Genomic DNA, 81000 nt, shown 5'->3' on the forward strand with positions numbered 1-81000 from the left:
GTGCTTATTATCCATACAAACTGTTTAAGAGTGATTCGCAACGCGTGGCATTTTTATTATGCGTTGCGTTCAGTGTTTAAGGCGGTATACGGTAGCATCGGTATTGCGTTGCTCACACCTTAACAGGGCTATAACACAAAATCAGGCTATTGCTCAAAATTGCTATTTGAACTATTGTTTGTACATTAAATTGTACCATAGGGAGTTCAACATGAGCCGCATCCATTTTGATCAAGATATTCAGCCTTTGTCTGAATTTCGTGCTGGCGTGACGTCATTTATTAAACAGATTAACGAAACTCGCAGACCACTAGTTATCACACAACGTGGTAAGGGTGTTGCGGTTGTCCTTGATGTTGCAGAATATGAAGCAATGCAAGAGAAGATCGAGTTACTGGAAGAAATGCGTACTGCTGAAGCACAATTAGCTTCAGGTTTAGGTGTTTCCAATGAAGACGCTCGTGCTCAAGTATTGGGGCGCATTAAGAAATGAAAGTAGTCTGGTCACCACTAGCATTACAAAAGTTAGGTGATGCAGCCGAGTTTATTTCACTGGATAATCCAGTGGCGGCAGAAAACTGGGTTAATGAGGTTTTTGATAAAACTGATTTACTCTCAAGTATGCCTGACATGGGGCGAATGGTTCCTGAGCTGCCTCATACCAATTACCGTGAAATTTTGTTTGGTCACTATCGCATCATATATAGCCTTAGCCATGAAATTCGCGTCCTCACAGTACGAAATTGTCGTCAGATACTAACGGAAAGTGACGTGTAGCAATTGTGTTATAACAATCAATTTAAGAGGGATTCACAACGCTTGGCATTTTTCTTCTACTTCAAATTTAGTGTTTATGGCACAATGCTTTAGGTTGGGTGGAGGCGTTGTTCACCCCTTAATTGGGCTAGTTGCCCAGAGGAAGTAATCAATCCATTGGGAACTTTTGTTTCTGGTGGAGTACGCGCATAATTCGGATAATGTCGCCTTCGATCCAATAGGAGACGATCATTGAAATCTCAGGAATTATAAGTAATTGCCCACGAATGCCGTCTCTCTGTACACCCATTAGAGGCTGCTCAAGCAAGTTTTCTACTTTTGTTTCAATGAGGTTGTCAGCGTTTTCTGCCGCATCAGGGTTGAAGTCATAGATAAACTCAAAGATCCTTTCACGATCATTGAGTGATTCTTCTTCCCATAAAATCATTGCTTACCTCGATTACGTATTCTGGCTTTGCGTTCTTCCATTCGAGATTTAGCAGTTTGGTGTTCAACGAAAACGGATTCTCCTGAGTCAAACTTCTCAAATGCTAGGTTTACTTGTTCAGTTAGCCATGCATCGTGAGATAATGTCTGTCTTTGTTGCTCAGCGAGTTGCTCAGTAAGCTCACGGCAAGCACCACTCAGTGTACGACCTTGGCTCTCAGCCATCTGTTGAGCTAGGCGTTTTGTTTCTTCATCAACACGAAATTGAATTCTAGTGTCCATGATGTATTCCTTTATTGGTGTGTGTACAAATGTTAGCACTCACCTTTGAGATGGGCAACTGACAAGCTACTATGGCGCCAATAACTAACTTTTGGTGCTATGTTTCATCGCACATAGTCCCATATCTCATCAACCATTGCAGAACGTTAAATGGTAGGTCACCACTATCTGTAGAGGAAAGTGCATTGAAGTTAACCAATAAACTCGTACGTTACCCGCACATTGATGTTGATCGTGCGTTTGAAAAAGAAGCTGAATTATTGCAGCAAATTCAGGCGGGTGAGATTGGGCAAGCCTTAATGTTGTGGCAAGCAAAAGCGCCGACACTTGTTTTGCCCGCAGGTAAGAAGTGGCCAGTGACGGTCGAGTCTAGAAAGCAACTCGCGGCACAAGGCTGGCAACTCACCTCACGTAAAACGGGTGGTGCTCCCGTTCCTCAACTGCCGGGGATCATTAACTTATCGCATATTTATCATTGGCCTCGTGATGAAGCCTACAACATCCAAAAAGCGTATCTACATCTGTGCAATGTCTTAACCCTGTTTTTTAAAGAACTGGGCATCGATGTGGATGTACACGCGACTCCCGGTTCTTATTGTGATGGTGACTACAACCTCAATATCAATAAACAAAAAATAGTGGGCACGGCGCAGCGTGTTTTGCTTAAACAAGGGGGCGGCCAAATTGTACTTTCGCAAGCTTGTATCTTGTTGGATGTCGACCTAGAGAACATCGTTGCACCCGTAAATTTTTATAATCAAGTTTGTGGAAATCCAACCGTGGTGGACGCGCAAGTTCATACTCCGTTGTCCGCACATCTGACAACTCTACCCAACGTAGACTCACTCTTTCAGCAGTTAAGCCAAGCTTTCATCAAGCATGCGTGATACCAACCTTTCGTTAACGCCAAACTAATTTGCCGATGGTAGAACGATTTCAATACTATGTGTCGATGACAACGAATGGGTTGAACTTGAGGCGGTGAGAACTTTATAATGTTACTTGTAACATAATAAAGAGTTCAAATAGTTATGACAGAACAGCAGAAGAAAACTCGAACCACACTTCAAGATGTTGCAGACAAAGTGGGGGTCACAAAGATGACCGTCTCTCGTTACATGCGCAATCCCGATTCAGTCGCAGCCAAAACTCGCGTTAAAATTGCAGCGGTTATTGAAGAGATGGGATACATCGAAAACAAAGCGCCAGCTATGCTCTCTAAATCGTCGAGTAAAGCGATCGGTATCTTGCTCCCTTCGTTATCAAACCAAATCTTTGCCGCGTTTGTTCAAGGTATCGAAACGGTTACTAAAGAGAATGGCTACGAGACGTTGCTTGCTCACTTTAGCTATGATGCTGTGGAAGAAGAGGAAAAGATTGCTTCGCTGCTTTCGTATCAAGTTGATGGGTTGATATTGACGGAAAGCCACCACACCCCCCGCACGTTACAGATGATCAAGAATTCAGGTGTTTCTGTTGTTGAAACGATGGAACTCCCAACCAATCCGATCGATATGGTTGTTGGCTTGGACCATATTGATGCTTCTTACCATGTCGTGAAGCGAATGATTGAAGCTGGTAAACGCTCTATTGCTTACTTTGGCGCTCGATTGGATGCGCGAACTAAGTTGCGTTTGCAAGGCTATGACAAAGCGATGTATGAGGCTGGATTAGAGCCTAAACACGTGTTGACTGAACAGCACTCTAACTTCTCTTTGGCTGAAGATCTGCTTGATCGCGCTCTTGCGGATTACCCAGATCTAGATGGCGTGTTCTGCACCAATGATGACATCGCGATAGGTACCTTGCTCATTGCCCAGCAACGTGGAATCCAAGTGCCGCAACAGCTATCTGTGGTGGGCTATAACGCGTTAGATATTGGTCAAACCATACGCCCAAAACTGACTAGCGTGGATACGCCACGTTATGAAATAGGTAAGAAAAGTGCCGAGCTACTGCTTGCCCGATTGAAAGGTGAGCCAGTTACGGAAACGGTAGTGGATATGGGCTATCGCATCACTGATGGCGAAAGCGTTTAACCAAGTATGGTGGGAACGGAAAGGGGCATCGAAATGATGCCCCTTTTGCTTTTACATTTAAGTAATGACACAGCTAGACGATAAAACTCGCCCCTTGTTCTGCACTCGAAACGCTTTGGCGCATCACGCTAAATAGGTTGCGCCCCATGGTTTGCTGGTTGGCGTCTGCCTCAAATACCTTCGCTTGGCGAGATTGCATGTCGTTGAGGTTATTGAGTTCGCCACTCGCGCAATCTAAGCGCAGGATATCGCCTTCGCAAACAAGCCCAATAGTTCCTCCTCGAATGGCCTCTGGTGAGACATGAATCGCGGATGGGATCTTTCCTGAGGCTCCAGAAAGGCGCCCATCAGTAACCAGAGCCACTTTAAACCCTTGTTTCTGAACATTACCTAGAATCGGCATGAGCTTATGCAGTTCAGGCATACCGTTCGCAGCTGGTCCATTATTTATCACCACAACAATGCAATCTTTGTTGAGCTCACCTCGTTGATACGCAGCTTCTACCTTATGTTGGCAATCAAAAACTACCGCAGGTGCTTCTATTACACGTTGCTCTTCTGCAACCGCTGACACTTTAATCACTGCGTTGCCAAGGTTCCCTGAAAGGACTCGCGTTCCGCCTGTGCTTTGGAATACCTGTTCTTGGCCTGCAATTACCTCTGCATCTGCCGACTGTTTGCATTTTTTCCACGTTAGCTTTCCATTTTCAAGCTCTGGAATACTCATTTGATCTTCAAACGAGCCAAAGGTAGGTGTGACATCTCGGTGCAGTAAGTTGGCTTGATCTAAACGGCGTAACAGCGCGGGAACTCCTCCTGCCGCTTGGAACGCATTCATATCTGCTGGGCCGTTGGGATAAACTCGAGCAAGTAAAGGCACCACATCGGATAGATCGCTGATGTCTTGCCAAGTCAGAATAAATCCTGCTGCGCGTGCTACCGCGACCATGTGAATGCTGTGGTTGGTACTGCCACCTGATGCGAGTAGGGCAACAATGCCATTGATTAAGCTTTTAGCGGTAAAGACTTCAGAAAGTGGGCGGAAGTTTGCGGCTTGTGGTGTCATTGAAGCAATTTCAATGGCGGCATGCTGAGTGAGTGATGCGCGCAATTCAGAGTCAGGGTGAACAAACGCTGAGCCCGGAAGCGTCAGCCCCATCGCTTCAAATACCAGCTGATTGGTATTGGCTGTGCCGTAAAAAGTGCAGGTGCCCGCTGAGTGATAAGCGTTGCACTCCATGTCCAGCAAGGCACTTTTTCCTACCTTGCCAGCCGCGTACTCTTGGCGAATGTGTACTTTCTCATCATTGCTGATGCCCGTTGCCATCAAGCCTGCCGGAACAAAGGCAGTTGGTAGATGCGCAAAAGAGAGCGCGCCCATCAGTTGTCCTGGAGCTATCTTGTCGCAAATGCCAAGCAATAGGGTTGAATCAAACACGTTGTGACTCAGTGAAAGAGCGGTCGATTGAGCAATCAAGTCCCTTGAAAACAAAGACATATCCATGCCTGGTTGGCCTTGAGTTACCCCATCGCACATCGCGGGAACACAGCCCGCTACTTGAGAGGTGTGGCCGAACTTAGCTAACGCCTTTTTGATCTGATCTGGATAGTGTTGATACGGCTGGTGAGCGCTTAACATATCGTTGTAAGAGCTGATTAACGCCACATTGGATTTAGTGAGATCAAGAATCGAGCGTTTCTCATCGGAGCAAGAAGCTGCGACAGCATGAGCCAAGTTGCCGCAAGAAAGCCCTTTACCACCTTTGCCAGCAGAGGCTTGGTGTTGGGTTCGGTTTAGAAACGCTTCATGAGTCTCTTTGCTTCGTTCAATTAATCGTTGAGTCACCGCTTGGATGGTTGGAAGGGTCATGCTGTTTCTGCCTCATCAGTCATTGAAAGCACAATCGCAGCACAGTCCACAACGTCATCAATATCGCCATCAATGCTGATGACAACCGTATCTGGCTCGTGATCGGGTCTTTCTAATGTTTCGAACTGGCTTTTAATCATGTTCTCTTTCATGAAGTGGCCTTGGCGCTGACGCATTCGATGCAAGATCAGGTCAATGTTGCCATCTAAAAAGAGAAAGGTGAGGTTTTTGTTCCCTTCGCGAATTTGGTCGCGGTACTTCTTCTTCAACGCAGAACACACAATAATGCCGTGCTCATTTTTACTTTCTAGGCTGTACGCTGCATCACGAACGCGTTCCAGCCATGGAATGCGATCATCATCATTAAGAGGTTGGCCTGACGCCATTTTTTGAATGTTTGCTCGAGGATGAAGGTCGTCACCATCAATGAACTTACGCCCAAGTTTTTTTGCCAACTGCTCGCCTATCGTGCTTTTCCCACAAGCACTGACACCCATGACGATGACACTACTACCAGCCATAACTCAATCCTCTTAACAAATTTGCGCGTGATCTCAATTTTGAACATCGCTTGTAAATATGGCTTTATCTTATAAGCGTTACCGGTAACATGTTACCGGTAACTCAAGGAAGTGTGATGAAGGACACAAAACAACAATTCACAACAATTGTGATTGTTTTTGCATCCTACTGACGGAAAATTAGTCACATCTCACTATATTCGCGTTTAAAAATCACTGGAAAGAGATCTTTGGGGGATAAAATGGCCAACGATTACCGCGCAATTGCGAAATCTGTTGTTGAGCATCTTGGGGGCAAGACAAATGTGGCTGCCCTAACACACTGTATGACTCGACTACGATTCGTTTTACACAGCCAAGATGGCGTCGATATTAACAAGCTAAAAGCACTGAAAGGTGTGATGGGTGTTGTTGATAATGGAGACAAAGTACAAGTTATCATTGGTAACGAGGTATCGTATGCATACAAAGAAGTGATGGCGCTTTGTGAGCTATCCACTGTATCTGAGTCAGAGGTTCCTGCTAAAAAAGAGAAGCTAACGGCTAAGTCAATTGGTGCGAAAATGTTGGACGCACTGGTTGGTACCATGTCGCCTCTTATCCCAGCAATCATTGGCGCTTCAATGGTCAAACTGCTCGCCATGGTACTTGAGATGCTGGGCTGGGTTGAGCCAAATGCACCTACCTTGATTATCTTGAAAGCGATTGGCGATGGCGCCTTCTTCTTCCTACCGGTTATGGTTGCCGCTTCCGCATCGATCAAATTCAAGACCAATATGTCTCTTTCCATTGCGATTGCCGGTGTCTTAATCCACCCGAACTTTATGGAATTGATGGCGCAAGCAGCAGAAGGCAAGCACGTTGATTTCTTCGGTATCCCAATCATGTCAGTGAAATACACCTACACGGTTATTCCTGTACTTGTGATGACTTGGGCTCTTTCTTACATAGAACGTTGGGTAGATAGCATTACCCCTGCTGTGACTAAAAACTTCCTGAAACCTATGCTTATCGTATTGATTGCAGCTCCGGTTGCTATCGTACTTATCGGTCCATTTGGTATTTGGGTTGGTACTGCACTTTCAGCGCTTGTTTACACAATTCATGACACATTAGGTTGGTTGTCGGTTGCTATCATGGGCGCACTGTGGCCTCTACTTGTTCTTACTGGTATGCACCGTGTATTTACTCCAACGATTATTCAAACCATTGCTGAGACGGGTCGTGAAGGTATGGTTATGCCTTCAGAAATCGGTGCCAACCTCGGTATGGGTGGTGCGTGTCTGGCTGTTGCTTACAAAACCAAAAACAGCGCACTAAAGCAGACATCATTAGCCGCAGGTGCTTCAGCTATCTTCGCCGGTATCTCTGAGCCTGCATTGTACGGCGTGCTTGTTCGTCTGAAACGTCCACTTATCGCAACAATGATTACTGGTTTTATCGTAGGTGCATTAGCGGGCATGGGTGGCCTTGCGAGTCACTCGATGGCAGCACCAAGCTTGTTTACGAGTGTTCAGTTCTTCGATGTGAATGACCCAATGAGTATCGTTTGGGTGTTCGGTCTGATCGCATTGTCTATTGTTCTGTCATTTGTTCTAACCCTAGTTTTAGGCTTTGAAGATGTTCCAGAAGATGATGCCGATGAGAAAGCAACTTCAGAGTCAGCAAACAAAGAAGCTGGTAAGGCAGAAGACAAGCCGACAGTAGTGTCCGCGTCTTAATTAGAATTGATTAATTTATTCAGTCACCTTACTTCAGCGTAAGGTGACTTTTATTGTTTCCGAGGTATTCGATGTCAAACATTCAATTTCCCGAAGATTTCTTATGGGGCGGCGCTATTGCTGCAAACCAGTCTGAAGGCGCTCACTTAGCGGGTGGTAAAGGCCTAACAACCGTAGATATGATCCCTTATGGTGAGAACCGCATGCCAATTAAGCTTGGTCAGGTTGATAAGGTGACGCTCAGCGAAGACGAGTTCTACCCAAGCCATAACGCGATAGACTTTTATCACCGTTACAAAGAAGACATCGCCTTACTGGCAGAGATGGGATTTAAAGTCTTCCGTGTATCCATCGCTTGGAGCCGAATCTTTCCAAAAGGTGACGAGCTAGAGCCGAACCAAGCTGGCTTAGATTTTTACCGTGATGTTTTTGAAGAGTGTAAGAAATACGGCATTGAGCCGCTCGTTACCTTGTGCCATTTCGATGTGCCAATGCACTTGGTCAACGAGTATGGTTCGTGGCGTAATCGTAAGATGATTGAGTTCTTTAGCCGTTACGCGAGAACCTGTTTCGAGAACTACAAAGGCTTGGTGAAATACTGGCTAACCTTCAACGAAATCAATATTTTACTAGCGAGCCCGTTTTCTGGCGCTGGATTGTTGTTTCAAGAAGGCGAAAATCACGACCAAGTGAAGTACCAAGCAGCTCACCATGAGCTAGTAGCAAGCGCTTTGGTAACCAAGATTGCCCATGAAGTTGATGAGCAAAACCAAGTGGGTTGTATGCTGGCGGGCGGTAACTTCTATCCATATTCATGTAAGCCAGAAGATGTGCTGATGGCTATGGAAAAAGACCGCGAGAACCTGTTCTTTATCGATGTTCAATCGCGTGGTTACTACCCATCTTATGCTCAAAAAGTGTTTGATAACAAAGGTGTGGTGCTTGAAACACAAGAAGAAGATTTCGAGATTCTGAAAAATACTGTCGATTTCATTTCTTTCAGTTATTACGCTTCACGCTGTGCTTCCGCTGATATGAATGCAGGAAATACGAGTGCAGCGAACGTCGTTAAGTCCATCAAAAACCCTCATCTTCCAGCAAGTGATTGGGGCTGGGTCATTGACCCTACAGGTCTTCGAATTACGATGAACACACTCTATGACCGTTACCAGAAACCACTTTTCTTGGTAGAAAATGGCTTAGGTGCTCGTGATACCTTGGATGACAATGGAGAAGTGAACGATGATTACCGCATTGATTACCTTCGTCAGCACATTGTTGCGATGCATGAAGCAATGGAAGACGGTGTACCATTGATGGGTTACACACCTTGGGGTTGTATCGATCTTGTTGCGGCGTCGACCGGAGAGATGAGCAAGCGCTATGGGTTTATCTACGTGGACAGAGACAACCTAGGCAATGGTACGTTAAATCGTATTCCTAAAAAGTCATTCCACTGGTACAAAAAAGTGATCGCAAGCAACGGCAGCGACTTGGCTTAATTTGTCTGTTTGATAATGAGAGAAATGAACAATGAAAACAATTGAACAGCGACTCAGAGATATTCGCATCGTTCCGGTGATCGCCATTAATGACGTTGCTCAGGCTGTGCCGCTTGCGAAAGTACTGGTTGAAAATGGCTTGCCTTGTGCTGAAGTGACATTTCGTACAGAAGCGGCAGCAGAGTCGATTCGTTTGATGCGTGAAGCTTACCCTGAGTTACTGATTGGCGCAGGTACTGTGCTGACTACAGAGCAGGTGGATACTGCCATTAATGCGGGTGTTGATTTCATTGTCAGCCCAGGTTTGAATCCAACCACAGTCAAATACTGTCAGCAAAGAGGGGTTACGATTGTTCCTGGAGTGAGTAACCCAAGCTTGGTTGAACAAGCAATGGAAATGGGGCTTAAGACACTAAAGTTCTTCCCTGCCGAGCCATCTGGCGGTGTCGCAATGTTGAAAGCGTTGACGGCTGTTTACCCGGTTAACTTTATGCCTACAGGCGGTGTAAGCCCAGCGAACGTTGAGTCTTACTTAGCACTGAAATCAGTCGTTGCCTGCGGTGGAACTTGGATGGTACCGACAGACAAAATGGACAAGGGTGATTGGGATGGAATCGCAGAATTAGTCCGAGCGGTCGGCTCCAGATAGTTCGATAGAGAGATACATAGCTAGAAAATGAAAGGGCCAGCTGACACTGGCCCTTTTTGTGGCTGCTTCAAACGATGTAGAGGTTACTCGTTACCAAGCAAAGGTTTTAATGACGTTTTGCTTAGTGATTGGGTTATGCGCGATGTCTTGATTTATCTTATCAAGAAACGGCTTACGAGCCTGAGGCAACATGCCACGCATTGGTGAGATGTTATTGCCGTGGTCGCCCCAGTAGTAGCAATCGAAATCTTCTAGGTTTTCGAGCAAGTATTTTTCTTCTTCCAGAATCTGCAATGGCGTTGGTAAAACAAACTCGCCACGGTTTACTTCTTTTTCCAACACCGACCCCGGTTGAACGGCTAAAGCCATCGGTGCAATTGCATCTGGCTGCATGATGTTCAGCAAGCTGGTGGTATTAATCGCATGCTCTACAGAACGTTCTTTGCCGCCAAGGCCAAAGATGAAAGAAGCCAGCACCTTGATGTCTGCTTCACGGGCTAAGTTCATACCTTCAATTGCATGCTCACGCGTCATGCGCTTTTGAATGCGTTCAAGCACAATTGGGTCACCGGACTCCAAGCCGGAATAGGCCATGCTTAAACCTGCCGACTTAATCTCTTTTAATTCAGACAAGCTCTTACGGCGAAAGTCATTGAACCCTGAATACAGAGAAATGTTCTTGATCTCTGGAAAGGTGATTTTGATGTAATCCAGAATCGAAATCAGCATCTCGGTTCGGATTGCCATTACGTTACCATCGACTAAAAAGATAGACTCTACATGCGGGTAGATTTTTCTCGCCGCATCAATATCTTCAAAGATGTCTTTGATATCTCTTACTTTGAAACGCTTATCATCAAACATCGTGCAGAAGGTACATTGGTTGTTACTGCACCCCAATGTTGTCTGGATGAGTACGCTCTCTGCTTCCATCCAAGGACGATAAACTTTACCTTCAAAACGCATAAATGCTCCTCGGCCGTAGCCTGTGTTGTTTCGACGAGGGCAAGTTTAGCAATCTGCATCTTGGGTGATAATTGGGCAAAGCGGGGAATCAGTATTAAAGAAATTTTAATAATCGAAAGAGCGCGCAGTTCTTTGTCTGTATGGATAGAACTGCGGCTTGGATCGTGTGTGTGGGGAGTGTTAGTGGTCGTTTTTTACTAATTAATGATCAGTGCGTAACGCACAGCTTTTCTTCGAGTAATTGATTAAGCACTGTCACCAGCTTGTGGTTCTTAGTGTTGTCTAATGCGTCGGCGTGCGGGTCTTTGAACAACCCAGAATCATTATCAAAATATTTACCAGAAGCGTTGGCAAACTCATCACTGAGCGCAGCACGACAAAGAATATCGGCTCCAATCGCTAGGTCGTTTCCATCAACGCCATAAGCATCTTTTACTAATTTACTGCCAAGGAAAGAGGCTGGGTTTACAGGGATAATTGCGGTGCCTTTGTCTAAAAGAGTATTGGCTAATTCGATGGACCACATCGTTAGCGCCAGCTTACTTTGCGCGTAAACCGGACCATCAAGTTCACCCGCACTCGGGCTGATTAATGCCTCTAAATCGACGGGTGCTTGGGCTGCTGAAGATAGATTGACGATACGACCTGTCGCATCAAAAAGAGGAAGCAGCTTTTGTGTCAGGAGATACGGCGCAATGGTGTTTACGACAAAACGTACATCAAGATTGTCTGGAGTGGTGATGTCCGACACCTTATACACACCTGCGTTGTTAATGAGTATATCGAGTCGTTTGTGATCGCTTTTGATTTGGGTTACGAGCGCCTCAACTTCAGAGAGCGTCGATAGGTCTGCGATGTAGCTTTCGATGATTGCATTCTTAGACAGGCGAGACAAAGCGGTCACGACTTTATTGACCTTAACTGGGTTGCGGCCATGAATCAGAACATGGTGCCCTTGCTGCGTTAGTGCTTTTGCGGTCTCTAAACCAATGCCATCCGTGGCACCTGTGATCAGAATTATTTTTTGCATATTCCGTCCTTCAAAAAATAGTTTGAACAACGTTATAACAAAGATTAATGACACATAGTTGCATTTGGCTCACAAGCTGAAGACTCAAATGTGAGTCTATGGGGCAAATAATGACCATTTTAACACTTGGTGGTTAACCGTTGGCGTTTAACGACTAAGTAAGACAATGGGTCAGTTTGTGGCTGACCCAAATTAAGAGAAGTGACCGAGTTATTTGATGTCTTGAACGTTCATAACCAGAGTTTCCCAGTTACGTTGGTTTTCCATATCGTGCTCTAGGCCTTGCTCATCGGCAATTTGGAAGCGCTTAACCGCAGGGGTTTTGCTCGTAGCTTGATACAACCAATAAGCTTCCGCTTTGAGTGCTTCGTCGATCGGTTTGTCGATAGACTCGTACACCGCTTGCTTACATGCATTGATCGATTCGGCAGGGAATTTTGAGATTCGTTTGGCTAGAGTATCAACATATTCGCCAATTTCATCTGGCTCTAGTGCCTTGTTGATGGTGCCGTATGCTTCGGCTTCGTCAGCATCAAAGTCACGTGCACTTAGGACGATTTCGAGTGCGCGACCTAAGCCGACTTGGCGTGCCATACGTGATGCGCCGCCACCACAAGGAAGGATGCCCATACCCACTTCCATTTGCATGAATTTGTATTTACCGCGAGCCGCGAATCGCATGTCACACGCCAGTGCAAATTCGTGGCCTCCACCTCGAGCGAACCCTTCAAGCTTGGCAATGGTGGCTTGTGGCAGTTTGCTGATTCTTTCTAGCACCACTTGCAGGTCGAGTAACTTCGCTTCTTCACGAGAAACGGCTTCTGTCGACATGTCTTTTAATAGATTAGTGTCGTAGTGGCAGACCCAAACTTCAGGGTTTGCTGACTGAAATACCACGACCTTGATGTCACGATCGCGCTCTAGTCTCATTGCTAAACCATTGAGGTCGGCAAGCATCTCTTGCCCTTGAACATTCACAGTACCGAAGTCAAAAGTGACGGTAAGAATTCCATCCTCGGCTTGAGCTTTAAACGTTGTATAACCTTGATATGCCATTTCCATATTCCTTCTGAGAGATTTCATTTCAGCCTATTCAGTGTGAATGCGACCTAAATTCAGGCTAGCGAGGAATGTTCGAACCAACAATTAACCATTAAACGAAACACTATTAACGAATTATTAAGAGTTTTGGCGGGTTTTGTAATTTCAATTTATTCAGTGTCTTAGATGGATATTTTAACGTTGAAGGTATCTTGCTAATTCGATTGTCAACGAAATCTAAAAACTCATTCCTTGTCTGGCGCTCTTATCCTTTTCATTTAGCTTCGTATACTGCTCAACTAGGTAATTGGCCCTAAGGTACAGACAAGAGTGAACCGACTTATGCAGATGAGATCCGCGACTTTGAAAACCATTATTGAGAAAACACTGCCACTGACACTGGGTGTGTTTGCGATCATGATGGTGCAATTGGTCGATTCGATCTTTATCGGTCAGCTAGGGGTGAATGAGTTGGCGGTTCACGGTATCACCTTGCCATTCCAAGCGGCGTTTACCGGGGTTCAAGTGGGCATCGGTGTGGCGGCAACGTCCATTATTTCTCAAGCTGTAGGGGCAAAAGAGCAACGTAAGGCCACCTCAATTGCCACGTTGTCGGTCGGGTTTGGTGTGGTGGTAATAGCCTTAATCTGCTTAGGCCTGATTGTTTTTAGCGATTCTGTTTTTGCGTCGTTTGTGAATGATGTCTCTGACGCTCAATACCAATCCATGCTGTCGATTTTTAATGTGTACTGGCCACTGTGGCTGTTCAGTGCATTGATGGTGGCAGTGCTTTATCTGGCCACCTGCGTTTATCGCGCCAATGGCGATACTAAAACAACCGGCAGCATGTTCTTGGCTGCCAGCGTGATTAACCTAATTCTCGACCCTATTCTGATCTTTGGATTGGATATGGGCATTGCAGGAGCGGCGATCGCATCGAGCATTGGTTACGCATTTGGTGCAATCTACATGCTAATCAAGTCTCGCGGCAACGGTTGGTTTGGCTTCAATGGCGCGTGCCGTAACCGAATCAAAGGCTACAGTTTTGAGCTATTCAAGACGGTAATGCCAACCACTGCGAATCAGATATTACCTGCGGTCAGCGCATTCTTCTCAATGCTTTTGATTGCGAGAATCGGAACCGATGAGATGGCTTTTTGGAGCTTACTCGCCCGTGTTGAAAGTTTTATGCTGGTGTTTTCTCTTGCTCTGACCATGTCTATCCCGCCTATGATTGGTCGTTACCTAGGGGCGCAGCAGCGATGCAAAATCCCCGAGCTATTGAATACAACAGCGAAGTTCTTACTGGTTTTCCACACTGTGATGGCCGCATTATTGGCGCTGTTTAGTGGCTGGATTATTCCTGTTATCTCGGAAGAACAAAGCATACGCAGCTGGTTTGAAGTGACCTTGTTATTTATACCGTTCAGCTATGGCCCACTAGGGCTGTGCATGTTGGTTGCTTCGGTGTTTAATGCTTTGGGTGTGCCTCGTAAAGCTTTGAATGTCTCTTTCTTACGCTTGTTTGTTTTCTACATTCCGGCGTTATGGCTCGGCTCGATAACTGGAGACATGATCAATGCGGTTATTGCTGCGACCGTCGCCAATGTTTTAGCGGGCGCTTTTGCATGGTTTAAGCTTAATGCCTATATTAAAACTCACATTATTCCCCGTGCCGCTGCGGCCAATAAGCAGCGTGTACTCAGCGCAGGCTAGCCATTATTGATGAACATTGAACATCTAAAATTGTTTGTGCGACTCGCGTCTACGCACAATATAGGTCAAGCAGGACAAGAGCTTGGGTTGTCACCTCCGGTAGCCAGTATTCATATCGGAAAACTCGAAGAGAGCCTAGGTGCTATCCGCGTCGATCACGGTGAAGCGGTAAGGGATGTATGTGTCGATGGCTTGGGCATTGCCATGTGCGCGAGTTGGATAGCATACAAGCAGCTCGCGGAAGGTTCGCTGGTTGAGGTGTTGCCGGATTACCCTTTAAAGGATGAGGCGGCTATCTGGGCGGTATACCCGAGTGCTCAGTTACTTGCACCAAAGGTGCGCGTATTTATCGATTACTTTGTTCAATATTATGGTTCACCTTCTTATTGGGATTGCGACGTAAACGGGCAAGCTCAGTAATCTATAAGCTTCAACAAATTATCAGTTTTATTAAGCTCTCAGTCTCAGTAATAGAGCAAACGCAGTAGCGTTCAAGAAGCACTTATTGAGAACAAATAAGAAAGCCCCGACCAAAAGGGAGGGGCTTGTTTTTATGTTCTTTATAGAACGTTTTTCTAGCTAACTGCTGTTGTTTTTATTTAGTGTATCCGGAGTTTAATGAGCGTGTACCGCTGAATCTTGGTATAGCTCTGCATCAACTTCTTCGCCTTTGTTTGGACGCGGTACAATCTCAAAAGAGGTGTCAGCTTCTGTCAGTGAAGACAGCAGTTTGTTAAGCGATGTTTTATCACCTTTCACGCCTGCTTGTCCGTCTTCTAACAGTTTTCCAAGGCTTGTTTTCTTAAGCACGATGTCAGACACGTCAGACTTATTGATGATCAGTGTTGTATCGGCGTCTTGTAGCTCGCTCACTTGAATGTTGTTCAGGTTACCGTTAGACATTTCAACGTAGTAGAACTCTTGCACGTCTGGTAGCTGAATATTCAACGTAAATGGTGTTTCTTGTGCTTTTAGCGAATCCACTTTTACTGCTAAGTAATCAAGTAGGTTTTCAATGGTCATGTTCGCTAACACATCCGGTGATGCTGTTTTCGGTGCGCCCGGTTGTGTGCCAATACGAAGCTCTTGAGCGCCGGTTAGGTAGATGTTTCTCCAACCTGCACCTTCTGATTGATAACCCAATTGCTCGTAAGTATCTGCTAATAAGCCACGTGCAACTTTGTTCTCTGGTTCTGCTTGAATCACCTTATTGAGTGCTGTTGCAACGAAGCGGTATTCACCTTCTTGGAAGTCTTGCTGCGCTTTTTCAATCACAGCATCGCTGCCGCCCATGTACTCAACAAACTTCACTGACTCCGGCTTGATTGGTAATGGGTTTAGGTTAGCTGGGTTCATGTCGAAGTAACCAAGGTACATGTTGTACACAGCGCGAGCATTGTGAGAGTAAGTACCGTGGTAACCGTTAGTGTGCCAAGACTGTTGAATACTGTCTGGCATTACCTTGTAAATCTCGTCACCGATGTCTTGCAGAACCACGCCGTTGTTGGCTAAGCGAAGCGTTTGGTTATGAGTAAAACCGTAAGCGTCACGCTGCATTTTTAGGTAATCAGAGATCTCTTGTTCACCCCAAATTGGCGATGAGTGAGACGCAAACAGCACCTCTGTTTCTTCGCCCCAAGTGACTAACATTTCGTTGATCTTCTTAGACCATTTCAAACCATCACGTACTTTTGCGCCACGCAGCGTGTACAGGTTGTGCATACCTTGGTAGGTCAGTTCGCCAGTCCAGAGTGCTTTCATGCTCGGAATATACGTCACCATTTCAGAGGCCGCTTCGGTACCTGAAGCATCCATGAATTGCATTTCTAGTCCGTCGATAACCTGAGTTTCAATCTCTTCGTTATGGTTCAGCTCGTAGTCCGGCAGGACGTAAGTAATGCTACCGGTTGATAGACCTTTCGACAGTGCCGCATCCACAATACCGTGTTCGTGTCGGTTCAGGGTTGCGCCATATTGATAGGCGGTACGACGAGACATTGCGTTACCCGCCAGTACGTTTTCGTCGACGATTTCTTTGGTGATGTTTTTCGAACCGTACACTTTTACATCTGGATACGCGTCTTTGATTGCTCTTGCGCCACCAAAGTGATCAGCGTGCGAGTGAGAGTAAATCATTGCAACGACGGGCAGTTCACCGCCATCAGGCACATTGTTCTTGAAGAATTCGAGTGATTTGGCGGCTGATTCTTTGGTAAGAAGAACGTCGTAGGCGATCCAACCGTTGTCACTACGAATGAAAGAGATAGACGCTAAATCCGCGCCTCGAACTTGGTAAACTTTACCCGGAACAACTTCATATAAACCTTCTGCCGCTTGGTTCAATACCGCTTGGCGCCACAGTGAAGGGTTTACTGAATCTGGTGCTTGGTCTGCATTCGTCACACTTGGATCGATGAAGTTAAAGCTATTACGAATGATGTCGCCCGTCTCTTGATCAAAGCTAGCAATTAGACCTTTGTTGTTATTGTCGAAAGCGCGAGTGTCGGCAAAGTTAAGTGTTTTTGCGAACTCTTGGTTTGCTTTGGTCGTCATCTCGGTTGCGCTTTTGCCACCTTGGTCGCCAATTTCGCTGAAGTGTGCGTGGTCATGGTTAGCTGCAATTGCCGGGAATGCGAGCGAGATAGCCAGGAACAGTGATGCATTTTTGAACGTGCGAGAAGTTGTCATAAGAGCCTCTTCATTTCAGAATTTTGTTTCGTTGAGGCGATTATAGGAATAAGACATATAGCAAAAAATAAAGTAAGCTTTATTTAACACATCACGAACTGTTATGTGTTGTATGCTTAAAAGTATCAGATTGAAGCGCAAAGCTTGTTGCATACCCAATGCGAGTGCACCTAAACATGGAGAGTGACCGTGAGTGATGTTGAAAAGTTAGATCTAAATTTACTGAGCGTATTTTTGGAAGTGTATCGACTGCAGTCGATCACCTTAGCATCTGAATCGCTTGGTATGACTCAGCCTGGGGTTAGCGGGGCATTGAAGCGATTGCAATCTCAGCTTGATACCGACCTGTTTATTCGTGAAGGGCGCGGGATTATTCCGACCAACGCTGCGGTGCAACTGGCAAACCGAGTGGAACCTGCCCTTGAAGGCATAACCAGTGCAGTTAGTACCTTAAAGCAGTTCGATAATCAGCAGCATCATGTGTTTCGAATTCTGGTGAATGAGATCGGTTTAACCAAGCTTCAACCCCTTGTCGAGCAAGATGAAACGTTGGGGAGTATCTCTATCGAGTTCAATATGGTGCCGAACAACGAAGAAGAGCTTCTTCAGAGTTTAAGCATGCAGCAAGCTGATCTGGCGATCGATATTCACTACCCACAAGTGAATGGTTATATGAACCAGCAAGTGATCGAAGATGAGCTCGTATTGATCGCCAAGAAAGGGCACCCAAGGATTGATGGTTCGGTAACGGAAGAGCAGTACTATCATGAGAAACACATCACCTTCAGAATGCGTCGCTCTCGCCTCTATACCGCAGATTACTTTACAAAAAGCCCGATACAGCAACGAAAAGTCAGTTCCGAATGTGATTCATTGATGACGATGTGTGTGTTGGTCTCTGGTTCAGACTGTGTTGGTAGCACGTCTCGTGATTTTGCTAATCAGTTTGCGGAGCGATTCCAACTGCAAGTGCTCGCCCAGCCTTTCGAGGTCTTGCCCATGAAGCAGTATATGATTTGGCATAAGAGAACCGATTTGAATCCTGCTCATCAGTGGTTGAGAAACAAGATTCAACAATACATGGCGGACTAACGAGTCGCTCTTGCAGCTCGTTTCTGTCTGGCGCTCTCTATCATCTTAGAAGGCGTCATACCTGTTACTAACATGGTGCCGGTAATAACCAGAACCGATCCGAAAATAGTGTTAAGGCCAATTGCTTCGTCTAAGAAAAGGTTGCCCCACAAGATGCCAAACACTGGAATCAAAAAGGTAACAGACAGAGCCGAAGGCGCACCCAGTTCAGAAACGAGATTGAAGTAAAGCAAGTAAGCAAGCCCAGTACACACCGCGCCTAATAAGATCACCGATGTGGTGATAGTGAGATCGGGGGCTTCTCGCATTGGCATGAAAAATACAAATGGCAATACGATTAACACCGCTGCCCACATGCTGCCGTGGGCATTGTTGAAGGCTTCAACTTTAGGTGCTGTTTTGGTGTAGTTAGACGCGATACCGTAGCTAAATGCGGCCATCACTGCTGCAAAGATAGGAAGCATAGCCTCACGGCCAATGTTCATCGCATCCCAACCGACTAACACGCCAACTCCTGTTACCCCAATCCCAAGTCCCAATAGAACTTTCGCCTCGAGTGCTGTTTTGGTCCATATTGCACCGATGATTGCCGCCCATATTGGCGCGGTAGAGTTCAAGATGGCGAGTGTCGAGGCGTTAAGTGTCTGCGCGGCATAAGCGAAAAGCAAAAAAGGAAGTGTGGTGTTAAACAGGCCGAGAATGAAGAAGTGTTTTGCGTGATCATGAAAAGAGAGCTTCTTTTTTAAATAGAAAGAAACTAAAAGCAGAGTAAGTGCTGCAAACAGAACTCGCGCTTCAATTAAGACTGCGGGCCCTAATGGATTGGCGGCCATTCTCATGAAAAGAAACGAGCCTCCCCATATCGCAGCGAGAGTTATTAATTTTAGAAAGTTCACGGCGTATATCTCAGAATGTGTAAAACACCGACTATTGATCAAAGCTATATATTACACAAGCTTAGATATTAATACTGTGCAGCTAATTGTTGTGATTTTGATAACCAAACGGCTCGCTAAATAGGAACACTTTTGATGAATTCTGTTCTGTTTATCCTTCCTGATTTGGCGGGTAATCTAGCGTTAGACATCAAACTTAGGCAAACAAAATGAAGATTGAACACATCGCAATTTGGACCAAACAACTCGAAGTACTGAAGCGATTTTATGAAGATTATTTCGGCGCGACATTGAACTCAAAATATCACAACCCAACTAAAGGGTTTTCTTCATACTTCCTCTCGTTTGATACGGGAAGTCGTTTAGAGATTATGGAAATGGACTCTGTCCCTGAATCGAAAGACGACATCTATGACCAGTTCACAGGCTTCATTCACATGGCGATATCATTAGGTTCGGAACAGGCGGTCGATCAACTGACTCAACACTTGGTCGAAGACGGCTATGAGCGCTTAGATGGCCCAAGAAGAACAGGCGATGGCTATTATGAGAGCTGTGTACTCGATCCGGATGGTAATCGTTTGGAACTTACCGTTTAATGTAGAGACTTAATTGAGTTACTCATCTACTAACGGAACTGAGGTATTACAATGATGAAGCGTGCTGTGACTTTCCTTTTTAGTCTTGGGCTTATGGGATGTGCTACCTCAGAACCGGTGTATGAGCAGGAGGCGGACTCAAAGCCTGAACCATCACAACCCATAGGTTACCTCGGTTTTAAAGCTCACCAAGAGTGGGCGATTCAATTCAATGATTGCACGGTCTACGATTTAATCGGTGCACAACCTTACCAGTGGTTTGATCGCACTTCAGCCTCTGTGAGCTGTTATACGTTTAAGCCAAACGATGCCATCGAGCCATTATCAGTCTATGCCGACGCAAACTTCGACAGCAATAAGCTAGCCCCGATTAACCTATTTCAAGAGCTGCAGGTATCAGAGTCTGGCTGGGGCAAGTTTCCTGCCGTCTATGAGACAAGCGGCACTAATTGGCTGAAAGTCAAAGAGGGTTGGATTCACCTCACACTAGCCGATCAGACACTTGTCCAGTTCTACCCGGGAACTCAAGACCAATCTGGCAAATCGAAGCATGATCAGTATTTTGATCAGCATTGATCGTAAAGCTGAATTTTGACTAGTCTGTAGTTCGATCAAAAAAGATCTTTTAACTGTTGCTGAAACCGGTTTCAATCTGTATCTTTGCTTTTATTGAAATCGGTTTCAGAGTTGCAATGAGCTCTCTAATCCTGATCTTTTTCACGAATAACTTGTAGCGAGTAATGGTATGAACAACGAATTTCCGAACGATTTTTTATGGGGCGGTGCAGTAGCAGCGCATCAACTAGAAGGCGGCTGGGATGCGAATGGTAAAGGTGTCAGTGTTGTTGATGTATTAACAGCGGGCGCTCATGGTGTACAACGTCGAATCACCGATGGCGTGATTGATGGCGAAAACTATCCTAACCAAGTCGCAGTGGATTTCTACCATCGCTACAAAGAAGACATTAAGTTATTCGCTGAGATGGGCTTTAAGTGTTTCCGTACCAGTATCGCGTGGACGCGTATCTTCCCAAATGGCGATGAAGCTGAACCGTGTGAAGCGGGTTTAGCGTTTTATGATGATCTGTTTGACGAGCTGTTGAAATACGACATTCAGCCTGTGGTAACACTGAGCCACTTTGAAATGCCTTACCATCTAGCTAACGAATATGGTGGCTGGATGAACCGTAAAGTGATCGACTTCTTCGTTAAGTACTCAACTACGGTGATGGAGCGTTACCAGCACAAAGTGAAATACTGGATGACGTTTAACGAGATCAACAACCAGATGAACACCTCGGCAGACATCTTCGGTTGGTTGTGCTCTGGCGTGAAGTTCCCGCAATGTGAAAAGCCGCAAGAAGCCATGTATCAAGCGGTTCACCACCAGTTTGTTGCGAGTGCGTTGGTGGTTAAGAAAGGTCACGAGATCAATCCAAATCTTCAAATTGGCGCAATGTGTGCGATGGTGCCTTTCTATCCTCGTTCTTCAAAGCCAGAAGACATCATGGTGGCACAGCAAGCGATGCGTGACCGTTATTTCTTCTCGGATGTAATGGTGCGTGGTCATTACCCAAATTACGCTAAGCATGACTGGGCAATCAAAGGCTTCAATATTGAGATGCAGCCCGAAGATGAGCAGATCCTAAAAGAAGGCAAGGCTGATTACTTAGGCTTTAGCTACTACATGTCTAATACCTTGGATTCTTCTTCTCACCAATCGACTGAAGAAGCGATGGACGGCGGTCATGAAAACTCGGTCGATAACCCGTTTATCCAGTCTAGCGATTGGGGCTGGCCAATTGACCCAACCGGTTTGCGTTTCTGTTTAGCGTCTCTGTATGAACGTTATGAAGTGCCATTGTTCATCGTTGAGAACGGTTTTGGCGCGGTTGATACCATTGAAGAAGATGGCAGCATTAATGACGATTACCGCATTGCTTACCTTGGCGACCACATCAAAGAGATGAAAAAAGCCGTTTCGATTGATGGTGTTGATTTGATGGGCTATACCCCTTGGGGCTGTATCGATTTAGTTTCGTTCACCACGGGCGAGATGAAAAAACGCTACGGATTCATTTACGTAGATAAGCACAACGATCAATCTGGCTCACTAGAACGCAAGCGCAAGAAGTCTTTCGAGTGGTATAAAGGTGTGATTGCATCTAACGGTGCCACTATTTAGAATGCATTCCCCAGCGCAGTTATGTGAACTGTGAGCTGTCATTTTGCAATGAATTAGTCGGCCTATGTCGGCTAATTTTTTATAAAGGAAAAGAAGCGAATGGTAACCATGCTTGATGTCGCAAACCGCGCAGGCGTATCTAAATCGACCGTTTCTCGTGTCTTAAATGGCAAGAACATCGTGCGCCCAGATGTGGTGAAAAAGGTATTTGATGCGATTCAAGAAACAGGTTATCGACCGAACTTGTTGGCTCAGCAATTGGCGACCAAGAAGACCAATTTCATCGGCTTTGTAATTACCAATGAGTTGTTCAATGGCCCTTACTTCTCTTCCTTGATGTATCACGCGGCTTCTTATAGCGAAAAGTCGAATCACCAATTGGTGATCACCGATGGCAAACACAGCGCTGAAGACGAAAGAAAGGCGATCAATTTCCTGTTGGATATGAAGTGCGCGGGCATCATCATCTATCCGCAATGTTTAACCGAAAGCGAGATAGCTCAGATCATCGAAAGCACTGACACTCCGATTCTGGTACTCAACCGAGAAATGCCGTCGAAGCCCAATCATGCTATTACCACCGACCATTATCAGAGCGCTTGTTTGATGGTTGAACACATCATCGAGCAGGGTCATACCGATATTGCAGTGATTCGTGGTAAAGCCGGTTCTTCGACCGATGAGCTGCGTTACCAAGCCTATCAAGATGTGTTAACTAAACATGGTGTTGCATTGGATGAGTCCAACGTTGTTCAAGGTGATTGGACGATGGAGAGCGGTTATCACGCGGCTCAGGCTTTGGCAAAAAGCAGAACCACATTCACTGCTATCTTGTCTGAAAACGATGATATGGCGATTGGTGCGATTAAGGCGTTAACCGAACTTGGGTACTCATTGCCTCAAGATGTTTCGATCGTCGGCTTTGATAACAGCAAAGTGGGGGCGTTTTTAACGCCAAGCTTAACGTCTGTCAGTGTGCCATTAGAGCAAATGACGCAAAAGGCGATCCTGCAAATTGTCGGTGAAACAGAGCAAGCGACCACCATCAATACCACTGGTAGTTTGGTGTTACGTGATTCGATAGCGAAGCTAAATTAGCACTGTTCGAATTTCATATTTTACCTACAAAAAGTGACGAACTGCGCATCTCTTAAACCAAGCTCAAACACTCCTTATTCACTGTTATTTAGATGTGCGATATTGCGTTTTTGGTCGATGAATTGACCACCATTAGTTAAGTAATGTGAAGCTAGATAAGTAATATGAAAATAGCTAATTGATGTGAGAACAGGTAAGTAACGTGAAAACAGAAAAACAAAAAATGCTAGCAGGTGAACCTTATCAGGCTTGGGATAAAGAGCTTTATGCAGCTCGTATCGAATGTCGCAAGGTGCTTCAAAAACTCAATAACAGTATTCCTGGCACATCTGAATGGGAAGCAGCAACGCAAGAGCTCATTCCGGACTGTGAAAATGCACATTTAGAACCTCCATTTCGTTGTGACTACGGCTCGAACATCAAGCTAGGCAAGAACTTCTACGCTAACTTTAACTGCGTGATTTTGGATGTGGCTGAAGTGACTATTGGCGATAATGTGCTGCTTGGTCCGAACGTTCAAATCCTGACTGCAGGTCACCCACTCGATGTGAAAGGCCGTGTAGAAGAAGGCGTTGAGTTTGGCACATCGATTAATGTTGGCAACAATGTTTGGCTTGGCGGTGGTGTAATTATCTGCCCCGGTGTCACCATTGGCGAAAACAGCGTGATTGGCGCGGGCAGTGTCGTAACCAAAGACATCCCAGCCAATGTGGTTGCAGTCGGTAATCCATGTAAAGTGCTGAAAGCGATCGATAACGAGTAATAATCAGATTGAATTGATAAAGCCCGAACCTAGGTTCGGGCTTTGTTTTTTCTATTCTTGCTAGATGCTAGATGCTAGATGCTAGATGCTAGATGGAACAGCTTGTTGTGCTTGCTTCTTATCTAACGCACCACTGAATCGAGTCAGAACAAGAGCGATCAAAACGATCACAGCACCTACCCAAGGGGTGTTCATTAATCCAGATTTCGCGACAATCAAACCACCGCCCCATGAGCCTAATGCAATACCGACGTTGAAGGCTGCAATGTTCAACCCAGAAGCGACATCGACTGCATCTGGTGTGTATTTCTCAGCCAGTTTCACAACATACACTTGTAGCCCCGGAACGTTACCGAATGCGAATGCACCCCAAACCAAAATGGTAGCAACAGCTGCGTAAGGGTTTACTGCGGTAAAGTTGAATACCACCAGTACTGCGGCCAAACCAGAGAAGATAACGGTCAGTGCTTTAATTGGGCCCATCTTGTCGGCCATTTTTCCGCCCCAGATGTTACCGACCGCAACTGACACACCGTAAACCAACATGATTAAGCTGATTGAGCTCGAATCAAACCCTGATACATTTTCCAGTATTGGAGCAAGGAACGTAAACGCTGTGAATGTACCGCCATAACCTAGTGCTGTGATAGCGTAAACCAACAGTAAGCGTGGTTGAGTTAGAACCTTTAGTTGTGCCGAAATCTTCGCCGCTGGTGGTTGCTTAAGGTTGCTTGGAACCAAGATAGCGCTGCCGATAAGAGCAATAAGACCAAGCAGAGCAACGATCAAGAAGGTCGCTTGCCAGCCAAAGGTTTGGCCGATATAAGTGCCCAGTGGTACGCCGGTTACCAATGCAACCGTTAAACCCGTAAACATGATCGCAATGGCACTGGCTGCTTTATCTTTTGAAACCAAACCTGTCGCGATGGTCGATCCAATCGAGAAGAACACACCATGGGCAAGGCCTGTCAAAATTCGTGCGGCGATCAGCGTGTTATAGCCTGGAGCTTGCCACGCCAATAAGTTACCAATGACAAACAATGCCATCACAGTCAGCAACACCGCTTTACGATTCCATTTGCCGGTTAATGCCGTTAAGACTGGTGCGCCAATAGCAACGCCAAGCGCGTATAAACTGACTAATAGGCCTGCCGATGGCAGAGATACATTCAAGTCGCTCGCCATGGTAGGAATCAAGCCTACGATGACAAATTCTGTGGTTCCGATGGCAAAGGCGCTGAGCGTCAATGCAAGTAATGCTAATGGCATAATCATCTCTCTTACTGTTCTTTGTTAAATACCGAGCGCGATAAAATGGGGCAGCTTGTGACTGCAATAGGAGCGCTTCGTTTGATGGCGAGGATTATCTAGCAAAATATATTTGTAAAAAATACCACCATTAACAAATAACCTTTGTGTTATTTGCAATAATCGGAGGGTTAGCCGATCATAGGATTAAGCTGCTGAGAGCGAAAAGACACAGATGATTTGATCTGTGATGATCACAAACGAGATGACATTAACCAAAATGAAGATAGCGAAGGAGCCTCATGCTAACCCGTTCAGATGATTTAGAAATAGTACTCACCGTTGTCGATGCTGGTGGTTTTTCTGCGGCGGCAGAGGCGCTGGATGTGCAGGTCGCCAAGGTGTCTCGTTCGGTGAGTAAGGTTGAGTCGCAACTCGGTGTCTCAATATTCAACCGAACAACGAGACGTGTGGAATTGACGGAGGAAGGGCGGCAGTTTGTCGATTCAGTCAGGCTAGGGTTACAGATGATTCAGAGCGCGGAAGAAGAAATCGTGTCGCGTGGTGAGTTACCAAAAGGTCGTTTAAGAGTCGATGCCGCCAGTCCATTCGTATTCCATCAGCTAGTGCCGTTGGTGCAGTCATTCAAAGAGGCTTACCCAGACATTGAGTTGGAACTCACTTCCAACGAAGGCTTCGTTGATCTTCTAGAAAAGAGAACCGATGTTGCGATTCGAATCGGTAAGTTGTCTGATTCAACACTGCACGCTCGCCCGTTAGGAAAAAGTTTGCTCCATATTGTGGCGTCACCTGATTATCTCGCTAAGCGTGGGCTACCCACCAAACCTGAAGATTTGAGCTCGCATCAAATTGTGGGGTTTGCGGGTAACAAAGTGCTTAACCATTGGCCTTTACCAAACCAAAGTTATGTCGCGCCTACTGTGACAGCCAGTAATGGTGAAACCGTGCGTCAACTGGCACTAGCTGGAAATGGGATTGCTTGTTTATCGGGGTTTATGGTGCAGGAAGATATGGCAGCAGGGCGTCTAATCCCTATTCTGGAACAAGACAAACTTGCCAACACAGACCGAGAGCGAGTGAATGCGGTTTACTACAAGTCGTCCTCTGTCTCTAAACGTATCTCGGCGTTTATTGATTTTATTCAACCCCGTTTGAAGCTCTAACTAAGGCGGCTGACGATATCCGCATAAATGAAAAAGCCCCGCTGACGTGTAGCGGGGCTTTCAAATTGAACTCGATAGCTTGTCAGTGTGCTTTCTAGTAACAGACTACTGAAACTGTACTTAAGCGATCTTAGTCATCTCGTTAAGTGTAAATGACGTAACACTACCTTCGGTTGCTGCCATGTATTCAGCGAGGTGAGTATTACCCATGTGTGTTTGCCAAAGTTCACGAGACGTCCAGTTTTCGTAGAAAGTGAAATGTGCTGGGTTTTCATTGTCTTGGTGAAGGTCGTAGTTGATGCAGCCTTCTTCAGCGCGAGTAATATCAATCAGCTTTAGCAGCTCTGCTTTAACCAATTCAATTTTGTCTTCGTTAGCGACGATGTTTGCGACGATAGTTAGTTGAGTCATGTTGGTACCTATATTATTTTTCACCGAAATGGTGATTTGTCTGTGTTTACAGTGCCACTCTTTGTTCATTGAGCTGCAGTCTGTGTCGATGGATAAATAATAGTGGGAATATTTGAAACGATAAACAGTGCTACATTTGAATTATTGTCAAAAAATAATTGATAATAGCTTGGGTATTATGTGCTACTAGGCGTAGGTGAGGAGTATTTAGAAGCCGCCCGCCCACGCATCAAAATCGTCAATATTGTCGAGCTCTTCCTTGGTTCTTGGCGCAGGGTAATAAGGCAGTGCTAACCTTTGAACGGAAGGTTGCAGTTCCCAATCGGGTGTAATCTTGAGTCGTGTTAACTCATCGTTGAGGCGTACAAACATATAGTAGCCGTCGGCATGGGTATTGGCGTAACTCGCGATAGTTGCGATATCACCAGAAGGTAACTTTACGTCTCGACCTAGTGGATAGAGTTGGTGCAATGCGAAACTCACTTTGGGATCTTCAAGTTTGCCTTGCTTAAAGCGTTCTAATCCGATGGCGGTTGAAGTAGTGCGCGGCTTCCACCCTGTGAGGAGCAATCCACTCAAGTTATCTTGGAACGGCTTACCCTTTCGATTGCCTTCATTGGTAATGAATTGAACCGTCAGCGTGTCTCCCGATTCTTGCAGAATTTCTAAAAACTGTTCACCAGTGCGATCGACCAAAAGCTTCATAATATCCAGCTACCATCAAGAATGAGAGACGATAAAGGGTACTACTATAGGGAAGGCTTGTGTAGGGACGATAAAGGTTATGTAGCGTGAACAATGTTTTCGGTGTTGATCCTTTCATGCCCTTAGTTCAACAACAGCTTTAGCGCTTACGTAAGTAATGAGTTTGCACGATCTCATCAAGGTACGTCGTGACGCCTTTCAACGTAAAATCGACGGGAGATACTAAGTCACCAAATAACGGGGACCCACCACCAAGCACGATAGGAATGGTCGAGATGATCAGCTCATCAATCATGTCTTCTTTCATGAAGTTTTGAATGGTCACACCGCCATCAATATACAGATTGTTAAGGCCTTTGTTGTTTAGGTCTTCGACGATCTGAGTGAGCTCACCCTTTATCAAGAACACTTTACCTTCGAGTTCCTTAGGCACTTCCGTCAACGTGTTACTCAATACATAAACAGGCTTTGTGTAAGGCCAATCAATACCGAAGCTCAACACCATATCCATTGTGTTTCGGCCCATGACCAAAGCATCAATGCGATCGATATGGGCGTTGTACCCCATGTCATCACCGTCTGGATTTGGAATCGCTTGCAGCCAATCTAAGCCGCCTTGCTTGTCTGCAATGTAACCGTCAAGGCTGGTTGCGATGAATACAATATTTGACATTTTTAACTCCGATATCAATGAGAAACTTGGCATCTACACGGTAATAAATTAAAATATTCTACAGTGTAGAAATAAAGTTTAAGAGGTGACGGTATGACTGTCAAGGATCAGAAACGAGGTCGACCAAAGAGTGGATCAAGCCAACTCAGCGCCGAGAGAATTCTCACTATTGCTAAAAGCATGATGCGAGAGAGTGGCAAAGTGCCAAGTGTTCGAGGGTTGGCGACAGAACTCGGGGTTGATGCGATGGCTATATACCATTACTTCAAAAACAAAAATGATCTGCTTGAGGCAATCACGGTTTCCTTGATTGAAGAAGTCGCGCAGCCAGAATTGAATCAAGATTGGCGAGATAACCTATATCGGCTCAGTGTGAGTTACTTGTCGATGCTAAACGAATATAGAGGCTTGTTAGAGACCTTATTGACCATGAAATCCCTCGGGCCGATGGAGGTGTTTAGTGAACGTTTTACAGCGGTGTTGAGCCCGTTAGCGTTAACCAAAGAGCAAACCAAAAATGCGCTGGACTTGCTGGTGGATTATTTACACGGCTACGCTTTGGCGTTGAACTGTAACCCAGACCGAACTGAGCTCACCATTGAAATGGTCGAAAAGCCGCTGAGTTTATACTGTTTGGCGCTCAATCAACTTAAGTGATCTGTAGGCCAATTTAACGACCTTTAAATTTATACTGGATAATTACCTATAAATTTCAGGATTTAGCAGTAATAATCAATGAATAGATCGGAATAGCTTGTTCATTGAAAAGCTGTACGGAAAGTTTCTAAAGACGTCATCGTGAAAAGGAAGTCAGATACATGCCTGTGCTCCAACGCATCAGTTTAACGTTAATCTTAATCGCCGTTTTAGGTGGGTGTTCTTCACTTCCTGAAGGCATCGATCATCCAACAGAACCGCCAACCTCTCCTGCACCTAGTTCTTTATCGGTTCTAACCAATGAATTTCAGCCTGAAGCTTTAGAGCAAGGCACCACTGCGGTTCGTCTGCAAGAGTCTGGTTGGGATGCCTTGGCACAGCGATTAGCGCTGGTCGAAAGTGCCGAGCACACCATCGACATTCAATACTACATCTGGAACTCTGACGAATCGGGCAGCTACCTAGCCAGCCGTTTGTTAGCCGCGGCCGAGCGTGGTGTGAAGGTTCGTGTAATGCTGGATGATATCAACCTCAACGAACGTGAAGGCCTATTATCGGCACTGGATGCACACCAGAACGTCGAGATCCGAATCTTCAACCCAACACCAACACGCCGTGGTTTTAGTAAATGGCTAAGTTTTCTTGGGGATTTCTCACGCCTAAACCGCCGTATGCACAATAAGTCGTTTACCGTAGATGGCACCTTGTCTGTGGTTGGTGGGCGTAATATTGGGGATGAATACTTCGATCTTTCTGACGAGATTAACTTCCGAGATCGCGATGTATTGGTGATGGGCTCCGTCGTTACCACCATCCAAACTAGCTTTGTCGAGTACTGGAATAGCCGTTGGTCTTACCCTGTTGATATGTTGGGTGACGACGAGCAACCGGACCTTTCAAAGATTGACGATATCACCGTTCCCCAATATCAAAACTACCCAGAGTTACCATTAAATCGGGAAGCGGCAGATAGCCTGCTGAAAGAGGCGCTTAATGAGATGACATGGGTGAATGCTCGTTTTGCTTACGATCGCCCTGTGCCTGTCGATTCAGACAATACTGATGAACCTAAAGCAACGGCGGTTCTGTTAGGGCAGCTCGCAAGCGAATCGAAACAAGAGATCTTGCTTGAGTCGGCTTACTTGGTATTCGATGACGGTCAGCTACAAGAGTGGCAAACGTTGAATAACGAAGGCGTTGAGATAAAGGCACTGACCAACTCAATGGCCTCGAATGACTTGGTGACCAATCACTCTGCTTACGCGGGTCGACGCTACGACATGCTGGAGCATGGAATCGACTTGTTTGAGTTAAAACCAGATTCCAAGCTGTGTGAAGCGTCTACCCAAGACGTGTCGAAATGTGCGCCTGAAACAGCTTATGGCCTGCATGCTAAATCTGTCGTATTTGACCGTAGTATTGCGAGTATTGGCTCCTTTAACTTCAACCTGCGTTCGACCTACCTAAACACGGAATCGGTGCTAATCATCGAGAACAAAGCGATAGCTGAAACGCTAGCTGAAACCATCGAACAGGCGATGAGTGAAGACAACAGTTGGCGCTTGGAACTTGAAGACGGTGACGTGTATTGGTACTCAGGTGACCAAAGCTGGGACAGCGAACCAGAAACCGGCAAGTGGGAACGAATGCAGTCAGGCTTCTTACAGCTTCTCCCAATAGAGAAGTATCTCTAAGAGAATCAGCACCCTAGAAAAGAAAAATGTCAGCGCATAATACGCTGACATTTTTGTTTGTGATGGCGAAAACAGAGTTCGCTCATCGAATACCTTTCTGTCGTTAGACCTGCTCTCGATCTATCGCTTGGTCAGCTGTTTGCTGTTTAGGTAAGGAAGAATATGAGGACGAGATTCACCAGACAGCTTTTGCGTGATCTGCTGTGACCAGCTGCTTTGCTTTTGATTGCTTGAGCGGTTTGCGTAGTAGCTTTGCACCGAATCATCGTAGCTGGCAATGTCATCTAGGCTCAGCGGTTGGTATTGGTTTTCGTGCATCACCACATGAGCAGGAAGGCGAGGCTTAACCTCTGGTTGCTGTGCCGGGTGACCTAAGCACATCCCGAACAACACGGCGGTATGTTGTGGTAGTTCTAACAGTTCATCGACTTGTTGTGCGCTGTTACGCAGCCCGCCAATGTACACGCCACCCAAACCTAGAGATTCAGCCGCCAGCATGCAGTTTTGCGCCATGATGCCAGAATCTACCGCGCCAATCAGGGTCAGTTCAGTAAAGTCGGTTTTCACTTCAGGGTTGATTTGAGCGTGGCGTTGATAGTCGATACAGAACACTAAAAACTCAGCCGCATTCTCAACGTAAGCTTGGTTACCTGCGTATTCAGCTAACAGTTTGCGCTTCTCTTTGTCTGTCACTCTCACGATAGAAACAGCCTGCAGTAAGCTCGATGATGAAGCCGCGAGACCAGCCTGAATAATCACATCAAGTTGTGCTTTTTCAATCGGTTGATTTGTATATTGACGAATGGAGCGGTGCCCCAGAATAGTTTCAATCGTGCTGTTCATAACTCTCAGACAGTCCTTGTGATGATGGCGTAGAGAATCACAATAACGACAATTACCATGAGCGTAAAGGGTGTTCGAGCCTTTCTGGTTGACATATTTCAGCAGCGTCAGCCCAGTTTTTGAGATTCTATTTATAATCGATTAATGCCAGCTGCTATGCCGCTGGCATTTTATTATTGAGCGAAACTTGCTTCGAAATAGGCACTAAATGATAAAAACTGTCGGATAAAATAGGGCATACTGGACTCAATATATAAACCAAAGAAAGTAACCACGCGCATGAATCCGATCTGCCTCAACGACCCTTTTTCTCTTCCTAATGGCCAAGTGATCAAAAATCGCCTGTTCAAATCGGCAATGAGTGAACAGCTAGGTGATAAACATCATAACCCTAAGCAAGGTTTAGTCACGCTTTACCAGCGTTGGGCTCAAGGAGGAATTGGCCTATCCATGACGGGCAACGTGATGGTCGATAGAGGTGCGCTTGGTGAACCTAAAAACGTTGTGTTGGATGAGCAAAGTGACTTAAGCGTATTTCGTGAGTGGGCGAAGGCTGGAACACAAAATGGTTCGCAGATATGGATGCAATTGAACCACCCAGGAAAGCAAATCCCTAAATTCTTATGTGATAGCCCGGTTGCGCCTTCGGCTATCTCTTTAGAGCGTGGATTAGAAAAAGGCTTTAATACGCCACGAGCTCTGACTGAGACGGAAATCATCGCAATCATTGATAAATTCGCGCTGAGTGCAAAGCTTTCAAAACAAGCGGGTTTTACCGGTGTGCAGATCCACGGTGCTCATGGCTATCTCGTGAGTCAGTTTTTGTCTTCAAGACACAATCAACGCCAAGACAAATGGGGTGGATCACTCGAAAACAGACTTCGTTTTGTGCTTGAGGTTTATCGCGCGATTCGAAAAGAGGTCGGTGAAGATTTCCCGGTCGGAATTAAGCTCAACAGTGCTGACTTCATGAAAGGTGGCTTCACTGAAGAAGAGTCGATGCAGGTTGTGCAAACACTGAGTGATAACGGTATCGACCTGATTGAGATCTCCGGCGGCACCTATGAAAGCCCATCGATGATGGGTTCAAAGAACAAAGCCGAGCCATTGAAGACCAGCACGGTAAAACGTGAAGCGTATTTTATGGATTACATGGTTAAGGCGAGAAAGCTTGTGAGCACGCCGCTGGTGGTCACGGGTGGTTTTCGAACCGCGCAAGCAATGAATGACGCATTAAACACCTCGGCGACCGATTTTATTGGCATTGCGCGCACAATGGCGGTTGATCCTGATTTCCCTAACAAGTTAATTGAAAACCCTAGTTACGGCATGCCGCTAACGGTGCCAACCACAGGAAAACCTGCATTAGACAAGGTGGCGATGGTCGGGCTGGTTTGGTATGAACATCAGATGTGGCGCATTGCCTCTGGCAAGAAAGCCGACCCAAAACTAAGCGCACTCGGTGTGGTGTTAAAAACAATTTTCAGCGCCGGCTGGCACGCTTTCAAAAAGCGCAGAGCGTAAGCAGTCATGGATTGTTAAAGCAGAACTTTGAGGAATTGAAGTTCTGCTTTTTTGTTTGTCTCCTTTTAAGTTCTCGATAAATACATCGCAGAGCACCCTCAGCCAGCTTAGCTGTGGTACTAATCTAATACCAACATGAGCATTGGTTATAGTGTTCATAAGTGGCAAATAAGAGTAGACAAACTAGGATGAATTGAATTAAACCCTACAAATAATTCAACAACATGGTAGTGCTATGAAGAAAATAACCCTTTTGTCAGTTGCGATTTTATCTAGCATCTCTTTCTCATCTTTTGCAAAGGATTGTGATCCCAACTTGCTGCCTTCTTGGAAGGACAGCGAGAGCAAATCCGCTATCGTCGACTTTGTTGGGCAAGCCACTAAAGCTGAGTCTGATACGTTCGTGGCAATTGAAGATCGCATTGCCGTGTTCGATAACGACGGTACGCTTTGGTCGGAAAAGCCTTATTACTTCCAATTAGCCTTTGCACTAGATCGTGTAAAAGAGATGGCGCCTGATCACCCTGAATGGAAAACCGAAGCACCGTTTAAGTTTGTACTCGAAGATGATATTGAGAGCGTTCTGGGCAGCGGTGAAGAAGGGCTATTGAAAATCATCATGGCGACACATTCTGGTATGACTGTTGAGCAATACCAGCAAGACGTTGAGCAATGGCTGACGGTAACAAAAGATAAACGCTTCAACAAAGCCTACACAGACCTTACTTATCAGCCAATGAAAGAGATGCTGACTTACCTGCAAGAGCATGACTTTAAGACTTTATTGTGTCGGGCGGAGGCGTTGATTTCATGAGGGCGTGGGCTCCTGATGCTTACAATATCCCGTTAGAACAGATCATCGGTAGCGCACTTAAATACAACTACAGCTACAACGACGGTAATCCGACCGTTACCAAAGGTTCGTCCATTTTGACCATTGATGACAAAGCCGGAAAGGTCAGCAATATTCAGCATATTATCGGTAAGAAGCCGATTCTAGCAGTAGGTAACTCAGACGGCGATCAAGCGATGATGCAGTGGGCAACCAGTCAACCAAACTCAATGGCGATGATTGTTCATCACACCGATGCCGAGCGCGAGTGGAAGTATGATCGTGAGTCCCATGTGGGTAAGCTTGATAAAGCACTCGACGAAGCGAACTCCAGAGATGATTGGACGTTAATCGACATGAAATCCGATTGGTGTGAGGTGTATTAACCCACACAAACATTCGGACAAAACAGCAAAGGCTCGGATGGTTCATTCGAGCCTTTTGCTAAATAGCGAAGACTTCGTCTCATTTTCAGCAAGATCGTACTATAAATTTTTAACGCATGACGCTTTAATCGGGATAGTCAGAAATTAAAGGAATAAAAAATGAAAACGATCGGTTTGCTCGGCGGTATGAGTTGGGAGTCGACAGTGAGCTACTACAAATCCATCAACGAGGGCGTTAAAGCCACACTCGGCGGGCTCAATTCTGCAAAGGTTTGTATGTACAGCGTGAACTTCGATGAGATAGAAAAGCTTCAACATCAAGGTCGCTGGGCTGAGACGGCGGATATCTTATCGGACGCGGCTTTATCGGTAGAGAAAGCCGGAGCGGACTTCATCCTGATCTGTACCAATACCATGCATAAGGTCGTTCCTGAGATCGAAGAGAAGATCACGATTCCTATCTTGCACATCGCTGATACCACAGCGCAGAAACTGCTGGAACAAGGAGTGAAGAAAGTCGGGTTACTCGGCACCGCTTTCACGATGGAACAAGATTTTTACAAAGGGCGTTTAATCGATAAATTCGGTATCGATGTTGTGATTCCTGCCAAGGATGACAGAGAGAAAGTCCACAACATCATTTACCAAGAGCTGTGCCGAGGCGAAGTAAAAGAAGAGTCTCGCGCTATCTATAATCAGATCATTGAGAGGCTAAGCCAGCAAGGATCAGAGGCCGTCATTCTAGGCTGTACTGAGATCGCCTTACTGATTCAGCAACAACATACCGATGTGCCCCTGTTTGATACTACAGCCATTCATGCAGAAGCCGCGGTGCGTTTGGCGACGAGTGACTAACTTCTAGTTCTTATTCTTAGTTCCATAGCTGTCCTATTTTCGCTCTTGTACGATTTTCATTCGTTGAAGTGAAAGTTTTTTGTACAAAAGCAGGTCGTTAGTTAAAGAAGCGATGCTTTGTTCATTAACCAAGGCCTTATCGGTAGGTAAGGTTTTAGTTAATGATTGAGGTATCCGCGCTTTTAAGCACTATGCTTTAGTCATGACCGAAAGAGGATTTATTATGAAATGGCTTATCTTATCTGTAACGCTATTGTTCGTGGCAGGATGCCAATCGACAGGCTCTGACACGTCTTCACATGATCAAATGAATCGAGTTCATTCTGGTGGTTGTAGCAGCTAATCCTTTTTTGAAAATACTTTTTAGCTGCTGTTATTATCATTTCTGTCACTGTTCTTATAAAGAACTCACTTCTACAAAGCTTTGCGATTACGTGAGGCTTTCTTCTATGTAAAACAACGCATCCCTGCCGATTTATGTTGTAAATTTGTGAATCTGAATTGTCTATATTCTATGCTGTGTACTGGATCTCATTTGTTATTTGACTCCCTTGCTAAGGTTAATAATGAATGCGTAATACCAATCACTTTACTCAACTTAAGAGGTTTCTATGCTAGGTGAAAATCATTCTCTTGTTCACGAATTTCCTGAAATGAAAGATAAAATTGCTGAGCTTGTTAAAACTGACGATGGCTTTGCAGCAGACATGAAGACGTACGACAACCTTGATAAAGAGATTCGTAAGCTTGAGCTGAAAGATTCACCCATTGATGACGGCTCGATGCACCAACTGAAACATGATCGTTCTGTACTGAAAGATGCACTGCATGCACGTTTAACTGGCTAGTGAGTTGGTAATTTTGCTGACTAGCTAAATGGCGAATTGCAGACTTAGACAAAAAAACTCCTTCGGGAGTTTTTTTTCGTTTTGGCTCAATCACTTCTTCACAATTCAACTGAGTTAATACGTTGTATTATTATGTGAATGACGCATAATGAGGGTTACTGGCACGCGATTTTTAAGATTTTATTGGTAATCTCATGAATATTGAACACCTCAAATTGTTTGTTCGTTTAGCTTCCACACATAACATCAGCATGGCTGGGCAAGAGCTTGGTTTGTCTCCTGCTGTTGCAAGCTCGCACATCAGTAAACTGGAAGACAATTTAGGCGTTCGCTTGGTCCACCGAACCACTCGTAAGGTCTCTTTAACCGAAGAGGGGGAAGCATTCTTACCTCATGCTGAAGAAGTGTTATCGAGCGTGGATGCTGCCAAATCGGCGGTCGGTGTGGGTTGTGATTCTCCAACCGGAACGTTGCGAGTTACCGCATCTGCGTCTTTTGGACGTTTGCATCTTGTTCCTGCCTTACCTGGATTCTTAGAGCGCTACTCTGGGTTAAAAGTCGATCTCAGGCTATCAGATTCGATGGTGGATGTTGTTGAGGGTGGCTTTGATATCGCGATTCGTATCTCGGAGCTGAAAGACTCGACACTGATTGCCCGAAAACTTGCGACAGACAAGCGTATTGTGTGTGCATCGCCTGATTACTTAATCAAATATGGTAAGCCAGCCAAACCTCGAGATCTTAACGATCATCAGTGTATTAGCTTAATTGGTTTAGAAAACTGGACCTTCAATACTGAAAGCGGGCCTAAGACGATTAAGGCATCTGGGTCGTTCAGGGCAGATAACGGGGAAGCACTGCGTGACGCAGCCTCAGGTGGTATGGGGATCACGGTGACATCGAATTGGTGTGCCTATGAACAACTGAAAAGCGGTCAGCTGGTTCAAATATTAGAAGATTACCCATTAACATCAGAGCCTGCAATTTGGGCTGTGTACCCAAGCACAAGGTTACTTGCACCAAAGGTGAGAGCCTTCATTGACTACTTCTCTGAATATTATGGTAATCCACCGTATTGGGAACAAAAGTAGAATCAGATAGATTTAACGAAAAAGCCCTACGTGACTAAGTTATGCGTTAGTCACGTAGGGCTTTTTCTTGGAATCAGAAAATCACTTGAGCATAGCTGTCATTAAGAAAGCGTTGCTTTGATGATCTCTTCAATTTTAGCGACAACTTGTTGTGACTTATCGCCGTAAATCGCATCTGGGTGCGGGTTAGCAAACGTGTTGTTGTCGTTATCAAAGTATTGACCGCCTGCTTGTGCGAACTCATCAGACAATGATGCGCGAACCAGAATATCAGAACCGATGCTTAGGTCGCCGCCTGCAATGCCATAAGCGTCTTTCACCATCTTGCTGCCTAGTAACGAAGCTGGGTTGACAGCAACCACCATTGGCCCCGTAGAGCCTAACTCTTTTGCCATCTCACGAGTCCACATAGTGATCGCAAGCTTGCTTTGTGCGTAAGCGTCACCATCAGACATTGGTTTCTTACCTTCTAGCGCTTCGATGTTCACTGCTGCTTGCGCGGCTGAAGACAGGTTCACCACTCGGCTCGACGAATCGAATACTGGCAACAGGCGTTTGGTCAGATGATACGGCGATACTGTGTTTACAGCAAAACGAACATCTAAACCGTCTTTGGTGATTGAGTTGGGAGCATTGAACACACCCGCGTTGTTAATCAGCACATCAACCTTTTCGTGCTCGGCAATCACTTCGTCAGCCAGCGCATCAACATCTGCCAGAATAGACAAGTCTGCCACGTAGCTTTGGATCTTCGCTTGCGTAGAGAGAGCGATAAGTTGCTGCTCAACGTCTTTAAGTTTGCTTGGGTTACGTCCATGCAATAAAACGTGGTGACCTTGCTGAACGAGTGCTTTTGCTGTTTCGAAGCCGATACCATCGGTAGAGCCTGTGATCAGAATGACTTTTTGCATGGAATAGATTCCTTATTAAAGCGCTGACATCGTGAGCGTTTTGAATGAATTGTTTTGTTGAGATAAAGAATAGCAACCTTTCGTAAAATTGATAAAACACTATTTAGCTTTTGTTGAAAATAGAAGAGGGTAAAAGGGCGATTTGGTCGAGTGACAACTACTGAAGTGCAAGGAGTTGAACGCAAATAGTGGAGGCAAATAATAAAAAAAGCTTAGCGCGGGGGACGCTAAGCTTGTTTATTAATCAGGTTGTTGAACTGTGCTTGTTGGCTGGTGGATTAGCTTACTTGAGAAAAGCTTACCACTTTACGTTGTAGCTTCTCTTTTAAGTAATCAGACAATGCTTGTTGCTCAGATTCGCTCATGTACAAGCCAAGCTTGGTTCTGCGCCATAAGATGTCTTCGTCTGTCATTGCCATCTCTTGGTTGATCAAGTAATCAATCTCAGCTTGGTAAACACCGTGTGCTTCGCTTGAGAACTGGATACCAAGGTCGGCTTCACACGTAGCGCCTTCAAGTAGGTCCCATGTGTAGGTACCAAATTGGGTCACGTAACGAAGTAGCAGAGCTTCAGATGCCCAAGGGTATTTAGTGTGCATCATTGCTGCAAGCTGTTCGCGGCTGCAGCTGAAGTTACCACCCGGTAGTGTGTCGTTAGCTGTCCAAGGTGCGCCCATGTGTTTCAGGTAAGGTTCTAGCTTGTTCAGTGCCGCTTCACCGAGTTTACGATAAGTCGTTAACTTGCCACCAAAGATAGATAGCAGTGGTGCTTGATCCATTTCTGCATCCAGCTCCAGTGTGTAGTCACGAGTGATCGCTTGTGGTGAGTCAGATTCATCGTCACAAAGCGGTCTTACGCCACTGTATGTCCAGACCACATCGTCACGCTCTAGTTGCTTAACAAAATGCTGGTTAACGATATCAATTAAGTAATCAACTTCCACATCATCGATAGCCACTTCGCGAGGATCGCCTTTGTATTCAAGGTCGGTAGTGCCGATGATCGAGAACTTATCTAGGTAAGGGATCATGAACACAATACGATTGTCTTTGTTTTGCAGAATGTACGCTTGTGGTTCGTCGTGAATGCGTGGCACAACAATGTGCGAGCCTTTGATCAGACGAATATTACGAGGCGAAGCCTGCTCTAACCCATCATCAAAGAACTGCTTAACCCAAGGGCCTGCAGCGTTAACAAGCGCTCTTGCTTTGCGTTCAAAGCGTTGGTTTGTCATCACATCAAGGATCGTCACATGCCAAATACCACCTTCGCGGTGCGCTTTTTCAACACGGCAGTAGTTACGTACTTCTGCGTTGTTTTCTTTCGCCGCCAACACGTTGAGCAATACCATACGAGCATCATCAACCCAGCAATCTGAGTATTCGAAGCCTGTCTTCATTTCTGGTTTCAGTAGCCCTGATTTTGCTAGGTTGACTGTCTTACTTCCAGGAAGAGTGGTGCGCTTACCCAAGTTATCGTAAAGGAATAGGCCACAGCGAATCATCCAAGCTGGGCGTAAAAATGGTCGATGAGGTAAACGGAAACGCATTGGCTGAGCAACGTGAGGCGCTTTTCTTAACAATACTTCACGTTCAGCGAGTGCTTCCGAAACCAAACGAAATTCGTAATGTTCAAGGTAGCGTAGGCCACCGTGGATAAGCTTTGAGCTAGCAGAAGACGTCGCAGACGCGAAATCATTTGCTTCGTATAAGCCAACGTTTAGACCACGACCTGCTGCATCTGCCGCGATGCCTGCACCATTGATGCCGCCGCCAATCACGATCAAGTCTAAAGTGGAAGATGTACTGTTGTTTGAATTATTTTGTTGAGCACTCATGGTTTTGACCTCTTTCTGAGCGAACGAGCATTTTAGAACATAATTGAATCCTATATGAACTTTCGTTTGCGGTCATTTATTATTTTCGTTTATGCGCGTTTTATGTGATTTGGGCATAAAAAAACCTCTGCTTATGAAAGCAGAGGTTCAAATAAGACTAATTCGAGCATAGAAGCGACAGTGACAGCGAGCAAGTTTTACTTTATTAACTTTTCTATAAAGAATGGTGATTCATTTAAGAAAGTGGCGTCACTGAGCTCTTATGTTTAGTTATTCGCTCATAGGACGAGCGGTATCGATCACTTCTAATGGTATTGCCGAATCTTTAAGGATGTTGAGAATCTCTTCCGGTGGCTGCTTATTAGTAAACACCATGTGGGCCTGAGAGATATTGCCGAGCTTAACCATCGCGTTACGACCAAACTTACTGTGGTCGACTGCCAGGAAGATGCTGCGGCTGTTTTCGATGATAGCTTGCTTCACTCGAACTTCATGGTAGTCAAAATCAAGCAGTGAGCCGTCAAAGTCGATGCCGCTGATCCCTAGAATGCCGAAATCGAGGCGGAACTGCTTCACGAAATCGAGTGTTGCTTCACCCACGATACCGCCATCACGGTTTCTCACTTCGCCACCTGCCAAGATAACCTTTATCTCTGGGTTTGGTAGCAGGATACTGGCAACGTTGATGTTGTTAGTCACGACTCTGAGTTGTTTGTGGTTTTTGTTCAGCGCGCGTGCCACGGATTCTGGTGTGGTGCCGATATCAACGAACAAGGTTGCACCATCTGGAATGTGTTTAACCAGCTCGTCGGCAATCACATCTTTTTCATTGAAGTTAAGCGCTTTACGCGTGTTGTAAGAGGTGTTTTCTGAGCTAAGAGGAATGGTTGCACCACCGTGATAACGACGGATTTTGTTGCTATCAGCCAGCTCATTGAGGTCTCGTCTGATGGTTTGTGGGCTAACATCGAACTTCTCTACGAGCTCTTCGGTGCTCACATATCCTTGTGTTTTTACCAGGTCTACAATCTGCTGGTGTCTTGGTATCTGCTTCACTTAACTTACCACTCCCTGCACGCTATGGGCTCTAGCGCGTCACAATCGAAAATATTAACTCGCGCTATTGTGCTCGAATTGATGAGGAGAGAGAAGTAATGATAGTAAGGAATTATGTCCAAACCGCAAAAACGTTGATCAAAACATGAAAAATTGGCTCAAAACGCAAAAAAGAGCACAAAATAGTGCTCTTTTTAGTTTCGTTTACTGAGGAACGAACAATTCAATCGATAAGAGAGTGATTATTCGAACGTTCGATTTTACTCTTCGTCGTCATCGTGCAGTTCAGACCAAACTTGTGCACACTTGATAGCACGCTTCCAACCTTTGTAACGGCGGTTACGCTTTTCTTCATCGTGGTGTGGCAAGAACGTACGGTCTAGTACTGCTTTGTCTTGAAGCTCATCGATGCTGTCCCAGAAACCAACTGCTAGACCAGCAAGGTATGCTGCACCCAGAGCCGTTACTTCAGTTACTTCAGGACGGTGAACCTCAGTATCAAGCACGTCTGATTGGAATTGCATTAGGAAGTTGTTCGCTACTGCGCCTCCATCAACACGTAGGTTTGCTAGCTTGATGCCAGAGTCCGCTTGCATCGCGTCTAGTACGTCACGCGTTTGGTAAGCAATACCTTCCAAGGTTGCACGGATGATGTGGTTAGAGTTAACACCACGAGTCAGGCCAACAATCGTACCGCGAGCGTAAGCATCCCAGTATGGTGCGCCTAAACCAGTAAACGCAGGGACTACGTAAACGCCGTTTGAAGAATCTACTTTGGTTGCGAAGTACTCAGAGTCTTCTGCGCCAGCCAGTAGTTTCATTTCATCACGTAGCCATTGGATTGATGCGCCGCCCATGAATACTGCACCTTCCAGTGCGTATGCAGGTTCGCCTTTAGGGCCACATGCCAGTGTGGTTAGAAGGCCGTTTTTCGATGTGACTTTCTCTTGGCCTGTGTTCATTAGAAGGAAACAACCAGTACCATAAGTGTTCTTAGCTTGGCCTGCTTCTACACACATTTGACCGTAAAGTGCAGCTTGTTGGTCACCCGCAATACCCGCGATTGGAATACGAGTACCGCCTTTACCACCAAGGTTCGTTTGACCGTAAACCTCAGAAGAGCGCTTCACTTCAGGCATCATGATTGCTGGAATGCCCATTTCATCAAGTAGCTTCTGATCCCAGCATAGGTCGTTGATGTTGAACAACATAGTACGTGACGCGTTAGTGTAATCCGTAACGTGAACACGTCCTTGAGTCATTTTCCAAACCAACCAAGTATCAACCGTACCGAACAGTAGTTTGCCAGCTTCAGCGTCTTCGCGAGCGCCTTCAACGTTGTCTAGAATCCATTTTACTTTGGTACCTGAGAAATACGGGTCAAGGACTAAGCCAGTATTGTCACGTACGTAGTCTTCTAGGCCACGCGCTTTAAGGTCTTCACAGATGTCGGCAGTTCGGCGACACTGCCATACGATTGCGTTGTAAACCGGTTTGCCAGTTTCTTTGTTCCATACAATAGTAGTTTCACGTTGGTTGGTGATACCAATGCCGGCTAGCTCATCGCTGCGAATGCCTGCTTTAGCCAAAGCTTCAACCAATGTAGAGCTTTGAGTCGCCCAAATTTCCATTGGATCATGCTCAACCCAGCCAGCTTTAGGATAAATCTGGGTAAACTCTCGCTGAGAAGAACTGACGATATTTGCATCATGGTCGAGAATTACGGCGCGTGAACTTGTTGTTCCTTGGTCTAGGGCAACAATGTATTTTTGCTCGGTCATGGTAAGAGTCCTTTTTCTTTTGTTATTTATATTTTAGTAAATGTAGGGTCGCTTAGGAATTAAGCTTGAGCTTGTTCAGCTTCTTCTTCTGTTTCACATTGGTTTGGAATTGTGCAGCCTTGGCCTTCTACTGGTAGGTAAGCACCGATAACACGTGGGTACAACCAACCACCAAAACACGCACCAGCAATTGGAGCAAGAATTGGAACGATGAAGTAAGGAATATCACGAGCACCGCTTAGTGCGAAATCCCAACCTGCAAAGTAAGCAAAAAGTTTTGGTCCGAAGTCACGAGCAGGGTTCATTGCAAAGCCAGTCAGTGGACCTAAAGAACCACCGATAACCGCGATAAGAATACCGATCAGTAGAGGGTTCATTGCACCGCGAGATGCGCCGTTGTTCTCATCACCTAACGCTAAAATGGCAAACATCAACACTGCAGTAATCACGAATTCCACAGCAAAAGCGCCGAAGAAAGAAAGTGAAGCATGTGGGTAAGTCGAGAAGATACCAGCAGTTGATAGTGCGTCTTGGCTGCTACGAACGAAGTTATGTGCGATTTCGTAGTCAGTAAATAGGTTGCTATACAGGCTGTAAACCAATGCTGCAGAGCAGAAAGCGCCAAGCAGTTGCGAAATGATGTAAGGCACCACTTTCGCTTTATCGAAGCCATGGAACATGGCCAGTGCAATCGTTACGGCTGGGTTGATGTGTGCGCCTGAAACGCCGGCAGTACAGTAAATTGCAATCGCAACACCGAAGCCCCAGATGATGCTGATTTCCCATTGTCCGAATGTCGCACCAGTTAATACCAGAGCGGCCACACAGCCAACGCCAAAGAATATGAGTAATCCTGTGCCGATAAATTCAGCCAAGCATTGCCCAAATAAAGAAGGGTGTTTGTTTGTTGTCATGTTCGAGTCCTTTTTAGTTTTGCTTATCTAGCACGTGTATTGTGCATATATTTGCGAACTCGAAAATAAACGAACATCAAAAGTGAGCGTTTGAGCATAAAATTGTTAATTAAAGTCACTTGAAATGTTAATCCGAACACTTTTGCTCGAAAAAGATGCTCGCATGAACGTCATTGCTCGAATTGATAAGTTGCGAAGCCGCTCAAACTACCTATATGTAAATGAATGCGCAACTGGTACGAGGAGTTTATGTTTGGATTTGTGATGCTACTTCGTGAGTGGCGGATTATTAGACTTAATTAGGGAGGGCTGTGTGATGTTTTTGCTATGTAACAAGGGAGTTAACAAATGAGCTTATATGCATAAATGAATAAACTGCCAACTATGTTGTAGTTTGGCAGTTTTCATTTGGGTGTATGTTCTTGTTATACGAGACGAACTTACCGCTCTAAACCAGAGCTGCCACTTTTCCTTTCGCAACCAATTGATATCGAACCGAGTCATACGCCCAGTTGAACGCAATCGCGTAAAGTACGAAGAAAATAACTAGGCCGATGTCCATGATCAGTACGGTTAGGAAGTCGAGTTGTAGAACCCACATCAAGACAGGTAGAGTCACTGTCATTAAGCCAAGCTCAAAACCTAATCCGTGCAGGATACGTGTTTTCGTGGTTCTTTTGCTTCGGTCTGCTCCGTAAATTTTGTCGTAGCCATAGTTGTAAACGTAGTTCCAAGCCATCGCTATCAATGATATTGCAAGTGCTAACCCCGCCATTTCCCCAGCTCCATTGCCAGTAATGTAGGTTGCTAGCCCCGCCATCATGATCAGTGCGAACACTTCAAATAGCACCATGTGCAACATGCGTTCTTTATGTGACATTTTTCTAACTCTCTTTACGATTAAATAGCCGCCGATGGGCAAATGACTTGGCTAGATAATATCTACTTAAGTGATAATATAAAGATAGTTAGCATCACATCTTGTGATAGTAAGATTTGGGAGAAACCGAATGTACAACATTGAACAACTGAAAATGTTTGTGTATGCCGTTGAATTAGGGTCATTTTCTGCCAGTGCTCGTCATTTGGGGAAGGTGCAGTCGGCGGTGAGCCAAGGCATCAGTAATCTTGAAATAGATTTTAATGTTGAGCTTTTTGATCGTTCGACTCGAAAGCCTTCACTAACCAAAGCGGGCGAGCAGTTATTTAAACAGGTGAAAGCGATCGTGCTTCAGGTTGAAGATCTGAATGTGACGGTTAGTGCGATGGGCAGTGGTGAAGAGGGGCTCATCAAAATTGCATTAGATGATTCATTGCTGGTTCCGAACCTATCTAAGATCCTTAGTCAGTTCAGTCAACAATTCCCTGCGACCGAAGTTGAACTGGTTGCGTGTACCACGACAGAGGTCAATCCGTTGATTATCGAAGAGAGGGCCGACATTGGATTGATGTTTACCAACTTGGCTTTTGATGTCGGCTCTGAGCCTTGCTTTATCGGTCACTTACCGTTTATTGCTGTGTGTCATCCAAGTCATGCGCTCGCAAAAACAGGTGTGGCGAAACTCACTGACTTACTCCCGCATCGTCAGTTAATGTTGAGGGGAGACAAAGGCAAGGTGATGGATCAGTTTCCGCTGATTGCCGGAAAGGTATGGTGGTCAAACAGCTTTATCGTCATTAAAGAGATGATTCTTGGTAGCGATATCGGTTGGGCATACTTACCGAAACACCTTGTTGAAGAAGAGCTTATTAAACAGCGCTTGGTAGAGGTGAATGTGTCATTTGACCATAAAACTTGGTCGCCTCCGGTTGATCTTGTTCTGTCTAAAACACGCTCAAAAGGTCCTGCATTACTTTGGCTTGAACAAGCATTGAAAGGCCTATTAGACGAAACTGAATAAAGAAAAGGCTCACCGTTTAACGTGTGAGCCTTTCTGTTCAAAGTGATGCTGCTTTTTGTTAGTTCTAGTTCTAGTTCTAGGTGTAGACGTAGATGCTATACGCTAGGTTTAACCGTCTGACCGTTGTAGTACTTGTCTTTCATCTTAAGCGCCACGTTCACAAGGTAAATCAGCACAGGGACTTCAATCAGTGGACCGATAACGCCTGCAAACGCTTGGTCTGAGTTGATACCGAATACTGAGATAGCCACGGCAATCGCTAGCTCGAAGTTGTTACCTGTTGCTGTAAATGCAATTGATGCGTTCTTGTCGTACTCGATGCCCATCTTTTTACCGATGAAGAAACTGATGAAGAACATCGCAGTGAAGTAGATAGTCAGTGGAACCGCAATTAATAGAACGTCCATTGGCAGTTCAACAATCATTTCACCTTTCAGGCTGAACATCAGAACGATGGTTGCCAGTAGTGCAATCAGTGTGATTGGAGAGATGCGTGGAATAAATACGTCGTTGTACCACTGCTCGCCTTTCATCGACACAAGGATCTTACGGCTTAGGAAGCCCGCTAGGAATGGTATACCTAGGTAGATAAGTACACTGTGTGCAATGTCGATCATCGAGATATCAACCAACATGCCTTCGTAACCAAATACTGGTGGAAGAACGCTGATGAACAACCACGCCATAAAGCTGTAGCTCACCACTTGGAATGCACTGTTTAGAGCAACCAATGCCGCGCCGTACTCTTTGTTACCGCCGCCGATGTCGTTCCAAACCAGAACCATCGCCACACAACGAGCAAGACCAATCAGAATCACCCCAACCATGTAACCTGGGTGGTCTCCCAAGAAAGTTAGTGCCAATACAAACATCAGAATTGGACCAACGATCCAGTTCATGATCAAAGAGAGCTTAATGGCTTTCTTATCTTTTACCACAGTGCCTAGCAGGTTGTAGTTAACCTTAGCCAGAGGTGGGTACATCATTAAGATAAGGCCAACCGCAAGCGGAATGTTAGTGGTGCCAACAGACATTGAATCGTTCCACTGTTCGATCTGTGGGAATAGGGTGCCGAGTAGTACACCAAGGCCCATGGCAATAAAAATCCACAGTGTTAAGTAGCGATCTAGAAAACCTAACTTTGGTTTCATGATAATCTCTCTTAGTTGATATCGTAAATCGTCGAAAGACGATTGGTTGTGGCAAAAAAACACGCTTAAAAGTAAAGGCTATCAAAGCCGATCATTCAAGCGTGAACTTCTATTTTAAAATGCTGTTAAATATCGATTCGAAGCGTTGAATATTGTCGCGGTCGATGCGGTAACACATCTTCGGCGGAATCGACTCAGCCGTAATAAAACCTGAGGCTTTCAATATTCTTAAGTGCTCTGATACCGTTGATTGAGCTAAACCCAATTCACTCACCAGATCACTGTTCAAGCAGCCGCCCGATTTTTCTAACGTGGAAAGGATACTCAATATACGTATTCTTGCTGGGTGAGCGAGTGCTTTCGCCAGTGCGGCCATTTGCTTTTCTGCTTTAGCATCACCGTGTTCGATGGGCAGAGAACAGCCACCAGATGTCGAGCAAGTTGAGTTCATATTGACGTCTCACTATCATTAATCGTTAAAAGACGATTAATGATAAGCCTATTTTAAATAGGGGTCAATGCTCACTGTCTATTTGAACGAACTTTAAGGTGGCGATTCAGGGACTATGGTTGAACTCTGCTTTGACTCAGCTACGCAAAATGGCGTGAACATCGATTAAACGCCATTTTGCTCGGTTATCCGCTAGTTAAGAACGGTATAGCCTCGGTTGATCATACAGTTACGATTCACTTGAAACTTCTGCTGCTCAGATAGCTCGGCGGATTGTCTTTTTTGAGCACCGTGCTTTAAAGCGCCGCTGATAATACCGATGCCAGCACCAATTTTTGCACCATCATGACCACTCCCGCCAGAGACGGCTCCACCAACCGCACCCAGCGCTGCACCCTTAGCGGTTGAACCGACAATATCGCTGCCAAGAGAATCGACCTCTTCAGGCTTCACTTGTTGAGCGTATTGCTCACATTCATACAGATCGGCGTGATACTGTGTTTCATCAACACCTTTAGTATCGACAATAATTTGATTAGCAAATACTGAACTTGATGCTACAAGCAATATCGCTGCGATTGGAGAGAATGGAAATTTCACAATATAGACCTCTAGAGTATTCATTGCATTGTTAAAGTGACGTGTAGTTCTCGATGAAATCAAGGCGACGATCGGTGTACTCACCAGAATCCAACATCTTAGATAACCCGCGAAGCGTGTTGTAAGGCTGAGAAACGGCCACCATGTTAATGAGCCAATACGGAATATCGCCACCTGGATCACTCAATACTCGATAAGAGATATGGGTGGTGTTTTCGTCGATTGGTGTCAGGATCCAACTCGCCTCTAATTCAGCCACTCTGATGATTTTTTTATTATTGTTTGGCAGGTAATCAGGCCTACCATGCTGACCAATGGTGACAACCATCGTCTCTGGATCTTGAGTGATGACGTTCTCTACGATAGCTTCACGATCGGCAACTGGCCAAGGTGCCTTGGTATAGGTTTTGGTGATCGTGTGCGCCGCACTAAAATGCTCTATTTCTTCCATGTCATCGATGTTTTCTACCCATTGCGTGCCAACAGAGGTATCGATAAAGAGTGCGATAATAGAAGTGAGGGACGCGTTGATGTCGCCTTCTGCTCGAAATTCTTTAAAGTGACTGCCTTCAATTTTACGGTTATAAACCTCGATGCCTTTTTTATCGCGTGCCAGTGACCAGCCATCGGTGTCTGATGCAAACACCGAAACTGAACAAGCAAGAAGAAGCAAAGTAATAATCTTATTCATCATGTTAATGAGCGCCCTTTCCAGCTGATTTTATTGGTTTTAGATAAGCGGTAACTGTTCAGCACGAGTAGGCTTTGAACACAAATACCGAAGGGTACGGTTAACGCAAATTTTGCGGGAACAAACAGTTCCTTAACCAAAATGAAGTAGGTGACGATCGACACCAAGAGCATCACAGAGCTGACAATGAGCGAATAAGCATGAATGGCAGACATGTCACTGATGAAGGCGTTCGCCGATACCAGCATCAAAAGCGGTCCCGCCCATGCGATGATGTTGGCTTTGATGAAGACTTTTAAAGCTTGTGCTTGCGATTGACAATTCACAATAAGATTCATGTTTTTGGAAAAGCCAGCCCAGATTGAGTTGAAGTCTGAATACATGTGCGTACTCATTAGTTTGTCTGCAAATGCCCAGAAAATCTTAAATCCATTGACCTTCATGACTTTTGCAAAGGCGATGTCTTCCGATATCGCGTTTGCTACTGCGGCGTGTCCACCGACTGCGTCGTAGGATTTTCGGGTAAACAACATCGCCTGACCGTTAGCAATCGCTTCTTCCTTAGTCATGTCGTTCGAGTTTTTAAAGTTCATATAAGATGCGATCGATAGAAAGATGCCCGGCAAGGTCGCTTTTTCTGCCACAGACGCAAAAGTTTGTTTTGGATTAAACGATAAGAGATCAGTTTTTTGTTGGATAGCAAAGTCGATAACGCTCTGTAGCATCGCGGGTGCTGAATCGGTATCTGCATCAATGAAATACACATATTCACCGCTCGCGTTGAGTGCGCCAGCCATACATGCATTGCTCTTACCAAGCCATCCGGTCGGTAACGTTCTACCTGAAATACAGCGCGCGTTAACGTCGAACTTACTGATCAATGCTTCTACTTTTGCACGGGTTGAGTCAGTAGAAAAGTCATCAACAACAATGACTTCAAACTTGTCTTTTGGGTAGCTCTGCTTCAATAGAGAGCCAAGGCTGATTTCAATATTGTCTTCTTCATTTCGCGCAGGAATAATGACGGAAACAGTCGGCCACTCAGTTCTTTTGAACGATATTTTAGGTTCAATGTGAATACGATGGCGCTCTAAGTTCGCAAGTGTGATTAGAAACTTGACGGTAACGATGCAAAGCAAGGTCGTAATAATAGCTAAAATCATAATGACTGTGGTCGGAATAAAGTGATGGAGAGACAGGAAAGAATATAGTGGAGTGTGACCTAACGCACATCTTGTATGTAGGACTTAACCCTTCAAACTGGAATGCGCTTCTGTTAGCGTTTGCCTTGGAAAGATGTGAAACAGTGACTGACAGGCGGTATAATAAGCATTGTATTCACCAGCGACTCTAGCGATATAATCGAACCCAGAACCGTTACTCAAGATAACGAATGATCATAATCCAATAATAGGTACGCCCGACATGCCCCAACAAAACATCAAATTTATCGCGACTGATATGGATGGCACCTTACTCGATGAGCATGGAAAGCTCGACCCTGAGTTTTTCAATCTTTATGAGCGCTTAGAAGCGCAAGATATTATTTTTGCTGCCGCGTCTGGCCGCCAGTATTACAGCTTGCTAGAAACATTTTCCCCGCTTAAAGATCGCATGATGTTTATTGCTGAAAACGGCACATTAGTGATGCACAAAGGCCAAGAACTTTACAGCTGCTTGCTTGATACCGATGCCATTAAAGAGATCATTAAAGAAGCTCGAGCTATTGAAGGCGCGCATGTGGTGCTATGCGGTAAGAAATCGGCATACATCGAAACCAAAGATGAGCGTGCTCTGGCGGAGATCTCTAAGTACTACCATCGCCGTGAGCAAGTAGAAGACTTACTGGCGGTAGAAGACGATTTCATCAAGGTGGCTATCTGTCACTTCGACGGTTCACAAGAGAAAGTGAACCCAACTATTGATGCCAAATTCGGTGAGAACTACCAAGTGGTTGTAAGCGCAAAAATTTGGTTAGATGTGATGAACGCTGAAGCGTCAAAAGGTGCGGCGATTAAACATCTACAGAACACATTAGGTTTCACTTACGAGCAGACCATGAGCTTTGGTGATTACCTAAATGACTTGGAAATGCTTAAAGAGAGCTACCACTCTTACGCGATGGAAAACGCGCATCCAAAGTTAAAAGAGATCGCGCGTTTTGGAGCGCCAAGTAACGTTGACGCGGGTGTGTTCCAAGTACTTGAGAAGTTGCTAGCGTAACGCTCTTAAGCTAGATTCGATTTTTATCAAAGCCAACTCGTGAAAATGAGTTGGCTTTTTTGTTGGCTGCTGTTGTATTGAGTTAAATTTGAACGAGTGTTCAGCTTGTTGTAGTCTAACCAGAAAGATGGGTATTCACTTTGAATTGGATACGCCTTAGTAACGATATTTGGAATGATTATGAGCAAGAAACTTCAACTTGATATTATTTCTGACGTAATGTGCCCGTGGTGCGTAGTCGGTTACAAAAACTTAGAGCTAGCCGTTGCGGAACTTGGTTTAGAAGACCAGATTGAACTTGAATGGCAGCCGTTTGAGCTTAACCCTGACATGCCGCAAGAGGGCGAAAACCTGCGTGCCCATATCATGAGAAAATACGGTTCTAGCGCAGAAGAGAGCCAACGTTCACGAGAACAGCTTTCGGCTCGCGGCCAAGCGGTTGGTTTCGATTTCAATTTCTATGACAGTATGAGAATGGTCAATTCACGTCATCTACATGTACTTCTCGATTTTGCACTAGCGCACGGCAAACAGACTGAGTTAAAGCTACGCTTCTTTGCTGCTCACTTCACAGAGCAAAAAGACCTGTCCGATCTTGAAGTCATTGCACAAGAGCTTGAAGCGGTTGGCTTAGACTCAACGAAGGCACTGAAGCGCCTAAAGAACACCGACAACTTGAAGCAAATTGAAGCGCAAGAGTTTGAATGGCAACGCATGGGGATCTCTGCGGTTCCTACTGTGGTGTTCAACCGTAAGAGTGCAGTAACGGGCGCGCAGACGGTAGAAACCTACAAGCAGATTCTTCAAGAGCTTATTGCTGAATCATAAACGGATCATTGCTATCAATTAGAGTCTGAATTTCATGGAATCACTGTCACTCGCTCAAGCGCAAAAACTGGTATTGCTTTCGCAAAAGCTGCCGCCTAAGAAGTTGCCACCTAAAAAGCAACGCAATGGGGGCGCTTTGGCGAACACGTTGTCTGCGATTGAAAACCTTGGCTATGTGCAAATTGATACCATCTCTGTGATTCAGCGAGCTCACCACCACACGCTTTGGAATCGCAATCAAGATTACCAACTGAACCATCTTGATAAGCTGTTAGAGCGTCGAGAAGTATTTGAGTATTGGTCGCATGCCGCCGCGTATTTACCCATGCGTGACTTCCGATTCAGCCTACACCGCAAGAATGGCTTTGCGAGCGGTAAGCTCAAGCATTGGTATAAAAAGAATGACGCACTGATGGCTCATGTTCTCAAACGTATTGAGAATGAAGGGCCGTTGATGGCGAAAGATTTTGAAGGGGATAGGCCAAACCCCGGCGGTTGGGGCGGTAAACCGGCCAAGCAAGCATTAGAAACATTGTTCATGCAAGGCGACTTAATGGTGCCAAGCCGAGTTAACTTTCATAAGGTGTATGACCTAACCGAGCGAGTTTTACCGAGCGGAATTGATACCTCTGAGCCGACAGAACAAGAGTACATCGAGCATCTGATAACACGTTATTTAGAGGCTAACGGAGTTGGAATAGCGTCGGAAATGAGCTACCTACTCAAGAACACAAAGCCTTTGATTCAGAGAGCACTCCAACAGATGCTTGAAGATAAGCAGGTTCTGAAAGTAGATATTCAAGGCTCTGATTACTATGTCCTGCCAGGTGCTTTTGAACTGCTGAATCAACCTCTTTCCAGAACCAAGCTGAAGATACTGTCTCCGTTTGATAACCTGCTGATTCAACGAAAGCGAATGCAATCATTGTTCAACTTTGATTACCTCCTAGAATGCTATGTTCCAGAGGCCAAGCGTCAGTTTGGTTATTTTAGCTTACCGATTCTGTGGCAAGGTGAGCTGGTGGCACGAATGGATTGCAAGGTCGACAGGAAGAGTGGTTTGCTCAATATCCGTAACTTGGTTGTGGAAGAGCGAATTAAAAACCATGAGTCGTTGGTTCATGCTTTATGCGATGAACTAAAACACTTCATGGTGTTCAACCAATGTGATGAGATGATCGTCCATAACACCACGCCCTCTGATCTTGGCAAGCGCTTGATGAGCCAATGGCAAACAGTCTAGCGGTCTTTGTTGTTTAGAAAGCGCTTAGTTACTCAGCAAACGCAGCTAACAAGAACTCGACAAAGGTTCTGTTCTTCAACGACAGTTGCTTGGTTTTGTAGAGCAAGTGAATCGGCTTTGGTAACGGCGCCATGCCGGGTAGGATTTCCAACAGCGCTCCACGATCAATCTCTTCTGCGACTAAGATAGTCGGTTGCAACAACACGCCCACACCCTGCAGGGCGGCATACCGCAACACATCACCATTATTCGACATCAAGCGCACACGTTCTTTATTCGGTGTGGCGTGAGGAGCTTGGCTGCTGTAACTGAATCCAAGCGATGGGTGCTGCGCCAAGTCTTCCAATACTCTGATTTCAGCATGTTGGTTTAGGTAAGCGGGCGCCGCGCAGTAACACATCTCATAATCCCCTAAATACCTTGCGACCAAGCTTGAATCGGATAGGTCACCAATTCGCACAATCAAATCAATGTCGGATGAGTAAGGATCAACAAGGTCATTATTCAACATCAGCTCAACGTTAATGGTTGGGTGATGCGCGAGAAACTTAGCCACGATAGGGGCGAGCACCTTGTTTCCATAGGTAACTGGGCAGTTAATTTTTACCGTGCCTTGCGGTTGATTTTCCAAGGTCTGAATCAGGTTCTCTGCATTGCTGATGTCTTCGAGAATTCGCTTACACTCACGATAGTAAAGCTGCCCTGAGTCGGTTAACGATTGCTTACGCGTGGTGCGGTGGATCAGCTGAGAGTTCAGACTGGTTTCTAAGGAATGGACATGTTTGCTTATCATGGTCGCCGACAGGTTGAAGTGGTTTGCGGCGCTGCGAAAGCTACCTTGTTCCACCACATAGACGAAGACTTTCATGCTGGTTAACTTATCCATTGAACACTCTTGGTTGATAAACAATAAACAAAAGGTGAGTTTATCAATTATTAGGGGTTAATTATATTAATGGCAAACCGATAATTAACTAAAATAAGAGTGTGCAATGCCTCAAACGAATGAAACTATCTTTGTTACTGCCGAACTTAAGATCAAAACCAACATAGAACGAGCAGCTGCGCTCGAAGCTATCGAACAGTTTTGTTTAGACATGCAAAGCGAACCGGGCTGCCTACAAGCGATTGCAACCTATGACCAAAACCAAAGCGATCGTGTGATCTTGCTTGAGCAATACGTAAACCGCGAGGCGATCAATCAGCACTTTGTGATGCCTCATACCCAAGCGTTTATTGAGCGTGATATTACCGAGTTGGTTCAAGCATTCGAAACGCAACGTGGGCCTATCAAAGCACAAGAGCAGGAGATCTAAGACATGAAATGGGGAATCCTAGGAACCAGCTTTATCTCAGGCGTAATGGCGGATGCGATTAAAGGCGATGCTCAAAGTGAGCTGTATGCTGTTGCTGGACGCACAGAGAAAACACTCAATGAGTTTGCTGCCCAATACCAGCCAACACGAACCTTCAACAACTATGAAGCCTTGATTGAAGATGAGTCGGTCGACATTATCTACATTGCTCTACCAAACCACGTTCATCATGAGTATGTGATTAAAGCGGCTCAAAAAGGCAAAGCGATCTTGTGTGAGAAGTCTTTGTCGGTAGATATGGAAAAAACCGAGCAAGCTTTACTAGCCGTGAAAGAAGCGGGCGTATTCTTTGCTGAAGGTTTGATGTACTTAAACCACCCAATGATCGCCAAGCTTCATCAAGAATTAGCTACTGGTGAGATTGGCGAAGTGCGTTCAATTCAAGGTTCCTACGTTGCGGCGATTGATCAGTTCGTGAACCCTGCAAGTAAAGGCGCGTTGTACAACCTGGGTTGTTACCCAATGTCTTTGATTCACTCTGTCGCACAACACCAGTTTGGTGAGAGTGTGTTTGATGATGTGCAGATCTCAGCAATCGGCCGACGAGGCGAAGATGGCAATATCTGTGAGTCGTCGGCGATGATGCGTTTCAACGGCAGTTTTACCGCGCAAATCCACACTGCTGAAGATCACGGCTTAAAGCATGGTTTTACGATCCTAGGTAGCAAAGGCTGTATCACGCTAGATACTAATCCATGGCTACCGACGGCAGAAAACACGTTTACGGTAGAGATCTATGAGACGTCGACACGTGAAGTGAAAGTCGAAGCGCAAGGCGATGGTTTCCATTATCAAGTGCGCAATATCCGCCAAGCGGTTGAGCAAGGTGACACACAACTTGCTGCGCCGATGGCAACCCACCAAGACTCTCGCGTAATCATGAAGTTATTAACTGATTGGGAACAAGCGGCGAGCTAATGTTTTAGTAAATTCTATACTCGTCTCATGTTTGATCGCCTCGTAAGCTATCAAACATGAGGCGTTTCCTCTATATCTTCCAGTCGACTCTCCCCAATAAATACTTTGCATTTGAAACCGCCACAGTGTCCAATATCAGGTAGTACGAAACTGACCGAAAAACCTTATTTTTTAAGGTGTTAAATAGGACCTTTGCCGCATGCGTAAATCAGATAAGAAAATCGAGAATCAAATCAGAGACGTGTTAACTGACGTTTGTGAAGACACGCTGAAAGGCTTCGATGGTTTTTTGTGGGTGACTCACTCGGTCAACTTTTCCTCTTTTCCGCAAAGTTTGAAAATTGTCTGTGTATTCGATACCAATCAGGATAGAACGAACTTCTTAAGTGGCGAAGGTCAACAGAGTGTCTCAGGGGCTATTCAACAAGCGTTCAATCAAGTTGGAATTCAACTGAAGAATATCGATAAGCATGTTAGCTACGATACGCAAGAAAATTGCGATCGCGACCATCAAGGGAAGTGGAACAAGAGGCTTTAAGGAGCGTTGTCATCGTTCTTGTTTAGACAGCCTATCCAAATTGAGTTTCAATAGTGTGGCGCTCAAACTGAGATTCGATACAGCAAATCCAAGTCCTATTCTGAGTTCTAGGCTCTGATAACTTCTCATCTTCCAAACCGTATTATTCTCATTTTGAGAAAATCTGAGCTGATTTCTCGTTAGCCGGAGATACTTGGTTTCCAAATAAAATTAAAATCACAAAAACTTATATTTTCCTTAATGCATTGATTTTGAATCGGCATTTGCTCGTTTTACTTGCCACCGATGAAACAAGACAGACGAGCACTTGAACAATAGAGCCATGTAGTCGATACTTTTTTCGTATTTTGATTCCTAAATTGACACGTAAGTTGGCTGACTTTTCGTCTTGTGATTTAAGGCATGACAGTATCGATTAGGAAATTTGAATCATGAAAACCTACATTTCTGGGCTGCTCGCACTCATACCGTCATGTTTAATCGCTGGCTACGCTTTTGCTGTTGGTACAGCAGTTGTGCTGCCAGGGCAACATGAAGCGGGTGTTGATCTTTCGGGCTCCCCACTATCTGCGAATGCTGTCATTGATTGGGAAATTACCAACAGTGACATTGTGTTCGGAGCGTATGCCGACAAAGCCGACAATGAGCGGGCCACGACAATTGGTTATATGTACAACCAAGTCATGGCGATGAACTCGGGTTGGTTGGAGAACGATCTCCGTAACCAAGCTGAGTTAGAAGGCCTCAATTTCGAAGACTATTTCCTGCACTTTTCTGAAGATACTGTCATTGCCGAAGTTGATAAAACTCATGGCGAAAAGACCCTTTTAAACCGAAAACCTATGATCTTGGGTTATACAGCCAGTGAAGACCATGCTGGTTTTTGGTTGTATCAAGAGCCTCCGTGGGATGCCGATGTGTTTGAGAATTTCGAACAGGGTGGGGCTTTGTATGTCTATCATGCTGAACAGTTCGAACGGCTGACCTTTAAGTTCTCACAGTTTGCTGGCAGCGGTGAATTTTGGATTGAATACCCAACTGCTATTGATTCTCAGGGTAGGGTTTCACAATGGGAAAGGCTTGATGTAAAGAAAGACAAAACGCTCAATATGACCAAAAACCAATCGGTGATCTGGAACCTTCCGGATAACTGGTTAAGAGCTACAACTCATGATGGGAGCGGTGCGAGTTATGGCGGCGGCCAGTATTTTGGTTCAACCTTTTTGAGAGATGGTGGGCGCTTATACGTTGTGAGAGTTCGTTGGCAAAGTGAGAATGCCGACGACAGGCCGCGTTTAAAAGAAGTAAAACTCAAAAACAGTTTTCCAACCGTCAAGTTAACCGATGCTCCGACTTCAACCCCGGACGGCAATGCTATCAGCCAATGGCGAAAAATCCGTGGTTTTGATGTGTCTGCAGATCTAGATGGTGATAACTACTTGTCGCCAAGCGAGTATCGAAATCGAACCAATAAGAACGCAACAGCGCGTTTTCGTTGGGAATCAAGAGTGGTGCCATTTGGTCGAATGTGGAGCGCTAACTCGTCTTGGTCGCTAACAAACGTCGCAAACGCGGATTATCTATCTGCCATTCATCGCTACTACAAGCAAAGCTGGGCAAGCCAAGGTTTGAATGGTGCGTACAACGACGACACAAATAAACTCATTGGCTCGAACCAGTTCTATGTTCACTCTGGCGGGCATGTTCAAGAGTTAGGAGCTGTTGCGGGTTCGAATCAAGCGGATGATCTCTACAAGCAACAATTTTCAGCGTTTCTCAAAAATCTTTCTGCTTTAGAAAGTGATGCGTCGATTGGGTTGAATATCGGAACCGCGAACTTACTGGGTCGAAATGGACAGTCTCATCTTAGCGAGGCGGGCTCTCTGTATTTACGCGAGCACTACATTTTTCCGTCTACTGGGTTTAGTGGTTACTCGGGGATCTCAAAATTCTGGGATAATTCTGCGCTCGCCTACAATGGGCAAAGTGTTATTTTTCAGGCGACAACGCGTTATGGGCGAGTTCAGTATCTTGGAAATAGTGAAGATAATTGGAAGCAAGACCAATACTCGACCCTAGCGATCTACCACCTCAATCGACACGCTCAACATAGCTACTTTAATCAGTGGAACAATGGTTACGTCTATGGAAGTGGCAATACGACGGCTGAGATTTTCTGGCAAAGTGGTGTCCCTAAAAACATCGCCTACCAACCAAGTTCGTTATTGGCTGTTGATTTGGGAGAGCCGAGTCATCAAATCCCACAAGGCTTTACGCCGATTCCTTTGATGCTATCGACAACGACACCTCAGCCCGCTGACTACACCATCGTTGGCGATGCCTCGATGAACGAAATGGTGCATGCTGATCTGCCCAATGGCATGACTCACGTTCTACCGACGTTCACGTACTTTATGTATCAATCTGAAAATCAGGTGGTTGCTGGTGGTCCTGAGGACATGGTGTTAGCGAGAGAGTTCAGCAATGGTCGTGTGTTGTATCGCACGGATTTCCACGGTAAGAATCCGAGCTTTTATGACGCGGCAAAACTCACCATTGCGCTGGATGTCCCAATGAAACCTGTTGATGCTAACGGTAACGTTGGTGACTATGTGAGTGAAATCGAAATTGGCGGTTATGAAGGGCTGTTCTTACTTTATTAGAACCAATGCGAGTGAGTGCTCTCGAACCAGAGCAGACTAGAGCTTAGGTTCGGGATATGAGCTTATTCTTTTTACACTGCTTAAACTCTTTGGCGATCCACGATTGCTCGTTTAAACCATTGTCGATTAGAGCAAAAAGGTAGCCATCGACTTTGCTTGAAGCTGCTGGATATTCTTGAAAAGCGTGCTTAGGGTAGCCGGGGTAATCTGTCTCGTATTGAGCGTCTAACTGCTTACCGAGTTGACGCCATTTTACGAATAACTCCGAAGAAGACGTCTCAACCTTATATTGCCCCAAAATGCGTTGGTGATGGGTTAACGCCACTTTAGCGCAGTGGTTGGTCTGTACGACTTTTTGTATCAATTCAACTTGTTCTTCACTCATGGTTTTCGCCAGTACATTCTCTTGTTCGATGCGCGCCATTCGCTCACCAAACGTTTCAGCATGGATGGGAAACACAAAAGTAAGCGGTAAAGCCAATACCAAAAGACGCTTGTAGAACATAACCAAACTCGTTAGAAGGATTCGCGGCTATTATGCCGCCCGCCGCCAATATTATTAATCAATATAAACGCTTAATTGTAAGAATTATTTTTATCGAGTAGATAAATAGATGATTTTGGAGTTGTGGCATTCAGGCTCTGAATGTTTGGTTGGTGAGCCTGAAATTTGATGAGGGATCCGTTACGAATTAATGACCTTGATGCCTTTATCTTGAAGCTCATCAATCACACTACTCGAAAGATCAATGTCGGTGATTACGCCATCAAGCGCACTTAAATCTAAGGCGTGGAAGGTAGCGATACGTCCGTATTTGGTTGAGTCTGAAATCAGATAGTTTGAATGAGCTGCTTGAACAATGGCTTGTTTGACTAACACCTTATTTTCACAAGGTGTCGAGAGCCCTTTTAGATTCCAAGATGAAGATGAGATAAACGCAATATCAATATTCATCCCTGCCAAGAACTCAGCTACTTTGCCCCCAATACTTGATTGATTTTCACGGTCAATCTTGCCACCAGTATGGTAAATCTCAGATTGTGTGCTGTTCATTAGGTACGCGGCAATCGCGAAGTCATTGGTGATGATAAGCAGATCATCTCGCCCTGCAAGTTGGTGAGCGATCTCCAAAGAGGTTGTTCCAGCGTCTAAGTAGATAGTCGAATACTCAGGAACCAATTGAGCAGCTAGTTGACCTATTTGAGCTTTTTCGCTTGCTTGCTGTTCTACCTTGATGTCGTGTGACAATTCGCTGTGAAGTGCTTTAGTCAGCTGAACGCCACCCGAAACTGAAATCACTTTCCCTGATGTCTCTAGCTTTACGATATCTCGACGAATAGTCATATGAGACACCTCTAAGTGCTCAACAAGCTCAGAAATACTGATCACTTCTTGGTGTGATAATAGTGACAAAATGGTTCTCTGACGTTCCGCTGGAATCATGATTCTTCTTCTATGTTCTTATTTTTCATCATCCTATCAATCTTTGGTTGTTTTGTGAATATCTGTGAATATCTGTTGTGAAATAGCAATTAGAACTGTGATTGCTGCCGAAATTACCCTTATCTAATGCCTCTAAAGGGTTAAATTACTCATTAATGTTAATTTTTGTTAAATGTGTGACTTGTCACTAAGTCGCATTCGATTTCTTCACATATAATCACAAACATAAACAAGAATTAACAAATCTAGAATTCAATAATTACGTGAAAGGCATCTTGCTATGAAAGAAGTTCAATCTGTTGGTGTTATCGGTTTAGGTTCTATGGGCATGGGCGCAGCGAAGTCATGCGTGCGTGCAGGCCTTGATGTATATGGTTTCGATTTGAATCCGCAAGCGATTGAAAACTTGGGTGAATATGGCGCAAAAGCGGTCTCTACAAGCGCGGTTGAGTTTGCCGACAAACTTGATTCAGTTTTGGTATTGGTTGTGAATGCAGCTCAAGTTAACACGGTACTGTTTAAGACTGGTCTTGCGGCGGCACTGAGACCTAACACGCCAGTTATGGTCTCGGCAACGATCTCAGCAGAAGACGCGAAACAAATCGAAGCTCAGCTTGCTGAACATGATCTTGTGATGCTGGATGCGCCAGTGTCCGGCGGTGCAGTAAAAGCAGAAGCGGGTGAAATGACGATTATGGCTTCAGGTGCGGTGACCACATTTGAAGCACTGGCTCCGGTACTTGATGCAACTGCAGCTAAAGTCTACAACATCGGCGAGACCATTGGCCTTGGTGCGACCGTTAAGATTATCCACCAGTTACTAGCAGGTGTTCATATTGCTGCGGGCGCTGAAGCGATGGCACTAGCCGCACGCGCAAACATTCCGCTTGATTTGATGTACGACGTTGTTACGAATGCAGCGGGCAACTCTTGGATGTTCGAGAACCGCATGAAGCACGTAGTCGATGGTGATTACTCTCCAAAATCTATGGTTGATATCTTTGTGAAGGATTTGAACTTGGTATCAGATACCGCTCAAAACCTGAAATTCCCACTCCCATTATCAAGTGCTGCACTGAACATGTTCGTTAGCGCGAGTAATGCTGGATTTGGTCAAGAAGACGACAGTGCAGTGATAAAAGTCTTCCAAGGTATTGACCTGCCGGGTGTAAACACGTCAAAGGCGGAGAAATAATCATGTTATTAGGTGTTATTGCAGACGACTTTACAGGTGCAACAGACATTGCTGGTTTCTTGGTTGAAAACGGTATGCGCACTGTTCAACTGAATGGGATTCCAACGGGAGAGTTTGACACATCAGCAGATGCTGTGGTGATCAGCCTTAAATCTCGCTCTTGCCCAGTTGACCAAGCGGTGACGGATTCGGTTACTGCGCTTAAATGGCTTCAATCTCAAGGTTGCCAACAGTTTTACTTCAAATACTGCTCAACGTTCGACAGTACCGCTGAGGGCAATATTGGTCCCGTAACAGATGCACTTTTGGCGGAACTTGGAGAATCTTTCACTATGGTTTGCCCTGCATTGCCAGTAAATGGTCGCACGGTTTACAACGGTCACTTGTTTGTTTTTGGTGAGTTGCTCAGTGATTCAGGTATGCGTAATCACCCTGTTACACCAATGACGGATTCAAGTGTGGTTCGAATGATGGACGCACAATCAGAAGGTGTTTCCGGTTTAGTTAACTTTCAAACGATTGAACAGGGCGCTGATGCGGTTACCGCTCGTTTTAACGAACTCAAAGCTCAAGGTAGTCGCTACGCCGTGGTAGACGCATTTAATGCAGAGCACTTGGTGACGTTAGGTCAAGCGGCTAAATCTCTGAAACTAATCACAGGTGGCTCAGGCCTAGCTGCTGGTATCGCTAAAAATTGGACAGGACATCTTGCTGACCAAAGTGATGCAAAACATGCCGGCAGCCCAGTCAAAGCACCAACCGTTGTGTTCTCTGGTTCTTGTTCAGTGATGACTAACCAACAAGTTGCGGTATACAAGCAGCTTGCTCCTCACTTTGCTATCGATGTGAAGGCTTGCTTAACCAATGATCAATACGCCAATGATGTGTTCGATTGGGTGATGACCAATAACCAAGGCGAGTTTGCTCCTTTGGTTTATGCAACCGCAGATGCCGCCGCACTGAAAGCCATTCAAGAAGAATACGGCGCACAAGCTTCAAGCCACGTCGTTGAACAGTTTTTTAGTCAACTCGCTATCAAACTGCACCAACATGGTGTGAAAAACTTCATTGTTGCTGGTGGTGAAACATCAGGCGTAGTGACGCAAAGTCTAGCCGTGAAAGGTTTTCATATTGGCCCTCAAATCGCACCAGGTGTGCCTTGGGTTAAATCGGTCGAAGGTGAGCTATCACTAGCGCTAAAATCGGGCAATTTTGGTGATAAAAACTTCTTCGCTAAAGCTCAATCATTCTTTTCATAAGCGAGATTCAAATGAGTAAAGTTTTGATGAACGAGCAGCAGTTAAGAGAGCAAATGGTCACGCTCGCTCGTTCAATGTTCGAACGAGGTTACGCCACTGGTGGTGCAGGTAATCTGTCTATCAAATTACCTAATGGGCATTTTCTAGCAACACCAACAGGCTCTTCATTTGGTCGCCTTGTCGCTGAGGAATTGTCGGTTGTTGATATCGATGGCAACCACATCTCAGGTAAGAAGCCTTCTAAAGAAGCGGCATTCCACTTAGCGATTTATAGAAATAATGCAGAATGCAATGCGATTGTTCATTTGCATTCTACTTACCTTACCGCGTTGTCTTGCCTTGAAGGGTTGGATCGTAATAACGCGATTAAGGCTTTCACACCGTATTTCGTGATGCGAATTGGTGAGTTACCAGTGATTCCTTACCTACGTCCGGGTGACCCACAAATCGCTGAAGAGTTGGCAAAACGAGCAGGTGATTATCGAGCATTTTTGTTAGCAAACCACGGCCCAGTAGTAACAGGCACTGACTTTGTTGATGCCGTTGATAACGCTGAAGAGCTAGAAGAGACCGCCAAATTAGCATTCTTATTGAAAGGGAATGATATCCGTTACCTAACGGACGAAGAAGTGATGGATTTAAAAGGGAGAGGCAAATAATGGCTAAGTTCGCAGCAAACTTAACGATGTTATTCACAGAAGTACCATTTCTAGAGCGTTTTGAAAAAGCACACCAAGCCGGTTTCAAAGCTGTTGAATACCTATTCCCTTATGCATTTGAGGCCGAAGAGCTTGCAGCAAAAATGCAGAGATTTGGTTTTGAACAGGTGCTGTTCAACCTGCCTCCAGGTGATTGGGACGCAGGCGAACGTGGCTTTGCAGCGATTTCTGGCCGTGAAGATGAGTTTAAAGCCAGTGTTGATACCGCACTTATGTACGCCAAAGCGCTGAACTGCAAGAAAGTTCACGCGATGTCGGGTCTGCATGATGCGAAGTTCACGAGACAGCAACACGTTGAAACCTTTATCTCAAATATTCGTTTTGCCGCAGATAAGTTTGCTGAGCATAACATCGAATTGATGATTGAACCGCTAAATAGCCGTGATGTTCCGAACTATTTTGTGGCGCATCAACGTGAAGCTGTCGAACTGATTAAGTTGGTCGATAGACCAAATGTGAAACTTCAACTCGACCTTTATCACGCGCAAATCATGGATGGTGATTTAAGTACTTTGATTCGTGAAGTTGCTGCTTATACCGGTCATATCCAAATTGCTTCTGTACCAGAGAGGCATGAACCATCGGAAGGCGAACTGAACTACCCACATTTATTTAGTGTTTTGGATGATTCAGGTTACCAAGGTTGGATTGGCTGTGAATATAACCCAAGAAGCACGACAGAAGAGGGGCTTAGCTGGGTAAAAAGTTATTTATAGCGCGGTGTGAATGGCGTTTATATGTAACGAATCATAAAAGTAAAAACTGATTTAGATAACACGGCTTACAGGTAAGCCAACACATAACGATAAAGTGCAATGGGTGACCCGGTATCACCCATATGCACCACCCTACAAATTTTCTAAAAATGAAGAAAGAGACAAAAGGAATATAAAAATGGATGGAGCACTGATAGGCATCGTAATTGGCATTTTAGCCATGATGGGTATGATCATTAAAACGAGAATCCCGGTGGCACTTGCTATGATTATTGCCAGTATCATCATGGGTCTGTTTGCTGGAATGGCACCAACAGAGCTGATCAACGCAATTAAAGCTGGCTTTGGTGGCGTACTTGGCGGGATTGGTTTGATTATCGCGTTTGGCGTGATCATGGGCGCGTGTTTTGAGCGTTCTGGAGCCGCTGTTCGAATGGCAAAAACGTTTGTAAAGCTGTGTGGTAAAGGTCGCGAAGACTTAGCACTAGGTTTTACAGGTGTACTTGTCGCTATTCCGGTTTTCTGTGATTCTGCGTATATCATTTTGCATTCTCTTGTTCGCGCAATTTCACGTGACACTGGTAAGTCAGCGGTTGGCCTAGGTGTGACTCTAGCGCTTGGCCTACTGATCACTCACGCACTTGTACCACCAACACCGGGTCCAGTTGCAGTAGCCGGTATTCTTGGCGTTGACCTCGGTGAGTACATGCTTTGGGGTTTGATGGTTTCTATCCCTATGATGCTGCTTTCTATGATTTACATTCGCCGAGTAGGTAACGAGTACTACCGCGTACCAAACGGTGAAACATGGATTACTAACCAAGCTGATTGGGCAAACCTAGAGAAAGTAAAAGAGACAGATGACAAAGAGCTACCAAGTAACTTCTTATCATTTGGTCCAATCCTTCTACCAATCGCATTCATCTTAATCAACACGCTTGTTGGCCAAGGTGACACTGCAATGCATACCGTTATTTCACTAATTGGTAACCCAGTGGTTGCTGTTGGTATCGGTGTTCTTATGGCGCTATACGGTCTTACTCGTCACATTGAACGTAAAGACATGGTTAGCTCAATGGATGACGCGTTATCTACAACAGGTCTAATTCTTGTGGTAACTGGCTGTGGTGGCGCAATGGGTGCAGTACTTAAAGCATCTGGTGCTGGTCCTCAAGTTGCAGAAGCTATCGCGAGCAGCGGTATTCCACCTCTACTTGTACCACTAGCCATTGCTTCAATGCTTCGTCTAATCCAAGGTTCAGCAACGGCATCTATGATGGTTGCAGCAACGATGACGCTGCCATTGGTTGAAACGTTAGGTCTAGACCCAGTATTCGTAGCACTTGCATGTGCGGTAGGCCCGGTTGGCTTCTCTCATTTGAACGATTCGTACTTCCACATCATCAACCGTACGCTAGGGATTACTGAACTAGCAGACCAAATCAAGATCTGGTCTGTGTCTTCAACTATCGCATGGGCGATTGGTGCAAGCATCATCATGGTTCTAAACTTGGTGTTTGGTAAAGGCGGTACACTGATTGATCCATTGATTCCAATTGCAGTTTTAGCAGCAGTATTTATCTGGCTAAAAAGCAAAGAGAAATCACAAGTAAAGGCAGCTGTTACTAACTAATACCGCTTACCTTTATATACTGCCCCTATTGCTTGATTGGCTTGCTAATCTGACATAGGGGCATTTTTGGATCGACAGCCTATCAAAATTATTATTTCCTTGGATTTATCAGTATGAAAATTGTTATTGCACCAGACTCGTTTAAAGAATCTTTATCGGCGGTATCGGTGGCGGCGTGTATTGAAAAGGGTTTTCGTGAAATCTTTCCTGACGCTGACTATGTGACTTTACCTCTGGCTGATGGTGGTGAGGGTACGGTAGATGTGTTGTTGCAAGGTTTAGCAGGACAGAAGCGAACCTACCAAGTAGAAGGGCCGTTGGGTGAACTTGTAAACGCGGAGTGGGCGATACTTGAGCCATCCGCAAGCAATCAGAAAAAAACTGCACTGATTGAGATTGCTGCCGCATCAGGCTTGGATTTGTTAACACCAGAGCAGCGTGATCCATTGGTAGCCTCTTCATTTGGTACAGGTCAGCTCATTTTAGAAGCGATGCAGCAGGGCGCTCAAACGATCATTCTTGGCTTGGGTGGCAGTGCGACCAATGATGGTGGTGCAGGAATTGTACAAGCGTTAGGTGGTAGATTGCTTGATCGTGCAGGGCAAGAACTCAGCCGAGGTGGCGCTGCGCTAGCGGATTTAGCATCTATCGATCTTACCGACCTAGATTCACGCTGTGCTGATATCGAATTGATTGTGGCGTGCGATGTCGATAATCCACTGTGTGGTGATAATGGTGCCAGCCATATCTTCGGCCCACAAAAAGGAGCGACACCTGACCAAGTTGTGATGCTTGATACTGCGCTTGCGAACTTTGCTCAAGTTGCTGAGATGCAGGGTTGTGCTAGTGGCGATGAACCTGTTCACAAGCGCATTGGTTATGGCGCGGCTGGTGGTACGCCGATGGGACTTGGTTTGCTATTCAATATGCAGATTAAACAGGGCATTGAGATGGTACTCGATGTTTTACAAGCCGATGAAGTATTGAAAGGCGCAGACCTTGTGATTACCGGCGAAGGTCAGATGGACAATCAAACCCTGCAAGGAAAAACGCCTTATGGCATTGCTAAACGTGCGAGCTTGCAAGGCATTCCGACGATAGGGATTGCAGGATCTTTGGGCACTGAAGTCGAAGCCTTATATGGTGAAATGAGCAGCTTGTTCGGAACAGTGCGATCTCCTCAGTCACTCGAGCAAGTACTACGAGAAGCTGAATTGAACCTAACCAGAACGGCGAGGAACATTGCATCAACTCTGAGGTTAGGCCATGCCATTTTTAACTAAAGCGAAGTTATACATAGGCTTATTCGCAGTGAAGTTCAATAGGTTTCATAGATAACAACGATAAATATAAACGATTATATTTTCTGCCAACTCAGGTCTATTCTTTATCCATATTGTTTTAGTGGTTTTTAAAGTATTGAATCCACTTAAATCTAAGATGTGGCAACGATGCGATATCTTTAACCTTAAGGAATAGACCATGAGTAAAAAACTGACCACAGCTGCGGGTTGTCCTGTCGCTCATAACCAGAATGTTCAAACGGCGGGCAAACGTGGTCCACAACTTCTTCAAGACGTTTGGTTTTTGGAGAAATTGGCCCATTTTGATCGTGAAGTGATTCCAGAGCGTCGTATGCACGCGAAAGGCTCAGGTGCTTACGGCACATTTACCGTTACACACGACATCACAAAATACACCAAGGCAAAATTGTTCTCTGAAATAGGTAAAAAAACCGACTTGTTTGCACGTTTCACAACAGTTGCGGGTGAGCGCGGTGCTGCCGATGCTGAACGTGATATTCGTGGCTTTGCATTGAAGTTTTATACTGAAGAAGGCAACTGGGATATGGTGGGCAACAACACGCCAGTATTCTTCCTTCGTGATCCTCTTAAGTTCCCTGACTTAAACCACGCGGTGAAACGTGACCCACGCACCAACATGCGTAGCGCGAAAAACAACTGGGATTTCTGGACTTCTTTGCCGGAAGCTCTGCACCAAATTACTATCGTAATGAGTGACCGTGGTATCCCTGCGACTTACCGTCACATGCACGGCTTTGGTAGCCACACGTTCAGCTTCATCAACGCTGATAACGAACGTTTCTGGGTGAAATTCCACTTCAAATCTCAGCAAGGTATTAAGAACCTTTCTGATGCAGAAGCGGCACAAGTGATCGGTGATGATCGCGAAAGCCACCAACGTGATTTGCTAGACAGCATCGATAACCAAGATTTCCCGAAATGGACGTTGAAAGTACAAGTGATGCCAGAAGCGGATGCAGCGAAGGTTCCATACAACCCGTTCGATTTGACTAAGATCTGGCCTCATGCAGATTACCCGTTGATCGAAGTGGGCGAATTTGAGCTAAATCGTAACCCGCAAAACTTCTTCGCAGAAGTAGAGCAGTCAGCATTCAACCCAGCGAACGTAGTTCCAGGTATCAGCTTCTCGCCAGACAAGATGCTGCAAGGTCGTCTGTTTGCTTACGGTGATGCACAACGTTACCGTTTGGGTGTAAACCATCAGCACATTCCAGTGAATGCGCCTCGTTGCCCAGTACACAGCTACCACCGTGATGGCGCGATGCGTGTCGATGGTAACTTCGGTGGCACATTAGGTTATGAGCCAAACAACGAAGGTCAATGGGCTGAGCAACCAGATTTCGCTGAACCAGCACTGAACCTAGATGGCGCAGCAGCACACTGGGATCACCGCGAAGATGAAGATTACTTCTCGCAACCGGGTGACTTGTTCCGCCTAATGACACCAGAGAAGCAAGCGATTCTTTTTGATAACACTGCTCGCAACCTAGGCGGCGTGCCAAAAGAGATTCAATTGCGTCACCTAAGACACTGTTACAAAGCTGACCCTGCATACGGTGAAGGCATTGGTAAACTGCTTGAAATCGACGTGAGCGAATTTAAGTCGTAATCAATCATCTTGATTCGTTAATTGAAAGGCCGTTGAGTGAATCACTCAACGGCCTTTTTTGATCTCGCTGTTTATTAAGCAACCCTAAATCATTGAAAAATTTAATAATCCACATTGATAGTTTTTACCTATCGAATTGATAAATCTATCCCATTATCTTTGTAAGAGTGATGGGATTATTCTACGACTATCAGTTTATAAAGTAGAAGAGTTTGAGATGAATAAGAGCGCATTAATCGTTGAAGGTGGAGCAATGAGAGGTATTTTTGCTGCTGGAGTTTTAGACGCCTTCATGCAAGACGATTTCCGTCCTTATGATTTTGCCATCGGCGTATCTGCAGGTGTGTCGAATCTGGTTGGCTACTTATCTCATGCACCAAAACGCAGTTATGATGTGATCACCACGATGGCGACGGATAAAACTTTCTTTAATCCTGCTCGCTTTGCCAAAGGCGGTAACTTGGTAGATGTTAAATGGTTATGGAACGAATCCAATCAACGTTATCCGCTCGATTGTGGTGAGTTGTTTTCAAGTATCCCACTCATTGCTGCTGTCACAAATGTCGATACGGGCAGTGCAGACTACTACCATATTAAGCCAGAAAACCTTTCTAATGTTGTTGAAGCAACAACGGCTTTACCTATCGCTTACCGTGAAACTCCGTGTTTCTCTGGTGGCTGTTATACCGATGGCGGTGTAGCCGATTCGATTCCGGTTCGTGAAGCATATCGCCGTGGCGCACGCGATATTACCGTGATTCTGTCTCACCCATTGAGCTACCGAATGAAGCCTCAAAAGCACCAATGGATGCTGAAGAAACTATTAAAGAAATTCCCGAATATTGCTGAGTCGATGGCGGTACGTGCTGAAAACTACAACCAGTCTCTGGAGTTCATTCGTAACCCACCCAAAGATGCGACTATTAAAGTGATAGCGCCACCTGAAGCCTTCGCGGTTAAGCGTTTAACTATGGATCAAAGTACTCTTAATACAGGTTACGAGATGGGCGTCAAAGCCGGTGAAGAGCACCTTGCTATTAGAAAAGGCGTTTATGGTTTAGACACTGAAGATTGTCATTTCTGCGTCTAGGAACGGTTTTAGAATACTGAATAAACGACGAAGCCACGCTGTTCACTTCAGAATAGCGTGGCTTTGTATCTGTAGACCTAGTTTGTTTTTAACTCAGCCTGCTGTTAACTCAATCTGTTATTAAACGAGTTCGTTACCGCTGGTGTTGCCAGCAAAGAAGGCATCAACACTGGTGAGCGTTGTATTGGCGATGTTGAACAGAGCATCTTTGGTCAAGAAAGCTTGGTGACCTGTGAACAATACATTGTGACAAGCAGATAGGCGACGGAATACGTCATCGACAATCACATCGTTAGATTTGTCTTGGAAGAACAGCTCTTTCTCGTTGTCGTAAACATCAAGACCAAGCGCGCCGATTTTGCTTTGTTTGAGCGCTTCAATCGCTGCGGTTGAATCCAGCAGTTCACCACGGCTGGTGTTGACGATCATCACGCCATCTTTCATCTTCTCAAATGCCGTTGCATCCAATAAGTGGTAGTTCTCTTTACTCATCGGACAGTGCAGAGAAATCACATCAGACTCTTGGTAAAGTTCGTCGAGTTCAACGTATTTAGCGCCTAACTCAACAGCTAACGGGTTTGGATATGGGTCATAGCATAGGATATTCATGCCTAAACCCTTCAGAATTCGCATCGTCGCTAGGCCAATCTTACCCGAGCCAATCACACCGACCGTTTTACCGTGGAAGTTAAAGCCAACTAACCCCTCAAGAGAGAAGTTCGCATCACGAGTGCGTTGGTATGCCTTGTGTAGTTTACGGTTCAAACACATCATCATGCCAACCGTGTGTTCTGCTACCGATTCTGGTGAGTAAGCCGGAACGCGAACCACTTGCAGACCAAACTCTTTGGCTGCGTCTAGGTCGACCTTGTCAAAGCCCGCACAGCGCATCGCGATTAACTTGGTGCGGCCTTGAGCAAGAATCTCTAACACGTCTCGCGATAGGTCATCGTTTACAAACGCACAAACCACTTCGTTGTCGTGCGCCATTTTTGCTGTTGTTGTGGTGAGTCGAAAATCGTGAAAATGAAACTCAGCGTTGAGTTCGCCTTTTGCCAGTTCGAATGATTTTTCGTCGTATGATTTTGAGCTAAAAAAAGCAATGTTGAGCATGGCTTCCTCTCTTACCTAAAATATAAATAACCCACTAATTCATTCTCTGAGACGGGATTAAAACTAATAACTCTGTTCAGTGTGCTAGAGTTTTTTTCTCTTGTCTATCACCATTAGTCATTGTAATTGCTATGGTTATTTGATCTTTTGTCTTCACTTATTGAACATTAAAAATCACATTACGAGGTTGCTTGCTTATAAGTTCATCAGTATTGAATGAATCTTACTTTCGGGTGTGGAACGTTGAATTTTCCAGTGTGACGGAATACGTAAATGACTCATATAAAACCTCTTCTCTAACTGTTCTTTGAAAGTTGTGCTTCTGTCTAACGAGTGGCGGTTGTTATTTACCAGTAGTTCTCACTGCTGAATTGACCGGGTTTTCTGCGTAAGTGCTTTTCGAAACCTAAGCTAGTTAGCGCTTCGCTTGTGTCACGAACCATTTGCGGATTGCCGCAAAGGTAGAAAAAACTGCGGTTTTGATTGAAAGCGACAGACGCGGCTTGCTCGAGGTCGCCTCCAAGTAACAAATTTGGGATTCGTCCGCGCAAAGTTCCGGTAACTGATTCTCTAGAAATAATTGGCACATATTTAAGTCTCCCTTGAAAGTGATTAACGAGTTGAGTGATACGATCTCGATAAGTCAGGTCTTGCTCTGTTCTTACAGCATGCACTAGAACCAGATTCTTGAATGAAGAGGCTTTGTCTGAAGCCAACTCATTTTGCTGTATCTGCATGCTCTCAAGTATTGAGATAAATGGGCCTACCGCGGTTCCGGTTGAAAGCATCCATAGATCGTCGGCGATCTCTGGGATCTCATCTAAGGTCATAAAGCCACTTGGGTCTTTGCCGACAAAGATGTCATCGCCCATCTTCAACTCATGAAGTTGAGGTGAAAGCTGACCGTTCTGATCCTTAATAATCAAAAATTCCAGATGTTGATGACCTTGTTCGTGCTCTGGCGCGTTCACCATCGAATAGGCGCGTCTTACGAACTCATCCTCACTGTTAAGTAAGCCAAGTTTCGTGAACTGACCTGCCTGATAAGAAGAGACAGGTGCACTAACCTGGAGTGAGAACAATTGATCTGTCCATTCTGTTTTGTTTAGGACTTTGCCTGTAACTAAACCATGAGGAATATCTGTCATATCATCCACCTTTAAGAAGAGAAGTTATCTCATTAAGGATACTCAACTATTTACACTTTAGAGTTGCATGTACCATGCCTATAGTGAGAATGCTTATCAATACTGGTTTGGGGGATGGTTATTAGATCGAATGTTGTCAAAAAGACAATATGCTAATGGTTTCCAAATGACTCATTTGTGTGTTTTTGGTTTCGTTTTAATAGGCTTTAACTGGTTGAACATCGTTAGCATAGGTTGAGTGGTTTGACCCCTAGGATATTCAATCAATTACTGAAGAGAATAATTTATAGATGCGTATAATGGCGGCTTTCGTTCTCAATATAACTGTGTTTTATGCTTGATAATCTTCGTATGGCCTTGAACGTATTGTTCGTGACCATTAATACTGCATTCACCGCATTGGCTGTGAGCCTGTTTGCCCTAATCAAACTTATTTTGCCAATTTCTGTCGTTCAAAAATCATGCACTCGCTTAGCTAACTTCACATTCTGGTGTTGGGCTTCTCTTAATTTATGGATGTTGAACGCCAATAACGATATCGAATGGCAAGTGGAAGGGGGGGAAGATATTTCGACCAAGCAGTGGTATTTGATGATGTCTAACCACCTAAGCTGGGCAGATATTGTGATTTTGTCTTCAATCCTAAAAGACAAAATGCCGATGACGAAGTACTTCTTGAAACATGAATTGTTGTACGTACCATTTGTTGGCTTGGCCTGCTGGGGCTTAGATATGCCATTCATGAGACGCCACTCTCGTGAGTTCCTATTACGCAACCCAGAACGCCGTAATGATGATTTTAATGCAATCAATAAAGCGTGTACTAAGTTCAAATTAGCACCGACAACATTGGTTAATTTTGTTGAAGGGACTCGTGCAAACCACGAGAAACTGGCGTCAGCAAAGACCCCTTATCGCCACTTATTGAAGCCGAAAACTGGGGGCGTGGCATTTGCTTTATCTGCAATGGGCCCAATTTTGGATGGCATCGTGGATGTGACCTTAGCTTACCCTGAAAACCAAACCTCTCCGTTTGAAGATATGCTGAAGGGCAAAATGACTAAGGTCGTTGTGCGTATTAAATTGCATCCAATGGATGAGAACGTGAACGGTAATTACTTTGAAGATAAGGCTTTTAAACGTCGCTTCCACAAGTGGTTGAACAGCACGTGGAAAGAGAAAGACGTCTACCTTGATACGGTTTATGGGGTTGATAAGCCTTCTGAGGTAGAGACAGTTGACGAGCCTGATGTGGCTTATAAGAAACAAGAACAGTAAGCTAAAACTGAATCGATAGCATTAATAAAGCCGATAGCTCATTGAACTATCGGCTTTTTTATTAATTTGACTTTCTTAATATTCAAACCATTAAGTTAGTACTTACTATGGCTTAACCGCCTGGTAAGCATCAATAATATGCTTTACTTGGCTAGGTTTGCCTTGCTTCTCTTGTCCTTGATGGATACGTAAGTAGTGCTGCAATGTTTTGGCTTTGTATTGCTGTGATACCTTCACTTGTTCATCACAACTTGGTGTCCAGATCTTGTCACCGACGTTTGATATCTCGCTAACGGTTTGGCTCTTTTCTGAATCACCGCGACTATTACTCACCAATAAAATCTCGTAGTAACGACGGTTCTCTTCAATCAACACTTCATCAATAAGACCAAAATGGATCGCCTTTAAATGGCTTCTCAACTCGAATTGCTGATGCACCGGACAAAGCAAGAAATCGATCGCTTTGTCTGGGTGTTGACGATGAATATCATCGACGAGCTTTTGAGTAAGATCGCCACCGACACCCGCAATAATAACTAGGTGTTTGCCTGTATGTTTCTCAAGCGGAATAGCGGCGACATCCATGCAGTAGACTTGCCATTGGCTGCTAACCGTTTGTTCGGCTCTGTTATCTTGCGGAAAGTAGCGCGCTAGCTTGCCTTCAAGCTCACTCATCAGAGACGGGACAATGTCGACAAAGTGAATCTGAGGCGCTTTATTATCCGATAACAGTTGAACACCCAAAAAGCCATGATCACAGCAACAGTCCCAAATATGCTGGTAGTCATTGCTGACAAGGGAGTGGAGAGTTTGCAGTCGGTTACTTAGCTTCATAAGGTTCGCGTCGTTAGAAAAGGGGTGTTGTCTTATCGAAGGCGCATTGTAATGACTTTCTAGAAAAACAAAAGCATCTAGGGTGTGAATCCTAGGTGCTTTGTAGTGGCTACAGAATTGTTAGTATAGGTTTACGATGCTTTGGCAATGGCTCTGATATGGCCTTCCACTCGGTTCTTACCAAGTTGTTGCGCGATAAGCTTTGCCTGTTCCGCCAGCGCTAAAGCTGAGTCTGTTTCGCTTTCTATTTGCGAGTATCCCACGCTAACCCCTAGCGATAAGGTGATATCTGGAGTGACGATGGTTTTCTCCGCGATTGCGACTCTGCACTGGTCTAGCTGGAATTTGGCATCTTTCACATCATTGGCTTTGAATAATACTGCGAACTCCTTTCCTCCAACACGAGCCAAGCAAAGTCCCTTTGGCTTGGGGAAGTAACTGCGTATCGATTCTGCAGTCAGCTTGATCATCTTGTCGCCCACCGCTTCACCGTAGGCTCGGTTTACGTGGTCGAAGTTATCGATATCAAGCAGAGCGACATAGGTATCGGGCTCGCTCACGTAGTTTTCGATGGCGATGCTGAAACTGCTCTTATTGTCTAACTGCGTCATCAGATCTTTGCTGCTCAATTGATGTTGAAGCAGTAAGTTAGACAAAGAGACTTCAGTGTAATCACGGATCATTCGTAGAATACTCTGGCTGATCGGTAAGTTTGCGTTTACGTACAACACTGCGATCAACTGCTGACGAGAGTGCAAAGGAATACAGTAATGACGTTGGTGTATTTTGAGTTTACACGCCAGTGGATCGGCGTACTTACCACTTCGGTAAGCCATAGTGTCCGGTGTAAATCGCTCTGCAAGGGCTTTGTCACAATGTACCGTGGATTTGTTTCCGTGATAGTCGATGGTACTGAATGCGTGGTTCTCAAGCTGATAGAGACAGAATTGAATGCCTTTTTGGTAGGTGAAACTATCCAGTATGGATTTTAACTCTCGCTTAAAGCTTACAAGGTCATCGACTTTATTCAGTTGCGACAAGGACACGTTCAAACGATAAGCCAGATAGTTGGCACCAATCCACAATAGCAGGAGTGAGCCCAGTACTAAGCCCGTCAACGTAAATTGATGTGAGCTGGTTAAGATGTCATGGCGGTCAGTGCCCGCAATGAACACCCAATTTAAGCTGTTGTCTGCGTCAAATACTGATATTTTGAAGTTATCTTGATAGTAATATTCGTGCTTACCAACGGTTTCACCTTGTGAGAGTTGGTGGCTGATCCCTGCATGGAAGCTGATGGATTTAGAACCGATACGCTGTGGATCCGGGTGGAATACCAGTCGCTCTGTTGCTCTGTCTACAACAAATACATAGCCATTATTAAGCGTTTTTAAATCTCTTAAACCTTGCGTGGTATGCATTAAATCAAACTCAATCCATATTTCTTCGTTGAGCTTTTCTGCAGTGTGTTTAACGGCGAAAACCCATCGTCCATCGGCTTTTTGGTAAACGGAAGAGATGTAAAAATCTTCTACAACACCGTCTATTGAATGCCATTGTATTGTGGCGATTTGTTCATTGGAAAGAGGAAGGCCACGAGTGGAGACATAATGTTGGGAGTTAGGTTGGTATCGAACGATATCGGAGAAATTTGGTGTTCTTCTTAGAATATTATCACTCAATTCTCTGAATTTTTTATCACCGATTGGAGCCGTTTTAGGCAAGCCTAGACTGGTTTCTAAAAAATAGAGTTTGCCGAATGTGGCTTCGATGTTGGAACGAATGGTAGAGCTTGCGATACGAATGTTTGATGATGATTGTTCTGTTGCTGCTGTTTCTACTTTTTCAAGCTGAGTCATAGCAAGATAGAGCATCCCTCCAGTTAATAAAATAATGTATGGTTTAAAAAGCCGAATTAATGTTTTAGGTAAAGCCATGATATCCAAAGACGTTATAGATTCATTTTTATAGTACGGCAATACTAAACAGTTTCATTAACCACATCAATGCAAATGATTCCATATGAATGAATGATTTTTGTGATATTCAGCTAACAAAAAAGCCAGCTGTAAATATAACTGGCTTCTATGGTTTTCGGTGTTTTATTAAGCTGACTAAGCTTTTGCTTTAATCAAATCAGCCTGATCTGGCGAATAGTGCAAAATTGCCATCGAAGTTGGCGACAACAACATTTCACCTTCTGCATGACCGGGTTTAACGTTTCGCAAGTTGGTATCACAGATGGTTACCCAGTTTTGTTCACGGTCATTCGGTAACGAGAAACGTGCTGGCGCATTGGTTTGGTTGATAAGATAAATTAACTCGTCGCCATCTTTACCAATACCTAAATGCAAAGCGACTGAGCTTAAGCGGTTCCAGTCGTCATGCTCCATAAGTGTGCCATCGACGCGGCTCCAGAAGATGCGGTTAGAGTTACGCTTTTCGCCACTGAATGCTTTAATAAACGGCACCATGTATTGCTGACGAGCAGAGATCATTTCAGATAACCAAGTCTTGAAGTAAGTCTTGCGCTCTGAATCTTCCCAGTTAAGCCAGCTGGTCACGCCATCTTGGCAGTAAGCGTTGTTGTTACCTTTTTGAGTATGAGATAACACATCGGCCGTCAAAATATGAGGAATACCAAAAGCAAACAGCAGGCTCGCCATGAAGTTTCGTTTCTGCTTTTCACGTGTCGCAATAACTAACAGGTTTTCGGTTTCACCTTCAACACCGTAGTTTTCAGAACGGTTGTCACCGTGTCCATCGCGGTTGTTCTCACCATTCTCTTCGTTGTGCTTATGCTTGTAAGAAACAAGATCCTGCATGGTGAAACCATCATGATAAGTGATGTAGTTGACGGTTAATTTATACGGCCAGTGCGCAGCACTGTAGATGTCACGTGACCCCATCAAACGAGTCGCAAACTCTTTTAGGTAGCCTTGATCACCACGCCAGAAGCTACGTGTGATGTCTCGTAGTTTGTCGTTACACTCATTCCAGCCTAGCGGGAAATTACCCACTTGGTAGCCATTCGGACCGATGTCCCAAGGTTCTGCAATGAGCTTGGTTTCTTTAAGTACAGGGTCTTGAGCCACAGCTTTAAAGAATGCAGCCTCAGGGTTGTAGTTGTCACCTTCGCGCCCCAGTGTTGCAGCCAAATCAAAACGGAAGCCGTCAACTTGGAACTCACTTACCCAATAGCGAAGCGTATCCATCACTAAGTTGAGTGCTGGCTGGTGGGTGAGATCAACGGTGTTACCACAACCAGTAAAGTTCGCGTAATGGCAGCCATGTTTAATGTAGTAGCGGCTATCTAGCGCTTTGAGGTTGAAGGTTGTACCACCTTCGCCACCTTCTGCTGTGTGGTTGTACACCACGTCTAGAATGACTTCGATGCCATTTCGGTGAAGTTCACGAATGGCGGTTTTGAGTTCATTAACAGCGTCTTTTTCTGCGTAGCGTGGGTCTGGCACCATGAACAAGTATGGGTTGTAACCCCAATAGTTCACTTTATCCATGTCCAATAGATGAGGTTCATGCATGCACGCAGCAACGGGTAGAAGCTGTAGCGAGTTGATATTTTGTTGTTTGTAGAACGCAAGCATTTCAGGGCTCACTAACCCTAAGTAACGACCTTTAGTATTGGCAGCCACTTCTGGGTGCAGTTGAGATAGACCTTTTACATGCGTTTCAAAAAGAACGGTATCTTCGCGGCTAATGCGTGGCTTTTCTACATCTTGCCAATCGAAGGTGTCATCAACAACGACACATTTCGCCATAGCAAAGCTTTTTTCATTGGTATATGGCGTGACGTAATCGAGCGGTTCGCTTATTGCTTTGGCATACGGGTCTGAAAGCAGGATAGGGCCATTGTCCGTTTCGGCAATGAAGCCGTATTTTTGCCCCGCTTTAATACCATCAATAAAGACATATCTGATATCAGCGTATTCATTTTCCAATTTATAAGTGGTGAATTCGTCGTTCTCGTCAAAAAGAGCGAGTGAAAGAGATTTACAGTCAGGAGAATAAATAGAGAAGTTGCAGCCAGTGTTACCTAGCGTTGCGCCTAGCGGATAAGGGCGAGCGAGCGTTCTAGTCATTGCTTGATTTCTTGTTCGTTTATCGACATCAGTGAACTATAAGTAAAAAGCTTTGTCACAGTAAGGTCAAGCAACTTCACAGATTAATTACGGTAAAAAAAATAATTCATCGATGAAGTTCAAATTATATATTTGAGCTAGATCTCACTTATGTTGAATAATTAGATCTGTGTGCTGTCTACTCCTCCTATATTAAGTGATCTACCTCTTTAAAACACCATTCTGTATATTTTCTACTCCCCTCTAGTCCCCCTTAATTAACTTAGGGGCGGAGGAAGTCAAACTTGTCATCCCCTCTTAATATTGACCCCGTTGAAACGAATCAGGGGAAACCCTAAACCTCTCTATCTTACGACTACCATTACTGCCTTTGGTTGCCGCAAGAGAGCAAAAATATAAAAACCTAAAATAAATCGTCCTTAATGGAGTTAAGAATGAAAAAAGTAAGTTTGATTGCTGCAGCAGTGGCAACTACATTAGCTGCTGGCTCTGCGTTCGCTGTAGATTTTAATGGTTACATGCGTGCTGGTACTGGTATTAGCGGAAATTCTGGCGGTGACGTATCTGTAAACAAAAATGGTGTTGGTCGTCTAGGTAACGAAAATGACAACTACTCTGAGTTTGGTTTTGCAGAAGAGCTAAAAACTGGTGAGCAAACGTGGCGTCTAGAGTCAATGATTGCTTCTGGTGCAGACGGCGCAAATGGTTGGGAAGACGGTGACTTCAACGTTGCACAATTTGCTGTTAAAGCCAAAGGTGTAATCGCTTCAGATAAAGAAGCAACGCTTTGGGCTGGTAAAACATACTACCAACGTAAAGATATCCACATCACTGATTTCTATTTCCTGAACACATCAGGTACCGGTGGTGGTATTGAAAACTTATCTATTGGTGACCAGAAGCTTTCTGTTGCTCTGATTCAAGATAATGGCTCTCAAAATGTTGAAAATGGTACAACTGCTGTATTAACAGCTGCAGGACAAGCGAAATTGAAAGCTTGTAAAGGTAGCGCAACTTGTGAAAAAGCAGTACTAGATGACGCTAGTAACTATGAAGACGCAACTGCTTATAAAGGCGAAACAGTTAATGGTTATATCGCAGATGTTCGCTTAGCAAACATTGGCCTGTGGTCTGATGCGTCTCTAGAAGTTGCATTAGCTTACAACTTTGCGACTGAATCAAGTGGTCAAGATGTTCAAGCTGATGATGGCTTGATGGTTACTGGTATCATTCACCAAGGTATGGACAATGGTTTTAACCAAACTGTTCTTCAATACGGTACTAACGGTTACGGTGCTCAAATGTCTAGCTTCGGTGGTTCAGGCGCATGGTATGACCGCTCTGGCGCTCAAAATGACGCAACTGGTTACCGCTTGATTAACTGGGGTGTAATGAACCTTGGCGAATCATGGGAAATGGGTCACCAACTAGCTTATCTAGCGGGTAGTGACATCGGCGGTAAAGATAGCAGTGGTAACTACACTGGCCAAAACTTTGATATTGACCAGTACTCTGCTGTAGTTCGTCCAATGTACAAGTGGAACGACACAATGCGCACAGTATTTGAAGCTGGCTACAATGCTGGTGAGAAAATTTCTGATGGCGGCCTAGCGAAAGAAGATTTCGGTAACGCTAAATTCACGGTAGCTCAAGCTTGGGCTATGGGTGACAGCTTCTGGGCTCGCCCTGAAATCCGTGTTTACGGTTCTTACATCCTAGACACTGAAAATGATAACGCATTTGGTACGAATGAAGATACTGAATATGTATTCGGTATCCAAGCTGAAGCTTGGTGGTAAACACTTAGCTTAACAAATCCTAAACTGTCCTAATTCATAGCCGGCTTGCGTCGGCTATTTTTTTAAGGAATGTACAATTAAGTTGATCGTTCTCTAGCTGAATAGTTTTCTTTGTGGTAATTAAAGTTAGTAAATTTCTTAAAAAAATAACAAAAAGGAAGGGGTATGTATTTTAAAGCTCTAATGTTGAGTGGCTGTGTTGCGTTGGCCGGTTGTCAATCTGCACAAGTAGTTGAGCAAGTGCAAGTGGCACAAGCTGAACAAGTTAACTCTATTGCTGCCCTTCAATTTGCAGCAATGAAACTACCTAGTTCTGTAGTTTTTGATGTAACGCCAGAAAGCCAACACCTAAACTATCAATCTATTAATAGCCCTGTGGTTGCTGTTGAACTTCCAGCAAATCGTGGTGAGTATTCATTAACAATTTCAAGTTTGATTGGAGATACAGCATTTGTCCCACGTGCAGTGATCTTTGATAAAAACGGTAAAGAGTTAGAAAGTTATGGTAAAGATGACTTTGAATATAAGAAACCTAGAATGCATCTGGGTAATCGACTTGTTGCCGAAAAAGAGTTCTTCCCTCCTCGTACTGAAGACTCTGTTTTCTTAATTGTTTATACAGACCAGAAAGATATCGGTGGCTTTACTGATGTGATTCACCCTGCTCGTTTAGATGCAGAAGGGCGTGGTAATTATCTACCTGAAGTTAAAGATATTCCACTTCCAAACGCTAGTGTTGGTAAAGTAGAAGTTACGATTGATAAACCAAGCTTCTTCTCATTTGGTTCAAGCAGTGAATCTAACGCTAAGCCAGCGGCTGCTAAGATAGATACCATTCAACCAGAAACACAAACTTACTACCACAATGCAATTCAAACAGCAGTAAGTGAAGATAATATTCCTAAAGCTCTTAGCTTATTAGATGAAGCAAAAGCCCTTGGTATTGAAGGTGCACAAGAAGCCTTTGTGCGAGCCGTCAACGCCAAGTAATATAGATAAAGGGTTCCTTTAAAAGTGCAATGCTTGTAAGTTAAGCATCGGTTAGCATCTTCTAAGGAACCCTATCGAATACCGCTTTAATGTATATGCTTTTTATTTGCAATGTTCAGCAACTTTCTCGCCTAAAGGGACTTCTGTATTTTCGCATTTTGATACGTGACCAGTAGTCGTTTCCCCTGCTTTATCCGTTTCCATATATTGATCAACATTACCGTTGCTTTCAAGTGTTTGCAGTGCCTGTTTGTGCGCGGCATTTTCAGCTTGTATTTGTTGCGTTGTTGCAGTGCTAGGAGTATGTGCCAGGGCGCGAGCAGCGTCGGTAGATTCTACAAGATCAGTGGTATTAGCCAAAGCCATCCCGCCCATCAATGCTGTAGTCACGATGCCCATTTGGATGGTTTTGATGATATGTTTACGGTTCATGGAAGTTTTCCTAATCAAAATTTAACGACACCGCAAACAACTGCGGTGTTTTGCTGTTGATAGAATATTACATCGAGAATTGAATGTATTTTAATCGTAATTGTAGGGCGTAACCCTTCAAAAAAGGCTGCCAGGATTAATTCTGTTCACTTAAGGGAGAGCGGCATTCCTACTATGATATATCGTTAAGATCTGGTTTTAACGGTTCTAAGGAATATCCTTTCCCTTTAGTTCTAAGTTTTCAGCCATGTAATCGAATGTAGGGGCTATAAAGTATGGTTGGAAATGCCCCGAATTTTAATGGGCGATGCAGTTGTTTATTATTTGCTTAAATCTGCTGGGTTCAATAGTTGTAAAAAAGGGAGACTGACGTCTCCCAAAGGCTAGCTTTCGCTTGTTTTAGGCTTTGTTTCCTAAATCA

75 protein-coding genes and 1 pseudogene are annotated in these 81000 nt (G+C 44.9%); 42 read left to right on the forward strand and 34 right to left on the reverse strand.

Going from position 1 to position 81000, the window contains the following annotated elements:
• Nucleotides 1-211: 211 nt before the first annotated feature.
• Nucleotides 212-493, forward strand: coding sequence for a type II toxin-antitoxin system Phd/YefM family antitoxin (locus AB4351_RS09640; RefSeq protein WP_011080399.1), 282 nt, complete (start codon nucleotides 212-214; stop codon nucleotides 491-493).
• Nucleotides 490-777, forward strand: a complete 288-nt coding sequence (locus AB4351_RS09645) for a type II toxin-antitoxin system RelE/ParE family toxin (RefSeq protein WP_017064044.1) — start codon at nucleotides 490-492, stop codon at nucleotides 775-777. The genes AB4351_RS09640 and AB4351_RS09645 overlap by 4 nt, the downstream gene beginning before the upstream one ends.
• A 148-nt stretch (nucleotides 778-925) precedes the next feature.
• On the opposite strand, the gene AB4351_RS09650 is transcribed toward AB4351_RS09645, so the two are convergent.
• Together AB4351_RS09650 and AB4351_RS09655 are read right to left on the reverse strand one after the other, a co-directional pair.
• On the reverse strand, nucleotides 926-1204 hold the full coding sequence (locus tag AB4351_RS09650) for a type II toxin-antitoxin system mRNA interferase toxin, RelE/StbE family (protein ID WP_017064043.1): 279 nt from the start codon (nucleotides 1202-1204) through the stop codon (nucleotides 926-928).
• Entirely contained in the window at nucleotides 1201-1485 is a 285-nt protein-coding gene (locus tag AB4351_RS09655; protein WP_017059448.1) for a hypothetical protein, read from the reverse strand. Before AB4351_RS09655 ends, AB4351_RS09650 begins: the two co-directional genes overlap by 4 nt.
• 185 nt (nucleotides 1486-1670) lie before the next feature.
• Between AB4351_RS09655 and AB4351_RS09660 the strand changes: the two genes are divergently transcribed.
• Together AB4351_RS09660 and AB4351_RS09665 are read left to right on the forward strand one after the other, a co-directional pair.
• Entirely contained in the window at nucleotides 1671-2372 is a 702-nt protein-coding gene (locus AB4351_RS09660) for a lipoyl protein ligase domain-containing protein (protein WP_017059449.1), read from the forward strand.
• A gap of 144 nt (nucleotides 2373-2516) precedes the next feature.
• Nucleotides 2517-3524 carry a LacI family DNA-binding transcriptional regulator gene (locus AB4351_RS09665; protein ID WP_017059450.1) on the forward strand — a complete coding sequence of 336 codons (1008 nt, stop codon included), beginning with the start codon at nucleotides 2517-2519 and terminating at the stop codon, nucleotides 3522-3524.
• A gap of 73 nt (nucleotides 3525-3597) precedes the next feature.
• On the opposite strand, the gene edd is transcribed toward AB4351_RS09665, so the two are convergent.
• Together edd and AB4351_RS09675 are read right to left on the reverse strand one after the other, a co-directional pair.
• On the reverse strand, nucleotides 3598-5394 hold the full coding sequence (edd, locus tag AB4351_RS09670; protein ID WP_137002220.1) for a phosphogluconate dehydratase: 1797 nt from the start codon (nucleotides 5392-5394) through the stop codon (nucleotides 3598-3600).
• A complete protein-coding gene (locus AB4351_RS09675; protein WP_017059452.1) occupies nucleotides 5391-5915 on the reverse strand; it encodes a gluconokinase in 525 nt (174 codons plus the stop codon). The genes edd and AB4351_RS09675 overlap by 4 nt, the downstream gene beginning before the upstream one ends.
• Nucleotides 5916-6157: 242 nt before the next feature.
• Between AB4351_RS09675 and ascF the strand changes: the two genes are divergently transcribed.
• The 3 genes from ascF (at nucleotide 6158) to AB4351_RS09690 (ending at nucleotide 9787) form a co-directional block, all read left to right on the forward strand.
• A complete protein-coding gene (gene ascF / locus AB4351_RS09680) occupies nucleotides 6158-7636 on the forward strand; it encodes a PTS cellobiose/arbutin/salicin transporter subunit IIBC (protein WP_372125772.1) in 1479 nt (492 codons plus the stop codon).
• A gap of 71 nt (nucleotides 7637-7707) precedes the next feature.
• Nucleotides 7708-9138, forward strand: a complete 1431-nt coding sequence (gene ascB / locus AB4351_RS09685; protein WP_017059454.1) for a 6-phospho-beta-glucosidase — start codon at nucleotides 7708-7710, stop codon at nucleotides 9136-9138.
• Between the two features lie 31 nt (nucleotides 9139-9169).
• Nucleotides 9170-9787, forward strand: a complete 618-nt coding sequence (locus tag AB4351_RS09690; RefSeq protein ID WP_065583747.1) for a bifunctional 4-hydroxy-2-oxoglutarate aldolase/2-dehydro-3-deoxy-phosphogluconate aldolase — start codon at nucleotides 9170-9172, stop codon at nucleotides 9785-9787.
• A 90-nt stretch (nucleotides 9788-9877) separates the two neighbouring features.
• Here AB4351_RS09690 and AB4351_RS09695 read toward each other — a convergent pair whose 3' ends face one another.
• From AB4351_RS09695 to AB4351_RS09705, 3 genes are all read right to left on the reverse strand, one after another.
• Complete coding sequence (locus AB4351_RS09695) at nucleotides 9878-10753, reverse strand: radical SAM protein (RefSeq protein ID WP_017087617.1); 876 nt, start codon at nucleotides 10751-10753, stop codon at nucleotides 9878-9880.
• A gap of 208 nt (nucleotides 10754-10961) precedes the next feature.
• Nucleotides 10962-11783, reverse strand: a complete 822-nt coding sequence (locus AB4351_RS09700) for an SDR family NAD(P)-dependent oxidoreductase (RefSeq protein WP_102393086.1) — start codon at nucleotides 11781-11783, stop codon at nucleotides 10962-10964.
• A 210-nt stretch (nucleotides 11784-11993) separates the two neighbouring features.
• Entirely contained in the window at nucleotides 11994-12839 is an 846-nt protein-coding gene (locus tag AB4351_RS09705) for an enoyl-CoA hydratase/isomerase family protein (protein WP_004732302.1), read from the reverse strand.
• A 327-nt stretch (nucleotides 12840-13166) separates the two neighbouring features.
• Between AB4351_RS09705 and AB4351_RS09710 the strand changes: the two genes are divergently transcribed.
• Together AB4351_RS09710 and AB4351_RS09715 are read left to right on the forward strand one after the other, a co-directional pair.
• A complete protein-coding gene (locus AB4351_RS09710) occupies nucleotides 13167-14540 on the forward strand; it encodes an MATE family efflux transporter (RefSeq protein WP_372082903.1) in 1374 nt (457 codons plus the stop codon).
• A 9-nt stretch (nucleotides 14541-14549) separates the two neighbouring features.
• Nucleotides 14550-14960, forward strand: a complete 411-nt coding sequence (locus AB4351_RS09715; RefSeq protein ID WP_372125774.1) for a LysR family transcriptional regulator — start codon at nucleotides 14550-14552, stop codon at nucleotides 14958-14960.
• Between the two features lie 195 nt (nucleotides 14961-15155).
• On the opposite strand, the gene AB4351_RS09720 is transcribed toward AB4351_RS09715, so the two are convergent.
• Entirely contained in the window at nucleotides 15156-17228 is a 2073-nt protein-coding gene (locus AB4351_RS09720; protein ID WP_372125775.1) for an alkyl/aryl-sulfatase, read from the reverse strand.
• Nucleotides 17229-17417: 189 nt separating this feature from the next.
• On the opposite strand from AB4351_RS09720, the gene AB4351_RS09725 reads away from it, so the two are divergent.
• The gene (locus tag AB4351_RS09725; protein WP_372125777.1) at nucleotides 17418-18320 is read left to right on the forward strand and encodes a LysR family transcriptional regulator; all 903 of its coding nucleotides are present in this window, start codon (nucleotides 17418-17420) and stop codon (nucleotides 18318-18320) included.
• Here AB4351_RS09725 and AB4351_RS09730 read toward each other — a convergent pair.
• Nucleotides 18317-19216: a DMT family transporter gene (locus AB4351_RS09730; RefSeq protein WP_372125779.1), complete on the reverse strand. Its 900-nt coding sequence runs from the start codon at nucleotides 19214-19216 to the stop codon at nucleotides 18317-18319. The two genes, AB4351_RS09725 and AB4351_RS09730, sit on opposite strands and share 4 nt — an antisense overlap.
• Nucleotides 19217-19425: 209 nt before the next feature.
• On the opposite strand from AB4351_RS09730, the gene AB4351_RS09735 reads away from it, so the two are divergent.
• The 5 genes from AB4351_RS09735 to AB4351_RS09755 all read left to right on the forward strand — a co-directional run bounded on the left by AB4351_RS09735 (nucleotide 19426) and on the right by AB4351_RS09755 (nucleotide 23861).
• A complete protein-coding gene (locus tag AB4351_RS09735) occupies nucleotides 19426-19815 on the forward strand; it encodes a VOC family protein (RefSeq protein ID WP_017064032.1) in 390 nt (129 codons plus the stop codon).
• A gap of 51 nt (nucleotides 19816-19866) precedes the next feature.
• Nucleotides 19867-20391, forward strand: a complete 525-nt coding sequence (locus tag AB4351_RS09740; RefSeq protein ID WP_372125781.1) for a hypothetical protein — start codon at nucleotides 19867-19869, stop codon at nucleotides 20389-20391.
• A 169-nt stretch (nucleotides 20392-20560) separates the two neighbouring features.
• The gene (locus tag AB4351_RS09745; protein WP_372125783.1) at nucleotides 20561-22000 is read left to right on the forward strand and encodes a 6-phospho-beta-glucosidase; all 1440 of its coding nucleotides are present in this window, start codon (nucleotides 20561-20563) and stop codon (nucleotides 21998-22000) included.
• 99 nt (nucleotides 22001-22099) lie between these two features.
• A complete protein-coding gene (locus tag AB4351_RS09750) occupies nucleotides 22100-23098 on the forward strand; it encodes a LacI family DNA-binding transcriptional regulator (protein WP_017064029.1) in 999 nt (332 codons plus the stop codon).
• A gap of 202 nt (nucleotides 23099-23300) precedes the next feature.
• Nucleotides 23301-23861: a sugar O-acetyltransferase gene (locus tag AB4351_RS09755; protein WP_372125785.1), complete on the forward strand. Its 561-nt coding sequence runs from the start codon at nucleotides 23301-23303 to the stop codon at nucleotides 23859-23861.
• 81 nt (nucleotides 23862-23942) lie between these two features.
• On the opposite strand, the gene AB4351_RS09760 is transcribed toward AB4351_RS09755, so the two are convergent.
• Nucleotides 23943-25130: an MFS transporter gene (locus AB4351_RS09760; protein ID WP_017062388.1), complete on the reverse strand. Its 1188-nt coding sequence runs from the start codon at nucleotides 25128-25130 to the stop codon at nucleotides 23943-23945.
• A 281-nt stretch (nucleotides 25131-25411) separates the two neighbouring features.
• Here AB4351_RS09760 and AB4351_RS09765 point away from each other — a divergent pair, with 281 nt between their 5' ends.
• Nucleotides 25412-26293: a LysR family transcriptional regulator gene (locus AB4351_RS09765; RefSeq protein WP_102503927.1), complete on the forward strand. Its 882-nt coding sequence runs from the start codon at nucleotides 25412-25414 to the stop codon at nucleotides 26291-26293.
• Nucleotides 26294-26413: 120 nt separating this feature from the next.
• On the opposite strand, the gene AB4351_RS09770 is transcribed toward AB4351_RS09765, so the two are convergent.
• From AB4351_RS09770 to AB4351_RS09780, 3 genes are all read right to left on the reverse strand, one after another.
• Complete coding sequence (locus tag AB4351_RS09770; protein WP_017062386.1) at nucleotides 26414-26704, reverse strand: putative quinol monooxygenase; 291 nt, start codon at nucleotides 26702-26704, stop codon at nucleotides 26414-26416.
• Between the two features lie 207 nt (nucleotides 26705-26911).
• Nucleotides 26912-27409 carry a hypothetical protein gene (locus tag AB4351_RS09775; protein ID WP_372125787.1) on the reverse strand — a complete coding sequence of 166 codons (498 nt, stop codon included), beginning with the start codon at nucleotides 27407-27409 and terminating at the stop codon, nucleotides 26912-26914.
• Nucleotides 27410-27548: 139 nt separating this feature from the next.
• On the reverse strand, nucleotides 27549-28115 hold the full coding sequence (locus AB4351_RS09780; protein WP_372125789.1) for a dihydrofolate reductase family protein: 567 nt from the start codon (nucleotides 28113-28115) through the stop codon (nucleotides 27549-27551).
• A 60-nt stretch (nucleotides 28116-28175) separates the two neighbouring features.
• Here AB4351_RS09780 and AB4351_RS09785 point away from each other — a divergent pair, with 60 nt between their 5' ends.
• Nucleotides 28176-28739 (forward strand): TetR/AcrR family transcriptional regulator, encoded by a 564-nt coding sequence (locus tag AB4351_RS09785; RefSeq protein WP_372125792.1) that lies wholly within the window; start codon nucleotides 28176-28178, stop codon nucleotides 28737-28739.
• A gap of 161 nt (nucleotides 28740-28900) precedes the next feature.
• On the forward strand, nucleotides 28901-30433 hold the full coding sequence (locus tag AB4351_RS09790; protein ID WP_372125794.1) for a phospholipase D family protein: 1533 nt from the start codon (nucleotides 28901-28903) through the stop codon (nucleotides 30431-30433).
• Nucleotides 30434-30553: 120 nt separating this feature from the next.
• Here the strand turns inward: AB4351_RS09790 and nfsA are convergent, their stop codons facing one another.
• Nucleotides 30554-31276: an oxygen-insensitive NADPH nitroreductase gene (nfsA, locus tag AB4351_RS09795; RefSeq protein ID WP_372125797.1), complete on the reverse strand. Its 723-nt coding sequence runs from the start codon at nucleotides 31274-31276 to the stop codon at nucleotides 30554-30556.
• Nucleotides 31277-31555: 279 nt separating this feature from the next.
• On the opposite strand from nfsA, the gene AB4351_RS09800 reads away from it, so the two are divergent.
• The 5 genes and pseudogenes from AB4351_RS09800 to AB4351_RS09820 all read left to right on the forward strand — a co-directional run bounded on the left by AB4351_RS09800 (nucleotide 31556) and on the right by AB4351_RS09820 (nucleotide 36812).
• The gene (locus AB4351_RS09800) at nucleotides 31556-32800 is read left to right on the forward strand and encodes an NADH:flavin oxidoreductase/NADH oxidase family protein (RefSeq protein ID WP_102320701.1); all 1245 of its coding nucleotides are present in this window, start codon (nucleotides 31556-31558) and stop codon (nucleotides 32798-32800) included.
• Nucleotides 32801-33035: 235 nt separating this feature from the next.
• A pseudogene (locus AB4351_RS09805) lies at nucleotides 33036-34018 on the forward strand (HAD family hydrolase).
• A gap of 159 nt (nucleotides 34019-34177) precedes the next feature.
• Complete coding sequence (locus tag AB4351_RS09810) at nucleotides 34178-34873, forward strand: aspartate/glutamate racemase family protein (protein WP_102398428.1); 696 nt, start codon at nucleotides 34178-34180, stop codon at nucleotides 34871-34873.
• A gap of 611 nt (nucleotides 34874-35484) precedes the next feature.
• Nucleotides 35485-35721 (forward strand): YdcH family protein, encoded by a 237-nt coding sequence (locus AB4351_RS09815; protein ID WP_017067743.1) that lies wholly within the window; start codon nucleotides 35485-35487, stop codon nucleotides 35719-35721.
• A gap of 194 nt (nucleotides 35722-35915) precedes the next feature.
• Entirely contained in the window at nucleotides 35916-36812 is an 897-nt protein-coding gene (locus AB4351_RS09820; protein WP_102320698.1) for a LysR family transcriptional regulator, read from the forward strand.
• Between the two features lie 101 nt (nucleotides 36813-36913).
• Here AB4351_RS09820 and AB4351_RS09825 read toward each other — a convergent pair whose 3' ends face one another.
• The 6 genes from AB4351_RS09825 to AB4351_RS09850 all read right to left on the reverse strand — a co-directional run bounded on the left by AB4351_RS09825 (nucleotide 36914) and on the right by AB4351_RS09850 (nucleotide 44192).
• Nucleotides 36914-37723, reverse strand: coding sequence for an SDR family NAD(P)-dependent oxidoreductase (locus AB4351_RS09825; protein ID WP_372125800.1), 810 nt, complete (start codon nucleotides 37721-37723; stop codon nucleotides 36914-36916).
• 278 nt (nucleotides 37724-38001) lie between these two features.
• Nucleotides 38002-39561: a glycerol-3-phosphate dehydrogenase gene (glpD, locus tag AB4351_RS09830; RefSeq protein ID WP_372125804.1), complete on the reverse strand. Its 1560-nt coding sequence runs from the start codon at nucleotides 39559-39561 to the stop codon at nucleotides 38002-38004.
• Between the two features lie 270 nt (nucleotides 39562-39831).
• Nucleotides 39832-40617: a DeoR/GlpR family transcriptional regulator gene (locus AB4351_RS09835; protein ID WP_229648093.1), complete on the reverse strand. Its 786-nt coding sequence runs from the start codon at nucleotides 40615-40617 to the stop codon at nucleotides 39832-39834.
• Nucleotides 40618-40877: 260 nt separating this feature from the next.
• On the reverse strand, nucleotides 40878-42398 hold the full coding sequence (gene glpK / locus AB4351_RS09840) for a glycerol kinase GlpK (RefSeq protein ID WP_136973628.1): 1521 nt from the start codon (nucleotides 42396-42398) through the stop codon (nucleotides 40878-40880).
• Between the two features lie 59 nt (nucleotides 42399-42457).
• Nucleotides 42458-43312, reverse strand: coding sequence for an MIP/aquaporin family protein (locus tag AB4351_RS09845; protein WP_004732234.1), 855 nt, complete (start codon nucleotides 43310-43312; stop codon nucleotides 42458-42460).
• A gap of 448 nt (nucleotides 43313-43760) precedes the next feature.
• Nucleotides 43761-44192, reverse strand: a complete 432-nt coding sequence (locus AB4351_RS09850; protein WP_372125807.1) for a PACE efflux transporter — start codon at nucleotides 44190-44192, stop codon at nucleotides 43761-43763.
• Between the two features lie 130 nt (nucleotides 44193-44322).
• On the opposite strand from AB4351_RS09850, the gene AB4351_RS09855 reads away from it, so the two are divergent.
• Nucleotides 44323-45213 carry a LysR family transcriptional regulator gene (locus AB4351_RS09855; RefSeq protein WP_371721250.1) on the forward strand — a complete coding sequence of 297 codons (891 nt, stop codon included), beginning with the start codon at nucleotides 44323-44325 and terminating at the stop codon, nucleotides 45211-45213.
• A gap of 95 nt (nucleotides 45214-45308) precedes the next feature.
• Here AB4351_RS09855 and arsB read toward each other — a convergent pair whose 3' ends face one another.
• From arsB to AB4351_RS09880, 5 genes are all read right to left on the reverse strand, one after another.
• Complete coding sequence (arsB, locus tag AB4351_RS09860) at nucleotides 45309-46364, reverse strand: ACR3 family arsenite efflux transporter (protein WP_102320692.1); 1056 nt, start codon at nucleotides 46362-46364, stop codon at nucleotides 45309-45311.
• Nucleotides 46365-46473: 109 nt separating this feature from the next.
• Nucleotides 46474-46815, reverse strand: coding sequence for a helix-turn-helix transcriptional regulator (locus AB4351_RS09865; protein ID WP_017064015.1), 342 nt, complete (start codon nucleotides 46813-46815; stop codon nucleotides 46474-46476).
• Between the two features lie 192 nt (nucleotides 46816-47007).
• Entirely contained in the window at nucleotides 47008-47415 is a 408-nt protein-coding gene (locus tag AB4351_RS09870) for a glycine zipper family protein (RefSeq protein ID WP_029235181.1), read from the reverse strand.
• 31 nt (nucleotides 47416-47446) lie between these two features.
• Complete coding sequence (locus tag AB4351_RS09875) at nucleotides 47447-48109, reverse strand: START domain-containing protein (RefSeq protein WP_017069715.1); 663 nt, start codon at nucleotides 48107-48109, stop codon at nucleotides 47447-47449.
• Nucleotides 48106-49269, reverse strand: a complete 1164-nt coding sequence (locus tag AB4351_RS09880) for a glycosyltransferase family 2 protein (RefSeq protein ID WP_017064013.1) — start codon at nucleotides 49267-49269, stop codon at nucleotides 48106-48108. The genes AB4351_RS09875 and AB4351_RS09880 overlap by 4 nt, the downstream gene beginning before the upstream one ends.
• A gap of 262 nt (nucleotides 49270-49531) precedes the next feature.
• Here AB4351_RS09880 and AB4351_RS09885 point away from each other — a divergent pair, with 262 nt between their 5' ends.
• The 3 genes from AB4351_RS09885 to AB4351_RS09895 all read left to right on the forward strand — a co-directional run bounded on the left by AB4351_RS09885 (nucleotide 49532) and on the right by AB4351_RS09895 (nucleotide 52400).
• The gene (locus tag AB4351_RS09885; RefSeq protein ID WP_017069716.1) at nucleotides 49532-50329 is read left to right on the forward strand and encodes a Cof-type HAD-IIB family hydrolase; all 798 of its coding nucleotides are present in this window, start codon (nucleotides 49532-49534) and stop codon (nucleotides 50327-50329) included.
• 180 nt (nucleotides 50330-50509) lie between these two features.
• A complete protein-coding gene (locus AB4351_RS09890) occupies nucleotides 50510-51157 on the forward strand; it encodes a DsbA family oxidoreductase (RefSeq protein ID WP_017060931.1) in 648 nt (215 codons plus the stop codon).
• 34 nt (nucleotides 51158-51191) lie between these two features.
• A complete protein-coding gene (locus AB4351_RS09895; protein WP_372125810.1) occupies nucleotides 51192-52400 on the forward strand; it encodes a winged helix-turn-helix domain-containing protein in 1209 nt (402 codons plus the stop codon).
• Between the two features lie 28 nt (nucleotides 52401-52428).
• Here AB4351_RS09895 and AB4351_RS09900 read toward each other — a convergent pair whose 3' ends face one another.
• Nucleotides 52429-53286: a LysR substrate-binding domain-containing protein gene (locus AB4351_RS09900; RefSeq protein WP_017064010.1), complete on the reverse strand. Its 858-nt coding sequence runs from the start codon at nucleotides 53284-53286 to the stop codon at nucleotides 52429-52431.
• A 106-nt stretch (nucleotides 53287-53392) separates the two neighbouring features.
• Here AB4351_RS09900 and AB4351_RS09905 point away from each other — a divergent pair, with 106 nt between their 5' ends.
• The 4 genes from AB4351_RS09905 (at nucleotide 53393) to AB4351_RS09920 (ending at nucleotide 57895) form a co-directional block, all read left to right on the forward strand.
• Complete coding sequence (locus AB4351_RS09905) at nucleotides 53393-53716, forward strand: putative quinol monooxygenase (RefSeq protein WP_372125813.1); 324 nt, start codon at nucleotides 53393-53395, stop codon at nucleotides 53714-53716.
• Between the two features lie 3 nt (nucleotides 53717-53719).
• On the forward strand, nucleotides 53720-54694 hold the full coding sequence (locus tag AB4351_RS09910) for a Gfo/Idh/MocA family protein (protein WP_372125816.1): 975 nt from the start codon (nucleotides 53720-53722) through the stop codon (nucleotides 54692-54694).
• A 199-nt stretch (nucleotides 54695-54893) separates the two neighbouring features.
• A complete protein-coding gene (locus AB4351_RS09915) occupies nucleotides 54894-55232 on the forward strand; it encodes a hypothetical protein (RefSeq protein WP_017060926.1) in 339 nt (112 codons plus the stop codon).
• 431 nt (nucleotides 55233-55663) lie between these two features.
• On the forward strand, nucleotides 55664-57895 hold the full coding sequence (locus AB4351_RS09920) for a hypothetical protein (RefSeq protein WP_372125818.1): 2232 nt from the start codon (nucleotides 55664-55666) through the stop codon (nucleotides 57893-57895).
• A gap of 43 nt (nucleotides 57896-57938) precedes the next feature.
• Here the strand turns inward: AB4351_RS09920 and AB4351_RS09925 are convergent, their stop codons facing one another.
• Both AB4351_RS09925 and AB4351_RS09930 read right to left on the reverse strand, forming a co-directional pair.
• Nucleotides 57939-58400 (reverse strand): hypothetical protein, encoded by a 462-nt coding sequence (locus AB4351_RS09925; RefSeq protein ID WP_017060924.1) that lies wholly within the window; start codon nucleotides 58398-58400, stop codon nucleotides 57939-57941.
• A gap of 180 nt (nucleotides 58401-58580) precedes the next feature.
• Entirely contained in the window at nucleotides 58581-59339 is a 759-nt protein-coding gene (locus tag AB4351_RS09930; RefSeq protein WP_017072299.1) for a DeoR/GlpR family DNA-binding transcription regulator, read from the reverse strand.
• Nucleotides 59340-59619: 280 nt separating this feature from the next.
• On the opposite strand from AB4351_RS09930, the gene ltnD reads away from it, so the two are divergent.
• The 8 genes from ltnD (at nucleotide 59620) to AB4351_RS09970 (ending at nucleotide 68885) form a co-directional block, all read left to right on the forward strand.
• The gene (gene ltnD / locus AB4351_RS09935; RefSeq protein ID WP_371724880.1) at nucleotides 59620-60534 is read left to right on the forward strand and encodes an L-threonate dehydrogenase; all 915 of its coding nucleotides are present in this window, start codon (nucleotides 59620-59622) and stop codon (nucleotides 60532-60534) included.
• Nucleotides 60535-60536: 2 nt separating this feature from the next.
• The gene (otnK, locus tag AB4351_RS09940; protein WP_136977419.1) at nucleotides 60537-61793 is read left to right on the forward strand and encodes a 3-oxo-tetronate kinase; all 1257 of its coding nucleotides are present in this window, start codon (nucleotides 60537-60539) and stop codon (nucleotides 61791-61793) included.
• An 11-nt stretch (nucleotides 61794-61804) separates the two neighbouring features.
• Nucleotides 61805-62452 carry an aldolase gene (locus AB4351_RS09945; protein ID WP_171349682.1) on the forward strand — a complete coding sequence of 216 codons (648 nt, stop codon included), beginning with the start codon at nucleotides 61805-61807 and terminating at the stop codon, nucleotides 62450-62452.
• Nucleotides 62452-63228, forward strand: a complete 777-nt coding sequence (otnI, locus tag AB4351_RS09950; RefSeq protein WP_372125822.1) for a 2-oxo-tetronate isomerase — start codon at nucleotides 62452-62454, stop codon at nucleotides 63226-63228. The genes AB4351_RS09945 and otnI overlap by 1 nt, the downstream gene beginning before the upstream one ends.
• A 178-nt stretch (nucleotides 63229-63406) precedes the next feature.
• Entirely contained in the window at nucleotides 63407-64861 is a 1455-nt protein-coding gene (locus tag AB4351_RS09955; protein WP_102431792.1) for a GntP family permease, read from the forward strand.
• Nucleotides 64862-64974: 113 nt separating this feature from the next.
• Nucleotides 64975-66144, forward strand: coding sequence for a glycerate kinase (locus AB4351_RS09960; protein WP_048660974.1), 1170 nt, complete (start codon nucleotides 64975-64977; stop codon nucleotides 66142-66144).
• A gap of 199 nt (nucleotides 66145-66343) precedes the next feature.
• On the forward strand, nucleotides 66344-67795 hold the full coding sequence (locus tag AB4351_RS09965) for a catalase (RefSeq protein WP_017066332.1): 1452 nt from the start codon (nucleotides 66344-66346) through the stop codon (nucleotides 67793-67795).
• A gap of 217 nt (nucleotides 67796-68012) precedes the next feature.
• Complete coding sequence (locus AB4351_RS09970; RefSeq protein ID WP_065583767.1) at nucleotides 68013-68885, forward strand: patatin family protein; 873 nt, start codon at nucleotides 68013-68015, stop codon at nucleotides 68883-68885.
• A 120-nt stretch (nucleotides 68886-69005) separates the two neighbouring features.
• Here the strand turns inward: AB4351_RS09970 and AB4351_RS09975 are convergent, their stop codons facing one another.
• On the reverse strand, nucleotides 69006-69998 hold the full coding sequence (locus AB4351_RS09975) for a 2-hydroxyacid dehydrogenase (protein WP_017058859.1): 993 nt from the start codon (nucleotides 69996-69998) through the stop codon (nucleotides 69006-69008).
• A 347-nt stretch (nucleotides 69999-70345) separates the two neighbouring features.
• Complete coding sequence (locus AB4351_RS09980) at nucleotides 70346-71146, reverse strand: ferredoxin--NADP reductase (RefSeq protein ID WP_372125825.1); 801 nt, start codon at nucleotides 71144-71146, stop codon at nucleotides 70346-70348.
• 333 nt (nucleotides 71147-71479) lie between these two features.
• Here AB4351_RS09980 and AB4351_RS09985 point away from each other — a divergent pair, with 333 nt between their 5' ends.
• A complete protein-coding gene (locus tag AB4351_RS09985; RefSeq protein ID WP_372125826.1) occupies nucleotides 71480-72424 on the forward strand; it encodes an acyltransferase in 945 nt (314 codons plus the stop codon).
• A gap of 105 nt (nucleotides 72425-72529) precedes the next feature.
• Here the strand turns inward: AB4351_RS09985 and AB4351_RS09990 are convergent, their stop codons facing one another.
• From AB4351_RS09990 to glgX, 3 genes are all read right to left on the reverse strand, one after another.
• The gene (locus AB4351_RS09990; RefSeq protein WP_017072289.1) at nucleotides 72530-73258 is read right to left on the reverse strand and encodes a tRNA (adenine(22)-N(1))-methyltransferase TrmK; all 729 of its coding nucleotides are present in this window, start codon (nucleotides 73256-73258) and stop codon (nucleotides 72530-72532) included.
• 131 nt (nucleotides 73259-73389) lie between these two features.
• Nucleotides 73390-75132 carry a diguanylate cyclase domain-containing protein gene (locus AB4351_RS09995; RefSeq protein ID WP_372125828.1) on the reverse strand — a complete coding sequence of 581 codons (1743 nt, stop codon included), beginning with the start codon at nucleotides 75130-75132 and terminating at the stop codon, nucleotides 73390-73392.
• Nucleotides 75133-75372: 240 nt separating this feature from the next.
• Complete coding sequence (gene glgX, locus AB4351_RS10000; protein ID WP_372125831.1) at nucleotides 75373-77358, reverse strand: glycogen debranching protein GlgX; 1986 nt, start codon at nucleotides 77356-77358, stop codon at nucleotides 75373-75375.
• A gap of 434 nt (nucleotides 77359-77792) precedes the next feature.
• On the opposite strand from glgX, the gene lamB reads away from it, so the two are divergent.
• Together lamB and AB4351_RS10010 are read left to right on the forward strand one after the other, a co-directional pair.
• On the forward strand, nucleotides 77793-79157 hold the full coding sequence (gene lamB / locus AB4351_RS10005; RefSeq protein ID WP_372125834.1) for a maltoporin LamB: 1365 nt from the start codon (nucleotides 77793-77795) through the stop codon (nucleotides 79155-79157).
• A 165-nt stretch (nucleotides 79158-79322) separates the two neighbouring features.
• Nucleotides 79323-80147 carry a MalM family protein gene (locus tag AB4351_RS10010; RefSeq protein WP_104216187.1) on the forward strand — a complete coding sequence of 275 codons (825 nt, stop codon included), beginning with the start codon at nucleotides 79323-79325 and terminating at the stop codon, nucleotides 80145-80147.
• A 102-nt stretch (nucleotides 80148-80249) separates the two neighbouring features.
• Here the strand turns inward: AB4351_RS10010 and AB4351_RS10015 are convergent, their stop codons facing one another.
• Nucleotides 80250-80579: a hypothetical protein gene (locus AB4351_RS10015; RefSeq protein ID WP_017058851.1), complete on the reverse strand. Its 330-nt coding sequence runs from the start codon at nucleotides 80577-80579 to the stop codon at nucleotides 80250-80252.
• Nucleotides 80580-81000 lie beyond the last annotated feature (421 nt).

Origin of the sequence: Vibrio sp. 10N.261.51.F11 (assembly GCF_041471665.1) — a bacterium.
GTDB lineage: Bacteria > Pseudomonadota > Gammaproteobacteria > Enterobacterales > Vibrionaceae > Vibrio > Vibrio crassostreae_C.

Bases quoted from the DNA above. Each gene is read 5' to 3' on its own strand.
- AB4351_RS09895 (WP_372125810.1), top strand. From the start codon at position 51,192: ATGGAATCACTGTCACTCGCTCAAGCGCAAAAACTGGTATTGCTTTCG.
- AB4351_RS09740 (WP_372125781.1), top strand. From the start codon at position 19,867: ATGATGAAGCGTGCTGTGACTTTCCTTTTTAGTCTTGGGCTTATGGGA.
- AB4351_RS09965 (WP_017066332.1), top strand. From the start codon at position 66,344: ATGAGTAAAAAACTGACCACAGCTGCGGGTTGTCCTGTCGCTCATAAC.
- lamB (WP_372125834.1), top strand. From the start codon at position 77,793: ATGAAAAAAGTAAGTTTGATTGCTGCAGCAGTGGCAACTACATTAGCT.
- AB4351_RS09990 (WP_017072289.1), bottom strand. From the start codon at position 73,258: ATGAAGCTAAGTAACCGACTGCAAACTCTCCACTCCCTTGTCAGCAAT.
- AB4351_RS09945 (WP_171349682.1), top strand. From the start codon at position 61,805: ATGAGTAAAGTTTTGATGAACGAGCAGCAGTTAAGAGAGCAAATGGTC.
- AB4351_RS09985 (WP_372125826.1), top strand. From the start codon at position 71,480: ATGCTTGATAATCTTCGTATGGCCTTGAACGTATTGTTCGTGACCATT.
- AB4351_RS09785 (WP_372125792.1), top strand. From the start codon at position 28,176: ATGACTGTCAAGGATCAGAAACGAGGTCGACCAAAGAGTGGATCAAGC.
- AB4351_RS09695 (WP_017087617.1), bottom strand. From the start codon at position 10,753: ATGCGTTTTGAAGGTAAAGTTTATCGTCCTTGGATGGAAGCAGAGAGC.
- arsB (WP_102320692.1), bottom strand. From the start codon at position 46,364: ATGAAACCAAAGTTAGGTTTTCTAGATCGCTACTTAACACTGTGGATT.
- AB4351_RS09890 (WP_017060931.1), top strand. From the start codon at position 50,510: ATGAGCAAGAAACTTCAACTTGATATTATTTCTGACGTAATGTGCCCG.
- AB4351_RS09900 (WP_017064010.1), bottom strand. From the start codon at position 53,286: ATGGATAAGTTAACCAGCATGAAAGTCTTCGTCTATGTGGTGGAACAA.
- AB4351_RS09875 (WP_017069715.1), bottom strand. From the start codon at position 48,109: ATGATGAATAAGATTATTACTTTGCTTCTTCTTGCTTGTTCAGTTTCG.
- AB4351_RS09820 (WP_102320698.1), top strand. From the start codon at position 35,916: ATGAATATTGAACACCTCAAATTGTTTGTTCGTTTAGCTTCCACACAT.
- AB4351_RS09720 (WP_372125775.1), bottom strand. From the start codon at position 17,228: ATGACAACTTCTCGCACGTTCAAAAATGCATCACTGTTCCTGGCTATC.
- AB4351_RS09865 (WP_017064015.1), bottom strand. From the start codon at position 46,815: ATGAACTCAACTTGCTCGACATCTGGTGGCTGTTCTCTGCCCATCGAA.
- AB4351_RS09690 (WP_065583747.1), top strand. From the start codon at position 9,170: ATGAAAACAATTGAACAGCGACTCAGAGATATTCGCATCGTTCCGGTG.
- otnK (WP_136977419.1), top strand. From the start codon at position 60,537: ATGTTATTAGGTGTTATTGCAGACGACTTTACAGGTGCAACAGACATT.
- ascF (WP_372125772.1), top strand. From the start codon at position 6,158: ATGGCCAACGATTACCGCGCAATTGCGAAATCTGTTGTTGAGCATCTT.
- AB4351_RS09705 (WP_004732302.1), bottom strand. From the start codon at position 12,839: ATGGCATATCAAGGTTATACAACGTTTAAAGCTCAAGCCGAGGATGGA.
- AB4351_RS09975 (WP_017058859.1), bottom strand. From the start codon at position 69,998: ATGCTCAACATTGCTTTTTTTAGCTCAAAATCATACGACGAAAAATCA.
- AB4351_RS09765 (WP_102503927.1), top strand. From the start codon at position 25,412: ATGCTAACCCGTTCAGATGATTTAGAAATAGTACTCACCGTTGTCGAT.
- AB4351_RS09645 (WP_017064044.1), top strand. From the start codon at position 490: ATGAAAGTAGTCTGGTCACCACTAGCATTACAAAAGTTAGGTGATGCA.
- glgX (WP_372125831.1), bottom strand. From the start codon at position 77,358: ATGACTAGAACGCTCGCTCGCCCTTATCCGCTAGGCGCAACGCTAGGT.
- AB4351_RS09745 (WP_372125783.1), top strand. From the start codon at position 20,561: ATGAACAACGAATTTCCGAACGATTTTTTATGGGGCGGTGCAGTAGCA.
- glpK (WP_136973628.1), bottom strand. From the start codon at position 42,398: ATGACCGAGCAAAAATACATTGTTGCCCTAGACCAAGGAACAACAAGT.
- AB4351_RS10010 (WP_104216187.1), top strand. From the start codon at position 79,323: ATGTATTTTAAAGCTCTAATGTTGAGTGGCTGTGTTGCGTTGGCCGGT.
- AB4351_RS09915 (WP_017060926.1), top strand. From the start codon at position 54,894: ATGCGTAAATCAGATAAGAAAATCGAGAATCAAATCAGAGACGTGTTA.
- AB4351_RS09760 (WP_017062388.1), bottom strand. From the start codon at position 25,130: ATGCCATTAGCATTACTTGCATTGACGCTCAGCGCCTTTGCCATCGGA.
- AB4351_RS09910 (WP_372125816.1), top strand. From the start codon at position 53,720: ATGAAATGGGGAATCCTAGGAACCAGCTTTATCTCAGGCGTAATGGCG.
- AB4351_RS09955 (WP_102431792.1), top strand. From the start codon at position 63,407: ATGGATGGAGCACTGATAGGCATCGTAATTGGCATTTTAGCCATGATG.
- AB4351_RS09640 (WP_011080399.1), top strand. From the start codon at position 212: ATGAGCCGCATCCATTTTGATCAAGATATTCAGCCTTTGTCTGAATTT.
- AB4351_RS09905 (WP_372125813.1), top strand. From the start codon at position 53,393: ATGCCTCAAACGAATGAAACTATCTTTGTTACTGCCGAACTTAAGATC.
- AB4351_RS09995 (WP_372125828.1), bottom strand. From the start codon at position 75,132: ATGCTCTATCTTGCTATGACTCAGCTTGAAAAAGTAGAAACAGCAGCA.
- AB4351_RS09790 (WP_372125794.1), top strand. From the start codon at position 28,901: ATGCCTGTGCTCCAACGCATCAGTTTAACGTTAATCTTAATCGCCGTT.
- AB4351_RS09825 (WP_372125800.1), bottom strand. From the start codon at position 37,723: ATGCAAAAAGTCATTCTGATCACAGGCTCTACCGATGGTATCGGCTTC.
- AB4351_RS09930 (WP_017072299.1), bottom strand. From the start codon at position 59,339: ATGATTCCAGCGGAACGTCAGAGAACCATTTTGTCACTATTATCACAC.
- AB4351_RS09850 (WP_372125807.1), bottom strand. From the start codon at position 44,192: ATGTCACATAAAGAACGCATGTTGCACATGGTGCTATTTGAAGTGTTC.
- AB4351_RS09710 (WP_372082903.1), top strand. From the start codon at position 13,167: ATGCAGATGAGATCCGCGACTTTGAAAACCATTATTGAGAAAACACTG.
- AB4351_RS09675 (WP_017059452.1), bottom strand. From the start codon at position 5,915: ATGGCTGGTAGTAGTGTCATCGTCATGGGTGTCAGTGCTTGTGGGAAA.
- AB4351_RS09880 (WP_017064013.1), bottom strand. From the start codon at position 49,269: ATGATTTTAGCTATTATTACGACCTTGCTTTGCATCGTTACCGTCAAG.
- AB4351_RS09845 (WP_004732234.1), bottom strand. From the start codon at position 43,312: ATGACAACAAACAAACACCCTTCTTTATTTGGGCAATGCTTGGCTGAA.
- AB4351_RS09780 (WP_372125789.1), bottom strand. From the start codon at position 28,115: ATGCCAAGTTTCTCATTGATATCGGAGTTAAAAATGTCAAATATTGTA.
- AB4351_RS09800 (WP_102320701.1), top strand. From the start codon at position 31,556: ATGAATCCGATCTGCCTCAACGACCCTTTTTCTCTTCCTAATGGCCAA.
- AB4351_RS09970 (WP_065583767.1), top strand. From the start codon at position 68,013: ATGAATAAGAGCGCATTAATCGTTGAAGGTGGAGCAATGAGAGGTATT.
- AB4351_RS09750 (WP_017064029.1), top strand. From the start codon at position 22,100: ATGGTAACCATGCTTGATGTCGCAAACCGCGCAGGCGTATCTAAATCG.
- AB4351_RS09925 (WP_017060924.1), bottom strand. From the start codon at position 58,400: ATGTTCTACAAGCGTCTTTTGGTATTGGCTTTACCGCTTACTTTTGTG.
- AB4351_RS09650 (WP_017064043.1), bottom strand. From the start codon at position 1,204: ATGATTTTATGGGAAGAAGAATCACTCAATGATCGTGAAAGGATCTTT.
- AB4351_RS09855 (WP_371721250.1), top strand. From the start codon at position 44,323: ATGTACAACATTGAACAACTGAAAATGTTTGTGTATGCCGTTGAATTA.
- glpD (WP_372125804.1), bottom strand. From the start codon at position 39,561: ATGAGTGCTCAACAAAATAATTCAAACAACAGTACATCTTCCACTTTA.
- AB4351_RS09775 (WP_372125787.1), bottom strand. From the start codon at position 27,409: ATGAAGCTTTTGGTCGATCGCACTGGTGAACAGTTTTTAGAAATTCTG.
- AB4351_RS09715 (WP_372125774.1), top strand. From the start codon at position 14,550: ATGAACATTGAACATCTAAAATTGTTTGTGCGACTCGCGTCTACGCAC.
- AB4351_RS09980 (WP_372125825.1), bottom strand. From the start codon at position 71,146: ATGACAGATATTCCTCATGGTTTAGTTACAGGCAAAGTCCTAAACAAA.
- AB4351_RS10015 (WP_017058851.1), bottom strand. From the start codon at position 80,579: ATGAACCGTAAACATATCATCAAAACCATCCAAATGGGCATCGTGACT.
- AB4351_RS09770 (WP_017062386.1), bottom strand. From the start codon at position 26,704: ATGACTCAACTAACTATCGTCGCAAACATCGTCGCTAACGAAGACAAA.
- otnI (WP_372125822.1), top strand. From the start codon at position 62,452: ATGGCTAAGTTCGCAGCAAACTTAACGATGTTATTCACAGAAGTACCA.
- AB4351_RS09665 (WP_017059450.1), top strand. From the start codon at position 2,517: ATGACAGAACAGCAGAAGAAAACTCGAACCACACTTCAAGATGTTGCA.
- ltnD (WP_371724880.1), top strand. From the start codon at position 59,620: ATGAAAGAAGTTCAATCTGTTGGTGTTATCGGTTTAGGTTCTATGGGC.
- AB4351_RS09885 (WP_017069716.1), top strand. From the start codon at position 49,532: ATGCCCCAACAAAACATCAAATTTATCGCGACTGATATGGATGGCACC.
- AB4351_RS09655 (WP_017059448.1), bottom strand. From the start codon at position 1,485: ATGGACACTAGAATTCAATTTCGTGTTGATGAAGAAACAAAACGCCTA.
- AB4351_RS09920 (WP_372125818.1), top strand. From the start codon at position 55,664: ATGAAAACCTACATTTCTGGGCTGCTCGCACTCATACCGTCATGTTTA.
- AB4351_RS09700 (WP_102393086.1), bottom strand. From the start codon at position 11,783: ATGCAAAAAATAATTCTGATCACAGGTGCCACGGATGGCATTGGTTTA.
- AB4351_RS09960 (WP_048660974.1), top strand. From the start codon at position 64,975: ATGAAAATTGTTATTGCACCAGACTCGTTTAAAGAATCTTTATCGGCG.
- ascB (WP_017059454.1), top strand. From the start codon at position 7,708: ATGTCAAACATTCAATTTCCCGAAGATTTCTTATGGGGCGGCGCTATT.
- nfsA (WP_372125797.1), bottom strand. From the start codon at position 31,276: ATGAACAGCACGATTGAAACTATTCTGGGGCACCGCTCCATTCGTCAA.
- edd (WP_137002220.1), bottom strand. From the start codon at position 5,394: ATGACCCTTCCAACCATCCAAGCGGTGACTCAACGATTAATTGAACGA.
- AB4351_RS09810 (WP_102398428.1), top strand. From the start codon at position 34,178: ATGAAAACGATCGGTTTGCTCGGCGGTATGAGTTGGGAGTCGACAGTG.
- AB4351_RS09815 (WP_017067743.1), top strand. From the start codon at position 35,485: ATGCTAGGTGAAAATCATTCTCTTGTTCACGAATTTCCTGAAATGAAA.
- AB4351_RS09735 (WP_017064032.1), top strand. From the start codon at position 19,426: ATGAAGATTGAACACATCGCAATTTGGACCAAACAACTCGAAGTACTG.